The organism is Sphingomonas sp. BL-S-05, from assembly GCF_055521695.1.
This window is the reverse complement of sequence record NZ_CM145499.1, coordinates 1,763,086-1,872,328: the sequence shown is the minus strand read 5'-3', so window position 1 is coordinate 1,872,328 and position 109,243 is coordinate 1,763,086. Positions and strand designations below refer to the sequence as shown.

The window sequence follows — 109,243 nt, the reverse complement described above, 5'->3', positions numbered from 1 at the left end:
AATGGAACCAGAAACTCGCCAAGCGCCAGCCGAACGAGAAGATGGCGAAGGATCTGGTCAACGAGCGCAAGGCGCATGCCGGCGGCTGGCTGCCCTATGCCAGTTTCGGCTGGAATGGCTGGATGAAGTTCATGGTCGGCAAGGGGTTCATCGCCATCGCCGTTGTCGAGGCGTTCTGCATGATGCTGATCGGCATCGCGCTATGGAAATGGCGGGTCATTCAGGGCGGTCGAAGCGCGCGCTTCTATCTCGGGCTGACCCTTGCCGCTTATGGGTTCGGCATCACCGCCCGTGCCATTGGCGTGACGGAGGTGCTGCCCTTCCTGCCGACGGCCAAGACGATCTGGATCACCGAGGAAGCTGCCCGGATCGCGGTCAGCATCGGCCATGTCGCGCTGGTCAATCTCGCGATGAAATCCGCCACGGGCGCGCGGGTGCTGGCACCGTTCAAGACGGTCGGGCGGATGGCATTCTCGGTCTATTTCCTCGAACAGATTATCGGGCTGCATATCCTGTTCGCGCCCTATGGCTTCAATCTGTGGGGCCGTTACGGCCATGCCGCGCAGTTCGCCATTGCGACCGGCGTGATCGTCGTCAGTGCCGTTGCGGCGCTTGTCTGGGCGCGGTTTTTCGCGATGGGACCGCTCGAATGGACGTGGCGCAGCCTCGCTTACTGGCAGCGACAGCCCTTCCGCCACCCACGCGGGCCGGTGGAGGTGCTGCCGGGGCCAACGCTGGCGGCAGCGTGACTTTACAAAAGGTGCAAAACCGGTATGCCGCGCGCAAGATTTGATCGCGGAGAAGTCGAGTGGGTTATCGGGTAGTCGTCGCCGGGGCGACCGGCAATGTCGGTCGCGAAATGCTGAACATCCTGGCCGAGCGCGAATTTCCGATCGACGATCTGGCGGTGCTGGCATCGTCGCGCTCGGCGGGCGAGATGGCCGATTTCGGCGAGACCGGCAAGCAGTACAAGATTCAGAATATCGAGCATTTCGATCCCACCGGATGGGACATGGCGCTGTTCGCGATCGGCAGCGAAGCGACCAAGGTCTATGCGCCGAAATTCGCCGCCGCCGGCTGCACCGTTATCGACAATTCGTCGCTGTACCGCATGGACCCCGACGTGCCGCTGATCGTGCCCGAAGTGAACCCGGAGGCGATCGACGGGTACAAGGCGCGCAACATCATCGCCAACCCCAATTGCTCGACCGCGCAGATGGTCGTCGCGCTCAAGCCGCTGCACGATGCCGCGACGATCACGCGCGTCGTCGTCGCCACCTATCAATCGGTGTCCGGCGCGGGCAAGGCGGGCATGGACGAGCTGTTCGAACAGAGCCGCAACATCTTCGTCGGTGACTCGGCGGACCCGAAGAAGTTCACCAAGCAGATCGCGTTCAACGTGATCCCGCACATCGACAGCTTCCTCGACGACGGGTCGACCAAGGAAGAGTGGAAGATGGTGGTCGAGACCAAGAAGATCCTCGATCCCAAGATCAAGGTCGTCGCGACCTGTGTCCGCGTGCCGGTGTTCGTAGGTCACTCCGAAGCCATCAATATCGAGATGGAAAACGAACTGTCGGCCGAAGATGCGCAGAAGATCCTGCGCGAGGCGCCGGGCATCATGCTGGTCGACAAGCGCGAGGACGGCGGATACGCGACGCCGATCGAATGCGTCGGCGACTTCGCCACCTATGTCAGCCGCGTGCGCGAGGATTCGACCGTCGAGAACGGGCTGGCCCTGTGGTGCGTGTCCGACAATCTGCGCAAGGGTGCGGCGCTGAACGCGGTGCAGATTGCGGAATTGCTGGGACGCCGGCACCTGAAAAAGGACTGACGGTCCGCAGGCGGACATAGTTCGTCACAAAAGGCGGTCATGTCCTAAAGGGTCGTTAACCAGTCCACGCTACATTTTGCGCATGGATACGGGACCCGTCCGCGACGATGCCGTGCATCAAGGTGCATGGGAAGCGATCTGCCGTTCGCAGGCGGTGATCGAGTTCGCGCTAGACGGAACGATCCGGTGGGCGAACGACACGTTCCTCGACACGATGGGATATGGGCTGGCCGAGATCGTCGGCCGGCACCATCGCATCTTCTGCACGCCCGCCGACGGCATCTCGCCGGCCTATGCCGCGCTTTGGCGGAAACTGGCCGGGGGTGCGTTCGAGGGCGGGCTATACCGGCGGATCGACCGGCATGGGCGCGACGTATGGTTGCAGGCGACCTATAACCCGGTGCTAGACGAGCAGGGGCGCCCGTCGAAGATCGTCAAGATCGCGACCGACATGACCCGGCAGATTGCGCTGGAGCATGAGGTGCAGGCGCGTCTGGAAGAGGGCAACCGCTTCCGCACCGCGCTGGAGGGGCAGAAGGAAGCGCTGCAATCGGCGATGACGCAGCTGGCCGGCATCGTCGCGTCGATCGGCGACATCACCGCGCAGACGCGACTGGTCGCGCTGAACGCCGCGATTGAAGCGGCGCGGGCGGGGGAAGCGGGCACCGGCTTTGCGGTGGTCGCCCGCGAGGTAAAATCGCTCTCCGATGACATTCGCACCGCCACCGAACGTGCGGCGGCGATGTTGCGCGATCATGGCGGGGCGGTGCTGAGCGCGTAACCGTCAGTAACCGGTATAGCGTCCCGGCCGGTGCCAGGCGATCAGGATGCCGCTGATCGCCGCGGCGCTGAGCGCCGACCAGGCCACCTGCACCGGTGCCACCACCGCGAACGATGCCGCAAGAATGCCGAGGTCGATCGCGATCTGGGTCCGCCCGGCATTCCAGCCGCGAGTCCGTTGCAACCATAGCGTCACGACCCCGGTGCCGCCGACACCCGCGTCGTGACGTGCGAGCGCGAGGATGCCCATGCCGATGACGGTCCCACCGGCGATCGCGGCAAAGGCGGGGTGCACCTCGACGATGCGGAAGCCGTAGCGCGCCATGGTCGAGAACAGTGCGATGCCGGCATTGACGGCGATCGTGCGCAGCATGAACCGCGTCCCCATCGCCCGCTTCGCGAACAGGAAGAACGGGATGTTGATGAGCGTGAACAACACGCCGGTCGGCAGCGGCACGAGATAGGATACCAGCAGCGCGACCCCGGCGATGCCGCCGGTCACCAGCCCCGCCGCCCGCAGCAGCGCCAGCCCGAGCGCGATCATCACGCACCCGACGATGATGGCATAGACGTCTTCGGACCGGCTGTGCGGAACGGCGCTATGGGGCAGGGCGGGGGCGATGGCGTTGGTCTCCGGTCAGGCCGGCATCCTCCCCGTTGTTCTTTTGTTGCGTGAGTTACTATCCTGCTTCGGGGGACAGGTGAAGCGGCTAATTCGGATGGGTCCGACGCGCTATGGATCGCGGCGGGAACCGGTGCCGGGTCGCCCGGTTTGTGGATTGGCAACGAAAGGACGTCGCATGGCCGAAGTGGTGTCGGGCGGGTGTCAGTGCGGGCGGGTCCGCTATACGGTCACGATTCGCGATGACGAGGCGTATCTGTGCCATTGCCGCATGTGCCAGCGCGCGACCGGCGGCGTTTCGATCGCGTTCAAGAACGTCGCCAAGCGCGATGTGGCGTGGGACCGTCGTCCCGATCTCTATGCATCGTCGCCGATCGCCAGGCGTGGCTTCTGTCGCGACTGCGGGACGCCGCTCAGCTTCGAATTTCCCGATGGCGACAATATCGACCTGACGATCGGCAGTTTCGACGAACCGGCGCGGTTCCGGCCGCACCATCATTTCGGGGTCGAGAGTTGGCATGCGCAATGGCTCGACACGCGTGGCCTGCCCGAATATCGCGCGGACGAACACCCACCGACCATCGAACGCTGGAAGAACGCACTTGGCCCATCCTGAACCCACGACCCACCGCTTCGCCAGTTTCGACGGGGTCGAGATTGGCTGGACCGAATTGGGCGCGGGGCGACCGGTGGTGCTGATCCATGGCTATTTCAGCGATGCGCAGACCAACTGGATCAAATATGGCCATGCGGCGAAGGTCGCGGCGCTGGGGCGTCGGGTCATTCTGCCCGATCTGCGCGCGCATGGACTGAGTGCCCGGCCGCACGACGCCGCCGCCTATCCGCCCGACGCGCTGGCGAAGGACGGGATGGCGCTGATCGAGCATCTCGGCCTGACCGACTATGATCTGGGCGGCTATTCGCTCGGCGCGCGGACGTCGGTGCGGATGGTGACGATGGGGGCGACGCCGGGCCGGCTGGTGCTGAGCGGCATGGGGCTGGAAGGACTGCTCGATACCGGGCGGCGTGCGGCGCATTTCCGCCGCATCCTGACCAATCTCGGCAGTTTCGAACGCGGGTCGAGCGAGTGGATGGCCGAGGCGTTTCTGAAGACCACCGGCGGCGATCCGGTGGCGTTGCTCGGTATCCTCGACACCTTCGTCGATACCTCGCGCGCGGAACTCGCCGGCATTGCCCAGCCGGTGCTCGTGCTCGCGGGCGAAGAGGACGACGACAATGGCAGCCATCGCGCGCTCGCCGAGCTGCTGCCCGATGCCCGGCTGGTCGAAACGCCGGGCAATCATATGAGCGCGGTGGTGAAGAAGGAACTCGGCGACGCGATCGCGGCGTTCCTGGCGTAACTCCTCCCCGTGCCGGGGGGGAGTTACTTCACCGGCTGCTCATATTGTTCCAGCACCCATTCCTCTTCCTGCGCGGCGGCGATCCAGTCCTGCATCCACGGATGGTTGATGAGGGTGATGATGTACCCCATCGCGAAGCGCGGGCAGGGCAGCGAATAGGTGACGATCCGCGTCGCCACCGGCGCGAACATGATGTCGGCCGCGCCGAATTCACCGAACAGGAAATCGCCGCCATGGCCGAAGCGCGCCCGCGCCTGCGCCCATAGCTCGTAGATGCGCGACAGGTCCGCCAGCACGTCCTCGTCGGGCTGGATCGGGTCATAGACCTGCCGGACGTTCATGCTGTGCTTGCGGCGCAGCGGCGCGAAGCCCGAATGCATCTCCGCCGCCATCGACCGCGCCATGGCGCGCGCCGCCGGATCGGCGGGCCAGAATTTCTCGCCGCCCGATTTCTCGTTGAGATATTCGACGATCGCCAGGCTGTCCCACACGACGATTTCGTCGCCGTCCCACAGGATCGGGACCGAGCCCGACGACGGCGCGAACTCGTCGCCCTCGCGGCGCTTGTCCCAGTCGGCGTCGTACAGCGGCACGACGACCTCCTCGAACGACAGGCCCGACAGCTTGGCCGCCAGCCAGCCGCGCAGCGACCAGGAGGAATAGGCCTTGTTCCCGATGATGAGCTTCAGCATGGGGCCGGTCGTGCCACGTCGGTCCCGGTGTGTCGAGCCATTGGAACCGCGACCGAAACAATCCGTTGCCAATGCCATGGCGGATAACGACAAACGCGGTGATCCGCACAGCGTCGGCGAGGTGCTCGACCGGTTGCAGGAACTGGGCGAACAGGCCGGCGACGACAAGGCGAAGCTGGGCGACATGCTCGAGGCGCTCGGCCAGCGCGCCTATGGTCCATTCTTCATCATCTTTCCGATGATCGACATCTCGCCGGTCGGCGGCATTCCGGGGCTGCCGACGGCGATGGCGGCGGTGATGATCCTGCTGGCGGTGCAGTTGGTGTTCGGGCGCGAACATCTGTGGCTGCCGGGAATCCTCGCCAATCGTGGATTGAAGGGGGAGAAGCTGGTCAAGGTCGCCGACAAGACGCGGCCGATCGCGAAGCGGATGGACAAGTGGTTCCACGGCCGTCTGCCGGCGCTGACCAAGGGGCCGATGGTCAAGGTCGCCGGCGTCGCGGTGATCCTGCTGTGTCTGACCGTGCCGCCGCTCGAACTACTGCCCTTTGCCAGTACCGCGCCGATGGCGGCGATCATGGCGTTCGGCATCGCGCTGCTGGTGCGCGACGGGGTGTTGATGGTGGTCGCCTGTGCGCTGTCGGTCGGCGCGGTGGCGCTGGGGGCGGGGTTGTTCGCGTCGCGGCAGGGGTGACGTGGCGTGCGGTATCCCCGCGAAGGCGGGGATCCAGAGCCACGCACGTAGCGCTTTATTACCCTGGATCTCCGCCTGCGCGGGGATACAAAGCCTTTTTCGTCAGCCGATCGATTCGATCACCGCCGCGCGCAGCTCGGCGATGCCCATGCCCTTTTCGCTGGAGGTCGAGATGACGTCGGGGTGCGCGGCGGGGCGTTTGCGGACTTCCTCCCCGACCGCGGCATAGACGTCGTCGAGCTCGGTCGCCTTGATCTTGTCGGTCTTGGTCAGGACGATGCGATAGCTGGTCGCCGCCTTGTCGAGCATCTCGAACACCTCGCGATCGACATCCTTGATGCCGTGGCGCGAGTCGATCAGCACCAGCGTGCGCTTCAGCACCTGTCGTCCGCGCAGATAGTCGTTCACCAGATAGCGCCATTTGCGGACCATGTCCTTGGGCGCCTTGGCGAAGCCATAGCCGGGCATGTCGACCAGCCGCAATTTGAGCGGCGTGCCGATGTCGAAGAAGTTCAGCTCCTGCGTCCGCCCCGGCGTGACCGACGTCCGCGCCAGCGACGTGCGGCCGGTCAGCGCGTTGAGCAGCGACGACTTGCCGACGTTCGACCGCCCGGCAAAGGCGATCTCCGGCACGTCCGGCGCGGGGAGATGCTCGAGCGACGGCGCGGACTTCAGGAACTGGATCGGCCCCGCGAAGATCTTGCGCGCCGCTTCGATCTGTTCGGGATCGAAGCGGTCGTCGCCCGGCGGCGGGGGTGGCAGGTCGTTCACTTCGCGGCGGCCTGTTTGAGTGCCGGATGCCGCGAATAGAGCAGCTGCTGCTGGGCGATCGTCAGCAGGTTCGACGTGATCCAGTAAACCTGCAGCCCGACCGCGAACGGCGCCATGATGAACATCAGCACCCATGGCATCAGGCCGAAGACCTGCTTCTGCATGTCGTCCATCGGCGCCGGGTTCAGCTTGAACTGGAAGTACATCGAGATGCCGAGCAGCACCGGCACGATGCCGATCGCGAGGAAGTGCGGCGGGGTGAAATCGAGATAGCCGAACAGGTTGAGGATCGTCGCCGGATCGGGCGCCGACAGATCCTTAATCCAGCCGACGAACGGCTGGTGCCGCATTTCGATGGTCAGCAACAGCACCTTGTACAGCGCGTAGAAGATCGGAATCTGGATCAGCGTCGGCAGACAGCCGGCGACCGGATTGACCTTTTCCTCCTTGTACAGCTGCATCATCTTCTGCTGCAGCTGCGGCTTGTCGTCCTTGTACCGCTCCTGCAACGCCTTCAGCTTCGGCTGGATGGCGCGCATCGCCGCCATCGACGCGAACTGGCGCTGGGCGATCGGGAACATCAGCCCGCGGATCGTGACGGTCAGCAGGATGATCGCGACGCCGAAATTGCCGACCAGACGGAACAGCCAGTCGAGATAGACGAAGATCGGCTCCTCGACGATGCGGAACCAGCCCCAGTCGATCGCGCGCGAGAAATAGGGCACGCCCTGTTCCTCATAGGCGTTGAGCAGCTTGTTCTCCTTGGCGCCGGCGAAGAAGCGCACGCTCTGCGTCAGCGCCTGTCCCGGCGCGAGCGCGGTCAGCGTCGGCGAACGATAGTCCGCCTGATGCCGCTGGTCGCCGCCCTTCAGCGTCAGCGTGTGCTGTACGCCCTGATCGGGGATGAGCGCGGTCATCCAGTAATGGTCGGTGAAGCCGAGCCAGCCGCCCTTGGTGTTGAACGCCTCGGGCGCTTCGTCGATGTCCTTGTAATCGACGTCAAACTTCACGCCGTTGCCCGCTTCGTAGACCGGGCCGACCTGGATCGTCATGGTGTCCTTGTCGACCGGCGCGCCGCGGCGGCTGAGCAGGCCATAGGTCGCGACCTGGATCGGCTGCGGTCCGGCATTGGCGACGCTCTGGCGGACGGTGAACATATAGCCGTCATCGACCGAAATCTGCATCTGATACCGCTGCGTGCCGACGGTGGTCGACAGCGTGACCGGGGCCTGCGGGGTCAGCTTCGTGCCGCTCGCGGTCCATAGCGCATCCGCGGGCGGTGCCGACACGCCGGTGCCGCTCCAGCCGAATTGCGCGAAATAGGCGTCGGCGGTGCCCGACGGGGAGAGCAGCCGCACCGGCGGCGAATTGGCGTCGATCGTTTCCTTGTGCTTCACCAGCACGAGGTCGTCGATGCGGCCGCCGCGCAGGTTGATCGATCCCCGCACGCTGGGCGTTTCGATCGCGATACGTGGGGTTTCGCGCAGGACCACCGCCCGGTCGCGAATCGCGTTCGCGGTATCGGCGGCGGGGTCCGTTGCGGGATTGGCGACGGGCTTGCTCTTGCCGTCCTCCAGCTTCGTCACCGGCGGATTGGCGGCTGGAAAGAAGTGGTTGGCGATGTACGGCCAGCCGAACAGCACCAGTGCGGCCAGTACCGCGAACAGCAGGAAATTCTTCTGGTCGTTCTTCACGCGAAATCCTTAGGCTCTAAGGCACCGGGTCGTGGCCGTGCCCGCCCCAGGGATGGCAGCGCGCGATGCGTTTCGCGGCCAGCCAGCCCCCCTTTGCCGCGCCATAGCGGGCAATGGCGGTGATTGCATAGGCCGAACAGGAAGGTTGATAGCGGCAGGAGGGCGGCAGGATCAGCGACGGCCCCAATTGCCACGCGCGCGCGATCAGCATCAACGCGCGGGCGGCAATGCCCGGCCGGGGCGATTCGCCGTCGCCGGTCACCGCTGGACCTTGCGCAATGCCTTGGTCAGATCGGCCTTGAGATCGTCGAAGGGGCGTTCGATCCCGCTCGCCCGCCCGATCAGCACGTGATCGGCTCCGGCAATGCCCAGATCGGGCAGCATTTCGGCGGCAAGCGCGCGAAAACGCCGCTTCATCCGGTTGCGGACGACGGCGTTTCCGACCTTCTTCGATACGGTAATGCCGATTCGCATCGCATCGGGCGATTCGGCCAGTTCGTCCGCACGGCGCGGTCGCACCAGCAGGACGAAGCCGGGCATCGGGGCCCGGCGTCCCGCATTCGCCGCCAGATAATCCCGGCGGCGAAGCATTTTCCTTAGGCCGACAGCTTCTTGCGGCCGCGCGCACGACGGGCGCGGATCACGTTGCGGCCGCCCGGCGTCGCCATGCGCGAGCGGAAGCCGTGACGACGGGCCCGTACCAGGTTGCTCGGCTGAAAAGTCCGCTTCATCACTCATTCCCCGGGTATTCAAACTGCTAGAACGTAAAAAGCCGCCAGTGACGGCGGCCGCGTGGTCAGCCCCTTAGCGATGCACCGCTTCCAAGTCAACGGAGGAGGCGATCAGATCGGCGCGCAGCCGCCGCCGTCTGGCACTCGGCCGGCGTAGCGCCCGGTCCGACAGCGCGCGCATCCGCGGGAAGCGGCGCATGGTCCGCGCGAAGCGGCGCCGTGCCCAGCGCGAGTTGCGCAGAATGAGCGCCAGCCCGGCGGCGAAGGTGAAGATCCCGACCGGACCCGGCAGCACCGCGACCACCGGCGTCGCGAGGATCAGCAAGGCACCGAGCGCCAGGAGGAGGATCTGCATGATATGCTGCCATGCCACCCGTGTCTTGCCGGTTCAAGACGGCTGCGACGCCCGGTCGCTTGACCGCGTCGATCCGATGCGGGACACGGCGGCCCAAGGGGAACAGGGGCAGTCATGGTCGCGATCGTATCGACGGCGGCGTATCTCGGACTCGAGGCGCGGCGGGTGGAGGTGCAGGTGCAACTCGCGCCGGGCGTCCCGGCGTTCGTCGTCGTCGGCCTGCCCGACAAGGCGGTGGGCGAAAGCCGCGAACGGGTCCGCGCCGCGATCGCCGCGATCGGCCTGTCGCTGCCGCCCAAGCGGATCACCGTCAATCTATCGCCCGCCGATCTGCCCAAGGAAGGATCGCATTACGACCTGCCGATCGCGCTCGGCCTGTTGGCGGCGATGGGGGTGGTGGATGCCGAAACGCTCTCCGACTATCTGGTCGTTGGTGAACTGAGCCTCGACGGACGGATTGCGGGATCGCCCGGCGTGCTGCTGGCGGCGATGCTGGCGAGCGGGGAGGGGCGGTCGCTGATCTGTCCCGCCGAACAGGGTGCGGAAGCGGCATGGGCCGGTACGCCGGTGGTCGCCGCGCCCGACCTGCTGTCGTTGCTCAACCATTTGAAGGGCGAGCAACTGCTCGGCAATCCCGAACCCGGCGGGGCCGAGGACGGGTGGCGCGGCAACGATCTCGCCCAGGTGAAGGGGCAGGAGACCGCGAAGCGCGCGCTGGAAATAGCGGCGGCGGGTGGCCACAATTTGCTGATGGTCGGGCCGCCGGGGGCGGGCAAGTCGCTGCTCGCGTCGTGTCTGCCGGGGATATTGCCGCCGCTGGATGCGGCCGAGGCGCTGGAAGCGTCGATGGTCGCGTCGGTCGCGGGGACGCTGACCGGCGGGCGGATGACGCGGGTGCGGCCGTTCCGGTCGCCGCATCATTCGGCGTCGATGGCGGCGCTGACCGGCGGCGGGCTGCGGGTGAAGCCGGGCGAGATCAGCATGGCGCATCTGGGCGTGCTGTTCCTCGACGAATTGCCCGAGTTTCAGCGGGCGGTGCTCGATTCGCTGCGCCAGCCGCTGGAGACGGGACAGGTCAGCGTCGCGCGCGCCAATGCGCATGTGACCTTTCCGGCGCGGGTGCAACTGATCGCGGCGATGAACCCGTGCCGCTGCGGGCATCTGGGCGATCCGGCGCTCGCCTGTGCCCGCGCGCCGCGCTGTGCCGCCGATTATCAGGCGAAGGTATCGGGCCCGCTGCTCGACCGGATCGATCTGGCGATCGAGATGGCGGCGGTCAGCGCCGCCGATCTGGTCCTGCCGCCGCCCGCCGAAGGGTCGCGCGAAGTCGCGGCGCGCGTGGCGGCGGCGCGGGCGGTGCAGCGCGAACGCTATGCCGCCGACGGGGTGCGGACCAATGCCGAGGCGGATGGCGGTGTGCTCGAACGTGTGGCGGTGCTCGACGTGCCGGCACGGACACTGCTGGCGCAGGCGGCGGAATCGATGCGGCTGTCGGCGCGCGGCTTCCACCGCGTGCTGCGGGTCAGCCGGACCATCGCCGATCTTGCGGGGGCGGACGGAATCGGGCGGGCGCATGTCGCGGAGGCGCTCAGCTATCGGCGGCGAGCACCGACCAATTGAACGATTGCGTTGTGACCGCCGGGTTGCGACACATGGATAACGACAAACGGGGGGATGATGATGGAGTGGATGTTGCTGCCGCTGCGGCGGTATTTCGAGGTTCGCGGCCGGTCGCGCCGGATGGAATATTGGATGTTCACGTTGTTTTCGTTCGTCGTCGGCATCGCCACGTCGATCGTGGACGCGATCATCGGACTGGGATGGGATGGTAGCGGGCCGCTGAACCTGATCGCGTCGCTTGCGCTGCTCATTCCAGGGTTCACCGTCGCGTTTCGGCGGCTGCACGACACCGATCGATCGGCATGGTGGATGTTGCTGGTGTTGCTGCCCATCATCGGCTGGATCTGGTTGTTCGTCCTGTACGTCAGCGACGGAACGCCCGGGCCCAACCGCTTCGGCCCTGATCCCAAGGATCCCTATGGTTCGGCCGATATCGATCAGGTCTTTTCCTGAAGGTTGCAGGCGTGATCGCCTTGCGCTAACGGACCGCCTGCGTGCCCCTGTGGTGAAATTGGTAGACGCGTCCGACTCAAAATCGGATTCCGAAAGGAGTGCTGGTTCGAGCCCGGCCAGGGGCACCAATTTCGCGGACGCTGGTTAACCCGGCGTTGACCGACGATCTGCCAGGATATCGTCGTCATGAACGAAGATGATGTCGCCATGCCTGCCGAACGATCGCGCCGGGATAGTGTGATCCTGAACGCTCGCGTCGAAACCAGCGATCAGGTCGTCGAATGTCGGGTCCGCAATCTGTCGGAAACGGGCGCCTGTATCGACAATCCGGTCGAATTGGTCCCCGGCGATCGCGTGCTGATCACCATGGGGACCGTCCACCATATCGAAGCGACCGTGCGCTGGGCCAAGGGCGGGCGGGCCGGACTGCATTACGAGGGTGTGAAGATCGACATCGTCGCCGCGCGCCGTCCGCGCGGAACGGTATCGCCGGCATCGCGCACCATGGCGGGATGGCTCGACAACATCCATAATCCCTATCGACGCGGCTGACCGTCGTACGAAAGCGTCACGCGTCGCTGCGGCAATAGCTGTCGAGGAATTGCTGATGCGCCGGCAAGGCGGCTACGCGCGCGGCGATGCCCCTCTGCAACTCGCGCAGCACGGCGGCCAATTGCCCCGGCGGCATCATCTTGGCCAGCGGATGATGCGCGGCCGGCGCAAGCCGCTGACCCAGCATCACCTGCAGCCATGATCCGACGCGGAACAGGTCGTCGGCCGACTGATAGGCATGGGCGCCTTCGGCAAACAGCGCGATACGCTCCGCCAGCGTATCGGGCGGGGTGATTTCGCGGCGTTCCTGCCAAAAGGGTTCGGGCCGCTGGTTCAGATGATAATGGAGCAGCACGAAGTCGCGTACCGCTTCGATCTCGCGGCGCGACTGGTCGTTGAAACGCGCGCGGGCGGCGTCGCCGGGATGGCCGAAGGGAAGCAACTGGATCAGGCGGGTCAGCGCGATCATCACCAGATGAATGCTGGTCGATTCGAGCGGTTCGACGAAGCCGCTCGACAGGCTGAGCGCGACGCAATTGCGCTCCCATGTCGCCAGACGTCGCCCGGTGCGGAAGCGGATCAGGCGCGGTTCGATCAGCGTCTGTCCGTCGACCGACGCGAACAACCGGTCGCGCGCGGCCTCGTCGCTCAGGTGGCGCGAACTGTAGACCAGCCCGTTGCCGACCCGGTGTTGCAGCGGGATCTGCCAGCGCCATCCGGCATCGTGCGCGATGGCGCGGGTATAGGGCAAAGCGGGGCCGGTAGCCGCGGTCTGTACCGCCAGCGCGCGGTCGGTCGGCAGCCAATGGCTCCAATCCTCGAACCCCACGCCCAGCGCCTGTTCGATCAGCAGCGCGCGGAAACCGGTGCAGTCGAGGAACAGGTCGCCCGCCACCCGCCGTCCGTCGTCGAGTACCAGCGCGGATATGTCGCCACTTTCGCCATCGCGCTCGACCCGGTCGATCCTTCCTTCGATCCGGGTCAGCCCCTGCGCCTCGCTGCGGCGGCGCAGATAGGCGGCATAGCGGCCGGCATCGAAGTGATAGGCATAGTTGAGCGGCGCGTCGGGACCGATCGCGAAGCGCCCGGCCTCGGCGGCTTCGTGTTCGAGGCAATAGGCGCCGATCGTTGCCGCTGCCCCTTGTGCGCGTGCTTCCAGCCAGAAATGCTGGAAATCGCCCATCCAGGTCGATCGCCCGACCTCGCCGAACGAATGGATATAGCGGTCGCCGCCCCGCGCCCAGTTTTCGAACGCGATGCCCAGTTTGAAACTGGCACCGGTCGCGGCCATGAATTCGGCTTCGTCGAGGCCGAGCAGGGCGTGGAACGAGCGGATGGTGGGGATCGTGGCTTCACCGACGCCGACCGTGCCGATCTCTTCGGATTCGACCAGCGTCACCTCGACCAGCGACGATAGCTGGCGGGTGAGCAGCGCGGCGGCGAGCCAGCCGGCGGTGCCGCCGCCCGCGATCACGATCCGCATGGGGGTCATCGGTTCAGCCTCTGCAGCAAGCGCGCGCGTAACCGGCGGGCGGCTGCATCATCGAGCGGGGCGAGGTCGCCCTGAATGGCGGGCGGCAGATGCGCGCGGGCGTCGTCGCCGCCGCTCCACACATAATGGTCGAACATCGCCGCCCATGCCGCCCGCTCCGCCGCCGGGCGTTCACGAAGCGACAGCAGCGCATGGAGCAGTGTCGTCATCGGGCTGTCGGCAAAGGCGGGGGCGTCGTTCCACCAATAGTTGATCATGGCGTTGAACGGCGACAGCGCCTCGACATTATGCCACCACAAGGCCGGATAGAAGAGAACGTCGCCCGGCTCCAGTTCGGCGACCTGCGCGTTGGCAAGCGCATCGGCAAAGCGGGGGAAACGGTCTAGATCGGGCGCGCGCAGATCGACCATGCTCATCACCTGTCCGCCGGGCGTGGGTTCGAGCGGGCCGGGATAGAGGTTCGCGACCTGATCGGGCGGGAACAGCGTGAAGCGCCGTCGTCCGACCATGCAGGCGGCAAGATTGTTCGACATGTCGTAATGGGTCGCGGCGGTCGTGCGGTTGCCGATCCAGATGCTGACCATCGGCGCGGGCGTGCCGGAGGGCCAGGGCAGGTCGTTCTCCCCGCGCAAGCCGGGGAGGTACAGGTCGAGGTCGGTCGACCCGACATAGATGGCGGGGGCGGCGGGATCGTCCAGCCCGGCCGCGATCCGATCGAGACAGGTGGACAGGCCGGTGCGCGCCGCGTCAAAATTGAAGCCGGTGAAATCGTCGCGATAGAAGAAGCGGCCACCCATCGCCGCATCGCCGGTAAAGGCGACGACCGGTCGTCCGCCATCGAAGCGCTTGAGATAGGCGACGCTGCTGTCGACACCTTCGTGTCCCGCTGCGACCAGCGGCCAATCGGCGGCGAGGCCGCGAAGCACGACTGGCTCGTTCGCCGCGACCAATGCCGCCGGCGACCAATCGGCGCGCGCCGCGATCGACCGGACGGCGCGGGGCGCGGTCATGTGCCGTGCCGCCGCTGACGCCGTTCGATCAGCCGGGGGATGTTGTCGAGCGACGCCGACGCCATGAACGCCGCGCGCAAGGCGCCGCTACGATGCAGCGTCGCCAGCGTCTCCGCATCCAGCGCATCGAGCCGGTCGTCGGCGATGACCAGTATGTCGGCGATGGCACAGGTCTGCCCGTCACCCAGATCGACCTCGATCGTGGTCGGGCGCAGCAATTCGGCCGCTTCCCATGCCGCGAACAGCGGGGCGTTGATCGCCTGCCCCTCGCGGATGACACCCAGCACCGCCTCGACATGGGCGAGGTACGGGGCCGTGCCGCCATGGCGTAGGTAAAGCGGTTCGCCCGAACCGTCGCGGCGAACCCGTGGATCGTCGAGATCGATACGGACGCCTTCACCCGACGGGTCGGGAGCGAACGGCCCGCGCTGGCGGACGGCGGGAACATAGCTTGCCGACCAGACACCGTCGGAGCCGAGGAAGAGATTGTCGTCCGGGTCGAGGCCGAGCAGCGCGACGGCGTAGGTGCCGCCGCGATCGTCGCGCCGGAACAGGATCGGATAGTCGCGCTGCGCCGCCTCGAACTCGTTGGGGAACAGCAGTACCTGATTTACCGCATCGCCATGGGCGGCGGCATGCTCCACCGCGACGGTCAGGTCGTGATGGTCGACATTGTTGAGCGGTACGGGGTTGGGCATCGCGATCCTTTGGGCAACAGGTCGCCACGGTAGGAAGAGCCGGTCGCGATGGAAAGGGCCGTCCGCCAATACGAACGGCCCTTTCCAGTCACTTGACCGCGATCAGAAGCGGTATCGTGCGCCCAGCAGGAAGCGCGGCTTGAGCTCCTGCGCGAACACCAGCGCGTTACGATCGCGCCCATATTGTACCAGCGGTTCGCTGGTCAGGTTCACCCCTTCGATCGACAGCGCCATGCGATCGTTCAGGTCGTAGCTGATGTTGAAGTCCAGCGTGCCGAACGGCGCCACGAACAACGGGTTACGGCTGTCGCCCTGATTGGTGGCGGCAAGGAACTTGTCGCGCCAGTTGTACGACACGCGCGCCGACAGGCCGTTCTTGTCGTAGATGATCGAGCCATTGGCGCTGTCGCCGAGCCCCGTCAGCGCGAAGACGTTGACGCTGGGGTCGGCGGCGATGTCGGCATTCACGTCGCCATAAACCTTGGTGTACGAAGCCTGCACGCCGAAGCCGGTATTGCCGAAGAAATGCTGCCCGGCCAGTTCGAAGCCATAGATATGGCCGTCGCGGCTGTTGACCGGCTGCGACACCGCGAAGTCGTACAGCGGATCGTCGCCATTGGCGAAGATGTCGACCGATTGCAGGATGCTGTTGACGTAATCCTGGTTCAGCGCGCCCGCCGCATTGCGGTTCGCCTGGAAATTGGCGTCGGCCTGCGCGGTGTTGCCGCCATTCTGGCTGAGCAGCGCGGTATAGGTGAACAGGTTGACGTCGCTGAGGTCGGCGCCCAGCGCGCGCAGCCGGTCGGCCGCCGTGCCCGACCGCGTGCCCGCCGCACCCGACGACGGATCGCGCAGGTCGAACAGGCTGCGGTTGAAGACGCCGGTTCCGATAAAGTTGCGCACGCGCTTGTCGAAGAAGCCGAGCGAGACATAGCTCGACGGCTTGTAATACCACTCCACCGACACGTCGAAGTTATCAGAGACCAGCGGCAGCAGCCCGGCATTGCCCGACGTCCCCGTCGGACGGCCGCCCAGCGCGACCGGCCGCGTCGGCGGACCCGCCGTGGTCGATGCGAACAGGTTGCCGTAATCGGCACGGGCGAGCGTACGGCTGGCCGAGGCGCGGGCGATGAAGTTGTCGAACACCTCGATATTGAAATCGATCGCGGGCAGCAGGTTGGTGTAGCTGCCGCGCTGCGTGACGGTCGACGACGTGGCCGAGATCACCGACGAGAAGTCGTTGTCGGCATCCCATTTGATCGCCGAGGGCACCGCCTGCAACGCGGTCGAGCGCACCTTGGTCTCCTCGTACCGGGTGCCGAAGACGAGGTTGGCGGTGCGTCCGGCAATCTCGCCCTTCCACGTGATCTGGCCGTACACGCCCCAGATCTTTTCGCCGACGGTGTCGAAATCGTTGGCGGTCGTGTTGATCGGGTTGGCGGCGTAGAAGTTGGAGAACAGGTCGTTCAGCACCACCGCATTGCCGCGGAAGGCGGTGCGCTTCGTGTCGGCCGGGCTGAACGTGTCGAACTTGCAGTCGAGGCAGAAGGTCTTGACGACGTTCGACGCCAGCCGCTGGACGATGCCCGGATCGGTGATGCCCCAGTCGCCGAGCTGCTGCTGCGTCTGCACGCGGGCACTGGTCATCTGCGAATCGGTATAGGTACCGCCGAAGTCGAACCGGCTGCCGCCACCCAGATCCCAGCCGAGATCGGCGCGACCGCCGTTGATCCGCTGCCGCTGGGTCGCGGTGTTGGTGCGCGAAATCTGCGTACCGAGGTCGCCCAGATCGAGGACGCCGTTGCCATTGCCGTTGATCGTGTCGTTGATCGTCTGCGTGACGCGGGGGAAGCCGCTGCTGTAATCGATCGCCTGGCTGTCGATGACCGGCGCACCGAGCGACACCAGCGTGACCGAGGTGCCGTTGGCGGCATCGGGCGTCGACTTCGACACGGCATGATAGCCATCGAGGTTCAGCGTCAGATTGTCGGTCATCTCCCACTTGCCGTTCAGGCCGTAGGATTGGAGCTGCGTCTTCGTCGCGCGGAACTGCTGTTCGAAGCCCTGATCCTTCACGCCGTTGATCGATTCCGAGATGAAATCGGGCGTGGCGATCACGTCGTTGCCGTTGAAGCGGATCTCGCCGAACGGGCGGTTGAACCAGTTGGTCTGCTCGCTGCGCTGTTCCTCCAGCCGGTTCTGCGCGAACAGCGCATCGGCGGTGAAGGTCAGGCGTTCGGTCGGCGCGAGTTGCAGCACCGCCTGCCCGTTGATGCGCTCGCGCTTGTTTTCGGAGAATTGGTAGCGGCTGTCGTTGGGGATCAGCGTGAATTCGGTCGTCGGCCGGTTCCCGATCTGCGTCTGGCCGTTGACATAGGGGCCGGCGGGATTGAGCACATCGGCGGTCGGGACCACGGTGAAATAATTGGGTGCGCTCTGTGCCGAGGTGCTGTCGCGGCGCTGATAGCTGCCGAACACCGACAAGCCGATGCTGCGCCCGTCATTGCGCCAGCTGAGCAGGCCCGACACTTCGGGCAGGACGCGCGCGCCTTCGCCGGCCATGGTGCTGACGTCGTGCAGCGCCTTCACGCCGAACGATCCGGTGACACCGGTCTCGCGCGAATCCAGCGGCTTGCGGGTGACGACGTTGATCGCCGCGCCGATGCCGCCCGACGGGATGGCGGCGCGGCCGGTCTTGTAGACTTCCAGCGCCGATACGCCTTCGGAGGCGAGGTTCTGGAAGTCGAACGAACGCCCGGTGCCGCGCGCGAAATCGCCCGCGCCGCTGGTGTCGACGTTCGAGGCGGGAAGCTGGCGGCCGTTCAGGGTGACGAGGTTGAACCCGCCCGAGAAGCCGCGGACCGAAACCTGCGAGCCTTCGCCGTTGACGCGGTTGATCGACACGCCGGTAATGCGCTGGAGCGACTCGGCGAGGTTCGTGTCGGGGAACTTGCCGATATCCTCGGCCGAGATCGCATCGACGACGCCGGCCGAGTTGCGCTTGATGTCGATCGCGCGGTTCAGCGACGCGCGAATGCCGGTGACGACGATTTCGCCGCCATCTTCCTGCACCGGGTCTTGCCCGGTCGGCTGGGCAACGCTGCCCTGCGTTCCGTCGGTGGCGCCCGGCTGGGCATTGGTGGCGGTGTCGGCGGTCTGCGCGATGGCGACGCCCGGTGCTGCGAACAAGGCGGCAAGCGCAATCGTCGACGACGTGCGCGCGAGCGTGCGAAGAAGGTGACCCTTCATGCGTTATCTCCCCTAGATGGTTCTGACGGTTCGATCCGCCCATCATTCTTACCGGACGATCCGGCACTGGTACCGCTACCATCCTGTCCAGCGTTGTCAATACAGGGGCATTGTAAATCGGTTCGGCTAAGGCATTATTTTGTATCCGATTTCCTGAACTTGGGGGGACGTTGCCGGTCGAAATTGGCGGAATTCTGCCGTTAACCGTAAATTATCGCACCCACTCTAAAACCCCTGATTCGATACGACAGTGTCGTCTTGCGCAGACGTATCGGGGAGCAGGTTGACGATGAAGTGGTTCAGCAAAGACGCGCCGATCCGCGCCAAATTCATAGTTATGGGAATGGTGTACGTCGCGCTTACATGCGTTCCATTCGTCACGACCGTGCTGGCGGTCAACGGCACGCTCGGGGAACCGATGCTGCTGGGCATCACCGGTGCGACGGTCTTGGTCGCCGTGCTGCTCGCCGCGCTGTTCCGTAAGATCGTCTGTGATCCCTATGTCGGAACCGTCGAGCGGATGGAGGGGATCGCGCAAGGCGACTTCACCACGCCGATCGGTTTTGCCGACCAACGTGACTGTGTCGGCCGCATGGCACGCGCGATGGAAGTGTTCCGCGAGAACGGCCGCGTCGTGAAGGAAGCGGCCGCCGCGCAGCAGCAGGTCGTCGGTTCGCTCGGCCAAGGACTATCGCGCCTTGCGGCCAGCGACGTCACCTACCGCATCGAACAGAGTTTCCCGGCGGACTACGAACGGCTGCGCATCGACTTCAACGCGGCGATGGATGCGGTGTCCGAAGTGCTGTCGGCCGTGCGCGACGCGACCAGCGGTATCAACAACGGCGCCAACGACATTCGCCAGGCATCGGACGACCTGTCGCAGCGCACCGAGCAGCAGGCGGCAAGCCTCGAGGAAACCGCCGCCGCGATGGACCAGATCACCAGCACGGTGAAGGAGACCGCCACCGGCGCCAGCCGCGCCAACATGGTGGTCATCGAAACCCGCGACGAAGCCGAACAGTCGGGCGACGTCGTCCGCCGCGCGGTCGAAGCGATGAACGGCATCGAGCGCGCCTCGGCCGAAATCGGCGACATCATCAGCGTGATCGACGGCATCGCGTTCCAGACGAACCTGCTGGCGCTGAACGCCGGGGTCGAGGCGGCCCGTGCCGGCGACGCAGGCAAGGGTTTTGCCGTCGTCGCCTCCGAAGTGCGCGCGCTCGCCCAGCGCTCGGCCGATGCGGCCAAGGACGTGAAGGCCAAGATCACCGCCTCGTCCGAACAGGTCGCGATGGGCGTCGAGCTGGTCAGCGAGACCGGCAAGGCACTGCAACGCATCATCACCCGCATCGGCGAGATCAGCACGCTGGTCGGCACCATCGCCACCTCCGCCGATCAGCAGGCGACGGGTCTGCAACAGGTCAACACCGCCGTCAGCGAGATGGACGGCGTGACGCAGCAAAACGCGGCGATGGTCGAGCAGGCGACTGCCGCCGCCCGCAGCCTTGCCGAAGAGGCGCAGGAACTGGCGCGACAGGTGGCCCGCTTCACCATCGGGTCGGGTTTCCACGGTCATGGCAATAGCGGCCATATCTCGCAAATGCCGACCGCCGTGCATCGGTTGCAGGCCCGCGCCGCGCAGGTCGGTCGCGAGATCGCCCGTTCGTCGCGCAAGAAGATGGCGGCGGGCGGCGGCAGCGCCGCGCCGATGGCGGCGCCCGTGGTCGACGAGGACGACTGGTCCGAATTCTGATCCGCGCTTCCAGCGCGACCCCAACGTCCTTTCCGATTGGACCCGATCATGCCCATCGCCCTAGCTGCCGTTCTCGATACCGCCGCCGCCGGCCCGCTGCGCCAGACGCTGCGCGCCGCGATCGACGCGGGCAAGCCGATCCGCCTCGACGCATCGGGCGTCGAGCGTATCGGCCAGGCCTGCCTGCAAGTCCTCGCCGCCGGGGAAGCGGCCGCGGCGTTGGCCGATATCGACTTCACCATTGTCGGCGCGAGCCCGGCCTTTGCCGACATGGCGACGCTGGCGGCCCTCGACACCCTTCTCGCCGCCTGATCCGGAGCGACCCGTCATGGACCTCGACGCAATTCAGCAGATCTTCTTTCAGGAGTGCGAGGAAGGCCTTGCCGCGATGGAAGGCAATTTCGCAGCGCTGCGCGACGGCGACCGCGATTCGGAAACGATCAACGCCGTCTTCCGCTGCGTCCATTCGATCAAGGGCGGGGCAGGTGCGTTCGGCCATGAACGCCTGCAGGCCTATACCCATCAATATGAGACGCTGCTCGATCTGATCCGCAACGGCACGCTCGAACTGACGCCTGCGCTGCTCGATGTCGTGGTCGGCGCGTTCGACATGCTGGCCGATCATGTCGCCGCCGCCCGCGATAGCGGCGAGCCGCCCGCCGATGCGGCGATGCTCGACCGGCTGGTGGTCGCCGCCGGTGGCGGCGGCGCGCATGATGCCGCGGCTGCGCCAGCAGTGCCGGCCGAGGCGGAGCCGGTCGCGATCTCCGACGATTTCGACGATCTGATGTCGCTGCTGGGCGACGTCGCCCCGTCCGAAGAAGGCGCCGATGCGGCTGATGGCTGGCGGCTGCGCTATCAGCCGGGGGCCAATGCCTTCGAGCACGGCGCCGAACCGTTGCTGCTGCTGCGCGAATTGACGCTGCTCGGCGGCAAGGTGACGCAGTGCGACCGCAGCGCGCTGCCGGGTCTCGACGCGCTCGATCCCGAAACTGGCTATCTGGCATGGGACGTGGCGCTGCCCGCGAGTGTCGACGAAGACGATATTCGCGCGGTATTCGAATTTTCGGACAGCAGCGCGATCACCTTGACCAAGGGCGATGCGACGCCGGTCATGGACGACGTCGATTCATTGTTCGACCTGCTCGATTCGGTCGCCGAACCGGTGGCGGCGGAGGCGGTCGTCGACGAACCGGTCGCGCCGCCGCCGCCGCCGCCGCCTCCTCCGCCCCCGCCGCCTCCTCCGCCCCCGCCGCCGCCTCCACCTCCGCCCGCTGCGACAGCGCCGACCCCGGCCGCTCCGGTGGAGGATGCGAAGGCCGCGCCGCGTGCGCCCGCAGCGGCCACCCCGCCGGCCGCGCAGACGATCCGCGTCGACCTCGACAAGCTCGACCGGCTGGTCAACCTGGTCGGCGAACTGGTCATCACGCAGGCGATGCTGGCGCAGCGTCTTGCCGAAAACGCAATGGGCGGCATCTCCGAGCTAAGCGATCTCGAACATCTGACGCGCGAGTTGCAGGAATCGACGATGGCGATCCGCGCGCAGCCGATGAAGACGGTGTTCAGCCGGGTGCCGCGCATCGTCCGCGAACTGGAGGGCGAGACCGGCAAGCGCGTCCGCCTCGAAGTCGATGGCGAGATGACCGAGGTCGACAAGACGGTGGTCGAGCGGATCGGCGAGCCGCTGACCCATTTGATCCGCAACGCGGTCGACCATGGCCTCGAGATGCCCGACGTCCGCGTCGCGGCGGGCAAGCCGGCCGAAGGCGTCGTCCGTCTGTCGGCTGCGCACCAGTCGGGCCGCATCGTTATCACCGTCGCCGATGACGGGCAGGGGATCAACCGCGCCCGGGTGAAGGCCAAGGCGATCGAGAAGGGCATCATCCTGCCCGATGCGGCGCTGACCGACGAAGAGATCGACAATCTGATCTTCGCGCCCGGTTTCTCGACCGCGGCGGCGATCACCAACGTCTCCGGACGCGGCGTCGGCATGGACGTGGTGCGCAAGAACATCCAGGCGCTGGGCGGCCGCATCGGCATCCAGTCGCGCGAAGGCTTCGGATCGAGCTTCTCGCTCAGCCTGCCGCTGACGCTGGCGGTGCTCGACGGGATGATCGTCACGGTGGGCGAACAGACGTTCGTCATTCCGCTCGGCCATATCGTCGAAAGCCTGCGCCCGACCGACCTGTCGCTCAACCGGCTCGGCCCGGACGGGCAGTTGCTCGACGTGCGCGGTGCCTATGTGCCCGTGCTGCGCATTGCCGATCACCTCGGCATCGCCAATGCCCAGCGCAACGCGACCGATGCGGTGCTGATCGTGGTCGAGGGCGACCATGGCCAGGCGGCGCTGGTAGTCGATTCGATCCAGGATCAGCGGCAGGTCGTGGTGAAGAGCCTCGAGGCCAATTACCAGGCGATCGACGGCGTTGCCGGTGCGACCATCCTCGGCGACGGCCGCGTCGCGCTGATCGTCGACGTCGATGCGCTGACCACGCGTGGTCGCTTCAGCAATCGTGCGCCGGCGGCGATCGCCGCATGAGCGCCGCCGCCGCCCTCGACAATGGCCGGGCACGGGAGTTCGACTTCCAGCCCGCCGACCACCACGCGATCGCCGCGCTGGTGTATGACGAGGTCGGCATCCTGCTGCCCGAGGGCAAGGCGCAGCTGATCTATGGCCGGATCGCACCGCGCGTCCGCGCCTGCGGCCTGTCGAGCTTCGCCGACTATGTCGCGTTCATCGGTCGCGATGCCGGCGAACGGGGTCGCGCGGTCGATGCGCTGACTACCAACCACACCAGCTTCTTTCGCGAGAACCATCATTTCGAGGATTTCGTCGATCGCATCTGGCCCGGGCTGGTCGAACGGCTGAGCAAGGGCGGTCGCGTCCGCCTGTGGTCGGCGGCGTGTTCGAGTGGGGAAGAACCTTATTCGTGGCTGATGGCGGCGTTCGGCGCTGACCGCGGCCTCGCGCAGCGGCTGCTCAAGGCCGATCTGCGGATGCTCGCGACCGACGTGTCGCCCAGCGTGCTCGATAAGGCGCGCGCCGGGCGATATTCGAAGGAAACGATGCGGACCGTGCCGGCGTCCTTGCGCTCGGCATGGACACGGGGGGAGGGCGACGACCTGATCGTCGACCCGATTTTGCGCGACGCGATCGCGTTCCGGCCGCTCAACCTGCTCGGCGACTGGCCGATCAAGGGGCGGTTCGACACGATCTTCTGTCGCAACGTCATGATCTATTTCGACGAACCGACCAAGGAAAGGCTCCTTGGCCGGCTCGCCGATCGACTGGAGGTGGGGGGGATGCTGTACATCGGTCATTCGGAGCGGTTGCTCGGCGCGGTAACGGGGAAATTCCGCCCGATCGGTCGCACCGCATATCAGAAGGTGGCGGCATGACCGTCCGCGCGCTGGTCGTCGACGACTCCTATTCGATGCAGGCGATCATCCGCCGCAAGCTGCAGGCCGATCCGGGGATCGAGGTCGTCGGCACCGCCGCCAGCGCCGACGAGGCGCGCGCGCAGATCAAGGCGCTCGACCCCGACGTCGTCACGCTCGACATCGAGATGCCGGGGATGAGCGGCCTCGATTTCCTCGAACGGTTGATGCGGCTGCGCCCGACGCCGGTCGTGATGCTCTCCACGCTGACCGCGCAAGGGGCAGAGGCGAGCCTGACCGCGCTGGAGCGCGGCGCGTTCGACTGTTTCGACAAGAACCGGTTGATGGCGCATAACGACCATAGCGGGTTCGACCTCGCCGATCTGGTGCGTGCCGCGTCGCAGACCCGGCCCGCCGCGCGCGTCGCGCCGGCCGCGCCGGTCGTCCACGAACGGGCGAGCTATACGCCGCGTCCCGGATCGATGATCGCGATCGGCGCGTCGACCGGCGGGGTCGAGGCGCTGATCGAACTGCTATCGGCCTTTCCCGCCAATTGCCCGCCGACGATGATCGTGCAGCATATGCCGGCGACCTTCACGCCCAGCTTCGCCGCGCGGTTGAACCGCCTGTGCGCGCCGAGCGTCGAGGAAGCCCGTCCCGGCGCGGTGCTGGGCGTCGGCAAGATCTACCTCGCCCCCGGCGGCGAGCGGCACATGGAACTGGCCGGTATGGGCGATCGCCGCCATTGCCGCCTGCTGGAGGGGGACAAGGTCAACGGCCATCGTCCCTCGGTCGACCGGCTGTTCCATTCGGTCGCGAAGCTGGCGGGGCGCGATGCCACCGCCGCGATCCTGACCGGCATGGGCAATGACGGGGCGGAGGGGATGAAGGCGATGCGCGCCGCCGGCGCCATGACCTTCGGCCAGGACAAGGCGACCAGCGTCGTCTACGGCATGCCCGCCATCGCGTGGCAGATCGGCGGCGTCGCCGAACAACTGCCACTGCGCCGCATCGCGGGTCGGCTACTCGCGGAATGTGCGCTGTGAACGCATTGCAGGCCCGCGACGGTCTGCGCCGGATCACGGTCGCGCAGGGCGAAACGCAGGTCAGCCGCGAGCCGGATGTCGTGCTCACCACGGTGCTGGGCAGCTGCGTCGCGGCCTGCTTCTACGATCCGGTCGCGCAGATCGGCGGGATCAATCATTATCTGCTCGCCGACGGGACTGCATCGGACCCGGCATCGATGCAACGCTACGGCGTTTACGCGATGGAAGTACTCATCAACGCAATGTTGACCATGGGTGCCGCAAGATCGCGTTTGCGGGCACGAATCTTCGGCGGTGCAACGATGCGGGAAGGATTTCGTGATATTGGGGGTGCCAACATCGCCTTTGCCCGCACCTTCCTGCGCAACGAGCGGATCGCGCTGGTCGGCGAGGATGTCGGGGGGACGCAGGCGCGCCGGGTCGAGTTTCGCGCGGCGGTCGGGCTGGCGCGGTGCCGGTCGGTGGTCGATGCGGCCCCGCCGGTGATCGTGGTCCGCAAGCCGCCACCGCCACCCGCCGCCGTCGGCGACGTGGAATTTTTTTGATGACTGATTTCGTACCGAGGGAGCCTACCGTGGCAAAGACGATCATGACCGTCGATGATTCGCCCAGCATGCGGATGTTGCTGCGGGTCGCGCTGACCGATCTTGGATATAGCGTCGTCGAGGCGGAGGACGGTGTCCACGCGCTCGAAAAGCTCGACGGCTTTCAACCCGACCTGCTCATCACCGACATCAACATGCCGCGCATGGACGGGTTCGGCCTGATCAGCGAAGTGCGCGGGCAGGGGCGACGCAACCTGCCGATCCTGGTGCTGACGACCGAAAGCTCGGACGAGAAGAAACAGCGCGCCCGCGATGCCGGCGCGACCGGCTGGATCGTCAAGCCGTTCCACCCCGAAAAGCTCGCGGCCGCCATCCGCCGCGTGCTGCACTGACCCGTTTCGTACCCGAGGATTAGACCATGTCCCGCCAACTCATCACTTTCCAACTGGGCGACCAGATCCTTGGCGTCGACATCATGGCGATCCGCGAGATTCGCGCCTGGTCGCCGGCGACGCCGCTGCCCAACGTGCCGCCCTATGTCCGCGGCGTCGTCAATCTGCGCGGCGTGGTGCTGCCGGTATTCGACCTGCGCCATCGGCTGAACTGGGGCCAGACCGATCCGTCGGCGCGCCACGTGATCATCGTCGTGCGCATCGGCGAACAGTTGCAGGGCATCATCGTCGATGCGGTGAACGACATCGTGTCGATCCACCCGGACGCGATGCAGCCGGTCCCCGACATGGGCGACACCGAATCGTCGCGCTTCCTCGAAGGGCTGGCGACGATCGACAATCGCATGATCCTGGTGCTGGCGCTTGACCGTCTGGTCGACCAGCCGATGGCCGAAGCCGCCTGACGTACCGCGTAAACTTTTTGGGACAATCACATCATGGCTGCTAGCACGAAGGTACTCGTCGTCGACGACTCGTTGACCATGCGGGCGCTCATCTCGGGAGCGCTGGAGCGGATTCCGGGTGTGGAAGTCGTCGGCCTTGCGGATGGTGCCGAAGAGGCGCGATCGATGGTCGCATCGCTCAAGCCGCACGTCATCACGCTCGACGTCGAGATGCCGGGCATGAGCGGCATCGAATATCTGGCCGAGATCATGGAATCGAAGCCGATGCCGGTCATCATGTTCTCGACCCGCACCACCGACGGCGCGGGCGAGACGATCGAGGCGCTGCGCCTCGGCGCGATCGACTGCCTGCCCAAGCCGCGCGTCGCGGCGCCGGCCGAACTCGATGCGATCATCGCGAAGCTCGGCAAACGCATCAAGTCGGCGCGCAACGCCCCGACCAAGGCGAAGGCCCCGGCCGCCAAGGCGGCGGCGCCGATCAACTGGAACGGTCGCCTGATCGTGCTGGGCGGCGACGCGTCGAGCACCGCGTCGATGTTCGACATGTTCGGCGCATTCCCCGCCAACTGCCCGCCGACGATCGTCGTCCAGCATCTCGGCCCGGGACTGGTCGAGGGCATGGTCGAAAAGCTCGGGTCGCAGGTCGCGCCGAAGGTCGTCGTCGCCACGGACGGCATGGCGATCAAGCAGGGCACCATCTATTTCGCGCCGCAGGGCGATCACCACGTCGTCGTCGACGCATGGCCTTCGGGCAAGCTGCGGCTGCTGGCGCGCGATCCGGTCGCGGGCGAGCGGCCGTCGATCTCGCTGCTGTTCGCCGCCGCTGCCAAGGCGGCCGGCGCCAATGCGGTCGGCGTGCTGATGATCGACGGCAGCGAAGATGGCGGCGGCGGGCTGAAGGCGATGCTGGGCGCGGGCAGCTACGCCTTTTCCCCGGCGGAGAATGGCGGCCACACGCTGGCGCGCGGCATGGTGGCACAGCCGGTCGCATCCGACGCGCTGACCGCCAGCGTCCTGAAACTGTGTTCGAAATGAACGCGGTGTCGACCTTTCCACAGCCGATCCCGATGGGCGACGCACTGGCCGACGAGCTGGTGCGCGCCTCGCGGATGCTGGGCGATCTCGCCTTCGACCTCGGCAGCGACGAAGCGACGCTGCGCCGCCACCTGACCGGCCTGCAGTCGATCGATCACGTCACGCAGATCCTGTTGAACCTCGCCACCGTACTACGCGGCGGCGACGGGCAGGATCGGCTGTCGGAGGTGACGCTGGAGGATATGCTGGAACGACTGCGCCGCCACGCCGGCTGACCGACCCGGCGGGCGAATTATCCCGGATAGCGCAGCGCCAGCGGCAGGAAGCACAGCGCGGCGCCGATCCCGACCCAGATCAGGCCGGGTAGGTTGCGCGTCGCGTGGTTCCCGCCGACTTGGGCGAACGCCTCGTCCGATACCCAGATCAGTTTCAGGAAACCGATCGTCATCACGATATTCCCGATCGGGATCGCGACGAAGGCAGCGATGTCGACCATGGTCAGTGCGGGTAGTTGCTGACCGCGACCAGCGCAGCCTTCAACCGGTCGCGTTCGTCGCGATAGGTGCGCGCGGCACGTTCAACCTGATTGAACCGACGATCGGCGTCGAGCAACGCGTCATTCATACGCTGACGACGGATAAACGGCCACTGCATACATCCTCTCCTGCGCGACTTCTGTGTGGGGGCGGCGGGAGGCGCCGGACGGAATCGACATTCCGCACGGTTTGGCATCGCAACGCCCTGAACAGGCGCTAGGCCGAAGTGACGTTAAGGCGTTACTATAGCTTTCTTATGTATGGACGTCGCACGCCGCCCGGCTACCCACCGCCCAGCGGCACGCGGGCCATGCCGCGGCGCGTTCGTGGAAGTGGACCTGCCGATATGCCGTCGCATATGATCACCCCCGATCTCGCCTCGCGTGGGTTCAAGCTGTCGCTGACGCGGCAGGGGCTCGCCTCGACCGCGACCGTGATCCTCGTCCTCGCGCTGGTCGGCAATCTGGTCGCGACCCATTATGACGAAGTGACCGCCGCGCTGGTGTTCATGCTGGGCGTCACCGTCGCCGGCGCGGTCGGCGGCCTGTCGAGCGCGCTGATCGCGGCGGCGGCGGCGTTCCTGATCTTCAACTTCTTCATCACCCAGCCGGCCTTCTCGTTCCGGCTCGGGACCGAACGCGATCTGGCACCGTTGTTCATCTTCAACCTGTGCGCGATCGTGACCGGGATCCTCGCCGGGCGGCTGCGCGACCGGTCGGAACTCGCGAAGCTCGGCAATGCCCGGCTGACCAACCTGTTGCGGCTCAGCCGGGCGCTGCAATCGGCGGGACGGGTCACCGACATCATCGCGGCGCTCGCCAGCGTCGCCGAACCCATATTGAACGCCCGCCTGACGCTGTTCCGCCTGCAACCCGGCGGCGTCGAATGGCTCGGTCCCGCCGATACCACGCGCGACGTCGACGCGATGCTCGCCACGCTGCTTGCCAGTGACGACGGGATGCTGGTCGATCGTCCGCTGGTGGCGATCCGGTTGGACGGCAGCGAGGGTACGATCGGCGTCCTGCTGCTGGAGGAGACCGGCGCCGGCCCGATGGACCTGTATCTGCTCCGCACCTTTGGCGGCAGCGTGTCGGTCGCCTTCGAACGCGCGATCCTGTCCGAACAGAATGCCGAACGCCGCGCGCTGCTGAAGGCCGAGGAGTTGAAGACCGCGCTGCTCAACTCGGTCAGCCACGATTTCCGTACGCCGCTGACCGCGATCAGTGCATCGGCGTCGAGCCTCCGCATCTATCGCGACAAGCTGGACGTCGAAACCTTCGACCAGTTCCTGCGCCAGATCGTTGACGATTGCGAACGGCTCAACCGCTACACGTCGAACCTGCTGGAGATGAGCAAGCTGGAGGTGGGCGACGATCCGGCGTCGTTGCAGACGCTGGGCGTCGCCGACATGATCGGCGTCGCGATCCAGCGTGTGCGTCCCCGCGCGGGCAGTCGCCAATTCGAAACGGCCGGGATGGACCCGCGCATCGCCGTATCCGCCAACCCGGCGCTGTTCGAACTGGTGCTCATCAACGTGCTCGACAATGCGATCCTCTATGGCCCCGACGGCACGCGCATCGTGCTGACCGCCGAGGATCTGGGCGATCGCTGCCGGATCGGCATCGCCGACGAGGGTTGCGGTATTCCGGAGGACGACCTAGTCCGCGTCTTCGAACGCTTTTACCGGGTCCGCCGCAGCGAGGCTTCGCCGCGCGGCAGCGGCCTGGGACTGGCGATCGCCAGGGGCTTTGTCGAGGCGCTGGGCGGCTCGATCGAGGCACAGACGCCGGGCGTCGGCAACGGAGGCACGAAGATCGTTATCGAACTGCCGATCGCCGGGGCCGTGCCGGCGTCATGACCAACATCCTGATCGTCGACGACGAACCCTCGCTGATCGCGGTGCTCGAACCGAGTCTCCGCGCGGCGGGCTATGATGTGGCGACCGCCTGCGACGGCGAGTCCGCCATCGCCGCCGTCCAGCGCATCGATCCCGACCTGATCCTGCTCGACCTCGGCCTGCCCGACATGGACGGCAAGACGGTGATCGGTGCGGTGCGCGCGATCAGCGCCGCGTCGGTCATCGTCGTATCGGCGCGCCATCAGGAAAGCGAAAAGATCGCGGCGCTCGACGAAGGTGCCGACGATTATGTCAACAAGCCGTTCGAGATCGGTGAACTGACCGCGCGTATCCGCGCGGCGGTGCGCCGGCGGGCCAGTGTCCGGGTCAAGCCGCGCACCTATCGCAGCGGCCCGCTGCTGATCGATTTCGACGCGCGCTCGGTGCGGATCGAGGAGGAGCCGATCCGCCTGTCGCGCAAGGAATTCGATCTTCTGCAGGCGCTGGCGATCAGCGCCGGGCAGGTCGTCACCCACAAGCGGCTGCTGGAGGTCGGCTGGGGATCGGCATCGGCCGACAGCCAGTATCTGCGCGTCTATATCGGCTATCTGCGCCAGAAGCTGGAAGAGGACTCGACCGACCCGCGACTGATCCTGACCGAACCGGGCGTGGGCTATCGGCTGGCACCGCCGGGCTGATCGGGACGGCAGGAGAGCGGTGGTGCCCCTCAAAGGCCGAAGATGGGCACTCAGAACATTGGACAATTTTAATATCGCGGCGCTGATGCAACGTCCGATGCTGAAATAATCAATAGCACGCGGTTAGTCGTGAACCGCCGAGGCTCGCATGGTCCCTGTCCATGCCATATGCTGCGGAAGAATGCCGCTACCACAGCATATGGTAGCTACGAGCGTGCGCCGGTTGGGCGAACAAAAGCCTTTTGCAGGATTTAATATATCCATTATGCTGGATGCATGGAAATTTATTCGGCTATCGGTGCGCTTGGGGCGTTGGCGCAGGGGACGCGCCTGGATGTGTTCCGCCTGCTGGTGCGACATGAGCCGGACGGCATGGCTGCGGGTGATATCGCCCGCAAGCTCGACGTGCCGCAAAACACCATGTCGGCGCATCTCGGCATTCTCGCCCGCGCGGGCTTGGTCCGATCCGAGCGCCATAGCCGATCGATCATCTATCGCGCCGATCTAGACGGCCTGCGCGCGCTGATGCTGTTCCTCGTCAAGGATTGCTGCGCGGGCAACGTAGAACTGTGCGCCCCGCTCATCGCCGAACTCGCTCCCTGCTGCTGAAAGGACGCCCCGTGGCCGTCGATATCGTCATCTATCACAACCCCGAGTGCGGCACGTCGCGCAACGCCCTCGCCATGATCCGCAATGCCGGCATCGAGCCGCATGTGGTCGAGTATCTGAAGACGCCGCCCGCACGCGCGTTGCTGGTCGAGCTAATCGACCGCGCGGGCATGACGCCGCGCGATCTGCTGCGCGAGAAGGGAACGCCCTATGCGGAGCTGGGCCTGGGCGACACGGCGCTGTCCGACGATGCGCTGCTCGATGCGATGATGGGGCATCCGATCCTCATCAACCGACCGCTGGTCGTCTCGCCGCTCGGCGTGAAGCTGTGCCGCCCGTCCGAAGCCGTTCTTGATCTGCTGCCGAGCGGCCAGCTCGCCGCGTTCGCCAAGGAAGACGGCGAACAGGTCGTCGATGCGCCGGGCCAGCGCGTCGCCTGATGCTCCTTGCCGTCCTGATCTTCGTCGCGACGATCGCGCTCGTCATCTGGCAACCCAAGGGGCTCGGCATCGGGTGGAGCGCAATGGGCGGCGCGGTCGTGGCGCTGCTCGCGGGCGTCGTCACCCTGTCCGACGTGCCGGTGGTATGGGGCATCGTCTGGAACGCGACCGCGGCGTTCGTAGCGATCATCGTCATCAGCCTGCTGCTCGATGAAGCCGGGTTCTTCGAATGGGCGGCACTGCATGTCGCGCGCTGGGGCGGGGGGCATGGTCGCCGCCTGTTCGTTCTGATCGTGCTGCTCGGCGCGGCGGTGTCGGCGCTGTTCGCCAATGACGGCGCGGCGCTGATCCTTACGCCGATCGTCATCGCCATGCTGCGGGTGTTGGGGTTCAAGGACAAGGCGACGCTGGCGTTCGTCATGGCGGCGGGGTTCATCGCCGACACCGCCAGCCTACCGCTGGTCGTCTCGAACCTCGTCAACATCGTGTCGGCCGACTTCTTTAGGATCGGATTCGGCAACTATGCGGCCGTGATGGTGCCGGTCGACTTGGTGTCGATCGCCGCCACGCTGGGCGCGCTACTAATCTTCTTCCGGCGCGATATACCGCAGGATTACGATGTGGCTGCGCTCCGCGCACCCGGTGCCGCAATCCGGGACGCCGCGACCTTCCGCGCCGGATGGATCGTCCTCGCGCTCCTGCTCGCCGGTTTTTTCCTGCTCGAACCGCTCGGCGTGCCGGTCAGCGCCGTCGCTGCTGCCGGCGCGATCCTGCTGCTGGTGATTGCCGGACGGGGCCATGTGATCGAGACACGCAAGGTGCTGCGCGGCGCGCCGTGGCAGGTCGTGATCTTCTCGCTCGGCATGTACCTGGTCGTCTATGGCCTGCGAAACGCTGGCCTGACGGATCATCTGGCGGGGCTGCTCGACCGCACCGCGCAAGGCGGCGTGTGGGGTGCGGCGCTGGGAACGGGCGTGATCGCTGCCGTCCTGTCGTCGGTGATGAACAACATGCCGACCGTGCTGGTGGGCGCGCTGTCGATCGAAGCCACGCACGCGACCGGGGCCGTCAGGGAAGCAATGATCTACGCCAACGTGATCGGCTGCGATCTCGGCCCCAAGCTAACGCCGATTGGCTCGCTTGCGACGCTGCTGTGGCTGCACGTCCTGGGACAGAAGGGCGTCAGGATCGGATGGGGCTATTATTTCCGGGTCGGGATCACGCTCACCGTGCCTGTCCTGCTCATCACGCTGGCGGCGCTGGCGCTGCGAATTGGAATTGCCTGATGCCGCTCCGCGACCTTGCCGACCCCAACCATCTGCCGGCACTCGATCGGCGTTACGCGCTCGATCGGCCCGCCCTCGGGCTAGGTGCCGGCGATCCGCCGCCCCGGATCCTCCTGCTCTATGGATCGCTGCGCGCGCGATCCTATTCGCGCCTGTGCATCGAAGAGGCGGCGCGGTTGCTCCGCTTCTTCGGCTGCGAAACGCGCATTTTTGATCCATCCACCCTGCCGCTGCCCGACCAGCACGCCGGTGACGACCATCCGGCCGTCCATGAACTGCGCGAACTGTCGCTGTGGTCGGAGGGGCAGGTGTGGTGCAGCCGCGAGCGCCACGGCCAGATTACCGGCATTATGAAGCTGCAAATCGACCACCTGCCGCTCAACATGGGCGGGATGCGCCCCACCCAGGGCCGCACGCTGGCGGTGATGCAGGTATCGGCGGGATCGCAGTCGTTCAACAGCGTCAACACGCTCCGCGTGCTGGGCCGCTGGATGCGAATGGTCACGATCCCCAACCAGTCGTCGGTCGCCAAGGCGTTCGCCGAGTTCGATGATGCCGGACGCATGAAGCCGTCGAGCTATTACGACCGGATCGTCGACGTGATGGAGGAACTGGTGCGCTTCACCGTCCTGCTGCGCCCGCATACCGCCCTGCTGGTCGATCGCTATTCGGAGCGAAAGGAAGCCGGCACGGTGATCAACACCGCCACCGATCTGTCGAGTATCGCCACGAAACCTTGATGCGGGCGGCTGGGACTGGAACGGAACGAACCTTCCCTGCGCTGGACGGAGCGGCGGCTGCGTCGAAGGCGGCTTGAGAAGGTTTTCGCTTTATCGTCAGTTCGTTACAAGGCCGAAAAAGGGAAGCCCTGTTGACGATCCGATTGTTGTTTCGCTGCGCCAGTGCAGTTTCTGTCCTGGCGGTCCTGCCCGCCTGCGTTCCTGCCGGTCGACCTGCCGTCCCGCCGCCTCCTGTCCCGGTCGCCAATCGTACTCCCGCATCCGTCATTCCCGAAGCACCGTTGGTCGTCGCCCGGCCGCAGCCATCGGCGGACCTGCTGAACGCCGTGCAAGCACTGGGCGCAGGTTTTGAGGGCGAGGTGGGCATCAGCGTGCGCGATATCGACGAAAACTGGGTCGTCGACTGGCAGGGCGACACCCCGCGTCCACAGCAGAGCGTCAGCAAGCTATGGGTCGCTATCGGGGTCATGGATGCGGTCGATCGGGGGCGATTGTCGCTTGCCGATCCGGTGACCGTCACTCGCGCCGACCTGACCCTGTTCCACCAGCCGATCCGGACGCTGGTCGGAAAAACGGGCTACAAGACGACGGTCGGTGATCTGCTGCTTGGCGCCATGTCGCGCAGCGACAACACCGCCAACGATGTGCTCCTGTGGCGGATCGGCGGTCCCGTGGCCGTCAACCGGATGTTAAAGGACAAAGGTGTTGCCGGTGTCCGCTTCGGTCCCGGCGAACGGCAGTTGCAGGCGCGTACCGCCGGACTGGCATGGCGTCCCGAATGGGCGGGTGGCTGGGGGTTCCTGCAGGCGCGCGCCGCGATGTCCTATGTGGCGCGGGACAAAGCGCTGCGCCGCTATCTTGAGGCACCGATGGACGGCGCATCGGCCAATGGCGTGACACTCGGGCTATCGTTGCTGGCGCAGGGCCGGCTGCTGAGCGACCGGTCGACCGCATCGCTGCTGACGCTGATGCGAGCCAGCAAGACCGGTCCGCTACGCCTCAAGTCCGGCCTTCGTCCCGGCTGGACGCTCGCCCACAAGACCGGGACCGGGCAGGATCTCGGCAAATTGTCGACCGGCTATAACGATGTCGGTCTGCTCGTGGCGCCGGACGGGCATCGTTATGCGCTTGCCGTGATGATCGCGAGCACGCGCCAGCCCATTCCGGTGCGGATGCGGCTGATGGGCGATGTCACGCGGGCGGTGATCGCCGCGGCCAGCCGGTAACCCGCGACGCCCTATCGATCGGGCAGGCTCGCCCGGTCGGCGCTCCAAGTGGCCAGCGTCTTGCCGGTTCGCGGGTTGTCGATCGCCACATCGTCCAGCGTCACCGCGATGATGCAGATCGGGCGCTGTTCGGGGCCGGCAGGTTGTCGACAGGCCACGGGCGATCGATCCGCCGTTCCGCCGATCCGGCCGCGCAGGCGAAGCTGCAGGCCTTGATCGGCGGGCACCTCGTCCGGGGCCGCGCGCACCACGGTCTCGTAGGGCTTTCCGTCCCGTAGCCCTTGCCCGGCACCATCGGCAAATTGGGCGACGGCCAATGTCTGCCCTGGCAGGGTGACCGCATCGGCGCCGGTGGGCGCGGCGCTGTCCTGCGCCGCCGGGCAGGTTTCGCTCGCCGTCCACGGGCGGGGAATCCAGAACCCTTCCGCGATCGTGCCGGTCGCCGATCCATCCTCCGACGCGCCCAGATCCGCCCCGCTCCAGATGACCGGCGCGACATGGACCCGCAGCGCCTTTGCCTCGGCATCGTAGCGCCAGCGCATCGGGCTGTCGCTGTCCGCATCGGAAGGCCCGCGACATCCGAAGGGAAGCCGCACTTCGAACCGCTGCCCCGCCAGATCGGCCGCCGCCTTCGGCAGGGACCGGCCCGATGCGAACGCATCCGCTGCCTGCGATGCCAGTGCGATCAGGTCGGCACGGGTTTTGACGATATCGCGCGGGTCGGGCAGCGAGGGCGCGGGTTGGACAACCGCAGGTGCCGTCGCGACCGGGGCAGCGGCGGGCGGCGCGACCTCGCGCGGGGATGTGCCCCGCCCGATCAGGAACCCGGTTCCGCCGACTGCCAGGGCAATCGCCAGACCGCCTGCCAGCGCAAGCCGGCTGTTCCGCAAGGTTGGCTCGTTCATACACCACCGATAGCAAAGCTCGCCAAATTGGCATACCCAAGGCCATGACATCCGACGATATAATCCCGGACGTGCTGCCCGATTGCGGCGTGTCCTCTGCCCGGGCGATAGCCGCGTGACCTTCGATCAGGTGCTGACGCTGCTGGTGCTGGTGCTGGTCGTCGCGGCGCTGATCTGGGACAAGGTGCGCTCGGACGTCGTAGCGCTCAGCGGTGCGGCCGTCCTGCTCATTGCCGGCGTCGTGCGGCCGATCGACGTCCAGAGCGCCTTCGCCAGCCCGGCGATCATCGCGCTCGCCTCGCTGTTCGTCATCGCTTATGCCCTCGAACTGTCGGGCCTGCTCGATCGCGCGATCGAGGCTGCGGTCAGGATGTGCAAGCGGCTGGGGTCGGCCGGCATCTGGCTGATGCTGGGTGCGATCGGGGTCGCGTCCTGTTTCCTCAACAGCACGCCGATCGTCGTGCTGGGTGCGCCGGTCGTGCGCGATGTCGCGACCGCCCTGAAACTGCCGCCCAAACGCTATCTGATGCCGCTGTCCTACATTACGGTGCTGACCGGATGCTGCACCCTGATCGGAACGTCGACCAATTTGCTGGTCGACGACATGGCACGCAATGCCGGGCAACCGCGCTTCGGCATCTTCGAGATCACCCCCGTGGGCCTGCCGATCGCATTGGCGGGGGCGATCTACCTGTTCCTGTTCAGCGGAAAGCTGATGCGCGGCAGTATCGCCGATGACAGCCCGGTTCCCGACCGACGCGACGTCGACGTGCCGAACGCCCAGGTCGGCGACCCGACATTGTTCGCGGAACATCGCGTCTTTCAGCCGGCCAAGGCTGCCATCGCGTTCGCCGTCTTCGCCGGCGCGATCGCCGTGGCCGCCGCCGGCATCGCGCCGATCGCCGCATCGGCCTTTGCCGGGGCCGTGCTGCTGATCCTGCTGCGCGTCATCACCGCCGACGAAGCCTATGGCGGGCTGAGGCCCCAAATCCTGATCCTGATCGCCGGCATGGTCGTGATCGGGCTGGCGATGGAGCAAAGCGGCCTCGCCGCGACGGCGACCGGGGCGCTGGTGGGATCGATGCAGGAATTCGGACCGCTGACCGCGCTGATCGTGCTGTACGGCGTGACAATGGTGCTGACCGAGCTGCTGTCGAATGCGACTGTGGCCGTTCTGGTCACGCCGATCGCGGTCGCGCTGGCGGAGAGCCTCGGCGTCAGCCCCCGCCCGTTCCTGGTCGCGGTGATGATGGCGGGCAGCGCCGCGTTCGCGACGCCGTTCGGATACCAGACCAACGTCATCGTCTACCAGATGGGCGGCTATCGCTACCTGGACTTTGTGAAGGTCGGCTTGCCCCTGAACCTCATCACCTTCGCCGTTGCGATCGTGACGATCCCGGTCTTCTTTCCGTTCTGAACGATGCTGCGGCCCGATCGCCGATCGACCGCGCCACCCCCCCCCCCCCCCCCCCCCTGGAATCCTGCCATGCGCATTCTCGTCTATATCGTCCGCGCCCTTGCCGGATTGCTGGTCGTGGTCACCGCGCTCAGCATCATCGAATCGAACGAATGGTGGATCAGGATCTGGGATTTCCCGCGGGTCCAGATCCTGGTGGCACTGCTGTTTACGGGAGGGGCGGCTCTGTGGTTGGATCGACGGGTCGGACGCTGGATCGCGCTGTGCTGCGCGGTCGCGGCCGGGTGGCAGCTCTATCGCATCTATCCCTATACGCCGCTCGCCCGGACGGAATTGGCGTTCGCGAAGGCCGGTTCCGCCTCACCGGATCGTTGCTTCAGCATACTCTCGCTGAACGTCCTCGAATCCAACCGCGACTATCGCCGGACGGCACAACTGATCGATCGGGTCCGCCCCGACCTCCTGTTGCTGATGGAGACCGACAAGCGCTGGGCAGCGGCGCTGGCACCGCAACTGGCACGCTATCCGAACCGGCTCGAACGCCCTCTCGGCAACACCTATGGCATGATCCTGGCGACCCGGCTGCCGATGCGCGACGCCAACATCGAAACGATCGCCGAAAAGAACACACCATCGATGCATGCCGAACTGACTGCGGGGGACCCGTTCCGGTTGATCGCGTTGCATCCCCGGCCGCCCTTGCCGGGACAGGATACCGAGGCACGCGACGCCGAGATAGCGATTGCGGCACGGCGCGCTGCCCGGACGAGACTGCCGGTTCTGGCGATCGGCGATTTCAACGATGTGGCATGGTCGCACACGTCGCAGCTGTTCAAGCGCGTCGGCGGCTATCTCGATCCGCGGATCGGGCGCGGCACGTTCGCCACCTTTCCGGCACGAACGCCGCTGCTCGGTTGGCCGCTCGATCACCTGTTCGTGACGCCGGAATTCACCGTGCGCGATCTTGCGGTGCTGGAGGATGTCGGTTCCGACCATTTGCCGGTCCATGCCCGCCTGTGCCTGACCGGACGGCCTGAGGACAGCAAACGCCCCGAACCCGTATCGCGCGAGGACCGCCGCGATGTGCAGGAGGTGTTGCAGGAATATCGTGAGGAGCAACGTCGCCCCTGACATGCGCTGTACGGGGGATCGATCGGCCCGGTCGATATTTCAAGCCGGATGGCGGGGCGGGTCATAGAAGAAGCGCTGCGTTGAACAGGACCGACCATGGGAGCAGGCTTGCGCAAACCGGACAACATCCCCTCCCTTGGATTGCTGGCGCTGCTGGCGGTAGTCCTGCCATCCGCAGCGGCGGCGCAGATGACCAAGGACAGTCTGCTGCACGAAGCGGTCGGCGCGCCCGATAACTGGCACCTGTCGGGCAGCGTCCGTGCCCGGTTCGAGGCGATCGACGGCCAGTTTCGAGAGGACGCGGTCAACCGCGATCAGGTGCTGGCACTGCGCACGACACTGTTCGCCGAATATGACGCCGGGCCGGTGCGACTGGGCACGGAATTCCACGACGCGCGCGCCTATTTCCAGCGGCGCGGATCGTCGGTCGGGACCGATGTCGTCAACGTGCTCGAGTTTTCGCAATATTATGCCCAAGGCGACCTTGGCGAGGCATTGGGGAGCGACAGTGCCAGCTATCTGAAGGCCGGGCGGATGACGATGCAGTTGGGGTCCGAACGGCTCGTCGCGCGGCAGGGGTTTCGAACCTCGGTAACGTCGTTCACCGGGCTGCGGCTGACGCGCGAGGGAGACGACGATCGTGCCTTCGTCGCTTTCTGGACCATGCCTACCGTCCGGTTGCCGACCGGCATCATCGCGATCCGGCGCAACCGGCCGCAATGGGATCGTGAGAATACCAATCTGCAACTGTTCGGTGCCTTCAACCGCATGCCTCTCGGGGGAGAAACGCGTTTCGAAACCTACGTTTATGGCCTGATCGAACGCGGCGAAAGCCAGGCGGATCGCAGCGACCGGCGGCTGGTCACGCCGGGGGCGCGACTGTTCGTCCGTCCCGACCAGGGCATGACGTTCGAGGTCGAGGCGATGGCGCAATATGGACGTGGGCGCGATGGCAGCCCGGACAGCGGCAAACCGGTCGTACCGGTCGCGGCTTATGGTTTCCATGGCGATGTCGGCTATCGCTTCGCAGGCGGATGGAAATTCGAGCTGACCGCATTCTTCGACTATTATACCGGCAACAGGCGGGAGGATCGGATCGGCCGGTTCGACACACTGTACGGCGCACGGCGGTTCGAATTCGGGCCGACCGAATTATTCGGCGCGGCGGACCGGTCGAACATGCTCTCCCCCGGCGTACGGCTGAAGGCTGCCCCTACAGGCGGGCTGTCGGTGATGGGCGATTACCGCCTGCTCCGCCTCGCCAGTGCGGTCGATCGTTTCAGCAACAGCGACGTGCGCGACGCCACCGGGCGTGCCGGGCGCAATGCCGGACAGCAGGTGCAGCTGCAGGTCGAATATGATCTGGTCGCGGATATCTTAGCGCTCGATCTCGGCTATGCGCGGCTGTTCAAGGGGCGGTTTCTGCGCGAGGCGCCTAACGCACCCGACCCGCGCGATGTCAGTTACGGCTATGCCTCGATCATGTTCTCCTTCTAACCGCCGGCACATGGCTGTACGGGCAGGTAGCGTTTCTCCTTTCAGCGCCGATCGGCCGATCGGCCGATCAGACACTGGATCACGGAACCTCAGCCATCGCGCCACTTCACCGGGATGCGAAGATAAATGATGCCGTTTGCCTCGGCTTCGTCGAAATGGCCCGCGCGGATGTTGACTTGGATCGAAGGCAACAGCAGCTTGGGCACCGACAGCCCGGCATCGCGCTGTTCCCGCATAGTGACGAACGCGTCCTCGCTCACGCCGTCATGGATGTGGACGCTCGTGCGGCGCTGTTCGCCCACGGTCGTCTCCCAGCGATAGTCGTCGCGACCCGGTGCCTTGTAGTCGTGGCACAGGAACAGCCGCGTTGCGTCGGGTAGCGCCAGCAGGCGGCGGATCGAGCGATATAGCGTCCGCGCGTCGCCGCCGGGGAAGTCAGCGCGGGCGGTACCATAGTCGGGCATGAACAACGTATCTCCGACGAACGCCGCATCGCCGATCAGGTATGCGACATCGGCGGGGGTGTGGCCGGGGACATGCAGAACCTCGACCTCCAGCGCGCCGATCGCGAAGCGGTCGCCATCCTCGAACAATCGGTCGAAGTCCGAACCGTCCGTCTTCAGGTCGTCCATCGCGAACACCGGGCGGAAGATCTTTTGCACGTCGCGGATATGCGCGCCGATCCCGATCCATGCGCCGGTATGCGCCTTGATGAAGGGGGCGGCCGACAGGTGATCGGCATGGGCGTGCGTTTCCAGCACCATCGCGATCCGCCAGTCCTGCTCGCGGGCGAAGGCAACGATGCGCTCGGCCGAGCGGGTGTCGGCGACACCGCTCGCCATGTCGAAGTCAAGCACCGGATCGATTACCGCTGCGATCCGCGTTGCGGGGTCGCCGACGAGGTAGCTGATCGTGTTCGTCGGCTCGTCGAAGAATGCCTCGATGAAGGGCTGGGTCATGATTTCCTCCGTTAGCTCTTGCTAATATATTAGATGCTGCTACATAAGCAATGCCTAATGGAGTGACGATGATGCTCAAACCGCCGATGGACCTGGCAACCTTCGAGGCAAAGGCCGGACAGGTGGCCGACACGCTGAAGGCGATTGGCAATGCGCGACGGCTGATGCTGCTGTGCAAGCTGGTCGAGCATGGCGAGGTGACAGTCGGTGATTTGGCGCGCGATGTCGGCCTGTCGCAGTCGGCCTGCTCACAGCACCTAGCGAAGATGCGCGACGAAGGCCTCGTCACCTACCGGCGGGAGAGCCAGACGCTCTGGTACGCCATTGCGGACGCGCGCGTCGAAACGCTGCTCGCCACCCTCTACCAGCTCTATTGCAAGGATTGATGCGATGACGCTTGCGACCCTTTCCCCCGTCGACACCCGTGCCGCGATCGATGCCGGTGCGCGCCTGATCGACATACGCGGGGCCGATGAACATGCGCGTGAGCGCATCCCCGGTGCGATCAACGTGCCGCTGGACCGGATCGGCGATCTGCCGCGTGACGACCGCCCGGTCGTCTTCCATTGCAAATCGGGGATGCGCACCGCCGCCAACGCGGCGCAGCTCGGCGCGGCAGCGGGTGACGCGCCGGCCTATATCCTCGGGGGCGGCATCGAGGCGTGGCGACAGGCAGGACAGCCAACCGTCGCCGATCGATCGCAACCGCTGGAAATCATGCGGCAGGTGCAGATTACTGCCGGTGCGCTGGTGCTGATCGGCGTGCTGCTCGGCACGTTCGTCGCGCCCGGCTTCTTCGGGCTGTCGGCGTTCGTCGGGGCGGGGCTGATGTTCGCCGGCGTGACGGGGTGGTGCGGCATGGCTAATCTGCTGCGCGTCATGCCCTGGAACCGGCGCGCGGTCGCCTGAGGTGATATGGACACCGCCGCCACCCTTGCCGCGCTCATGTCGGGCGGCGTAATCGGTCTGATCCTTGGCCTCGTCGGCGGGGGCGGGTCGATCCTCGCCGTGCCGCTCCTGATCTATGTCGTGGGCGTCGGATCGCCGCACGCTGCGATCGGGACCGCCGCCGTCGCCGTCACTGTAAACGCGCTGGCCAGCCTGGTCGGCCATGCCCGCGCAGGCCGGGTGAAGTGGCGGTGCGCAGGTGTCTTCGCCGTCTCTGGCATGATCGGCGCGGCGCTGGGGGCGGAGTTGGGCAAGGCGTTCGACGGCAAGCGGCTGCTCGTCCTGTTTGGACTGCTGATGATCGGCGTCGGCCTGTCGATGCTGCGCAAGCGCCGCACGGCGGAAGTGCCCGACGTGCGCCTGACCCGCGACAGCGCCGCGACACTGCTGCCGCGTCTGGTGCCGATCGGGTTGGGGGTCGGGCTTGCCGCCGGGTTCTTCGGGATCGGCGGCGGCTTCCTGATTGTGCCGGGGCTGATCCTCGCGACGGCGATGCCGCTGTCCTTCGCAATCGGCACGTCGCTGGTCGTCGTCAGCGTGCTGGGGCTGACAACAGCCACGTCCTATGCCTTGTCGGGGCTGGTCGATTGGGGTGTGACCGCGCTGCTGGTCGTCGGCGGGGGCGGAGGGACGGTCGTGGGTATCGCGCTCGGCAAGCAGTTGGGCGCGCGTAAGGGGTTGCTCGAGCGCGGCTTCGCCGTCGTGGTGATCGCAATTGGTGCCTACATCGCTGCATCGTCAATCTGGGGCGCATCCTTTTCCACAAACGAACGCGAAGCGAGCTTGCCGCAGGGGCGAGGAAGCGTCGTAAGCGCCAGCGATACTGACTTTTCGAAAAGTTTTCCCAAATGCTATTTTCCGGCGTTGTCGATTAGACACGGAGAAATGGGTCAATCGTACGTCGCCAGAAACACAACCATGCCGAGTCAAGCGTTGGTCGCGAACTGGGACAAAACGGCAGGTCTCAAGGATGTCGTAAATCAAACCGCGGACAGAATGGACAGAGAAAGAAAAGGTTAGCCTACGGCGAAGCGGTGTTCTGGAATAACGTCGAGCAAATAAAACGACCGCCGGGGGTTCGCCAAGGCACCATGATAATCTCCTATCTCGCGTGCCCCGCGCTCAACAAGGAAATCAACTGACGCCTTTGTAGCTTTCCATGGCCGGCAAGCTGCATCTGGCCTACCCCCAGCGTAATCAAACAGGGTTTGTCGATAGAATACCAGTAATTCTTCCGATCGGCTTACGGAACCGTGCGCCTGTCGTTCGCCGTAATAAGCGCCCAACGGCGTCGCGAGCACATTTTCGGCAATCAGGGCGTCGATCATTGCCGGCAGCTCCTGCTCCGCCTGCACAAGGCGGCGGATAGCGACGGCTAAGGCCGCGAGCACGGGCAGCCCATACCACTCGGTTGTGAACACCTTGGCCCCAACGCCGCGCGTCTGCGGCGTTGCGGTCCGCGCCATCAGCGCATCGTCTTCGCGAAGGCGCCTTGCGGCGTGCTGCATCAGGGGGAGCAGATCGAGACGTTCGCCGCTGTGTTCCAGCATATCGGGATGCTTGCGAATTCGCTTCGCGATCATCCGTATGAGCGGATCGGAGTGCTTCGTCAGCGGCAGGTTTACGCCGCTCGGCACGCATGCGCTTTCGCCAAAGCGCCAGTCGCCCGAGCCGAAATACAGGTCGAGCGCGGTCTCGAGCGCGGTCCGGCGTGCCCGCATCTGGTTGAGCGCCCGTTCTGGAGCCATCGGCTGGCTGGACCCGGGCACCAGATGACCGAACGACGGGGCCTTCGTCAGCCGCGCGCCGACCATTTGCACGTCATGCGCGCACCAGATCAATGCCTGCGCGACAAGCAGATTGCGCAGCTTCGGGATGGAGGCGGGGCCGTTGCTTGCCAGATTCTGCAAGCGACGGATCACCAGTGCGAACCGCCCGCCGACCAGAGCCGCATATAGTTGCTGGTCGTGATCGCGCAGAGTCGCCAAGGCTTGAACATGGAGGTTGAACGCCTTTTCCGGCGCAATCTTCCCTGCCCAGCCGCTGACGATGACGTCGGTATTGTTGGTTGCACCATTGCGCATCATCAGCCCGCGCAGGAATGCGTTGAGCGCTCCGCGATCGGTCGGGATCAGATCGAGCGGGGGCAGTTCTTCCTTGGCGTCGAGAATCGCTGCGGGCAACGACCGGATGTCGCCGAGGGTGGGCGAGAAGAGACGCCGGCCGTAATCTGCCTCGGCGGCGCCTTCGGCATAGATCCGGTCATGCATGTCGCTGACCAGCGTGGTGAAGTCCCCACCACTGGCGATCGCACCTGCGAGCAGCATGTCGACGTCGGTCTTGCGCCCCGCGGTGTCGAGAAATTGATGATAGCTGCCTTCGTAGCGCTGCTTGCCGAAGGCCGCCTGCTGCTTGCGCCGCTCCTTGCGGCTGACCCGGACCTGGGTCACAGCTTGCCGACCATATCGTCGATCCGCATCTGGAGCGCCCCGGCGCTTTCCGCCAGTCGCCTGCACAGTTCCTCGGCGTGACGATAGGCGTCATGGCCGGTCCGCTTTGCGGCGCTCTCCGCATCGAACGCGGCCATCGCATCCTTGAACTGGCGTTCGAGGTGCAGGTGGGCAGCATATGCCTCGTCTATCGATGGGTGTTCGTCATTCATCGTCTTCCTCCAGATGGGGCGGGAGCGAAGGCTCGCGCCAGAAAGTGGGATTGCCGCCGCGCGCGCGGAGCCATGCGAAAGCAGCGCCACGGTTTGCGAGATCTGGGACGGGTTCGCCGAGCAGGCCCACCAGCGCATCGATGAGCGCGGCCTGCCCGATGGTGATCGGCTTGCGCCGCCACGACGCGCGCGGGTCGAGTGGCCCGGTCTCGAGAAAGCGCCGGACTTCTTGTTCGTAGAGCGCGGCGCGCCTGCGCCATTGCAGGATCACGCCCCACTGCTCGCACCAGGACAGGCGGCCGGGATCGCTGAAGATCCAGCGGACGATGTCGCCGAACATCGGCCCGGCACCGGCCGCCATCGCGAACTGCATCCAGCGCGCCATGCGTTTGGGATGCGCCATGAGTCCGAGCAAGGCAGTGTCTTCGCCGCTGTCGATCCCGACCAGTACCAAGGCCGAGCCGAGCGCATATTTGCGGGCATCGGCCGATCCCGGTCCGCCACGCCGCTTGTCCGCCGCGCGGTACTGGCGCCGCAGTTCGGCCGCACTGGTGGCCGCGATCGCGACTTTGCTCGCAACGCGATCTTCGCTCGCGGCAAGATTGGTAGCCAGATCGCGGAGGCGATCAACAGTGGTCTGGGCGGTGCTCATGCCCATCGCGGTACCCACGACCGTCGCCGCCAAGCGTCAACTTAATGGCACAAAGTTGATCGACGCCGCGCACATCTTTCCGGGGCTGAGTTGACGAGACACCAGCAGGAGTAAGGCAGAAGGTGACAGGTTATAGGGGGTGGTGCGCGATAAAGTGTTGTTCTGCCAAAGCCGAACAACGATCCGCCCACCCCCTCCTGATTGAACGATGGAAGTGTGGCAGTGGCGATCGACTATGCGGAACTGAAGGCAGGTAACAGGGAAGCCGCCCAAGCGCTTGCCGATGCCCGCAGCGCTCGGCATCTGACCAGTCGGCGCAAGCGTGAAGAAGCGAGCGCCGAGCGTGCAGACGAAGGTGCCAGGCGGCGGCGCAAGGCGATGAGCGAACGCGAGGCCGAGGCGTTTCTCAGCCGCCGCCTGCACATCAAAATGCCCGAAGGTGACCGTCCGCGCACGAGATCACGCACGCCGCGCAGACTGTTCACCCGGATGGTGGAGCAGATGCTGAAGGGTACGACCGGTGCAACCAACGCGCGCGGACCTGACGGCCGGCACTCGATCCACTTCGCCTTCACCGCGCGGGGTTTCGGCTCGAAGAACGGTCGTCGCTGGCGAGCCGGCGAGGCCGAGCGGGCTGCGCTCTATAGCGTGCGCGAAGAAGCGCTGGAGGGTGGCGAACGCGGTTGGTGGTCGAACATCGCTGACGATCGGAACGAACTCGTCGCCCATTACCGCGCGTCAGAGGCGATCGAGGCACACGACCGGGCCAATGCGAACGTCTATCTCGTCGAGGTCATCGCGCTCCCCGCCGAACTGACCGCCGAGCAACGGCGGCAGGCGGTGAAGCGCATCTGCCGCCAGCTGGAAAGGCTCGGGCTGGCCTATACCGTCGGCATTCACCTTCCCGACGCCGCCGGTGATCAGCGCAATTTTCACCTGCATCTGGTCTATTCGATGCGGCCCTGTCGGCGGGTGGCACCCTATGAATGGAATTTCGCCGTCGCCAAGCGGACCGAGATCAACACGCCGGCCGGGATCATGCAGCGCCGTTGTGCCGTAGTAGTCGCGATCAACGAGACGCTGCGCGAAGCCGGCATCGACAAGCGCTACACGCCGCTGTCCAATCGCGACCGCGGTATGGCGCAGCCTGTTCGGGGCAAGGTCGGACAGCAAGCAACCTGGGCGGCGCGACGTTTGGCGGCAGCTGACGACCGCCATGCCTCGCTTCTGATCCTGCAGGATCAGCTCCGGCAGGTCCGCACCGGCTTGGTCGACGCCGCCAAATGGCTGGGCAGCGCCAAGGCGATCGTGCGGCGCCGCTGCTTAGGCGTGGCCATCAAGCTGTCGGATGCCGAGGCGATCATGCCATCGCCCGCCGCGTTGAAGGCGAAGATGCGGGATCATCTCGAACGACAAATGTCCGTCGCCGATCAGGCGACCCGCGCTGCCCGAGCCAAACTCACGCCTGCGCGATCGGCAGTCAGCCAGAGATTGACGTCGATGCGCCATGATCTCGGCGCGACCACGGGCGCATCCGAGTTGGCAAAACACCGTGAGATCCTGAGAGCTCATCTTGCGGGTATGCGGTCGCACACCGTGCAGACGGTCGCCGACATCGCCACATGGGTTGCAGCGATCCCGCAGCACCCCATCGCTATCGAGCACGATACCGGGCGAACGGTCGGCGGCGACCGGACTTCGAGCACGGATGGCGAAACTTTCGTGACCCCGACGCCCCCGCCAAGTCCAATCGTCGGCGAGATGCAGGCGGCGCGACATCAAGCCGCTCTGCGCCGTCAGCGCGAAATCTATGATGAGGCGCTGGCGATGCTGCGGACAAAACGCGGTCGCGTGTGGCTGGACGCCGACGGTCGGTACGACATCGACGATGCTGACCTGCCGACCCGCGAACGGGGCGTGTGGCAGCGCCTCAAATCCACTGTGAAAGCGCAAAGCGATCTGGCGGATATTCATACAGTGCAACAGCAGTCGGTTTCGACGGGGGTACTCGATGTAGATGCGGTTGAACGAACAACGGGCGTATCTGCGCTGCCGTTAGCGACCGCCCTGCTCGATCCCACAATTCCGGAAGCCGAACCAGCTTCGCCACCTAATGACCTGTTGCCAGTCGCCACGGCGACCAAGCAGCGTGGGGTGTTCGCGCAGGCGGAGAGCGTCGACTCCGAGCAGGCACGCACTCGGCCGAAGGGACGCGATAAGGACCAAACACCGGCGATCCCCCAAAAGTCCGAACACGAACGGTGATCTCGGCAGACCATTTCGTGCGCGATCAGGCGAGGCGGTACGATCATCGCTTGAGATTGTTAACCTGCCTAGGGTAGAGTCGAAGCGTTCGCCAGCAGGCGGACCGAGGCGTGGAAACCTCGTCGGAAAGTCGCCGTATGCCCGGCCCGAATTTCATTCGGCCGGGGAGCGGGCGTGTATGTCCAAGGCTCTTCGGGGCCTAAAGACGCTCGCGCCTGTCTTTCCGCAGGTTTCCAATCTCCGGCCCACGGGCCGGCACCGCCTCGTTTTTACAAGGCGGTGCCGCCGGCTGGGGAAGCCGATCGGCACCACGCGGACGGGGGCGGGCGTGGGTGCACTTATCGGAAGCCGCAATAGACGGCTTGCCATCTTCAGGAATTCAACGGCCGCGTCGGTGACGCTGGTACTCGCCGCATGCGGTGGAGGCGGTGGCATCAATTCTTCCGGGTCGATCCCGACACCCAGTCCGGCGCCGTCACCGACTCCCACGCCGTCGCCGACACCAACATCATCCGCCAGCAGCGCAGAGTATCAGGCGTCGGGTTCGGTTGTGTCCGCCAAAGCCGCCTATGCCTATGATCGAGGGATCACCGGCAAGGGCGTGACGATCGCGATCCTCGACACCGGCATCGATACCTCCGGCCGCGAATTCGCCGGGCGCATTTCGCCGGACAGTACGGCCTTCGACCAGAAGATTGCCCGCTGCGGTACCTGCGCCGCTGAGACGATCCGCTTCGAAGTGAAGGATGTGATTGGTCACGGCACAAGGGTCGCCGGCGTTGCCGCCGGTGGCCGCGACGGCAATGGCATTCAGGGTGTAGCGCCTGATGCGACGATCCTGGCGCTCAAGATCAGCGGGCCGGACATGTCGAACGTGACGCCCACATCCGGCGCCGTGCCGGAAGGAAGTGGGCCGAACCCCGCGCTGCTTGCGCCCGCCATCCGCTACGCTCTCGACAAGGGGGCGTTCGTCATCAACCTGAGCGCCAACGGGAGCGTCGCCGGACAGCAGGCGATCGACCAGCGTGCAGCGATGGACGCCGTACGACAGACCGATCGGCTGTTCGTGCAGTCCATCTCGAATTTCACCGACGAAGACAGCTTCACCGGTCAGTTCGCCGAGAACCTCATTGGCGCTGATCGTGCCAACAAGGACTGGTTCCTGTTCGCGATCGGCGTCGACCGCAACGGCAATCCGCGTAGCGCCAACGGAAGCCCAGGCCCGCTCGCCGATCGCATGATCGCAGCGGGCGGTAACGCCGTGCAGACCATGGATGAAAACGGCGCGATCGTGACGGAGACCGGCAACAGCTTCGCTGCTCCCGCAGTGGCTGGTGCCGCCGCGCTCCTCAAGCAATATTGGCCGCAGCTTGGCGGCAAGGCGATCAGCCGCATCTTGCTCGACACCGCCACCGACGCCGGTGCGCCGGGCGTCGATCCGATCTTTGGCGCTGGCATTCTCAACATCGAAAAGGCGTTGCAGGCGCAGGCGCCTGCTGCAGCCTTCGCGGCCGCGCAGACCGTATTGGGCCGGTACTCGTCGCTTACCGTCTCGGGTCCGTTCGGTGGTGGCGCCGGTGCGGCGGCGTTGGGCGACAAGATTGCCGGCATGACAGTGCTCGACCGTTATGGCCGGGACTTCCACATGACGGGTGCATCCGGCATCCGTGCGCAGAGCTCTGGGCTCTCGGCCGGTGCGATGCTGACGCCGGTCGATCCGCCTTGGCTGATGCCTAACGCGACCGATGCAAGGTTCGGCTTTGTATCGCCGGCGACGACCACGGGTTATTGGCAGGGCGCGCGATCCAACCGTCCGGCTTTTGCCTCTTTTTCTCCGGCACCGGGGCAGACGGTCACGCTGGGCGCGAACGTGGCGATCGGCCAAAGTGCCTCCCTTGCCGGATCGCCGTTGCGCGGGATCGGCGCAACAACGGTCGGCATGTCATCGAGCTGGGCCAGCGGGGGCTGGTCGGCGTCGTTCGCGTCAGGCATCTCGCGTGATCGTCGTACCGGGCAGCGCACTATCGCGGTGACGACGCCGCTTGGGATCGGCTTGGAGTTGACCAACCTTGCCGAGCATGGCCGGGCGCTGGGAATGAGCGGCGGCCTGGACCTCGGGCTGGCGGGTGCCACGACGACAATCGCGACGCTGACGATGCGACGCACCATCGCCGGGGTGGCGCTTTCGGCGCGGTCGACGGCTGCCACCACCCGCGTTTCGGGCGGATCTGCCATGATGCGCTTCGCCCAGCCGGTACTCAGCACCGCCTTCGCGGTCGAAGGCTCGCGCGGCCTGCTCGGTGGTATGGCAACGCTCGGTTTGTCCTCACCCCTTCGTGTTGAACGCGCGCGGGCCACTATGCTGGTGCCGGTGACCTACGACCTGATGTCGGGGGCGCTGGCGACGCGGACGGCGGTGGTCGATCTGGCCCCATCTGCGCGCGAACTGGATGTGGAGCTCAGCTGGTCGGCGGCACTGTCGCCGATGTCGTCGCTGCGCTTCGGCATCGCCCGCGCTTTCGATGCCGGCCATGTCGCCGGTGCGACCGACACGGCGGGATACGTGACGCTGGTGCTGCGATGACCTGCCACCTCGCCGCACGCGCACCGCCTGCGGGCTGACGCCGCCAGTCGGCGACAGAGCCGAACACCACCAAAATTTCCGACGTCGGCACGGCTTCCCGGCGAACGATGTCGCGGGTCCAACGAACGAGGAAAGTGACGATGACGATTTTCAGAACGATGGCGATCCCGACCATGATGCTGCTGGCGATAGGCGGTATGGTCAGCGTACCGAGCGCAGCACAGCCGATGAAGACGGCACCCAGGCCGGCCAAGACGCTCGACATTGCCGGCATCCGCCCCGGTATGGAGGCGGCCGACGCAGTGGCGCTGCTGCAGCGGACGGGGTGGACAGTGCGTGCCAATCCCGGCGATAGCTGGGCAGAGGTCGTGGCGGATGCGGTTGCCCGACGTCGCGACCAGATGCCGCCAAACTCCGCACGGTCGGGCGTGTACAGCTATAGCGCCGCCAAGGGCGAAGAGAGCATTTCGCTCAATATCACCCCGACGCCGAACGGTGGCCGGGTTGGTCTGGTCCAGTATCGGACGCCGCAAGCTGGCCGCAGCCACGAGCAGATTCGTGCCGAGGTGATCGCTCGCTACGGCCCATCGATCTATGGCCCGCGCCAACGGGTACTGATCGCACCGCAGGGTAAGGACGGCGAGACGATGTCGCTCGAGGTGGACTCGACCGGGATGCACCTGACGCTGTCGCCAAGCAGCGCGGCGGACCGTGAAGCCCGCGCGCTGGTCGACCGGGCGGTGACTGCCCGGCTCGGCGCGGTCGGCACCTCTTTTTAAGCGGAGCGGCACATGCCCTACCTCATCGGCATGATCCTCGGCGATGTGCTCGGGCGGATCGGGTTCTTCCGCGCGGCGGGCGCAGCGCTGCTGCTGGGCGGGGTCGCGTTCCTCGCCTATCTTCTGGTGGCGGCGAACCTGGACCCGGCGATCGCCTACGGCGGCGGCGCAGCAGCACCGCTGGTGTTGTTCGGTTGGGCGATCTGGAATCCGGCGGCGTCGCGCTTCCGGCTATGGATCGTCGACGGCGTCTATCTCGCCGCACGGCTGGCGATGTGGTGGGCTGGCATCGCTTTCGCCATCGGCCTTGTTGCAGCCCAGTTCCGTATCGACCGCTGGCTAGCGGGAGAATGGCCGCAGGCGGCGACCGCCACCTTTTTCTGGCTGGTGCAGCGGGCACTGGGCGCGCAGGTCGCCCGCTCGCACCGGATCATGGGCGAGCGCAGCATCATTGAGGTGGACGCATGAGGTATCGGCTGACGCTGCGCATAGTCGCGGCATTGATACCCACCGTCACAGTGGCTGCCGCACCTCGACCGGTCGTGCTGGAGGCAACGACGATGGCCGACTGGCGGTCGGCCAACCTCGACGGGACCGGTTGCTACTGGTCGCCGCGTCGGGGCGGACCGATCCACTTCGTCGCTGCCGGTAACACGGCGATGACCAAAGTCGGCGGTCGCATCGTCATCCTAAAACCACGACGCGATGCAAAGCCCCTTTTCCCGTTCACCCATGACGCTTGGCGGGCCGATGACCTGACCATGCGAGTCGTGGATACCGCCCGGATTCGGGCGATGGGTTACGAAACGGTCACTACCGACGCGGTGCTGATCGTCACCCGTCGCAACGTGACGATCCGGCTGCGCGGATCGATGATCTGCGGCTCGTAATCCTGATGATGACGAAGGTTTGACCAACCTTTTCCTGCATTCGGTCGAATGACGATGCGCCTTCATCGCGAAGGCGAAGGTAGACCGGCCGGCCCGGCCGGGGATGATTTGGGAAGTGCCTGCGGCTGTGCCGTAGAGGCGAAATGATGGTGCGGGGCCGGCGAGCAGCCCGCCGGCTCCGCACAATATCAAGGACTTCCATGTACATCGTAAATCGAGAGCGCGAGCTCGCAAAGGCGCGCGCCCTGTCCGGAGCGCTGGCCATCGCCGAGCGCGCCGGTTGGCGGATCGATCGGTCGGTGCCGATCCTGCCCATCCCTTTCCGAAATTTTCTTCACATCGCCGCCGCCGAACTGCTGCTGGTGCCGTCGATCGAGCCGTCACGCGGGGATCTCGACACCGTCGAGCGCGGCACCCGCATTGCCCGGTGCGATGCGCTGGTGGTGAAAGCGTCGAGCGCCGGAAATCGAACCGTTTATTGTGCGGTCGGCGAGTGGCAGCGCCATGGTACCGTCTGGCATCATGCCCGCCGGCTCTGGCTTTCGCGTACCTCCGAGGCGTGGCTGGTGCCCGATCCTGCAGAACCGGACGAGAGCGACGCGATTTTCCGCCTTTCCCTTGGTCGTTTGCGCCCGATGAGGCCGGCCCGGCTGTCCGCAACGGCTGGAGGTTGTGATCTCGCGCCGGGGCTGGCGAGGGCCGATGCTTTTCTTGCCGCCGTCTGGGGGGATCGCTGATGAGCAAGCCGCTGCCTTGGATCAGCCCGTCGGACGCCGACGACATGGTGTACGACGATCCGCTCGGGCCGACGCCCGATTTCGGCTACGCCCTGCTGCGCAAGAGTGCGAAGGGAAAGCAGAACAGCGTCGCCGATCTGGCCCGCGCCAAGCTGCAACCTAGCAAGCCGGCTGATACGGATTGGCTGGCAGATGGCCTTTGGCCGATCACCTGCACGATGCACCGCATCGTCACCGCGCCCGGTGTCGCGGTCCCGGCTGGCGCGCTGGAAGAAATCTTCCACGGGTATGACGCCAGAGCGAAAGCGCATCAGAAGTTGCTGGCGGTCGTGCTGACCATGCGATTCCCGCACAGCTGGCAACCTGCCGATATTTTGTCGCTGGTCGGGATGTACACACTGGAAAAGCTCGCGCTGCAACGCCGACTGACCAGCATGATTGTCGTGCATATGCCAGGTGACGAACTGTCGGCTCGTCGTCCGCACGCCCATGTCGTCTGCATGGCGCGCGTCCATCGCTCCTCGGGCTGGGGCGAGGTGCACCCCGATCTTGTCGCCAGAACCGCGCAGACGCGATTCCAGCAGGAATGGGAGGCTTTCTACGACGTCTGGGTGCCGCGCTACCGGGACGGTTGAGCATTACGGGCGGGATCCGCAGTGGTCCCGCCCACCTGCCGGGGGCAAGAGACGAAGGAAGGAGGTTGGTTCCCGATCCGGGGATGAAAATGGAGAAGACGATAATGACGACCGACAAGACCGCGATCATCCGCCGCCACACCGAGGCAGTCGCCCAGATGCTGGTCGGCAACCGCACGATGAAGCCCGGCGCGGCGATCCTCGCCGGCGAAATGGGCGGAGCCGAAGGACGGCTGCGTATCGGTGCCATCGCGCACAGCAGCGGCAACGATCTGGTTTACCTGGATTTCGCCGATGGCGAGGCCGGGTATCAGCTGACCGGCATCACGCTTTGCGCCGTTCGCGACGGCATCTGCCACCTGCAGACCGACTGCCGCCTGTATCTGAGCCGCAATGGATCGCGGGCGATCATCCTGCCGCAGCCCGGCATCCGCAAGGCGTACCGGCTGGCGCCGGGCGAACTGATCCAACTGGCCAACCAGCCGGCTGACCGCGATGAGGGTATCGTCCGCGCTGAGGCGCGACTCACCAAGCTGGTCGCTCGCCGCGCAGCTTTCGCCGATCGTGCTGCCGTCCGGACCCGACCGCTGGCGGCCTGACCCAAATCGGCTGACATTGTCGGTCGATCATTGCGTCGGCCGATCGTGACGGCTCAACATCCCGGTGACAGAACCTCTCTACCTATAAAGCGGACTGACGTGACCCCCGTTTCTTCATCCAGATGGAACTAGAGACCGGCCCTTCGAAGGGACGGACGGAATGAAGCGGAAGCAGTTTTCTGAAGAGCAGATCATCGGCATTCTGAAGGAGGCCGAGGCGGGTGCGGTGGTGACGGAGCTGTGCCGCAAGCACGGCATGTCGAGCGCGACCTACTATGCGTGGAAGGCGAAGTTCGGCGGCCTGGAGGTGTCCGATGCAAAGCGCCTGCGGTCGCTCGAAGAGGAGAACGCCCGGCTCAAACGGCTACTGGCGGACACGATGCTCGACAACGCGGGGTTGAAAGACCTGCTGTCAAAAAAGTGGTGATGCCCGCCGCGAAGCGACAAGCGGTCGCGCATCTCCAGGCGACGTTGGGGATGAGCGAGCGGCGGGCATGCGCGGTTGTCGGAGCGGATCGCACGAGCATGCGGTATCGCTCGTGCCGGGCAGATGATGGCGATCTGCGGTCAAGGCTGCGTGAGCTGGCGCAGCAGCGTCGGCGGTTCGGCTATCGACGGCTGCACATCCTGCTGTGCCGGGACGGTATCACGATCAACCGCAAGAAGACCCAGCGGCTCTACCGCGAGGAGGGCCTGACGGTGCGTCGTCGTAAAGGACGAAGGCGTGCTACAGGCAGCCGGGCACCCGCGCCGGTGCTGGCGCTGCCGAACCAGCGCTGGAGCCTGGACTTCGTGCACGACCAGCTCGTCACCGGCCGGCGGTTCCGTGTGCTCAACATCGTCGACGACGTGACGCGCGAATGCCTCCGGGCGGTGGTGGACACGTCGATCTCGGGCCGGCGCGTCGTGCGCGAGCTGGCCGATCTGATCGCCGAACGTGGCAGGCCGAAGATGATCGTCAGCGACAACGTCCTATGTCGGGAAGCAGCGGCGGGTTTTGGCCAGCAGATATCCATGCGCCGACAACCGTCGGCGCGGCATGCAATCTGAGCCAGATGGCTCCCACCGTCAACGGGATCGCTCCCTGCCATAGCAAACACAGGATCCAGCAGCGCCGAGGCGGCCGTGGTCCTCACCATCCTTAAAACGAGATACGCACCCAGGTGGAAGGCCCGAACATTATCTACAGGGTCGCTCGACGAGCGCCCTCACGGCACTTGCAGAGAGGGGTCCTTCCACCTGGCATCCGACCGTTCGAGGAACGGCCGGTACTCTGTCCCCGTCTTGATGACGGCGTGAGCCACGCGCGCCATCTTGGCGGTGAGCGCCGTCATCGCCTTGCGGCGACGGTCGGCATCGTCCGCGTGCCCGGCGACATATCGTCCGAGCTTGTCGCGGAAGCTGTTGTCGCGCTGACGCGCGGCGACCTGGGCAGCCATCCAGAAGGTCCGGCGCAGGCGCGCATTGCCGTACTTGGACAGCTTCGTGCGGCCACGGAACGTGCCTGACTGACACGTTGCGAGATCGAGACCGCAGAACTTCAGGAACTGACGATGATGGTTGAAGCGCCGCAGATCACCGGCCTCGGCCAGGATGGTCAGCGCGTTGATCGGACCGATGCCCGGAATGTTGCGCAGCAGCTGGTAGTCGACGTCATCGGCGAGCCGCGCATGGGCCAGCCGCTCGATCTCGTCTCGCTGGTGGATGAGGCTGCGGCCCTGCGCGATGACCATGCGGAACATGGTGATGGCGGCTGAGTTCTCCGGCACCGGCAGTGCCGTCGAGGCGGACGCCGTCTCGTAGATGTCGTTGATGAGGCGTGCCTTGGAGACCTTGCGGCCGATGAGCGGCCATGCCGCGGCCGAGAACGCCTCGCGGTCCAGCGCCGTGATGGTGGCCGGCGTCGGAAACCGCTCGATGAGCGCCAGGAACCAGTCGGACCGGCTGTTGCCTGCGAAGCGGGCGATCTCGGGGAAGTACAGCGGCAGGTAGTGGGTCAGGATCCGATGCCAGGTCTGCGTCTTCATCCTTGAGATCGTCTCGTGAGTCTTCGAGAGCTCCTGCAGGTCGTTGATTCCGGCCACCAGCGGGTCGACGTAGCGCTGCGTCGCACCGATCCGCAGCATGTGCAGGATGACCTGCGCGTCCTTGGAGTCGTTCTTGTCCCAGCCGTTGTGCAGCGCCTCGCGCGTTCTGGCGAGCGCGACCGACGAGATGAGGCGCAGCTCGAACCCTGCCGTCAGCAGCCGGTGCGCCAGCGTACGATGGTAATTACCCGTCGCCTCGAACCCGACGATGATAGGGCGCCCGATAGCAGCGAGTTGCTCGGCAAAGCCGTCATAGTCCTGCCTGGTCGCCATGACGGTCATCCGCCGGCGCCGGCCGCCTTCCGGTCGCTCGATGAGAACCTCCTGTCGGCTCTTGGACATGTCGATGGCTACCAGCACGGCGCCGGCAGGCGTAGAGGTGAGCTTGGTCATGGTCGGTCGGCCTCCAAAGTGTTGTCTCGACAACCTCACTTTAGATACCTGCTGACCGGCCATGGCTTGCCCTGATGAAGTCTGCGGCCGCTACGCGGCCTTGTCTTCATCAGGGCCATAGCGGCTCCCGAACCAGCGCTTCCCAATGTGCTATGGGACCGAGCTGACGTCGAACGCGGTGCTCGCCTGGTCCGGCGACGTGGGCATCGAGTGGCATTACATCGCGCCGGGCAAGCCGACGCAGAACGGGTTTGTCGAGAGCTTCAACGGTCGCATGCGCGACGAACTGCTCAACGAGACGCTGTTCTTCACCATCGGCCAGGCCCGCTCGATCCTGGCGCGCTGGGTCGACGACTACAATACCGAGCGGCCGCACTCGTCGCTCGGCTACGCCACTCCGGCAGCCTTCGCTGCCGGGCTCGAACAGCAACGGGCGGGCTTAACCCCGCTCGTTGCTTCACCTGCGCTCGTGCGCGACAACACCGGTCGGTCTCTGGTTGCAGCTGGATGAAAGACCGGGGTCACGTCAGAAGGCGCTCTTCCAGCTTCTTGCCGTCACGCGAAACCTCTTCGAGCATCTTGAGCAGCAGAAGGTAGGTCAGCTCCGTGACATACTCGTAATAGCTGACACCGCCGCCCTGGAGGCTTTTGCTGGCGTTCTAGAGCTTCTGAACGGTCTCACGCGCCCTAGGTCCGTTCATTATGCTGCCTTACCCCAAATGCTCTCGTTGATGTCGCGCACGACCTTTTCCAGCTCGCCATTAAAGACGCGGTCGATCCGTGGCCAGCCACCAAGCGAGGCAAACGGTTCGGAATCGAACGCAGCCCGATCTACCACAATCTCGAGTTCGTGCTTGCGGCCAATGCGCCCGATCCATTTGCGCTGGACATCGTTCCATTGCCGCTTGCATAGAATGGCATAGACGGCATGGCGGACACGATCCGCGTAGGCAACGAAAGGGTCGCCAATCGCAGCCTGGCTACCAGTCCGTTTCCCGCCTAGAATCGGCCGCCGGGTCGTCTGAATGGGCGTCCGCTTTCGAGAAGCGGGCGAGAGGCCGTGAATGTCCGCAGTTGGGTCTGCTTTACTTCAATAAAGTCGTACCGTTTGGACGTCGTACACGGACGCAAGCGAAGGCAGTTTTTGGCTGGCTGAGTTGACGCTTGGAATTCTGCGATCCGCCATCGCTAGCGGATGGCAGGCGAAAGCGATCACGAACAACAAGAGGTAGCGAACGTCGAGGCGCAGCTTCGAGGCTGCCTCGACATGCCGTCCTGGCTTGGCCAACCCGCCGTCACCCGGCGGGAATGCATGCTCGTGCTCGACGCACTCGCCAGCGAGTTCGATTTGCTGTTCGAACACAAATAGGGACAGGAAAAATGGCAAAAGCCGCCCGCAGCCGGACCAGGGCTTTCGCGTATATGCGCCTGTCGGTCGACAAGGAGGGCGGTACGCCTCAGAGCATCGATGCCCAGCGCAGCGCTATTCAGGCCTATGCGGCCAAGCATGACATCATGATCGTTGAGGAATTTGCCGACGCTGGCCGTAGCGGACAGACCGACAAGCGCCCTGAATTTCAACGGATGGTGCAAAAAGCCACCGCGCCCGATCATCCTGTAGATTTGGTCCTGATGTTCATATTCAGCCGTATGGCCAGAAACATGCGGTTGTTCTTCGATGTAGTGGGAAGGCTGGAGGACGCAGGTGTCGAGGTCCGGTCGATCACACAGGATTTCGGCCGGGGCCGCGGTCAGCGGATCGCCCGGACGATAACGGCGATGATGGACGAGGAGCAGGCGCGCGATTCGGCGATCCTCACGCGGAAGAGCCGCAGGGAGAATGCACGGCAAGGCTTCTACAATGGCGGTCCGGTGCCGTTTGGCTACCAAACCTATGTCGCCCGGCAGGACGGCGAGAAGGAACGGCGAAAGCTGGCGATCGTCGAAGCCGAAGCGACGATCGTACGCCAGATCTTCGATTGGGCCGATGTCGGGCGTGGTGGGCGCTGGATCGTCAAGCAGTTGAACGACGCGGGGCGGACCTTCCGAGGTGCGAGGTTCGCCAACAGCAATGTTGCCGGCATTCTGACTCGCGAGGTCTATACCGGCGTCTATCACGATCGTACCGCCGACGACGATGGGATCACCCCGGACGTGGAAGATGCTATCGCGGTCACCTGTCCTCCGATCATCGCTCGGGATCAGTTTGATCGCGTGGCCGCCATGCGGGCAACGCGCAATCCCAGGCGGATGGCACCGCATGTCGCCGCCGGCACCACGCTACTCACCGGGGTCGCCCGCTGCGGCATGCCCGGCTGTACGAGCGGCATGACGATCCGCACCGGAAAAGGTGGTCGCTATACCTACTATGTCTGCAACGACCGGGTGAACCGTGGCGGCACCTGTGCCTGTCCGAGCATCCGGCGTGAAAAGCTCGATGGCCTGGTTCTGGATGCGATCGAGGCGAGATTGCTGGCGCGAGATCGGTTGCGCACATTGCTCGCTGGCGTTCTCGATGTCTCACAAAGTCGACAGGCGGAACGTGAGGCGGACCTTACCCGAAGCCGTTCGGAGCGGACGCGGCTCAACACTGCGATCAGCAATCTGCTGATCCTGATCGAAGAAGGGACGATGAGCGCGAGAGATCCCGCATTTGTCGAGCGCATGGCGACAAACCGGGCGGCACTGGCGGCGGTATCAAGCCGGATCGATGTGCTGGAAGCGCAACTGGCGAAGGGCAAGCGCAGGATCGACGAGCAAGCGATCGACCGTTTCGGCGACATGCTTCGTAAGAAAATGCGAAGCGACGACAGTTCGCTTCGTTCGTCCTACCTCAAGATGTTCGTCTCGAACGTGAGCGTGTCGGATCACGAGATCGTGATCTCGGGCCCCATGTCGAGCTTGGAAAATGGGGTGTCTGTCGGACTTCCCATCAAAGAGGGCGTAGTGCCCATCTTTGACCGGGAGTGGTGCCCCGTGCAGGAATCGAACCCGCGTCTCTTCGTTACAAAGGAAGCCGTTTACCATTAACGTAACGGGGCACGCCGCAGCACCCTCTACCAAGGCGGATCGGCCAACACAACGCCGGGTTGCGGGGCCGGCCGCTACCGGACGCCGAACGTCCAACCCTCGGACCGCGCTACTTCCGCCGTCAGCCCGGGCGGTGCCCACAGCGCCGCATCGCCCGCCACCGTCCGCAGCCACGCCGCGCTCAACAGCGCGTCGGTCGCATGGTCGTCGTAGCGCGTGATCGGTAGATGCGCCGCGCTGCCCAGCACCGCCAGCGCCGCATCCAGCGCCGCCGGATCGCGCAGCTTGCTCAGCCCCTTGCGCACCCCGGCCGCCCGCGCCGCGATCGTGGTATAGAGTTCGACGATCACCGGACCGGTCGCTGGCACCGGATCGAACGGCCAGACCGCTATCCTGCCCGCCAGTCGATGCAGCACGCGCATGCCAGTGAGGCTCGATTTCCCGACCTGCGCCGCGCCGACCAGGTTGAAGCAACTGGTGGGTGACAGACCGGCCAGCAACTGCCGTTCCTCGCACACGCGCAACCGTCCGCGGCCGGTGCCGAACCGGTCGCCGCACGCGCGCTGCCGCCGGAAATGGCGCGACAATTCCGCGTCCGCCACCACCGACGACGCAGCGAGATACGGATCGTCGGCACTCATCAGATCCACCATCGCCCATAGCGATCGCGCATCCCCGGGCGATCCGTCCCAGCCCGGAAAATAGCTGTCCCGATCGAGAAACGGCAGCGCCGGCGACAGGTCGAGCCCGACCAGCATATCGGCCTGCGCATCGGCCAGTTCCACCAGCCAGTCGAGCACCGCGTCCCGCGACCATCCGCCCTCGCGCTCGACCAGCACCGGTCCGTCATCGCCCACCTCGGCGACCGCCAGCCCCTTGGGCCGTGCCACCGCCTGTCCCGACCAGTCGATCGCCGCGAACCGGGTGAAACGCCGCGTCAGGGTCGCGCGCCCCATGCCTTGCGCTGCGTGATGGTCGCCCGGTCCCACCATGCCCGGCGGAGCAAGGTCGCGATCCGGTCGCCCGCGCCGGTGCCATAGCGCACCAGCACCACCGGCCAGCCGCGATAATGATCGGTTTCCCAGAAGGTCGCGGGATCGGTCTCGATCAGCATGTCCTTCTCACCCTCCGCGACATGCAGCACGAAACTGCCCGGATCGGGTGCGGTCGTACCGGCCAGCGTCTTGCCGCGAAACCGCAGCGCCGGCTGGCCATAGCTGCTGCCTTGCTCGACGCCCGGCAGCGCACCGCCGATCGCGACGACCTCCGCCCAATCCCTCACGACTGCCGCCGTTCGTCCCACCACGCCATGCGCTCGGCGATGCGCTGTTCGAACCCGCGACCGGTCGGTTCGTAGAAACGCTTGGGCGTCATCTCCTCGGGCCAGTAATTGGCGCCCGAAAACCCGTCCGCATGGTCGTGGTCATAGGCATAGCCCTTGCCATAGCCGATATCCTTCATCAGCCGGGTCGGCGCGTTCAGGATCGATGGCGGCGGCATCAGCGATCCCGTGTCGCGCGCGCTGGCAAAGGCGGCCTTCTGCGCCTTGTAGGCCGCATTCGATTTGGGGGCGGTCGCAAGGTACAGGCACGCCTGCACGATCGCCAACTCGCCCTCGGGACTGCCGAGAAAGTCGTATGCGTCCTTGGCGGCGAGGCATTGCACCAGCGCCTGCGGATCGGCGAGGCCGATATCCTCGCTGGCAAAGCGCGTCAGTCGGCGAAGGACATAGAGCGGTTCCTCGCCCGCCGTCAGCATCCGCGCCATATAATAGAGTGCCGCCTGCGGGTCCGATCCGCGCAGCGATTTGTGCAGCGCCGAGATCAGGTTGTAATGCCCCTCGCGGTCCTTGTCGTACACCGCGACCCGCCGCTGCAGCAGCGTCGACAGCCCGGCCGGATCGAGCGGTTCGGGCAGGTGGATCGAGAACAGCGTCTCCGCCTGGTTGAGCAGGAACCGCCCGTCGCCATCGGCGCTCGCCACCAATGCCGCGCGCGCTGCGTCATCGAGGGGCAGGGGGCGTTCCTCCGTCGCCTCGGCCCGCGTCAGCAATTCGTTCAGCGCCGTCGCATCGAGCCGGTGCAGGATCAGCACCTGTGCCCGGCTGAGCAGCGCCGCGTTCAGTTCGAACGACGGGTTCTCGGTCGTCGCCCCGACCAGCGTGACCGTCCCGTCCTCGACATAAGGCAGGAAGCCATCCTGTTGCGCGCGATTGAAGCGGTGGATCTCGTCCACGAACAACAGCGTGCGTTTGCCGATCCGGCCATGGTCGCGCGCTTCCGCGAACACCTTCTTCAGATCGGCGACGCCCGAGAATACCGCCGAAATCTGGGCATAGCGCAAGCCCACCGCATCGGCGAGCAGCCGCGCGATCGTCGTCTTGCCGGTGCCGGGCGGCCCCCACAATATCATCGACGAAAGCTTTCCCGCCGCGACCATCCGCCCGATCGCGCCATCCGCGCCGGTAAGGTGATCCTGCCCGACGACCTCGGCCAGGGTTGTTGGCCGCAACCGGTCGGCAAGCGGCCCGCCGGTCGGCGTCTCGGGCGGGGGCGGGGCGAAGTCGGCGAAAAGGTCGGCCATGGCGGCAATATAGGGCGCGCGAAAAAAGCCGAAAGCCGCTCTTGCATCCGACCGTCCGAGATATATCTTGGCGTTCAAGATATATCGGAGAATGATAATGCGTTTTGGAATGGGATATGATTCATGGACCGGCGGTCCGGGCATGGGCGGACGCGGGCGGCATGGTGGCCTACGCGGACCGCGCGGCCGGGTGCTGGGTGGTGACGAACTGAGGCTGGTGCTGCTGGCGCTGATCGCAGAGACGCCGCGCCATGGTTACGATCTGATCCGCGCGATCGAGGCACGGACCGGCGGCGCCTATGCTCCCAGCCCCGGCGTCGTCTATCCCACGCTGACGCTGCTGACCGACATGGGCCTGATCGAGGAGCAGGCGAGCGAAGGCACGCGTAAGCTGTTCGCGGCGACGCAAGCCGGGACCGCACAGCTGGCGACCGATGCGGCGCAGGTCGGTGAATTGTTCGAACGACTCACCGCGCTGGGCGAACACCGCGCCCGCACCGATGCCGGCCCGATCCACCGCGCCCGCGCAAATTTGCGCGCCGCCATCCACCACCGGCTGTCTGCGCCTGACGTCGACACCGAAACCCTGCACCGCGTCGCCGCTATTCTCGACGAAGCTGCACAGAAGGTAGAACGCCTGTGACCGGACATACCGCCACCGCGACCGTCCCGACCGCCCATGCCAGCCGGTATCTGCAACAGTTGTGCAAGCATTGGCAGCACAACCTGACCGTCGAATATGACGCGAACCACGGCACCGTCGTCTTCCCCCGCGACGCGCGGGGCGCGGATCATCCTGCCGATGCGCTGGTGACGTTCGATGCTGGTGACGAAGCGCTGACCGTCCGTATCGATGCGAGTTCGACCGAACAGCTCGAAGGATTGGAAGGCGCAGTCGCTCGCCATCTCGACCGGTTCGCGTTTCGCGAAGCACCGCTCGCCTTCGACTGGCGATGAGGCGCCGCGGGGCTTCGTGCGTTGAAGGCGCATGACCGATTCGATCGAAGCCCTGCGTCAGCAGATGGAGGCCGCCGCCGCCGCGATGGATTTCGAAACCGCGTCGCGGTTGCGCGACCGGATCAATCTGTTGCGCGGCGGTGCGGCGGAGGAAGCGGCGCAGGCTGCCGACACCGCCGGCCTGACCCGCCAGCAACCGGGCGCGATGGGGCTGGGCACCAGCCGCCAGCGCGTCGAACCGCCCAAGGGGTGGAAGCCGCCGAAAAAGCCCGACCTGATGGTCACCCGTAAACGTTGACCTGGGTCTGGAACGCCTGACCGCAATGTCGTCACGGACTTGATCCTGCCAAAGGAGCGATCGTCCAGAAGCGTTGTTTTTCAATTCGCTGCCGATTCCGGCGTCGAACCAAAGCCACACCGCCTCGTTCAGTCGTCGATGAAGCGTTATGTTGTATCTTCTCGCGATCCGGGGCATAAGGCGGCGATGCGCAGTTCCGCCGCCCGAACCTGGTTGCACCAAGGTCGCCTCGATCGTGTCGGCATGTTGCTGTCGGCGCTCTGCGCGGTGCATTGCGTGACGACGATCGCGGTGATGGCGTTGCTTGCCTCGGTCGGCGGCGCGTTGCTGCACCCCGCCATTCATGAAGTCGGTCTGGTCTTTGCGGTGCTGCTCGGCATCGTCGCGCTGGGGGCGGGCTATCTGCGCCATGGTCAGCGTCTGCCGACCGCGATCGGTGGCATCGGGCTGGCGATCATGGCGCTGGCGCTGACCCTGCCGCACGGCGTTCCGGAAGCGATCGCGACGCTCAGCGGCGTCGCGCTGCTGGCGTACGGACACCATCTTAACCGCCGCGCCGGCTGCTGACCCGCTTGCCGCCCTGCATGCAGGCGCTTATCTCGGATCAATGGCGCACGAGCATCACGAACATCATGGCCCGGAATGGAACAAGGCGGCCGAAGCGGCGCTGACCCGTGCGGGCGAACAATGGACGGCGATGCGCGCCAGCATTTTCGACGTGCTCGCTTCGTTCGACAAACCCGCTTCCGCCTATGACATCGCCGATGCCGTGTCGAAGGCACAGGGGCGGCGCGTCGCCCCCAACAGCGTCTATCGCATTCTCGACCTGTTCGTGAACGCGAACCTCGCCCGCCGGGTCGAAAGCGCCAATGCCTATCTGGCGAACAGCCATCCCGACTGTATCCATGACTGCATCTTCCTCGTCTGCGACCGGTGCGGACAGACCACGCATATCGACGACGACCGCATTACCGGCAGCGTCCGCACCGCCGCCAGCGGTGCCGGCTTCACCCCCGTCCGTCCCGTGATTGAGGTCAGGGGCACTTGCGCCGATTGTGCAAAATCGGTGCAGGAATAACGCTTTCCCGAAGCATCACCGTGCTTTGTCCGCTTGCGATGCCACGAACAATCGACACTGTGCTTTACCTGCGATAAGCACGGGCGATGGCCGATCCAACCAACACGCCGCTGCTCGATACCGTTCAGACGCCCGCCGATCTTCGCAAGCTCGCCGCCGGCGATTTGCGGCAACTCGCCGATGAATTGCGACAGGAAACCATCAGCGCGGTCGGTACGACCGGTGGCCATCTCGGCTCGGGTCTCGGCGTCGTCGAACTGACGGTCGCGATTCATTATGTGTTCGATACGCCCGCCGACCGCCTCGTCTGGGACGTCGGCCATCAATGCTATCCGCACAAGATCCTGACCGGCCGCCGCGACCGCATTCGCACGCTGCGGCAGGGTGGGGGCCTGTCAGGCTTCACCAAACGGTCGGAAAGCGAATACGACCCGTTCGGCGCGGCGCACAGCTCGACCTCGATCTCGGCGGCACTGGGCTTTGCCGTCGCCAACAAGATCGCGGGTACGCCGGGCAAGGGGATCGCCGTGATCGGCGACGGCGCCATGTCGGCCGGCATGGCCTATGAGGCGATGAACAACGCCGAACAGGCGGGCAACCGTCTGGTCGTCATCCTGAACGACAACGACATGTCGATTGCGCCGCCGGTCGGTGGCCTGTCGGCCTATCTGTCGCGGATCGTATCGAGCCGGGAATTTCTCGGCATCCGCGAGGCGTTCAAGAAGATCGCCCGACGCCTGCCGCGTCCGCTGCATACCGCCGCGCGCAAGACCGACGAATTCGCCCGCGGCATGGCGACCGGCGGTACCTTGTTCGAGGAACTCGGATTCTATTATGTCGGCCCGATCGACGGTCATAATCTCGATCATCTGATCCCGGTCCTCGAAAATGTCCGCGATGCCGAGGAAGGACCCATCCTCGTCCATGTCGTGACCAAGAAGGGCAAGGGCTATGCCCCGGCCGAGGCGGCGGCCGACAAATATCATGGCGTGCAGAAGTTCGACGTCATCACCGGTACGCAGGTGAAGGCACCCGCCGGCCCGCCGCAATATCAGAACGTGTTCGGCGAGACGCTGACCAAACTCGCCGGGACCGACGACCGCATCTGCGCGATCACCGCCGCCATGCCCTCGGGTACCGGCCTCGACAAGTTCGCCAAGGCGCATCCGGCCCGGTTCTTCGACGTCGGTATCGCCGAACAGCATGCGGTGACCTTTGCCGCCGGGCTGGCGGCGCAGGGCATGCGTCCGTTCTGCGCGATCTATTCGACCTTCCTGCAGCGCGCCTATGACCAGGTCGTGCACGACGTCTGTATCCAGAACCTGCCGGTCCGCTTCGCGATCGACCGCGCGGGGCTGGTCGGGGCCGACGGCGCTACCCATGCCGGCAGCTTCGATGTGACCTATCTCGCCACCCTGCCGAACATGGTGGTGATGGCCGCGGCGGATGAGGCCGAACTGGTCCACATGACCTATACCGCCGCCGAATATGACGCCGGCCCGATCGCGGTCCGCTATCCGCGCGGCAACGGGGTCGGCGTCGCGCTGCCGGAGGTTCCGCAGAAGCTGGAGATCGGCAAGGGCCGTCTGGTCTGCGAAGGCAACAAGATCGCGATCCTGTCGCTGGGCACCCGGCTGGAGGAGGCGCTCAAGGCCGCCGATGCGCTGGAGGCGAAGGGGCTGTCGACGACCGTCGCCGACCTGCGCTTCGCCAAGCCGCTCGACGAAGCGATGATCCGCCGCCTGCTGACGAGCCACGAGGTCGCGGTAACGGTCGAGGAAGGCGCGGTCGGCGGGCTCGGCGCGCACGTCCTGACCTTCGCCAGCGACTCCGGCCTGATCGACGCCGGCCTGAAACTGAGGACCATGCGTCTACCAGACACCTTCCAGGACCAGGACAACCCGCAAAAACAATATGACGAAGCCGGCCTCAACGCGCCGCAGATCGTCGACACCGTGCTCGGCGCGCTGCGCTGGAACGAGAGTGGGGCCACCGAAGTCCGCGCATGACCGGCCCGCAAAAGGCGGTCGCGATCATCGCGCTGGCGGTGGTCGCGGTCGGCTGGTTCAACTGGCGGATGTGGCGGCGGTTTCGCGCGGCCAAAGCGTATCGGGCGGGTTGGAACGCGGCGGATTTCGACGCGATGGTCGCTGAAAATGGCGTTTCGCCGCCGGTAGCGACGCTGGCCCGCGACCTGGTTGCGCCTTATTACGGACAGGGTGTCGTCCCGCATCCCGACGACGATTTCGCCCGGTTCTTGATGATCGACGACGAAGAGGTTGCCGATCTGGTCGAGTCTGGCTGGGAACGGCTGGGCTTGGCGCCGCCGACCCTCGCTGCTCCGGTCGAACTGCCACCGATCAAGGACGTCCGCGACCTTGCCATCTACCTTCAGTCGGTTGTCAACGGCTCGCGCCCGGCGTAATTTCTCTCGTGAAGGAGAAGCCGGGTGAACGTCGAAAAGATCGGCGACAAGCTCGCCATCGTCATTCCTCACGACGTCGCCGAAACGCTCGGCCTGCACGAGGGCGACAGCGTCGAGGTTCGGCGGAGTGTCGCCCCCTCACCGATCCCGTGCCGAAGCGATGGCCGCCATGCGCGCGCTTTCGCGCCCCCTGCCGCCGGGTATAAGTTCGATCGCGAGGAGGCCAACGCGCGTTGAGCGCTGACTTTCTCGACACGAATATCTTGATCTACGCGCTCGGCGACGATGGCAAGGCGGTGCGTGCCCAAGCGATTCTGGAGGAAGGCGGCACGATCGGCGTTCAGTCGCTAAACATGTTCGCGACGGTCGCACGACGGAAACTGCGCTATGACTGGCCGGCGATCCACCGCGCGATCGCAGCGTTGCGCGTGCTGTGCCCGACGATCGTCCCGCTGACCGACGCCATCCATCGCGACGGCCTGCGGATCGCCGAACGCTATCGCCTTGCCATCTACGTCAGCATGATCGTCGCCGCCGCGCTGGCGGCGGGATGCGACCGGTTGTGGAGCGAGGACCTTCAGCACGGGCTCGTGATCGACGCCCGGCTGAACGTCGCCAACCCCTTCGTCTAGCGGAGAAACTGCCCCTGCGCCGCTTCGGTCGCGTTGACGGCCAGCACCGACCGCGCATCGCTGGGATGGCGGATATGGCCATGGCCATCGCCCGACGCGGCGATGACCCGGTCGAGCAGTTCCTGCCCCTCTTCCCACCAGCCGATGCCGCTGGCGGCGTTCAGATGCCCCTGCGCGCCGGCATCGACGAAATGGCTGCCCCAATCGACCGCCATCGAATGTGCCCGCTCGATCGACACCCATGGATCGTCGGTCGATGCGACCACCAACGAGGGGAAGGGCAGCGAGAAGCGTGGCGTCGGGGCGAAACCCTGCAATTCGGGCGGTGCGCCGGGACGATCGACATCCGCCGGCGCGACCAGCAAGGCACCGGCCACCGGCCAGCCATAAGGTTGCGACGACAGTTGCGCCCACCATGCGACGGCAAGGCAGCCGAGCGAATGCGCCGCCAGCACTACCGGCGCCTGTGCTTGCCGGATCGCCTGGTCCAGCTTGGTCACCCATGCATTGCGCAACGGCCGCGACCACAATCCCAGTTCGACGCGCGCCGTGTCCGGCCGCGATTGTTCCCACAGAGTCTGCCAGTGTGACGGCCCGGAGCCGTTCAACCCGGGCACGGTCAGCACCGTCGGGGGTGTCGAAAACTGCGCCATCGTCACTCTCCTGCGGTTCGGTTCGAAACGGTGAAGGCCGACCCGTCAGCTTTAGGGAGGGGGTCGGGTCCGGGTCAGCCTCCGATGCACAAGATATTCCTACTGATTGAATAGGCAATAGGCATTCGTCCAACGGATCAAGGGTTGCGACCAGTCGAAAGTCGGGCCATGCGCGTGTCATGGCAAAGCAACGCGCGGACCAGATGCTCGTCGATCGCGGCCTCGCCGAGAGCCGCACCCGCGCACAGGCACTCATCATGGCAGGGCTGGTGTTCGTCGGCGACCGCAAGGTCGACAAGCCGGGCCAGCAACTGCCCGACGATGCGGTGCTCGACGTGCGCGGGCGCGATCATCCATGGGTATCGCGTGGCGGGGTCAAGCTGGCACACGGCCTCGCTCATTTCGGCTGGGACGTGGCGCAGGCGGTCGCGATCGATGTCGGATCGTCGACCGGCGGCTTTACCGACGTGCTGCTGACCGGCGGGGCGACACGCGTCTATGCGGTCGACAGCGGCACCAACCAGCTCTCGTGGAAGCTGCGCCAGGATCCGCGCGTCGTCGTCCTCGAGCAGTTGAGCGCGCGGCTGCTGACGCCGGCCCACATCCCTGAGCCGGTCGATCTGGTCGTCTGCGACGCCAGCTTCATCGCCCTGTCCAAAGTATTGGCCGTGCCCCTCGGCTTCGTGAAGCCCGACGGACGCCTGCTCGCGCTGATCAAGCCGCAGTTCGAGGCGGGGCGCGAAGAGGTCGGCAAGGGTGGCGTGGTCCGCGATCCCGCCATACACGCGCGGGTCTGCGACGAAGTCTCGGCATGGCTGACGGGCATGGGCTGGCAGGTGATCGGCATCGATCGTAGCCCGATTACCGGTCCCGAAGGTAATATCGAGTTCCTGATCGCCGCCACAGCGCCCGAATCCGCCGCTTAGGCTTGCAATGACGCAGCGCACGCAGCAAGCAATGCCGCCTGAACGGCCGCGCATCGGGCGGGGCCGGCACCGGGGGGCGGGATGAACGAAATCGCGTCGAAGTGGCAGTTGCGTTCGGAGTTCCTGCGGCGGGCCGTGGTGTGCGTGCCGCTGATCCTGTTGTTGGGTTTCGCATCCGGCCAATTGGTGGCGTCGGGCAGCCAGAACGGCTGGTACCGCATGCTGCAACAGCCGCCGGTCGGGCCGCCCGAATGGGCGTTTCCGGTGGTGTGGTCGATCCTCTACGTCCTGCTCGGCCTTGCGCTCGCCATCGTCCTGAGCGCGCGCGGCGCGCGGGGGCGTGGGGTCGCGATCGGACTGTTCGTCGTGCAGATGGTGCTGAACCTGATCTGGTCGCCGCTGTTCTTCGGCGCGCATCAGGTGACGGCGGCACTGTTCGTGGTCGTCGCGCTCTTCTTCGTGGCGCTGGGGACGACCTTCGCCTTTGGTCGCATCCGCCCGCTCGCGGCGTGGCTGCTGGTGCCGTATCTGGCGTGGCTGGTGGTCGCATCGGCGCTCAACTGGCAGATCGACCGGCTCAATCCCGACGCCGAAACCCTTGTGCCGGCGGCCCATTCCACCCAAATCGCACTTTGACGGCGGGCGGATTGACGCCCAGCCAAAGGAAGGATTTCCCATGCAGTCCGACAATCGCCTGTTCGACGATTTCGCCAAGTTCGTGAACGGCGCCGCCGGCACCATCGCCGGCATGGCCCGCGAAGGCGAAGCGGCTGCGCGTGAGCGGGCCAAGACGTTCCTCGGCGGCATGGATTTCGTCAGCCGCGACGAATTCGAGGTGGTGAAGGCCATGGCCGTCGCCGCCCGCGACGAAGCCGATGCCCTGCGCGCCCGGCTCGACGCACTGGAAGCCCGCCAGAGCGTCGCGCAGCCGGTCTCTCCCGATGCGCCCGGCGCGGGTGAGGGCGCGCTCTGATTCGCGCCGCGCGTCGCGCGCCTTGGCGCGTGACGGGGGCAGTGCGCGGGTCTATGGCGTGGGGATGATGTTGGACGAAGTGGAAGAGGACGGCGACGACGCCGTGCCGATCGATACGCTGGAGCGCTATTTCGCGGCGCACGGCTGGAAACATGAGCGTGACGGCGACGAGATCGTCGCGAATGTGAAGGGGAGCTGGACCGAATTCGAACTCCGCGCGATCTGGCGCGGAGAAGACGGCGTCCTGCAATTCCTCGCGCTCCCCGATATCCGCGTCGCCGACGAACGGCGCGGCGCGATCTACGAAGCCATCGGCCTGATCAACGAACAGCTCTGGATCGGCCATTTCGAACTTTGGTCGTCGAGCGGCATCCTGCTTTATCGCCATGCGGCGATGCTGGGGGACGAACCGGCGCTGACCATCGATCAGGCCGAATTGATGATCGATGCCGCGATTGACGAATGCGAACGCTTCTATCCGGTGTTCCAGTTCGTGCTGTGGGGCGGCAAGACGCCGAAGGAAGCGATCGCCGCGTCGATGATCGAGACGCAGGGCGAGGCATGATCGTCCTGCCCGGACCGCTGTGGCTGATCGGCTGCGGTAATATGGGCGGGGCGATGCTCGATCGATGGATCGCCGATGGCATCGATCCGGCGGCGGTCACGGTCATCACCCGGACGCCGCGCGACCTGCCCGCCGGCGTCGCCCATGCGACCACGCCGCCGGTCGAGCGGCCGGCGATCGTCGTACTGGCGATGAAGCCACAACAACTCGACACCGTCGCGTCCGCGCTCGCACCGCACATTGCCGGCGTGCCGCTGCTGATATCGATCCTCGCCGGCGTCGAGGAAGCTGCGCTGGCCGACCGGTTCGATGCCGGGACGATAGTCCGTGCGATGCCCAATCTGCCCGTGGCGATCGGGCAGGGGGTCGTCGCGCTGCATTCGCACGGATCGGATGCGGACGCACGCACGACGGCAGAGACGTTGATGCGTCCCCTGGGGCTCGTCGAATGGATCGATGATGCCACGCTGTTCGACGCGGTCACGGCATTGTCGGGATGCGGTCCGGGCTTCGTGTTCCGCTTCATCGACGCGCTGGCGGCAGCGGGCACGGCACTTGGCCTGCCGGAAGCGCAGGCGCAGCGGCTCGCCATCGCCACGGTGCAGGGATCGGCGACGATGGCGGCCGGTGCCGATGTCGCGCCCGCGACGCTGGCCGATCGTGTCGCCAGCCCCGGCGGTTCGACACGACAGGGATTGAACGTCCTCGACGACGGCGATGCGCTCAAACGGCTCCTCGCCGCGACGCTGGCTGCTTCCGAACGGCGCAATGCCGAGATGGCGGCGGCGGCGCGGATTGGGGCATGATCGTCGCCGCCTTGCTCGCGGTCGCCGCACCGCTTGCTCCCCCCGCCGATGTAGCCGCTCGTGCGCGGCAATGCGCCGGGAAGGACGGTTGGAGCGATCCCGCCCCGCCGGTCCGCATCTACGGTAACGTCTATGATATCGGCACCTGCGGCATCACCGTGCTGCTGATTGCCGGACCGAAAGGGCATATCGTCATCGACGCCGCGACCGCCGAGGCGGTACCGTCGATCGTCGCCAACATCCGCAGGCTCGGCTTCCGACCGCACGACGTGAAGCTGCTGCTGATGAGCCACAGCCATATCGATCATGCCGGCGGCCTCGCCGGACTTCGCCGTGCGACCGGCGCGACACTGCTCGCCAGTGCCGCCGCGCGCGAGGTGGTCGAGCGCGGCCGGTTCGCCGCCGACGATCCGCAGCGCGACATCCTGTCCCCCGTGGAACGCGTGTCCGCAGGCGGCATCCTGACCGACGGACAGCCGGTGACGCTCGGTCCGCTCCGGCTGACCGCACATCTGACCCCCGGCCATTCGCCCGACGGGATGAGCTGGTCGTGGCGGTCGTGCGAAGGCGGAACGTGCCGCACCATCGTCTTCGCCGACAGCCTGTCGGCGGTATCGTCGGACGCGTATCGCTTTCGCGACCATCCGGCCTATGTCGCGCGGCTGCGCAAGACGATCGCCAAGGTCGCGGCACTCCCCTGCGACATCCTCCTTACCCCGCATCCGGACGCGAGCGACATGGCCGAACGGCTGGCACGCACCAAGCCGCTGGTCGACCCGAACGGCTGCCGGACCTATGCCGCCGCCGCGACCCAGCGCCTCGACAAACGCCTCGCCGACGAAGCGCGCTGACCTACCGCCCGAGCGCCGCTACCGCCGCCTTGTCCCCCGCCGGGATCAGCCCCTCGAGCACTGCCCAGAAGCCGCTGACCGCATCCTGCCCAGCGCCCGAATAAGCGCGCGACAATTTGGCGTTCAACATCTCGTACAACCGCGCCTCCAGCGCCTGTCCCTCGGGCGTCAGTTTCAGCAATCGCTGCCGCGCATCGCGGTCGCCTGCGCGGCTCTCCACCAGCCCGCGCGCCGACAGGTCGTTCAACACCCGGCCCAGCGATTGTTTGGTGATCGCCAGCAACCGCAGCAACTCGCTGACCGACAAATCGGGCCGCCGCGCGATGAAATACAGCGCCCGGTGATGCGCCCGGCCCAGATTCTGCGCCGCCAGTTCTTCGTCGATCGACCGCGTCAAATGGCTGTAGCCGAAATAAAGCAATTCGATCCCGCGCCTTACCTCAGCCTCGCGCAGGAACAGCGCGGAAGCGGCCATGGGCTGGGCGGGCGATATTGGGGCAGTCATGTTGACCATTTCTGCCATCCGGCCTAGTCCACCGCAAGCATTCATCCATGAGGACGCCATGACGCAGCCGACCTTCGCCTTCGAACCCCATGCGACCCCGGTCGCGGCGAGCGAGCGGGCGGCGCGGATCGTAAATCCCGGCTTCGGGCGCGTCTTCACCGACCATATGGCGACGATGCGCTGGTCGGAGGACAAGGGCTGGCACGATGCGAAGATCACCGCGCGCGCGCCGATCGTCATGGACCCCGCCGCCGCCGTCCTCCATTATGCGCAGGAAATCTTCGAGGGGCTGAAGGCCTATACCCTGCCCGATGGCGGTGTCGCGCTGTTCCGTGCCGAACAGAATGCCGCCCGCTTCCGCCGCTCGGCGCACCGGCTCGCCATGGCCGAACTGCCCGACGATCTGTTCGTCGCCTCGTGCCGCGAACTGACGCTGGCCGAGCGCGACTGGATCCCGGCCGGGGAGGGCAGCGCCTTGTACTTGCGCCCCTTCATGATCGCGAGCGAGACATTCCTCGGCGTGAAGCCCTCGGCGGAATATCTTTACTGCGTCATCGCTTCGGCGGTCGGCAATTACTGGCCCGGCGGTGCCAAGAGCGTGTCGCTCTGGGTGTCGAAGGAATTCACCCGCGCTGCGCCCGGTGGCACCGGCGATGCCAAGTGCGGCGGCAATTACGCCGCGAGCCTGCTCGCCCAGTCGGAAGCGATCCGGCAGGGTTGCGATCAGGTCGTGTTCCTCGACGCGGCCGAGCGCCGCTGGGTCGAGGAACTGGGCGGCATGAACATCTTCTTCGTGTTCGACGACGGCACGATGCTCACTCCGCCGCTGACCGGCACGATCCTGCCCGGCATCACCCGCGATTCGATCCTGACGCTGGCGCGCGATCAGGGGATCGAGGTCCGCGAGGAACGCTATTCGATCGACCAGTGGCAGGCCGACGCCGCCAGCGGCCGTCTGGTCGAGGCGTTCGCCTGCGGCACCGCCGCCGTCGTCACCCCGATCGGCAAGGTGTCGTCGGCGGACTTCAGCTTCCAGATCGGCGACGGCCAGCCGGGCGAGCGCACCCAGGCGCTGCTCAAGCAACTGACCGACATCCAGCGCGGCCGCAGCAACGACCCGCACGGCTGGATGCAACGCATCGGCTAAAAAAAATGCCCTCTCCCCCATGGGGGAGAGGGTTGGGAGAGGGGGAGTAAGCGCGGCCGGCGGCCAGCCGCCCCCCTATGTCAAAGCACCTCGAACAAGCCGGCAGCCCCCATGCCGCCGCCGACGCACATCGTCACCACGACATATTTGACGCCGCGCCGCTTGCCCTCGATCAGCGCATGGCCGGTCATCCGCGCGCCCGACATGCCGTAGGGGTGCCCGATCGAGATCGCGCCGCCATTGACGTTCAGCCGGTCGTTCGGGATGCCCAGCACGTCCTGGCAATGCAGCACCTGCACCGCGAACGCCTCGTTCAGCTCCCACAGCCCGATATCGTCCACGCCCAAGTCGAAGCGCTCGAGCAGCTTCGGCACCGCATAGATCGGCCCGATGCCCATCTCATCGGGCTTGGTGCCCGCCACCGCCATGCCGACATAGCGGCCCAGCGGCTGCAACCCGCGCGCCGACGCGACCGACTCTTCCATCAGCACGCAGGACGACGACCCGTCCGACAACTGGCTGGCATTGCCCGCGGTGATGACCGCCTGTTCGCCCATCACGGGTTTGAGCGACTGCAACCCCTCCAGCGTCGTGTCGGCGCGGTTGCCCTCGTCCTTGGTCAGCGTGACTTCGTGCGTCGACACTTCCTTGGTCGCCTTGTCGACGACGTTCATCGTCGCGGTCACCGCGACCAGTTCGGCATCGAACCGTCCGGCGGCCTGGGCGGCGGCGGTGCGCTGCTGCGACTGGAGCGCATATTCGTCCTGCCGATCGCGCGAAATGCCGTAGCGTTTGGCGACGACCTCCGCCGTCTGGAGCATCGGCATATAGATATCGCCCTGCATCGCCAGCAATTCGGGATCGGCGGCGATCCGCATCTGCGGCGTCTGGACGAGGCTGATCGATTCGACACCGCCCGCGACGCAAATGTCCATGCGGTCGTGGACGATCTGCTTGGCGGCGGTGGCGATCGCCATCAGTCCGCTGGCACATTGCCGGTCGATCGACATGCCTGACACCGTCACCGGCAGCCCGGCCCGCAACGCCGCCTGACGCGCGATATTGCCCGCCTGATGCCCCTGCTGCAGCGCCGCGCCGAACAGCACGTCGTCGACCTCGCCCCCCTCGATCCCGGCGCGTTCGACCGCCGCACGGATCGAATGCGCCGCCAGCGTCGGTGCGGGCAGGTTGTTGAACGCCCCGCGATAGGCGCGGCCGATCGGGGTACGGGCGGTCGAAACGATGACGGCTGAGCGCATGATGGTCCTCGGGTTCAGGTGAAGATCTGGCTGATCCATTCGGCGATCAGCGCGGGTTGGTCGCTGCCGTCGACCTCGACGGCATAGGTGATGGTCTGCTGCCACTGGCCGGGCCGCTTCTGGTCGAGCGCCATCAGCGTGAAGCGCCCGCGAATGCGCGACCCCGACCGCACCGGCCGGACGAAACGCACGCGGTTGCCGCCATAATTGATTTCCATGCGCGCACCCGACACCGCCGGCATCCCGCTGCTCGCCGCCAGTTTCGGCAGCAGCGACAACAGCAGGAAGCCGTGCGCGATGGTGCCGCCGAACGGCGTCGCGGCGGCGGCGTGCGGGTCGACATGGATGAACTGGTGATCGGCGGTCGCATCGGCAAAGGCGGTGATCCGCGCCTGGTCGAGCAGCATCCAGTCCGACAGCCATTCGCTGCCGATCCGTTCCGCCATCGCCTCCGCCGTGATCGCCGTCACCGACCTCTCCCTCGTTCGGGGGAAGCATAGCGGCACGACCCGCGCAATCGCAAGCGGGAACACACCGAAACCGGGAAACTGGCATCGTCGACGTCCCGGCGACCCAAACCCTATGTTCGAAAAATTCAGCTTGCCGCAGCGGCAGGGTCGACGATCGACCCATCGGCACGCGCCGTCAGATTGACCTGCGTCGGATAGGCGATCTCGATCCCCTCGGCATTGAAGCGCCGCAAAATGGCGATGCCGACCGCGGTCCGCCCGTCGTAGAACGCCGCATAATCGACGCCCGGCGAATCGAAGATCACTTCGAAATCGAGGCTCGACGCCCCGAAGCCGACAAAGCCGCAGCGTACGAACACGCGCTGTTCGGCCTCGACGATCTCGCGCAGCATCGCCGGGATCCGCGCGCAGGTGTCGGGATCGGTCTGATAGGTGACGCCGATCAGGAACGACGCGCGGCGATGCTCGCGGCGGCTGTTGTTGGTGATCTCCTTGTCGAGCAGATTCTTGTTCGAGATGATCCGCTCTTCGCCGGTGATCGACCGGATGCGCGTCGATTTCAGCCCGATTTCAGCGATCGATCCGTTGGTCTGGTCGTAGCTGACATTGTCGCCGCGCCGGAACGGCTTGTCGAAGATGATCGACAGCGCCGCGAACAGATCGGCGAAGATTCCCTGCGCCGCCAGGCCGATAGCGATGCCGCCGACACCCAGCCCCGCGACCAGTCCGGTGACGTTCACCCCCAGATTGTCGAGCACCACGATCAGCGCGATCGAGAACAATGCGAAGGTGACCAGCAACCGGATCAGCCCCATCGCCGATGCCAGCGCCTCGCCATGATAATGGTCGCTCGCCGTCCGCCGCTCGACCACGCCGAGGATCACTTCGCGCGCCCAGATCGCCGCCTGGAACACGGCCGCGACGGTGAACAGGAACTCGATCGTCGCCGTCACCATCGGCGGCGCGCTGGCATAGCCGTCGACCAGTTTCGCGGCGAGCATCACCATGAAGAAGAGGCTGGTCCGCGCCACCGCCCGTCCGGCGACCGTTCCCCATCCGGCGCGGTCGTTGCGACACAGCCGCAAGCCCCAGCGCCGAACGACCAGCAGCACGACGACGATCGCCGCGCCGACGCCGATTGCCACCAATACCTGCAACCAGTTGTCCGCGATCCACCGGGCGCTGTCCTGGAACAGCAGCCGTGCCTGCGCCTGTGCCTGATCGGCGTTGAAACTCTTTTCGACCGTCGCGGCGGGCGAACTGCTATTGACGGTCATGCGATCCTTTCAGGCGGCTTCGGCGACCTTGGCCTGCGCTTCGAGCAGCGCGATCAGCCCGCGTTCGTGACGGCTGAGATGTTTCGCGGAGCGGGGCAGGCGCAGCGTTTCGCGGAACGCGGTCTGCCCGTCCTTGACCAGATCGATCAGCAAGGGGTGGACATAGGATTTGCGCGCGATCGCTGGCGTATTGCCCAGCGCATCGACCACCGGGCCGAGCATCGTCTTCAGGCTGATGTCCTGCTCCGCCTCGGCCAGCGAGGTGAAGGCCAGCACGCTCGCCCCCCATGTCCGGAAATGCTTGGCGGTAAAGTCCCCGCCCATCGCCTCGCGGATATAGGCGTTGACGTCGCTGGAGGTGACCGGATGTGTCTCGCCCTCGGCATCGACCCAGCGGAACAGATGCTGGCCCGGCAGATCCTGGCACTTGCGCACGAAACTGGCGAGCGACCGATCGGTGATGGTCAGCATCCGCAGCTTCCCCGACTTCGCCTTATACTGCAATTTCAAACGGGTACCGGTCAGCTTGGCGTGGCGCTTGCGCAACGTCGTCGCGCCGAAACTCTTGTTGACCCGCGCATAGCCTTCATTGCCGACGCGCACCCGGCCCAGATCGAGCAGCCGCACCACCGCCGCCACCGCCCGTTCGCGCGACAGTGCGCGCTTGGCCAGATCGCGCTCGACCTGCGCGCGCAGCTTGGGCAGCGCATGGCCGAACGCGGCGCAGCGATCATATTTCGCCGTCTCCTGCGCCTCGCGAAAATCGGCGTGGTAACGATATTGCTTGCGGCCCTTGTCGTCCCACCCGATCGCCTGGATATGGCCGGACGGATCGGGGCAATACCATGCGTCACGATAGGCGGGGGGCAGGCCGATGGCGTTCAGCCGGTCGATCTCGTCGCGATCGGTGATCCGTTCGCCGTCCGCGTCATAATAGCCCCAGCCGCGCGTCAGCTTCTTGCGGGTGATCCCCGCCGCCTCGCAATCGGAAAAGTTGCAGCCGGCGGGGCAGGGGAGGTCGTCTTCGGCTGTGTCCATCGGGCTGTCCCTGCAGATGACCCGATCAATGTTCGGCTCGTCGCTTCGTTCCGGAACCCGGCAGGAGCCGGCCGGTTAGGAGCGCACCGTAACAGGAGATTACCGATGGCCGACCTCGCCAATGCCCGCGTGCTGATCCTCGCCGCCGACGGGTTCGAGGAATCCGAACTGTTCGACCCGCGTCAGGCGCTGCTCGACGCCGGGGCGCAGGTGACGCTTGCCTCGATCAAGACCGATCCGATCCAGGGCGTCGTCAACGACAGTGAAAAGGCGCGGACGATCACGCCAGACCTGACTCTCGACGACGTGGATACCGAACAATTCGACGCGCTGCTGCTGCCCGGTGGCGTCGGCAATCCCGACAAGATGCGCATGGAGGAACGCGCGGTCGAGATCGTCAGCGAGTTCATGGACGATGACAAGATCGTCGCCGCCATCTGTCACGCCCCGTGGTTGCTGGTCGAGGCCGATGTCGTCGACGGCCGACGCGTGACCAGCTGGCCGTCCGTGCGCACCGACCTTGAAAACGCCGGTGCCGAAGTGGTCGACGAACAGGTCGTGATCGACGGCAACCTCATCACCAGCCGCAAGCCCGACGACATTCCCGCCTTTTCGAAGGCGATGATCGAGGCGATCGAAAGCGAACTGGCCGAGGCGTAAGCGGGGTGGGGCGGAGCATCCTCCGCCCCGCTACCCCTGGGTCCCCTTCTTTCCAGCACATGTGCGGAAGCAGGACCCGGCATGAGGCCAAGGCCGCCGCTATCTAGCCTTGCCCGTACCCCGGCGAAGGCCGGGGCCGAGTTGGGGGACGTTCGTACGTCATCGAAAAGCTTCACCAACTGGACCCCGGCCTCCGCCGGGGTGCGCCGAGCGCGAAACTATCGGCACGATGTCCGCAACGCTCCCGATCGGATCCGACGCGACCAGCCGACGTTACGCCACCGCCACCCGCCGCCGCTCCCACAGCCGGTTGACCCATCCCTGCGCCGGTCGCTCCACCACGCGATACAGCACCTCCGAAGACGCGATCACCGCGACGACATACAGCGCCAGCACCCATAGCGGCGCCACCGCCGCATTGGCGACGAACACCAGCTTGAACACGAACCACAGCAGGAAATGGCCGAGATAGGTGGCATAGCTGATCTCGCCCAGCCGGTGGATCGGCCACCATTCGAGTGGGTTGCTCCGCCGGTTCGACAGGATCGCGCAGGCCAGCAGCAGGCACGCCAGCGCCGGCGGCAGGGCATAGGGTTCTGGCAGCAGCCGCAACCCCCATCCGACGACCAACGCGCCGGCCAGTACCACTGCCGCGCCGGCAATCGCATCGCGTTGCCGCCACCGCACCCATAGCGCGCCGATTGCGGTCCCCGCCGCGAACTGGATCACGCACCGCGCCACCGCGAAGCGCCGCAGGTCGACGCCCAGCCCGTCCTGCCCGGCAAAAGGCAGCAATCCGAACAGCAGCACCGCGACCACCGCGATCAGCGCCCAGCTCGGCATGCGCCGCCAGTCGATCGTCACCGCCAGCACCGGGAACAGCAGATACGCCGCCGATTCCGCCGAAATCGACCATGCCGGATCGTTCCAAGCCAGCGGCTCGACGAACCCCCAGCTTTGCAACAGCACGATATGGAGCGGCAGATCGGCGAACGGGAAGCGATCGATATTGCGCCCGCTCGCCGCCAGCACGACCGCCAGCACCACCGCGCACGCAAGGACGAACAGGTGCAGCGGCCAGATGCGCGCCATCCGCTTCCACAGGAAGCGCCCGGCCTCGGCGAAGCCGCGCTCCCGGAACCGCTGTCCCCATGACAGCCAGATCACGAACCCCGACAGCAGGAAGAAGAAATCGACCGCGAGATATCCCTTGGCGATCGCCGATTCGACCGCAGGATGCAGCGCGCCCATCGATCCGCGCAGATGGAACAACACCACCCACCATGCCGCGACCCCGCGCGCACCGGTCAGCGCCTTCAACTCGTTCATGCCGCCATCGTCCCCGCCCTGCGCCGTTGCAGCGGTCGCCATGCCGCCTCGGCCCGTTTGCGCGCCAGATAGGTGTCGAGGCCGATCTGCGCGCCGATCAGCATGAAGACAAAAGGTTGAAAAGCGATGGCGACGAAGTTCGCGCCGAACAGATAGACGATATGCCCGTTCTGCAGCGCGGCGGCGAGTGGTACGACCCATGCCTCGCCGGCATCGGCCTTCGCATAGCGCCGCCGGAGCACTTCCATCCGGAACAGCCCGCCCAGATTGATCGCCAGCCACAGGAACAGTCCCGGCCAGCCCTGTTCACCCAGCATCTCGAAATAGGCCGAGTGATAGGCCCGCGCCTTGTCGACCTCGAGGCTGCGCTCGACCGTCTGGTTGCCGCCTTCGCCGACCACCGCGACCTTCTCATAACGGATGCGGTTCTGCAGGAACGCGTTGAATCCGCCACCGAACGGGTTCTGCTGCACATAGTCGAGCGTCCATGCCCATACCGCCAGCCGCGTCGATGCCGATGCGTCGGCCTGATAGGTGCCGATCGTCTCCATCCGCTGGGTGAAGCCGGAGGGGAGGAAGGGCAGCGCGAGCATCCCCGCCGCCCCGGCCAGCGCGAGATAGGTCAGCCGCCGCTTGACGTCGCGCAACATCAGCAGGCCGAGCAGGCCGATGCACAGCAACCCGGTCCGCGTCGACGTGCCGACCGGGATCAGCAGGCAGGAGAAGACCAGCGCGAAGCAGAAGGTCCGCACCCGCCAGTCGGCCGCGAACACCGTGCCGAAGCGGCTGAACCACAGGATCAGCGGAATGATCGCGATCGCGACCGTCGAGATGGTCGACCCTTCGTACAGCCCGGCATTGTTCGACACCATCAGGTTTAGCTCGCCATAGCCGCCCCCCGACCCCAGCGTCTTGATCCCGCCGACGATGATGATTGACGCTGCCGACAGCACCATGAACAGCAACAGCGATTCGATGCGCAACCTTGTCCGCAGCGTGAGGGGGAGGAAGATGGCGAAGGCCAGCGCCTTCCACACCCATTCCCATTTATATTGCGCATCGACCGGAAAATCGGCGGTTCTGGTCGTCCACAGGCAGTAGAAGAGCAGCGCCAGCATCAGCATCTGGCGTGGTGCGATCCGCGTGTCGCGCTTGTCGTCGACCACCACCCACGCTACGACCGACAACCCCGCCGCGATCAGCGAAATCGGCACCGAATTCAGCAGGATATAGGTCAGCCGCTGCGGCGAGACGATATCGATATAGACGTATGTGAGCACGAACACGAACGGCCGGCGCAACCCGGCCGCGAACAACGCGCACAGAAACGCGACGAAAACTAGGTCACGCACCCGGACGCCGACCCCGCCGCACCCGCACCCTGGCCGGCTCGCCCTCGCGATCCAGATCGTCGCGCCGGAGCAATCGCCACACCGTCAGCAGCATGAGGAAATGCGTGAGGCCCAGCGAGAAATTGTCGATCATCAGCCGCCCCTTTCGCGTTCACCACCACTATAGACCGGCGAAGTTGCTGCGACGTTAAGCGCGATGGCGAGCGGGGGCCAGCCGCTACCCCGCGTCGTCGGCGACCGTGCCGGGCGCGGCGCTGACCCGGGCGTGGGTGAAGATCATCTCGCGTCCCTGTCGCAGATCGCCGGTTTCGGACTGTTGCATCAGCCGCTTCGCATCGGTCTTGCGATACAGGTCCTCGGTCCGGTCGATCTCGCCATCGTCGACGCCGACCGAGACCATCGCCGCGCGCGCCATCGTCACCGCCGAATCGAGCACCTCGCGGAACACGCCCTCGACCGGCGCGCCCGCCAGCTTGACCACCGCCCGCCGGTCGAAGGCGCGGACGAAGATGCCCGGCGTCGGGAACGCCTGATGGATCGCCGCGACCGCATCGCCGTCCAGCGGATCGCCATCGACGCAGAACAGCAGCAGTTCGGCATCCTGCGCCCCGGCCAGCCGCAGCAGGTCGATGCGGGTGCCGTCGCCATAATAGACCTTCATCCCGAAGCTGTCGGCGATCTCGATCATCTCAACGTCGTGGTCGATCACGGTGACGCTGATCCCCTGCGCCAGCAGCATCTGCGCCACCGTCTGCCCGAACCGGCCATAGCCGACGACGACCGCGCTCGCGCCGTCGTGCCGCGGTCCTTCGGGCGTGCCGCCCTCGCGCTTCTCAGGCTCGGCGCGGAATTTGCGCGTCGCCATCATCAGGAACGGGGTAGTCGCCATCGACAGGGTGACGATCGCACCGAACACACTCGCCGCTTCCGGAGCGATCAGCAGCGCGTTCTGCGCCTGCGCGAACAGCACGAAGCCGAATTCGCCGCCCTGGCTCAGCAACAACCCCAGCGCCAGCGCCCCGCGCCACGGCATCCCGAACAGCCGCCCGAGGCCGAAGATCACCAGCCCCTTGGTCGCGATCAGTGCGATCGCCATGCCGACCACGAACACCGGCCGCTCGACGATCGCGCCGAGGTCGAGCATCATGCCGACCGCGAGGAAGAACAGCCCCAGCAGGATCGAGCGGAACGGCTCGACATCGGCCTCCAGTTCGTGGCGATACGGGCTGTCGGCCAGCATCACGCCCGCGATGAACGCGCCGAGCGCGGTCGACAGGCCCAGCGCCTGCATCACCGCGGCGCTGGCGATCACGGTGAACAGCCCGGCGAACACGAACATCTCGCGCTCGCCCATATTGCCGATCAGCCGGAACATCGGCCGCAGCAGGAAGCGTCCGGCAAGGATCAGCCCGGCGACCGCGCCGATCGTCCACAGCCCCAGTTGCCATCCCGGCGGTCCACCTGCATCGGCCGGATTGCGCGACAGCGCGGCGACGATGGTAATCAGCGGCACGATCGACAGGTCCTGGAACAACAGGATCGCGAACGCCCGCTCACCGAACGGCGTCTTCATCCGCCCCGCCGATTGCAGCATCGGCAGCACCTGCGCCGTCGACGACAGCGCCAGCGGCAGGCCGAGCGCCAGCGCCGCGGCCCAGCTGAAATGCGTCGCCAGCCACACCACGCCGGTGATCGCGACGCCGCACAACACGACCTGCATCAGCCCGAGGCCGAAGATATCGCGCTTCATCTGCCACAGCCGCGACGGGCTAAGCTCGAGACCGACGAGGAACAACAGCAGGGTGATGCCGAGTTCGGCGATCGCCAGCTTGGATTCGGCATTGCCGACCAGCCCCAGCACCTGCGGCCCGACCACCGATCCGGCGACCAGATAGCCGAGCGTCGCGCCCAGCCCCAATTTGCGGAAGATCAGAACGAAGATCAGCGCCGCGCCCAGCAGCGGCGCGAAATCATGCAACAACGACGCGGTGCCATGCTCCATCAGGCGGCAGCCCGCTGTCCGGCGATCGCCGCCGCCTCGGCCGCCGCTTCGAACGCCAGCCGGATCGAGGCATGGCGGGCGCTATGCGGGCGCGCCGGTTCGAATAGCGTCAGTCCGGGCCAGTCGGGCGCATCGCCTTCCCCCGCCAGCCACGCGGTCAGCGCGTCGCGCGCGGCGGCAAGTTCCGCCGCACTCCGCCCGACGATCCGACGCGCCAGCAGCGCCGACGATGCCTGTCCCAGCGCACAGGCGCGCACCAGCATGCCGACCGCGGCGACCCGGCCATCTTCATCCAGCGCAACATCGACCGTCACCCGGCTGCCGCAGATCGGCGATCGCTTCTCGACGCTGGCATGGGGGTCGGACAGGCGGACGGCCTGCGCGGTCTCGGCGGCGAGGCGGAGGATTTCGGTATTGTAGAGATTGGCGGTCACGCGACCGGATGTAGGGCGCGATCGTGACGCTGGCGAGTCGTTCGCGCGATTATTCGCCGAACACCGGCTCGCCGCGCCGCCTGCGGTCGATAAAGTCGACCACGCTGGCGCTGGTCGCATTGAGCAGCGGATAGGTCCGCGCGTCCTTGATCCACACCGGCCGCCGCGTCGGCCCGCCGCCGATGAAGTCGGCCGCGAGCAGCAACAGGAGAAAGGCGAGGCTGGTCAGGATCAGTCCCTTCAGCGCGCCGAAGCCGAAGCCCAGCGCCCGGTCGACCGGTCCCAGCACCGATGCCCGCGTCCGCGCGCCGATCGCATTGGCGACCAGCCGCCCGGCAAAATAGCCGACCCCGGCGATCAGCGCGAAGGCGAGGGTGGCGGCGCCCCCGGCGGTCCCGGTCGGTCCGACCAGCGCGGCGGCGACCGGCGTGTGGAACAGCTTGAGCGCCAGCACGACCAGCACCCACGCGCCAAGCGACAGCACCTCGGTCACGAATCCGTGCAGAAAGCCGAGCACCGCCGCACCGCCGACGGTGAGCAGAACGGCAATGTCGAGCGAGGTCAGACCCATGCAGCGGCTATGCCGGGAGGAGTGATGAATGTCGAGCGGCCACTAAATCCTCCCCGCCCCGCGGGGAGGGGGACCGCCGCGAAGCGGTGGTGGAGGGGGTGCGCCCCGCAACGCAACGATCCGTATGCCGCAAACCCCCTCCACCAGCTTCGCTGGTCCCCCTCCCCGTGCCGGGGAGGAGTTCACCGTCCCAACATATAATCCACGAACCGCGGCAGGTCCTTGAACCCCGACAGCTTCACCGCACCGCCTTCGGCACTTTGCGCCGACGGCACCAGCGCCCGCCCGAACCCCAGCTTGCCCGCCTCCTTCAGCCGCAACGCGCCATGCGCCACCGGCCGCACCTCGCCCGACAGCGCGATCTCGCCGAACACGATCGCATCCGACGGCACCGGCCGCTCCGACAGCGCCGATACCAAAGCCGCCGCCACGGCGAGGTCCGCTGCCGGATCGGTCACCCGGTAGCCGCCGGCGATGTTCAGATAGACTTCGGCGGTCGCGAACGCCAAACCGCACCGCGCCTCCAGCACCGCGAGGATCATCGCCAGCCGCCCGGAGTCCCACCCGACCACCGCCCGCCGGGGCGTCGCGCCCGAGGCCAGCCGCACCGTCAGCGCCTGCACCTCGACCAGCACCGGCCGCGTTCCCTCCAGCGCCGGGAACACCACCGTGCCGGTGACATTCTCGTCACGGCTCGTCAGGAACAGCGAGGAAGGATTTGAAATTTCCGACAATCCTTCGCTCTCCATCGCGAAGACGCCGATCTCGTCGGTCCCGCCGAAGCGGTTCTTCACCGCGCGCAGGATGCGATATTGATGACTGCGCTCGCCCTCGAACGCCAGCACCGTATCGACCATATGCTCCAGCACGCGCGGACCTGCGATCGATCCGTCCTTGGTCACATGCCCGACCAGCACCACCGCCGTCCCGCGTTCCTTGGCGAAGCGGATCAGTTCGCCCGACGAAGCGCGCACCTGGCTGACCGTGCCGGGCGCACCTTCGATCAGGTCGCTGTGCATCGTCTGGATCGAATCGATGATGAGCAGGTCGGGTGCCGCCGAACCGCCAAAGGTGGTCAGGATATCGCGCACCGACGTTGCCGCTGCCAGTTGCACCGGCGCGGTGCCAAGGCCCAGCCGCCGCGCGCGCAACCGCACCTGATCTGCTGCTTCTTCTCCAGATACATAGGCGACGCTCTTGCCTGCCAGAGCGAGCTTCGCTGCCGCCTGCAACAACAGGGTCGACTTGCCGATGCCGGGATCGCCGCCGATCAGCGTCGCCGACCCCTCGACGAAACCGCCGCCCAGCGCGCGGTCGAGTTCGGCGATGCCGGTCGTCAGCCGCTCGGGCAGGGCGATATCGGTATCCAGCCCCGACAACAGGATCGGCCGGCCGCCGCTTTGCAGATTATGCCGCGCGGAAAAGGGGGTGACGACCGCACCGGCATCCTCGACCAACGTGTTCCAGTCGCCGCAATCGGCACATTGCCCCGCCCATTTCGACGAGACCGATCCGCATTGCTGACAGACATAGCGCTTCTGGGGTTTTGCCATGGCGGCGCCGTAGCAGAAGCGGAACGAAAGGGGAATGAAATCCTCCCCTGTAAGAGGAGGGGGACCTTCGCGAAACGGTGGTGGAGGGGGGCGTCCCAGATCGCAACGGTTCCGTCCGTGGACACGCCCCTCCACCAGCCTGCGGCTGGTCGCCCTACCCCTGCCGGGGAGGATAATGAGGGATTTAGTCCAACTCGCTCCCGCGCTTCAGCACCTTGGTCCCGTCGTCCTGCTCGATCAGATACGCCGGATTGTCCTTGGTGCCGTTCTTGGTGATCTTGCTACCTTTGATCGTCCGCTGCACGCGGCGGTCGAAGCGTTCCTCGACCTTGCCCTCGGCCGTGCCGTTGCCCCACGACCACGAAACCTTGGCACCCTTCTTGTAGCTATCACTCATTCGCCCACTCCTGTTGCCGGCACGGTCAACCGTCCGTGTGCGCAATGCGTTCCGGTGGCGTACGGGGCGCACCCGCGCTATGGCGCGGCGATGAAGGCTTCCCAACTCCGCGTGGCGATGTTCAGCGGAAACTATAACTATGTCCGCGACGGCGCGAACCAGGCGCTGAACCGGCTCGCCCGGCACCTGCTCGACCGGGACGTGGCGCTGCGCGTCTATTCGCCGACCGTCGCCCATCCGGCATTCCCCCCGACCGGCGATCTGGTCAGCGTGCCGGCCTATGGCATGCCGGGCGGGCGCGGCGAATATAAGCTGGCGCGCGGACTGACCGCGAAGACGCGCGCCGATCTCGAAGCGTTTCGGCCCAATATCGTCCATGTCTCCGCGCCCGATATCCTCGGCCACCGCGCGCTCACCTGGGGCCGCAAACGGGGCATCGCGACGCTCGCCTCGCTCCACACCCGCTTCGAAACCTATCCGCAATATTACGGCATCGGCTTTCTCGAACCGCTGGCGCTGGCGCTGTCGAAACGTTTTTACAACCGCGCCGATCAGGTGATGGTGCCCGGCCGCGGCATGGCCGAGTTGTTGCAGGAGTGGGGCGTGACCAGCCCGATCGGCATCTGGTCGCGGGGCGTCGACCACCATCGCTTCAATCCGGCGATGCGCGACCTCGACTGGCGTCGCTCGATCGGTATCGGCGACGACGAGGTCGCGGTCAGTTTTCTCGGGCGGCTGGTGCTGGAAAAGGGGCTGGATATCTTTTCCGACGTTGCCGCCGAACTGCAGCGGCGCGGCGTCAAACACCGCATTCTCGTCATCGGCGAAGGTCCAGCGCGCGACTGGTTCGCCGAACGTGTCCCGCACGCGGTATTTGCCGGTTTTCAGGCGGGCGACGATCTCGGCCGTGCCGTCGCGTCGATGGACGTGTTCTTCAACCCCTCGATCACCGAGACGTTCGGCAACGTCACGCTGGAGGCGATGGCGGCCGGCGTGCCGGTCGTCGCCGCCCGTGCATCGGGCGCGGTCGGGCTGGTCGACGACCGCCGCACCGGCTTCCTCGTGCCGCCGCGCGACGTGCCGGCCTATGCCGATGCGATCGCCCGGCTGTGCGAGGATGCCAATCTGCGCTGGCGCATGGGCCTTGCCGGCCATGAAGACGCCAAGGATTATGCGTGGGATCGCGCCAACCAGGCGGTGCTCGACGCCTATCTGCGGATCGTCCGGGGATAGCCGCCGTCCATTGCCAATGACCATGACCGGAGCCAGCCGATGAACCTTCTCCTGCTCGCCGCCGCCTTGTCCGGCGCGATGGCCGTCGCTGCCGGCGCGTTCGGTGCCCATGGTGCTTCCGGCCCGGCGGTCGACTGGTTCAAGACCGGCGGCCAGTATCAGCTCGCCCACGCCATCGCCGCGCTGGTCGCGTTGAACCTCGGCGCGCGCGGGCCGGGTTGGCTGTTCGTGGCGGGCGGGTTGTTGTTCGGCGGGTCGCTTTACGCGATGGCGCTCGGCGGCCCGCGCGGCGTGCTCGGCCCGATCACGCCGCTTGGGGGATTGGCGATGATTGTCGGCTGGCTCTGGCTCGGCTGGATCGCGCTCAGGCGGTAGCGCGGACGCTTTCCTACAACCGGCGCCCCGCGCTAGCGTCACGCCGCTCTTTCGGCGGTAAAGTCACCTGATCGCGATCGCGTAGGTATGGAACTGCGCGTCGCGTTCCCATCCGGCGCGGACATACAGCGCGTGCGCGGCGCTATTGTCCACCGCGGTCGACAGCGACATGCGCGCCGCGCCGCTCTCGCGCGCGACGTCGCAGGCGGCATGCAGCAATGCCGCGCCGATCCCGCGACAACGCGCCTCGGGCCGGACATACAGGTCGTTCAGGATCATCGTCGGCTGCATCCGCACCGACGAGAAGCTCGGATAAAGTTGCGCGAAGCCCGCATCGTCCCCGGCGATCAGAATCACCGACTGCCCCTGTTCGGTCCGCTCGGTCAGGAACCGGCGCGCGCCCGCTAAGTCACTGTCCTGACCGTAAAATTGTCGATACGCGTCGAACAGCGGCGCGACGCGATCGATATCCTGCAACGTCGCCCGACGGATGCTGTCCATGGCCTTCCTCGCTGACGGAGCATGCGTGTCAACTTCCGCGCGTCCGCCGAATCACTGTCTGCAGGAAAGTCGAGCAAAGCCAACGCCTTGCTCGCCAACTGCAACCGCACGACTATCCCGCGCTACCTTAACGTAGCGCAAACTTCGTCAACTTCCGCGCCTATTGTCCGAAACGGGCCTTTGCCGCCTGCGCCACTGCCTCGCGCGCCGCCGCCAGCAGCGCGCCGGCCTTGGCCTCGCACTCGCGCTGTTCATAGGCCGGGTCGCTGTCGGCGACGATGCCCGCGCCCGACTGGACGTGCATTACCCCGTCCTTGACCACGGCGGTGCGCAGCACGATGCACGAATCCATCGACCCGTCGGGGCTGAAATAGCCGACCCCGCCGGCATAGGCACCGCGCCGTTCGCGCTCCAGTTCGGCGATGATCTGGCACGCCCGCACCTTGGGCGCACCCGATACGGTGCCGGCCGGGAACCCGGCGAACAGCGCGTCCAGCGCATCGGCATCGGGGCGCAGCGCGCCGACGACGTTCGATACGATGTGCATGACATGGCTGTAGAATTCGACGGTATAGCTGTCGGTCACCCGCACGCTGCCGCTCGATGCGACCCGCCCGACATCGTTGCGACCCAGATCGAGCAGCATCAGATGCTCGGCACGTTCCTTCGGATCGGCGAGCAGGCTGGTCCGGTTCGCCTCGTCCTCCGCCGCCGTCGCACCCCTGGGGCGCGTGCCGGCGATCGGGCGGATCGTCACCTCGCCATCGCGCAACCGCACGAGAATCTCGGGGCTCGACCCGGTCAGCGCAAAGCCCGGCAGGTCGAGATGATAGAGGAACGGCGACGGATTGATCCGCCGCAGCGCCCGGTACAGCTCGAACGGCTCCAGCGGGAAGGGGCTGGTAAAGCGCTGCGCCAGCACGACCTGAAAGATATCGCCCGCCGCGATATACTCCTTCGCCGCCGCGACCATCTCGCCATAGCGACCCGCCGGCAGCGTCGGCGTCAGCGCCATCTCGGGGGCGTCGGACAGTCGGGTGGACGCGGGCAGGGTAGCGGCGTCGAGCGCGGCACAGGTCGCCTCGATCCGCTCGACCGATCGCTCGACCGACGCCCCCGGCCATACCGGGGCGACGACGAACAGCGTGTCCGACAGCCGGTCGAACACCAGCAGCACCGTCGGCCGCACGAACATCATGTCGGGCAGGCCCAGCGCATCCTCGGCCGCCTGCGGCAGTTGCTCGACCAGCCCGACCGTCTCGTAGCCGAAATAGCCGACCAGACATGCCAGCGCCGGCGGCAGCGCGGCGGGCACGTCCATCCGGCATTGCCCGACCAGCGTGCGCAGTGCCGCCAGCGTCGGTTCGCCGCACGGCGTGAACGCTTCCCGGTCGGTCAGCCAATGCGGATTGATCGCCGCGTCATGCCCCTCCGCCCGGAACACCAGATCGGGGGCAAGGCCCAACAGACTGTAGCGACCGCGCACCGAACCGCCCTCGACCGATTCGAGCAGAAAGTCGCCACGCCCCGGCTGGATCAGTTTCAGTGCGGCGGCGACCGGCGTCTCGGTATCCGCCACGCGCGTCGTCCACAGCAGTGCCGGACGACCCGCCGCCAGCGCGGCCTGCGCCGCCGCTACTCCTTCGACGCCGTTCATTGCGCGGCGGGCGCGGCCGACCCGGCCAGTTCACCGCGCAAACGGCCGATCGCCGTGCCATTCTTGGTCACGCCGACCTGGCGGCGCACCGCCTCGACGAACTGTTCGGCATATTCATTGCCGCTCAGCCGTCCCAATTCGCGGCCGATCCCGGTGATCGCCGCCTTGTCGGTGCTTGCGTCGCCGCGCGCGATCGAATCGAGATAGACAACGATCCAGCCTTCGCCGTCCGGGGCGGCGGTCAGCCGGGCCTTTTTCGGCGCCATCGCGAACATCAGCGACAGTGCCGGTGGCACCTGCGCGCCGAGTTGCGACAATTGCTGGCGCGATGCGGTCACCGGCCGCGGTGCGGGCAGGCGGGCACCCGACTGGGCAATCGCGGTGTTCAGCGGCGTGCCGCCATTGACCTTGTTCAGGATCTGCTGCGCGATCATCCGCGCCGCCTTCATCGCCTGATCCTTCAGATACTGGCCGACCACCTGCTGGCGAATTTCGGCCAGCGGACGCGGCGCGGCGCGGGTCACGTCGCCGGTCGCGACCAGCGCGAAGGTACCGTCGGCCTGGGTCTGCACGATCTGCGGCGCGTCGCCCGCTTCGGCCGCGAAGCCCGCCTCGATGATCGGGGCGAGCGCCGGGTCGGGCTGGCCGGGCTTCATCGGGTCGATCCCCTGCGTCGTAACCGGCGCCGTCGCCTGCGCGGTCAGCTTGGCATCGGCAACGATCTCGTCGAAGGTCGCGCCATCGGTAATGCCGCCATCGATCTTTTCCTGCACCGCACCCAGCGCCGTCGCGCTCTTGGTCTTGGTCAGCTCGGCGACCAGTTCCGGGCGGGCCTGTTCGATCGTCTTGCCGGGCACCTGCGTGATCGCATCGACCTTCAGCACGACGAAGCCGAGCGGCGCACGCACCGGGCCGATCACCGCGCCCTGTTGCGCGGTAAAGGCCGATTTGGCGATGTCGGCCGACGTCCGTGCGGCAAATTGGCTTTGCGTCTGACCGGTCAGCGTCGTCGCCTCCAGCCCCAACGGCGCAGCGGCAGCAGCGACGCTCTGGCCACCGCGGACCGCCTGCGCGACGCGGCTCGCCGCCGCCTGATCCGCGATGACGACCTGCGACACGGTGCGGGTCTGCGACGGAGCGAAGCGCGCCGCGTTCGCACGATAGGCCGCCTGGATCTCGGCATCGGACGGGGCCGATTGTGCCGCGACGCTCGCCGGGCTGACGATCGCATAGCGGATCACCCGGCGTTCGGGGATGGTGTAGCGGCCCTGATTGGCGGTGTAATAGGCCTGCAACTGCTGGTCGGTCGGTGCCGCCGGCGCGGGCAGGGCGGCGGTCGGCACGATCGCGACCTGGCCGGTGCGCGATTCCTTCGACAGCGAGGCATAGGGCAGCGCCAGCTGCTGCGGCAGGAAGCTGTTCTCGATCGTACGGGCCAGCATCATCCGGGTCAGCACGGTGCGACGGAAATCGTCGCGCAGCTGTTGCGGCGTGATCCGCGCGCGCGCCAGCGCCTGATCGAACGTCTGCTGGCTGAACTTGCCGTCCAGCCCCTGAAATGCCGGCAGGCTGGCAATCTGTCCGTCGATATAGCGGTCGCTGACGACCAGGCCGTGATCCTTGGCGAACTGCATCAGCGCCGAATCCGAAATGGCGCGTTCCAGCGACCCCTCGAACCCGCCCGCCGCGATATATTGGGCGGTGGTCAGCCCCGGCTGGCGCTGTGCCGCGTTCTGCACGTCGTTCTGGATCCGCTCGCGCAGCGCCGTGTCGCTGATCTCCTGATCGCCGACCTTCGCCACCGCCGCACCGGCACCGCCCATCGATGCGGGACGCAAGCCCTGGATATCCGCCATTGCGAAACCGACGGCAATCACCACCAGCAGCAGCAGACCGATGAAGATGCCGACCTTCGACTTGGTCATGCGCCTGAAGAAACCGAGCATCCGTGCAACCGATCGAGAGGAATGAAAGGAGGCTGCTTTAGAGACGGGCCGCCGCCGCTTCAAGGTTGCGCGGACCGCCAGAGACGCTATCGGCTGTAGAACATGTAAAACAGGCTGGGAGCCGGAACGATGAGTCGTCGCAAGCTGGTCGCGGGGAACTGGAAGATGCACGGGCTGCGTGGGCAACTGGCCGAGATCGAGGCGATCGATGCCGCCGCCGCCGCCGCGCCCGATGTCGATGTCATGCTGTGCCTGCCGGCGACGCTGGTCCATCACGCCGCCGAAGTCGCGAAGTCGGTGCGGATCGGCGGGCAGGACGTGCATGCCAATGATCGCGGCGCCCATACCGGCTGCCTGTCGGCCGAGATGCTGCGCGAGGCGGGGGCCAGCGTGGTGATTGTCGGCCATAGCGAACGCCGCGCCGATCAGAACGAAACCAGCCACGATGCCTGGGCCAAGGCGGCGGCGGCGCGGCGGCAGGGACTGGACGTGATCCTGTGCTGCGGCGAGACCGAGGCCGAGCGCGACGCTGGCCGTGCGGAGCGTGTAGTGCAGGCGCAGATCGAGAAATCGGTGCCCGAAGGGGCGAGCGGCGACTGGTTCACGCTCGCCTATGAACCACGTTGGGCGATCGGCACCGGTCGGACGCCATCCGCCGACGAGATCGCCCAGGTCCATGCGATCGCCCGTGCCAAGCTGCGCCAGATGGTCGGCGATGCCGCCGATGGCATCCGCATCCTCTATGGCGGCTCGGTCACCGGCGCGAACGCCGGCTCGATTCTGTCGATCGACGACGTCGACGGCGCATTGGTGGGCGGTGCCAGCCTGACCGCCGAGAAATTCGTGCCGATCATCGAGGCTGCGGCCGCGCTGTAAGTCGGGATGGAGCGTACGGGCGGTCGACTGCGTTGATCGTCCGTCAGCGCCCGTTCAGTTACAACCGTTTATGAACCTGCGCATCGCTTTTTCGGGACTATTGCCATGCGCCTTCCGATCCTGATGCTTGCTTCCGCCCTGATCGCCAACCCCGCCGTCGCCCAGGATCGTGCCGCTGCCGGAGAGGCGGAATTGGCGCGGATCGTGGAGGGACGGACTGCTGGCAAGCCGGTCAATTGCATCAACCTGCGCGATATCCGATCGAGCGAGATCGTACCCGATCTTGGCATCGTCTATCGGATGAACAACGGCACCTTGATGGTCAACCGGCCCGAAGGCGCGCCGATCCTTGATCGGGACGACATTCTCGTTACCCGCACGATCGGCACGCAGCTGTGCCGGATCGATATCGTCAATCTGGTCGACCGCACCTCGCAGATGCCGAGCGGGTCATTGGCTTTGAACGATTTCCTTCCCTATTCGCGGCTCCCGCGCAAGGCGAACTGACGCCCTTGCGTCGGGGCGGCGCTTCGCCCATATGGCCCTCGGGAGTCGGGCGGACGATGCCGTCGCCAACCCGGTCAGGTCCGGAAGGAAGCAGCCGCAACGATTTCGCAGCGGGTCGTCCGGCTCCCACCTTTAACGCGGCGCGGCAAGTTCCAGCGCGCGACTCACCAAACCGGTAAAGCGCAGCGTATCGACATCCCTGGCCGGATTGTTGACGCCACCCGAAAGCGCGTACCAGTTGCCGTCCTTGCCTTGCAGCAGGAAGGTCATGGTGAGGACGCCCGGCTCCGAACCGCCTTTGTATCCGACATAGCGCCAGCTTGCCGCCGGTTCGGGTAGGCCAGGGTTCTTCGACAGGACCGCCCGCAACTCCGCCCCAGCCGGGCCGTCGAAGTGGCTTCGCAGCCAGTCCATCGTCCGCACCAGATCGTTCGGGCTGGCGAACCATTCCAGTTGCTCGATACGCAGCGGCTTTCCGTCCTGGAACAGCCCTGCCGGGATCGCGGCGATCGGTGTGTCGCGGACCGGCCCGTCGAGAAACGTTCGACGCTGCGCAGCCGGCATCGCCAGATACTTGCTGCCGAGCGCGCCGCCATCGACACCCTTCAGCTTGAACACCTCGAGCGCGCCGAGGAACGGTAGGTTACGCGCCCCGCCATCGGTCATGCCGACCACCGGCAGCATCGCCTCCACCTTCCGCCGCCCGAGATGGAACAGCAGGATGTCGGTCGCGCTATTGTCGCTGACCGAGATCATCCGCTCGGCCAGTTCGCGCAAGGGAATGCGCGTCCCCTTGGGTTGTTGCGCATAGCCGCCGCCGGGCAATGCCGACCCGTCGAGCGTGACGACGTCGCTCCACTTGCGCTCGCCCGCCTCGATCGACCGGACCAGTTCGGCGAGGATCACCAGCTTGAACGCCGAACCGATCGCCAGCGGCGTGGTCGGAGCATGCGCCGCGATCGATACCGGTGCGCCGGTCCCCAGTCGCGACAGCGCGAAGCCACTTCTTCCCGGCATCGCAGCCAATTGGTCGATCACCGCTTCGACGGTCGCCGCCTGCTGGCCGCGTGGCTCGGCACCTTTGAACAGCAAACCGACGATCTGGTTCGGGGCAGCGGGATCGAGCGCGATTTCGGCGTTCAACAACCCGCGTTCGAAACCGATCCTGAACCGCGCCATCAGTGGCCCGACCGGTTCGATCTTCTCGACACCGGTCGGCTTGCCCAGCGAGGCGATGATCTGCGCGGTCAGCGCATCCAGCTTCGCCTTTGGCAGGGCTGCGCGGAACGACGGCGCGAAGACCGCGTCGAAATCACCATTGCCGCCGAACAGCGCCACCACATCGCCGGTTCGCTGCTTCAGTTGCGGCGACGGTGCGGCCATGGTCACGACCGGCGCGGCGGGGGACGGGGTGGCGGGCGTCGCGGCCGCTTGCAGTGCCAAAGCGATCATGCCGATGGCGAACCCCATATTTTCCCCCGATTTTTCCTACGTCTGATCATGCGGGGCCGACCGATGGGGGTCAATCGATCATCAGGCGTCGATCACCTCGTCGTCGAGCCGCGCGGCATTTTCCTGGATGAAGGCGAAGCGGTGGGCCGGGTTGGTGCCCATCAGCCGGTCGACCAGATCCTTGACCGCCGCGCGTTCCTCATATTCCTGCGGCAGGGTGATGCGGATCATGCTGCGCGTCTTCGGGTCCATCGTCGTTTCGCGTAGCTGACCCGGATTCATCTCGCCCAACCCCTTGAAGCGGGCGACTTCGACCTTCTTGCCCCGGAACGCGGTCCGCTCCAGTTCGGCGCGGTGGGCATCGTCGCGCGCATAGAGCGACTTGGCGCCGACCGTCAGGCGATAAAGCGGCGGCTGTGCCAGATAGAGGTGCCCGCGACGGACGACCTCCGGCATTTCCTGAAAGAAGAAGGTCATCAGCAGCGTGGCGATATGCGCGCCGTCGACATCGGCGTCGGTCATGATGACGATGCGTTCGTAGCGCAGCGCATCGGGCTGGCAATCCTTGCGCGTGCCGCAGCCCATGGCGAGGATCAGGTCGGCGATTTCCTGATTGGCTAGGATCTTGGCGCTGGTGGCGCTGGCGACGTTCAGGATCTTGCCGCGGATCGGCAGGATCGCCTGCGTCTTGCGGTCGCGCGCCTGCTTGGCAGAACCGCCCGCCGAATCACCCTCGACGATGAAGAGTTCGGTGCCGCCGGGATCGTCGGAAGCGCAATCGGTCAGCTTGCCGGGCAGGCGCAGCTTGCGCGACGAGGTGGCGGTCTTGCGCTTGACCTCGCGCTCGGCCTTGCGGCGCAGGCGTTCGTCCATCCGATCGAGGACGAGGCCAAGCAGCGCCTTGCCCCGCTCCATATTATGGCTAAGGAAATGGTCGAAATGGTCGCGCACCGCCTTTTCGACGAGGCTGGCGGCCTCGACGCTGGTCAGACGGTCCTTGGTCTGGCTCTGGAATTGCGGGTCGCGGATGAACACCGACAGCATCAGTTCGCAGCCGACCGTCACGTCGTCGGCGGTCATGTCCTTGGCGCGCTTGTTGCCGACCAGATCGGCGAAGCCCCGCAGGCCCCGGACCAGCGCCTGTCGCAGGCCCTGTTCATGGGTTCCGCCATCGGGGGTGGGGATGGTGTTGCAATAATAGCTGTAGCTGCCGTCGCTCCACAGCGGCCAGGCGACCGCCCATTCGACGCGGCCGGCCTCGCCCGGGAAATCCTGTCGCCCGGTGAAGAAATCGGCGGTCGCACATTCGCGGCCGCCAATCTGTTCGCGCAGATGGTCGGCAAGGCCACCGGGAAATTGGAACACCGCCTCGGCCGGTACATCGGTGCCGGCGACCAGTTCGGGCGCGCATTTCCAGCGAATCTCGACGCCGGCGAACAGATAGGCTTTCGATCGCACCAGCTTGTGCAGCCGCGCCGGCTTGAATTGCAGGTCGGCGAAAATTTCGGCGTCGGGGGTGAATGCGACCAACGTACCCCGGCGATTGGGCGCGGCACCGACATGTTCGAGGGGGCCGAGCGTCTGCCCCTGCGAGAAGCGCTGGCGATAGAGTTGCCGGTCGCGGGCGACCTCGACCACCGTATCGACCGACAATGCGTTGACGACCGAAATGCCGACGCCGTGCAGGCCGCCCGATGTCGCATAAGCCTTTCCGGCGAACTTGCCGCCCGAATGCAGCGTCGACAGGATGACTTCGAGCGCGGACTTGTCGGGAAATTTCGGGTGTGGATCGACCGGGATGCCGCGGCCATTGTCGATGATGGTCAGCCGATTGCCGATATCGAGCTGCACCTCGATCCGGGTCGCGTGTCCCGCGACCGCTTCGTCCATCGCATTGTCGAGCACTTCGGCGGCGAGGTGGTGCAACGCGCGTTCGTCGGTGCCGCCGATATACATGCCCGGCCGGCGGCGGACTGGCTCCAGCCCCTCCAGCACCTCGATCGACGATGCGTCATAGGCGGGCGGGGTAGGGACGTTCGCTTCGAACAGATTATCGGCCATGGCGGGCGTATAGAACGAAACGGGGTCATCCGCAAAGCGGGGTGAGAGTTGGGGCGGGCATGGGCAAAGCCCATGCCGTCGGTCGCGGCCTTTCGCCGCGCCGGCCGCGTTGATCGCTGGTTGCGCGGCCGAGCTACGCTCGGCCTGGCGCGATCAACGAACCCGGGGCCCACCATAAGGCAGCGGCGGCGGCGGGCGACGGTCGCGGCGGGGCAGCTGTGCCTGATAGGCGTGACCGCAATGGTCGACGCAATACGGGAAGCCCGGATTGACCTTGTCGCCACAGAAATGGAAGTCCGGCTCGCCCGGGTGACCGATCGGCCATTTGCAGATGCGGTCGTTCAGGTCGAGCAACGTCGTCTTGCCCGCGATCGCGTCGCTCGGCCGTGCCGGGACCAGTCGGCGCGGCGGGGCGGGGGTCAGCGGCGCGGTCTGCTCGCCTGGGTTCTGGCGAAGGAAGCCGCCGGGGCCGACCGAACGCATCACCGGCGCGTCGTTGCGCGGGGCGGGCGTCGCAACGGCGTCGTCCTCGTCTTCCTCTTCCTCGTCGGCCGCATCGGCGCTGGCGGGTAGCGGGGTGAAAGGGTCATCGTCGACCGGCTTGGGCGGCGCGGGCATGGGCGCTGGCGCGGCAACGACCGGCTCGGGCTTGGGTTCGGGCTTTGGCGGCGGCGGCGGCGCCGCTACGACGGGCGCCGGTTCGACCGGGGCAGGCTTGGGTGCAGGCGCCGCTGCCGGAGCCGCAGTCTTTGCAGCATCGTTCGAGCGCACCGGCGACGGGCGCGACTGCAGCCCCAGACGATGCGCCTTGCCGATCACCGCATTGCGGCTGATCCCGCCGAGCTCCTCGGCGATCTGGCTGGCGGTCATCCCCGATTCCCACATCTTGGCCAGTGTCGCGATGCGTTCTTCGGTCCAGCTCATGCCCGTCCTTGTCCTTCACATTCCTGTTGCGCCCGGCCGACCTTGATCCTTGCCGCCGCCTTCGCCAGCGATTAGGCGACACAGCCATGCAGGAACAATCCCCGTTGCGCGCAAAAATCGTCCTTGCCGAACCCGGCGTGCCCGTCATCCGGAACGTCAACTGGGGCGGCTTGCGCACGCTCTATATCAAGGAGGTGCGCCGCTTCTTCAAGGTGCAGCTTCAGACGATCTGGGCGCCGGCGGTCACGACGCTGCTGTTTCTCGTCATCTTTTCGGTGGCGATGGGCGGCGCGGGGCGGACCGTATTGGGCGTGCCGTTCCCCGATTTCGTGGCGCCGGGGCTGATCGCCATGGCGATGCTCAACAACGCCTTCGCCAATTCCAGTTTCGCGTTGCTGGTCGGCAAGATTCAGGGAACGGTCGTCGATTACCTGATGCCGCCACTGTCCACCGGGGAGTTGCTGGCGGCGCTGGTCGGCGGGGCGGTGACGCGCGCCTTCCTCGTCGGGATCGTGTTGTGGGGAGCGATGCTCCTCTATCCGGGCGTCCATGTACTGCCGCGGCATCCGGGCGCAGTGCTGTGGTTCGGGCTGTTCGGATCGGTCTTTCTGGCGCTTGCCGGCGTCATGACCTCGATCTGGGCGGAAAAGTTCGACCACGCTGCGGCAATCACCAATTTCGTGATCGGGCCGCTGACGCTGCTGTCGGGCACCTTCTATTCGGTCGAGGCGCTGGCACCGACCTTCCGCTCGATCAGCCATCTCAATCCGTTCTTCTACATCATCTCGGGCTTCCGTTACGGCTTTCTCGAACGGGCCGATTCGCCGGTGCTGCTGGGCGGCGCGGTGATCCTCGCGGTCGATGTCGCCATGGCCATCGGCTGCTACGCGCTGCTGCGCTCAGGGTGGAAGCTCAAGAATTGACGTGAGCCCTAAAGGAGCGGTACAGCGCCGCTCCGGGCGGCCCGGTTGGCCGCCCTTTTGCGTTTTCAACGCCGTTATTTCTCAAAGGAGCAGTTCGATGACGACCCCCGCGCTCATGCCCGTCTATCCACGGTGCGGCGTGCGTCCGGTCCGAGGCGAAGGCTGCTATCTCTATGGCGAGGACGGCACCGAATATCTTGATTTCGCCGCCGGCATCGCCGTCAACGCGCTTGGCCATGGCCATCCGCATCTGACCAAGGCGATCCAGGAACAGGCCGCGACGCTGATCCATGTCAGCAACCTGTACGGTTCGCCGCAGGGCGAGGCGCTGGCGCAGCGGATCGTCGACAACAGCTTTGCCGATACGGTGTTCTTCACCAATTCGGGTGCCGAAGCGGTCGAGTGCGCGATCAAGACCGCGCGCCGTTTCCATTTCGCCAACGGCAATCCCGAACGGCACACGCTGATCACCTTCAATCAGGCGTTCCATGGCCGGACGCTCGGCACCATCTCGGCTACTAATCAGGCCAAGATGCGCGACGGGTTCGAACCGCTGCTGCCCGGTTTCAAATATGCCGAGTTCAACGATCTGGAAGGCGCACTGGCGCTGATCGACGACAATACGGCGGGCTTCCTGGTCGAACCGGTGCAGGGCGAGGGCGGCCTGCGCACCGCGACGCCCGAATTCCTGACCGGCCTGCGCAAGGCCTGCGACGAGCGCGGGCTGTTGCTGGTGCTCGACGAGGTCCAGTGCGGCTATGGCCGGACCGGCACGCTGTTCGCGCACGAGCAGTACGGCGTGACGCCCGACATCGTCTCGGCGGCGAAGGGCATTGGCGGCGGCTTCCCGTTCGGCGCGTGCCTCGCGACCGAAGAAGCGGCCAAGGGCATGGTGTTCGGCACCCACGGTTCGACCTATGGCGGTAACCCGCTGGCGATGGCGGCGGGGCAGGCGGTGCTCGACGTGATGCTCGAACCGGGCTTCTTCGACCATGTGAAGACCATGGGCGACCGGCTGCGTTCGAGCCTGGAACAGATGATCCCGAACCACGACCATCTGTTTCAGGAGGTCCGGGGCATGGGGCTGATGCTGGGTCTCAAGCTGAAGTCGGACAGCCGCCGCTTCGTCGCCCATCTGCGCGATCATCACCAACTGCTGACGGTGGCGGCGGGCGACAATGTCGTCCGCGTCCTTCCGCCGCTCGTGATCGACGAAAGCCATATCGCCGAAGCGGTCGAAAAGCTGTCGGCCGCTGCCCGCGTCTATGTGCCCGTCGCCGACGATTGATTGAAACTGATCCTCCCCATCGCAGATGGGGAGGGGGACCAGCCGCAGGCTGGTGGAGGGGGAAACGCCCCATGCGACACGCTGGTGGAGGCCCCTCCACCATGCTGCGCATGGTCCCCCTCCCCATCTGCGATGGGGAGGACTGAAGAAAATGCGCCATTTCCTCGATCTCGCCTCGGCCGGTGCCGACGGCATCGCCGCCATCCTCAACGACGCCCTCGACGCGAAGGCCGCGCGCAAGGGCTGGCCGAAGGGGCGCGCCGATGCCGACGCCTCCTTGGCCGGACACACCCTTGCCTGCGTATTCGAAAAATCGTCGACCCGCACCCGAGTCTCCTTCGACATGGCGATGCGCCAACTCGGCGGTTCCGCGCTGGTGCTCGATGCCGGCACCACCCAGCTCGGCCGCGGGGAGACGGTGGCCGATACCGCGCGCGTGCTCTCGGGCTATTGCGACGCGATCATGGTCCGCACCGACGATCCGGCCAAGCTGGACGAAATGGTTCGCTATGCGTCGGTCCCGGTCATCAACGGCCTGACCGATCATTCGCATCCTTGCCAGATCGTCGCCGACCTGCTGACCGTCATCGAAGCGGGCAAGGCGTTGCCGGGTACCAAATGGGCGTGGCTGGGCGATGGCAACAATGTGCTGCACTCGATCGTCGAGGCCGGTACGCTGATGGGGTTCGATGTCGTCGCCGCCTGTCCGGAAGGCTATGATCCGTCGCCTGAAATCCTTTCGGCGGCAGGAACGCGGGCCGTGGTTACGCGCGACCCGGTGGATGCCGTGCGCGATGCGGACGTCGTCGTGACCGATACGTGGATATCGATGGGACAGGCCCATGCCGAACAGAAGCTGGCGGCAATGGCGCCGTATCAGGTCGACGCGGCGCTGATGGCCCATGCCAAGTCCGATGCGGTGTTCCTCCATTGTCTCCCCGCGCATCGTGGGGAAGAAGTGACGCCGGACGTGATCGATGGACCGCAGTCGCTGATCTGGCCGGAAGCGGAGAACCGTCTGCATGCGCAGAAGGCGATCCTTCGCTGGTGTTTCGGCCTGGTCGGCTGAACGATCGGACTTCGAACGGAACCGAGCAAGCAACGTTAGCGGGCGGCAGAACCGTCGTTCCGGTTTCGTACCGGGACGGCGGTGGTTTCGCAGTTGCAACATATCGCAAAGCGCTTGCGGAATGACGCGGGCACTCCCATGTGAGCGATCGATCACAGTTTGCCCGGATGTCGGGCCACAGGGAGCCCGATCTTGTCCGAACCCGTCCGCCTGCCTGATCTCGATCGTGCGATCGGTTTCACGCTGCCCGATCATCATGCCCGCGGTCGCGTCGTACGTCTGGGGCCGGTGGCGCAATCGATCCTTGCCGCCCATGCCTATCCCGCACCGATCGAAAAGCTGCTGGCCGAGACGCTGGCGCTGACCGCGCTGCTCGGGTCGACCCTTAAGGAAGCCGAAGGGCAGTTGACGCTGCAGGCGCAAACGCAGGGCGGGATCATCCGCCTGATGGTCGCTGATTACAAGAATGGCGAACTGCGCGGCTATGTCGATTTCGATGCCGAGCGGCTGGCCGAACTGGGCGAGGACCCGTCGCTGTTCGCGATGTTCGGGCATGGCTATCTGGCGATCACCTTCGATCAGGTGACGTCGGGCGAGCGCTATCAGGGCATCGTCCCGCTGGACGGCGATTCGATCGCGGCGGCGGCGGAAAGCTATTTTCTGCAATCCGAACAGATACCGTCGCTGGTCCGTCTCGGCATCGGCGTCGACGATAATGGCCAGCGGATCGCCGGCGGCATCTTCCTGCAGCATCTGCCCGAGGGTGAGGAAGGGCGCGAGCGGTTGCACGTCCGGCTGGATCACCCCGAATGGCACCATGTCGAGGCGCTGGGGTCGACGATGGGGGCGGACGAACTGACTGATCCGATGCTTCCGCTCGAAACACTGGTCTGGCGCCTGTTCAACGAAGAGCGCGAGGTCCGCATCCTCGCCAGCACCGATCTGTCGCGCGGATGCCGCTGCGACCGCGATTACATCGCCGGCGTGATCTCGCGCTTCCCGGTCGAGGAACGCGCGGCGATGGCCGACGAAAATGGCATCATCACCGTCGACTGCGCCTTTTGCGCGACGAAATTTCCGCTCGCGGTAGCCGACATCGCGTCCTGACACGCGCGGGGAGGGGGACGTCATGGGGATTAGGTCGTTACGCTTAGTCGCGGCGGCGCTGGTGCTGGCGTCGGGGGCGGCGGTGGCACAACCCGCCGCTGCGCCGACATTGACCGCGATGCGCGCGGTGGCGCCGGGCAACTGGTCGCTTCGCGCAAGCGGATCGCCCGAAGCGGCGCGAGCCAGTTGCTTCACCGATACCGCGGCGTTTCTGCGCCTGCGGTTGCGCGCCGCCCAGTGCAGTCGGTTTGTGATCGATGATACGCCGCGTCTGTCGACCGTCCATTATACCTGCCCCGGCATCGGCCATGTCCGCACGACCATCCATGTCGATACCCCGCGATCGCTGCGTATCGAGAGCGAGGGCATTGCCGACGGCATGCCCTTCGCCGACGCCTATGAAGCGCGGCGAGTCGGCAATTGCGCCCCCGGACAGCGTTAAGCCTATGTTTAGGCCGGACGGATTATACGATGTGCGTGTCCGGTTGGGCACGCATGTTTCCCCTAAAGCATGGCACCCTCCGGGCCGCGTCACTGCGGCCCGCTCTTTTTCGGGCGGTTGCTCCGGCGCGCCGAAAGTCTTAGCGAGCGCAGCATGACGAATTCTCCCCTCAGCGTGGTGCTGGTGTCGGGCGGGCTCGAACTCGATGGTGTCGGCGGCGCTGGCACGCGAGGCGGGCCACCGGCTGCTGGCGCTGTCGATCGATTACAACCAGCGGCATCAGGTCGAACTGGCAGCGGCGAAGCGGATCGCGGCGCTGCTCGGTGCGGAACGGCATGTCATACTGCCGCTCGACCTGTCGGCATTCGGCGGATCGGCGCTGACCGACATGTCGATCGACGTGCCGAAGGACGGTGTCGGCAACGATATCCCGGTCACCTACGTCCCGGCGCGCAATACCATCTTCCTCAGCCTTGCGCTCGGTTGGGCGGAGGCGGCGGGCGCTCGCGATCTATGGATCGGGGTCAATGCGCTCGACTATTCGGGGTATCCCGACTGCCGCCCGGACTTCATCGCGGGGTTCGAGGCGCTGGCCGAACTGGCCACCCGTGCCGGCAGCGATGGTGCGCGCTTCCGCATCCATGCCCCGCTGCAGCATATGACCAAGGCCGATATCGCGCGGGAAGCGGACCGGCTGGGACTGGACGCAGGGATGAGTTGGACCTGCTACGATCCGGTCGGCGACCTGCATTGCGGACGCTGCGACAGTTGCCGGCTGCGCGCGCGCGGCTTTGTCGAGGCGGGGCTGCCCGATCCGACCCGCTACGCGGAAACGCCCGACACCGGCCGATGACCTATTCGGTCAAGGAAATGTTCCTGACCCTGCAGGGGGAAGGGGTTCATGCCGGGCGACGGGCGGTCTTCGTCCGTTTCGCCGGGTGCAATCTGTGGACCGGGCGCGAAGTCGACCGTGCGACGGCGATCTGCCGCTTCTGCGATACCGATTTTGTCGGGACCGACGGCGTGGGCGGCGGCAAGTTCGCTGACGCTGCACAGTTGGCGGCGGCGGTCGCCGGCCATTGGGGGCCGGAACCGACGCGGCGCTTCGTGGTGCTGACCGGCGGCGAACCGATGTTGCAGATCGACGACGCGCTGATCGACGCGCTGCACCGTGAGGCTTTCGAGATTGCGATCGAAAGCAACGGCACGATCGCGGCGCATCCCGGCATCGACTGGATCTGCATCAGCCCAAAGGCCGGCAGCGAGGTCGTGCAGCGGCATGGCGACGAACTGAAACTCGTCTGGCCCCAGGCGGGCATCGACGTTGACGCGATCGAGCAATGGGACTTTGCCCATCACCTCGTCCAGCCGATGGACGCAGTCGGACAGGAAGCGTTCAATCGCGACGAAGCGGTCGCGTTCGCGATGGCGCGTCCCCGCTGGCGGCTGTCGCTGCAGACGCACAAGCTGCTCGGCCTTCGTTAGGCCGGTTTCGCGGCGATCGTGATTTCATAGGCGCCGATCAGCGGATCGTGGTGCAGCGGTGCGCGCAGCTGACGGGACAGGCCGAGGATGATCCGGCCATAGCGGCTGGCGACCAACGCATCGAGCTCTTCGCTTTCGACCAGCGCAGGCGAGCTGGTACGCAGCACTGCCGTTTCGGTATCGGGTACGGGCCGCAACGAAACGCCGATCTGCGCCTGCGGATTGACCGACGCCGCCAGCTCGATCAGCTCGGTCAGCAGGAACGATACGGCAACCGCGACGTCCTGCGTCACCAATACCGGTTCGACGTTCAACGTGATGCCGAGTTTTGCGGTTTCGCTGGCCGACGTCGCGCGAATGTTCGACGCCAGCTCACCGATCACCGATTTCAGTTCGAGGCCACGATTTTCTTCCATCTCGGCATAATGATGCCGGTGAACGACCGCGAGCGCATCGACCCGCCGCTGGATCGTCGCATAGGCATCGGCGGCTGCCGCGCCGTGCGCGCTGCGAGCATGGAAATTGATTAGGCTTGCAATGACTTGCAGGTTGTTCTTGACGCGGTGATGTACCTCGCGCGTCAGCTTCGTCTGGCGCACCAGGCCGTCGGCCATCGATTGTTCGTGACGCTCGACGGTATGGGTCAGTTCCTGGAACGTCTCGCCCAGATCGGCAATCTCCTGTGCGGGGATCGCGCCGAGATTGACGTCGGCCATCGGATGGCCCGGCCGATAGCGTTCGATATCGTCGCGCAGTCGCCGAAGCGGACGGATCAGCAACCGGTCGACCACGAACCAGCCGATGCCGGTCGCCGCGAACCACATCACCAGCGGGAGCAGCATCGCGACGATCGTCGAGGAGGTGATGGGCGCGCGGCGCACCGCCATGGTGAAGGCGAGGTCGTCGATGCTCAGCGGAATGCTCACCCGCTCCAGCCGCTCGATCCCCGATTCGGGTGGCAGCATGGACAGGCTCAGTTCACCATCGTCAGCATGGAGGATGCCGCTTTCGAACGACGTCGGGAAGGCACTCGACTGCGACCGGTCGCGCAGCAACGCCGCAGGAAAAAACGCCACCGCACGGGCGGCGTTGGGGCCGTGGATATCGAGCACGACCCCGGCATCGGGAACCAGTTGTGCCCGCACGCCACCCGCATCGGGTGCTCCGACCATGCGCACCGGTATGGCGGTTCCGCAAACCAGCCGCCCGTCGGCCGAGTAGATCGCGAAGCGCGCACCCGCCGTCGATTGTTGCGCGAACACCCCCTCGACCCGCGCGCAACTCGGCGAATTCGCCGGATCGGACGACAAGGCGGTCATCGCAACGCGCAGCGCCGTCATGTCGCCACCCAGTTCGATCGCGATGCCGCGCGATGCCTCGATCGCAGCGACGCGCAGCCGCGCCCGCAGATCGATATCGGCGATACGCGAAGTCTGCAGGGTCGCGAACAGCGCGATCAACGCCAGCGGCAGCAGCGCGGCGCTCAGAATCAGCATCAGTTTCGCGCCGGTCGGCACGCGGCGCAGCGCGGTGGCCGGGCTGGGCGACCGCCGCTTGGCTGTTACAGTATCGGTCACACCGTCGAGGCTATTTGAGCTTGTTCAGCAGGTCGAGCATCTCGTCGGGAACCGATTCACTGGCTGCATCCTGATATACGGCGCGCAACGCGTTACCCAGGCTGGACGTGTCTTTCTTGTCCGGCTGCGTCGTCCCCGCGGGTTTCGCGTTCGACTGCTGAACCGACTTCTCACCATCCTTCACGAAGCTATGCCTTCCCCCGACGCCCGGACAAACGCCGGCACGAATACCTAACCGCCGACCGGCATCAAGACTGGCTTGCATCAGCATGTCGGGCGCACAGGAAACAAAAGACGTGCTCGTTGGTTCCATGCATCGACGCGAACTCGGGGGAGGCGTCTTTCCCGTGCCGTATCGTTGTAGAACGCAGTGTGCGAACCGGCATTCCTCGCCGGGTCGTGACGAAGGAGATTTACCTGACCATGTCGCTCGGACAGCAGCTTGCGCCGCACCTCCCCTTCCTCCGGCGCTATGGCCGAGCACTCACCGGCAGCCAGAGCGAGGGCGATCAATATGTCCGCGCGACGCTGGAAGCGATCGTGGCCGCCCCGGAAGAATTTCCGCGCGACGTCGATCCGCGCCTCGGCCTCTACCGCACCTTCCAGGCGATCTGGGCGTCGTCGCAGCCAGAAGCGTTCGGCGCCGCCAGCGCATCGGGTACCGAGAATGAAGCGATCGCACAGGCGCGCCTTGCCCGTATCGCGCCGCTGTCGCGGCAGGCGCTGCTGCTGACCGCGATGGAAGGCTTCACGGCCGAGGATGCGGCCTATCTGATCGACGCCACGCCCGAGGAAGTCGAGGAACTGGTCGCCGAGGCGCTGCGCGAGATCGAGCAGCAGACCCGGTCGCGCGTCATGATCATCGAGGACGAGCCGCTGATCGCGATGGACCTCGAACAGATCGTCCGCGATCTGGGGCATGAGGTGACCGGCGTCGCGGTTACCCGCGACGAAGCGGTCGCGCTCGCCATGCAGGACCGGCCGGGCTTGGTGCTGGCCGACATCCAGCTTGCCGACGACAGTTCGGGCATCGATGCGGTCAAGGACATCCTGTCCGAATTCAACGTGCCGGTGATCTTCATCACCGCCTTCCCAGAGCGTCTGCTGACCGGCGAGCGGCCTGAGCCGACCTTCCTCATCACCAAGCCGTTCCAGCGGTCGACGGTGAAGGCGGCGATCAGCCAGGCGCTGTTCTTCGACGAAGCGACCGTACCGGAAGTCGCGGCGTAACGGTACGGACCCAAAACGATCTTCGGGGGTTGATAGGCGATGGCAGACGATCAAGACCGCATCCATGTCAGCGCCACCGAAGCACGGGCCGGCGCTACCCCCGGGGTCACCCGCTACGTCCTGGCAGTGTCCCTGATCGCGGTCATCGCGGTCATGGCCTATATATTGCTGTCCTGATACGCGTTCCGGCGCCGTCGCTCGGTTCATCCCGGCGGCGCTGGAAATCGACGATCGGCACCCCTATGTTCGGGTCAGCCCCACACCGGGCCGACTGCGTATCGAACGGATAAGAATGACTGAATCCGACATCAACGAGGACGCGGCAGGCGAAGTGCAGGAGCACGTCGCGCTTTCCGATCCCGAGTTCAAGAAGCAACTGGCGCAGGTCATTCCCCATTTGCGCGCGTTCGGCCGTTCGCTGTCGGGCAGTCGCGACCTTGCGGACGATCTTGTGCAGGAAACGCTGCTCAAGGCATGGGCGGCGCGACAGCGTTTTCAGGCGGGCACCAATATGCGCGCCTGGACATTCATCATCCTGCGCAACCTGTATCTGTCGCAGATGCGCCGTGCGCGGTTCAAGGGCGAGTGGGACGATCTGGTCGCCGACCGGATTCTTGCCGCACCGGCCAGCCAGGATCGGCATGTCGAACTGGCCGATATGCAGCGTGCCCTGCTACATCTTCCGCAACCGCAGCGTGAAGCCTTGATCCTCGTGGGTGCGGGCGGGTTCGCCTATGAGGAAGCGGCGGAAATCTGCAACGTCGCCGTTGGTACGATCAAAAGTCGCGTGGCCCGTGGTCGCGTGGCGCTCGAAGCGTTGATGTCCGAGGGCAAGCTGCCGTCGCGCGCCGAACAGCCCGATAACCACGGACAGACGGTGCTCGATACGATCATGGGTGAAGTCGACGATCTGAGCCGCGATCGCTGACGAAAGTTTTATCGCCGGCTATCCGTCCGCCCTGCAGGCGGCGGATGGTCTAATGTGACACAGTATCCTTAGTGTCACATCGAGCAGATCAATAGTCCGTTTCGTTCAGCCGCCGAAGATGCTCGACCCATAAGGGCGGCATTATGCCATCGCCGTTGAACACCTTGCGCAGCGCCTTCCCGATGCCGTCCGTCGGCGACGGACCGCGCACGACTTGTCCGCGGTCGGACGAGGGAGTGCCAAGGGTCGGTTGCGTTGCCATGTATTTTCCAACGTGCGCATCCGCATTTCGTTTCCATCGGTCGAGCGGTAGGACAGGGTAAGTTTTCTGCCCCGGAGTGCGATCCAGCGATGCATCTGCCATTCGAACTGCTTGATCGCATCCGTTCCGGGTCGCCCTTCCTGTCGGTTTTGCTGGATCGCGAAGCAACGTTCGTCGAGGCGTTGCCCGGCTTTGCGGTCGATGCGCTGGCTGCGGTCGCTGCCGATCCTACGCTGCCGCTGGCGCAACGCCTGCGGGTCGAGCGGCGACGGATCGCCTTGCTGGTGGCGCTGGGCGATCTGTCAGGCGCCTATGACCTGCGGCAGGTGACGCGCACGCTCAGCGATTTCGCCGACAGCGCGCTGCACCGCGCGATCGTCGCGGCGATCGAGGAACGGACGCCGGGTGCCGAGCCGGTCGGCTTCGCGGCGATCGCGCTGGGCAAACAGGGCAGCCACGAGCTGAACTATTCGTCCGATATCGATCCGATCCTGATCTACGACCCGGCGACGCTGCCCCGGCGCGACCGCGACGATCCCGTCGAGGCGGCGGTGCGGATCGGCAAGCGGGTGGTCGAACTGCTGCAGGCCCGCGATGGCGACGGCTATGTGCTGCGCGTCGACCTGCGGCTGCGTCCCTCGCCGGAGGCGACGCCGATCGCGCTGCCGATCGATGCCGCGGTCTCCTATTATGAATCCGCTGCACTACCATGGGAGCGGGCGGCCTTCATTCGTGCGCGGGCGGTGGCGGGCGACGTCGCGCTCGGCAACCGCTTCCTCGACGCGATCCGGCCGTTCGTCTGGCGGCGCGCGCTGGATTATGGCGCGATCGGCGAGATCCGCGAGATCACCCGCCGCATCCGCGACCATTATGCGCAGGGCCAGGCATTCGGCCCCGGATACGACCTGAAGCGCGGACGCGGCGGCATTCGCGAGGCGGAATTCTTCGCGCAGGTCCATCAGCTGGTCCATGGCGGGCGCGACCCGACGCTCCGCGCGCCTGCCACGCTCGATGCGCTGACGGCGCTGGCGGCGGGCGGCCGGATCACGGCCGACGAAGCGCGGGTGATGGCCGATGGCTACACCCTGTTCCGCACGATCGAGCACCGGTTGCAGATGGTCGACGATCGCCAGACCCACAGCCTGCCCGACCAGCGCGAGGCGCTCGACCGGGTCGCGCGGCTGCACGGCGCGGAAGATGGTGCGGCGCTGCTGACCCTGCTCGCACCGCATGTCGCGGCGGTGGGCGCAGTCTATGACCAGCTCGACGGCGCGTCCGTGCAGGGTCTTCCGGTCGATCCGCAGACGCTGGCCGGCCGCCTCGAAACGCTCGGCTTCGCATCGGGCGAACAGGCCGCGCGGCGGATAGCCGACTGGCGCGGGGGCGCCTATCCGGCGCTGCGCAGTCCGGCGGCGCGGGCGGCACTGGAGGACAGCCTGCCCGGACTGATCGCCGGGCTGGCAACCGCGTCGGACCCGCAGGCGGCGCTGCTGCGGCTCGATGCGATGCTGGCGCGCCTGCCCAGCGCGATCAACCTGTTCCGTCTGCTGGAGGCCCAACCGGCACTGGCCCGGCTGCTCAGCACGATCCTGTGCCATGCGCCGACACTGGCCGAGGCACTGGCGCGGCGGGCGACGCTGCTCGACGGGCTGATCGATGCGCGTGCGCTCGAACCGGTCGGAACGGTCGCGGAACTGGCGACCGAAATGGCGGCGCGGCAGGCGGAAGGCTATGAACGGCTGCTCGACCATGTCCGCGACGTCGTGAACGAGAAGCGGTTCATGCTGGGCGTGCAGGTGGTCGCCGGGACCGGCGATCCGCTCGCCGTGGCGGACGGTTATGCGCGGGTGGCGGAAGCCGCGGTCGAAGTGCTCGCCGCCGCCACCGTCGCGGAAT

Annotated in this window: 116 protein-coding genes, 2 tRNA genes, 1 other RNA gene and 6 pseudogenes (2 of these 125 running past the window's edge); 77 read left to right on the top strand and 48 right to left on the bottom strand. The window is 66.1% G+C overall.

All coding sequences use genetic code 11. The features are described from left to right. The 3 genes from ACZ1JS_RS08755 to ACZ1JS_RS08745 all read left to right on the top strand — a co-directional run. Positions 1-749: the 3' portion of a DUF418 domain-containing protein gene (locus ACZ1JS_RS08755; RefSeq protein WP_465168576.1), read on the top strand. It extends 610 nt beyond the left edge of the window; the window shows 749 of its 1,359 coding nt (coding positions 611-1,359); its start codon lies off the left edge, out of view; it ends in the stop codon at positions 747-749. A 59-nt stretch (positions 750-808) separates the two neighbouring features. Beyond that, the gene (locus tag ACZ1JS_RS08750; RefSeq protein WP_465168575.1) at positions 809-1,834 is read left to right on the top strand and encodes an aspartate-semialdehyde dehydrogenase; all 1,026 of its coding nucleotides are present in this window, start codon (positions 809-811) and stop codon (positions 1,832-1,834) included. A gap of 82 nt (positions 1,835-1,916) precedes the next feature. Next, on the top strand, positions 1,917-2,615 hold the full coding sequence (locus tag ACZ1JS_RS08745; protein ID WP_465168574.1) for a PAS domain-containing protein: 699 nt from the start codon (positions 1,917-1,919) through the stop codon (positions 2,613-2,615). A gap of 3 nt (positions 2,616-2,618) precedes the next feature. On the opposite strand, the gene ACZ1JS_RS08740 is transcribed toward ACZ1JS_RS08745, so the two are convergent. Continuing rightward, positions 2,619-3,158 carry a YitT family protein gene (locus ACZ1JS_RS08740; RefSeq protein ID WP_242116802.1) on the bottom strand — a complete coding sequence of 180 codons (540 nt, stop codon included), beginning with the start codon at positions 3,156-3,158 and terminating at the stop codon, positions 2,619-2,621. Positions 3,159-3,414: 256 nt separating this feature from the next. Between ACZ1JS_RS08740 and ACZ1JS_RS08735 the strand changes: the two genes are divergently transcribed. Both ACZ1JS_RS08735 and ACZ1JS_RS08730 read left to right on the top strand, forming a co-directional pair. Next, complete coding sequence (locus ACZ1JS_RS08735; RefSeq protein ID WP_465168573.1) at positions 3,415-3,852, top strand: GFA family protein; 438 nt, start codon at positions 3,415-3,417, stop codon at positions 3,850-3,852. Beyond that, positions 3,839-4,597: an alpha/beta fold hydrolase gene (locus ACZ1JS_RS08730; RefSeq protein ID WP_465168572.1), complete on the top strand. Its 759-nt coding sequence runs from the start codon at positions 3,839-3,841 to the stop codon at positions 4,595-4,597. Before ACZ1JS_RS08735 ends, ACZ1JS_RS08730 begins: the two co-directional genes overlap by 14 nt. Before the next feature lie 23 nt (positions 4,598-4,620). On the opposite strand, the gene ACZ1JS_RS08725 is transcribed toward ACZ1JS_RS08730, so the two are convergent. Further along, the gene (locus ACZ1JS_RS08725; RefSeq protein WP_465168571.1) at positions 4,621-5,289 is read right to left on the bottom strand and encodes a glutathione S-transferase family protein; all 669 of its coding nucleotides are present in this window, start codon (positions 5,287-5,289) and stop codon (positions 4,621-4,623) included. 76 nt (positions 5,290-5,365) lie between these two features. Here ACZ1JS_RS08725 and ACZ1JS_RS08720 point away from each other — a divergent pair, with 76 nt between their 5' ends. Beyond that, positions 5,366-5,983: an exopolysaccharide biosynthesis protein gene (locus ACZ1JS_RS08720; protein WP_465168570.1), complete on the top strand. Its 618-nt coding sequence runs from the start codon at positions 5,366-5,368 to the stop codon at positions 5,981-5,983. Positions 5,984-6,085: 102 nt separating this feature from the next. On the opposite strand, the gene yihA is transcribed toward ACZ1JS_RS08720, so the two are convergent. The 6 genes from yihA to ACZ1JS_RS08690 form a co-directional block, all read right to left on the bottom strand. After that, positions 6,086-6,754: a ribosome biogenesis GTP-binding protein YihA/YsxC gene (yihA, locus tag ACZ1JS_RS08715; RefSeq protein WP_465168569.1), complete on the bottom strand. Its 669-nt coding sequence runs from the start codon at positions 6,752-6,754 to the stop codon at positions 6,086-6,088. Continuing rightward, positions 6,751-8,448 (bottom strand): membrane protein insertase YidC, encoded by a 1,698-nt coding sequence (gene yidC, locus ACZ1JS_RS08710; RefSeq protein ID WP_465168568.1) that lies wholly within the window; start codon positions 8,446-8,448, stop codon positions 6,751-6,753. Before yidC ends, yihA begins: the two co-directional genes overlap by 4 nt. Positions 8,449-8,464: 16 nt before the next feature. Then, positions 8,465-8,677, bottom strand: a complete 213-nt coding sequence (yidD, locus tag ACZ1JS_RS08705) for a membrane protein insertion efficiency factor YidD (protein WP_056452573.1) — start codon at positions 8,675-8,677, stop codon at positions 8,465-8,467. Between the two features lie 29 nt (positions 8,678-8,706). Then, complete coding sequence (rnpA, locus tag ACZ1JS_RS08700) at positions 8,707-9,039, bottom strand: ribonuclease P protein component (RefSeq protein ID WP_465168567.1); 333 nt, start codon at positions 9,037-9,039, stop codon at positions 8,707-8,709. A gap of 5 nt (positions 9,040-9,044) precedes the next feature. Further along, the gene (gene rpmH, locus ACZ1JS_RS08695) at positions 9,045-9,179 is read right to left on the bottom strand and encodes a 50S ribosomal protein L34 (protein WP_055760664.1); all 135 of its coding nucleotides are present in this window, start codon (positions 9,177-9,179) and stop codon (positions 9,045-9,047) included. Between the two features lie 73 nt (positions 9,180-9,252). Continuing rightward, positions 9,253-9,534, bottom strand: coding sequence for a hypothetical protein (locus tag ACZ1JS_RS08690; RefSeq protein ID WP_465168566.1), 282 nt, complete (start codon positions 9,532-9,534; stop codon positions 9,253-9,255). Positions 9,535-9,648: 114 nt separating this feature from the next. On the opposite strand from ACZ1JS_RS08690, the gene ACZ1JS_RS08685 reads away from it, so the two are divergent. From ACZ1JS_RS08685 to ACZ1JS_RS08670, 4 genes are all read left to right on the top strand, one after another. Beyond that, entirely contained in the window at positions 9,649-11,154 is a 1,506-nt protein-coding gene (locus tag ACZ1JS_RS08685; protein ID WP_465168565.1) for a YifB family Mg chelatase-like AAA ATPase, read from the top strand. A gap of 54 nt (positions 11,155-11,208) precedes the next feature. Beyond that, the gene (locus ACZ1JS_RS08680) at positions 11,209-11,607 is read left to right on the top strand and encodes a DUF805 domain-containing protein (protein WP_465168564.1); all 399 of its coding nucleotides are present in this window, start codon (positions 11,209-11,211) and stop codon (positions 11,605-11,607) included. A 43-nt stretch (positions 11,608-11,650) separates the two neighbouring features. Beyond that, positions 11,651-11,735 (top strand) — tRNA-Leu (locus ACZ1JS_RS08675). A gap of 58 nt (positions 11,736-11,793) precedes the next feature. Next, on the top strand, positions 11,794-12,159 hold the full coding sequence (locus ACZ1JS_RS08670; RefSeq protein ID WP_465168563.1) for a PilZ domain-containing protein: 366 nt from the start codon (positions 11,794-11,796) through the stop codon (positions 12,157-12,159). A 16-nt stretch (positions 12,160-12,175) separates the two neighbouring features. Here the strand turns inward: ACZ1JS_RS08670 and ACZ1JS_RS08665 are convergent, their stop codons facing one another. From ACZ1JS_RS08665 to ACZ1JS_RS08650, 4 genes are all read right to left on the bottom strand, one after another. Beyond that, positions 12,176-13,651 carry a tryptophan halogenase family protein gene (locus ACZ1JS_RS08665; RefSeq protein WP_465168562.1) on the bottom strand — a complete coding sequence of 492 codons (1,476 nt, stop codon included), beginning with the start codon at positions 13,649-13,651 and terminating at the stop codon, positions 12,176-12,178. Beyond that, positions 13,648-14,661, bottom strand: coding sequence for a cupin-like domain-containing protein (locus ACZ1JS_RS08660; RefSeq protein WP_465168561.1), 1,014 nt, complete (start codon positions 14,659-14,661; stop codon positions 13,648-13,650). The genes ACZ1JS_RS08665 and ACZ1JS_RS08660 overlap by 4 nt, the downstream gene beginning before the upstream one ends. Continuing rightward, complete coding sequence (locus ACZ1JS_RS08655; RefSeq protein WP_465168560.1) at positions 14,658-15,359, bottom strand: SapC family protein; 702 nt, start codon at positions 15,357-15,359, stop codon at positions 14,658-14,660. The genes ACZ1JS_RS08660 and ACZ1JS_RS08655 overlap by 4 nt, the downstream gene beginning before the upstream one ends. 102 nt (positions 15,360-15,461) lie before the next feature. Further along, positions 15,462-18,608 carry a TonB-dependent receptor gene (locus tag ACZ1JS_RS08650; protein ID WP_465168559.1) on the bottom strand — a complete coding sequence of 1,049 codons (3,147 nt, stop codon included), beginning with the start codon at positions 18,606-18,608 and terminating at the stop codon, positions 15,462-15,464. A 289-nt stretch (positions 18,609-18,897) separates the two neighbouring features. Here ACZ1JS_RS08650 and ACZ1JS_RS08645 point away from each other — a divergent pair, with 289 nt between their 5' ends. The 10 genes from ACZ1JS_RS08645 to ACZ1JS_RS08600 are packed head-to-tail and all read left to right on the top strand — an operon-like array spanning position 18,898 to position 27,496. Beyond that, positions 18,898-20,361, top strand: a complete 1,464-nt coding sequence (locus ACZ1JS_RS08645) for a methyl-accepting chemotaxis protein (RefSeq protein ID WP_465168558.1) — start codon at positions 18,898-18,900, stop codon at positions 20,359-20,361. Between the two features lie 48 nt (positions 20,362-20,409). Then, complete coding sequence (locus ACZ1JS_RS08640) at positions 20,410-20,673, top strand: STAS domain-containing protein (RefSeq protein ID WP_465168557.1); 264 nt, start codon at positions 20,410-20,412, stop codon at positions 20,671-20,673. Between the two features lie 16 nt (positions 20,674-20,689). Then, complete coding sequence (locus ACZ1JS_RS08635) at positions 20,690-22,900, top strand: chemotaxis protein CheA (RefSeq protein ID WP_465168556.1); 2,211 nt, start codon at positions 20,690-20,692, stop codon at positions 22,898-22,900. After that, positions 22,897-23,760: a CheR family methyltransferase gene (locus tag ACZ1JS_RS08630; RefSeq protein ID WP_465168555.1), complete on the top strand. Its 864-nt coding sequence runs from the start codon at positions 22,897-22,899 to the stop codon at positions 23,758-23,760. The genes ACZ1JS_RS08635 and ACZ1JS_RS08630 overlap by 4 nt, the downstream gene beginning before the upstream one ends. Then, a complete protein-coding gene (locus ACZ1JS_RS08625; protein ID WP_345878374.1) occupies positions 23,757-24,785 on the top strand; it encodes a protein-glutamate methylesterase/protein-glutamine glutaminase in 1,029 nt (342 codons plus the stop codon). Before ACZ1JS_RS08630 ends, ACZ1JS_RS08625 begins: the two co-directional genes overlap by 4 nt. Next, positions 24,782-25,330: a chemotaxis protein CheD gene (locus ACZ1JS_RS08620; protein ID WP_431311898.1), complete on the top strand. Its 549-nt coding sequence runs from the start codon at positions 24,782-24,784 to the stop codon at positions 25,328-25,330. The genes ACZ1JS_RS08625 and ACZ1JS_RS08620 overlap by 4 nt, the downstream gene beginning before the upstream one ends. A gap of 29 nt (positions 25,331-25,359) precedes the next feature. Next, entirely contained in the window at positions 25,360-25,722 is a 363-nt protein-coding gene (locus tag ACZ1JS_RS08615; RefSeq protein ID WP_242116544.1) for a response regulator, read from the top strand. Positions 25,723-25,748: 26 nt separating this feature from the next. Then, a complete protein-coding gene (locus ACZ1JS_RS08610) occupies positions 25,749-26,186 on the top strand; it encodes a chemotaxis protein CheW (RefSeq protein WP_242116543.1) in 438 nt (145 codons plus the stop codon). A 33-nt stretch (positions 26,187-26,219) separates the two neighbouring features. Continuing rightward, positions 26,220-27,221, top strand: coding sequence for a chemotaxis protein CheB (locus ACZ1JS_RS08605; RefSeq protein WP_242116542.1), 1,002 nt, complete (start codon positions 26,220-26,222; stop codon positions 27,219-27,221). A 5-nt stretch (positions 27,222-27,226) separates the two neighbouring features. After that, on the top strand, positions 27,227-27,496 hold the full coding sequence (locus tag ACZ1JS_RS08600) for a hypothetical protein (RefSeq protein WP_345878377.1): 270 nt from the start codon (positions 27,227-27,229) through the stop codon (positions 27,494-27,496). Between the two features lie 17 nt (positions 27,497-27,513). On the opposite strand, the gene ACZ1JS_RS08595 is transcribed toward ACZ1JS_RS08600, so the two are convergent. Together ACZ1JS_RS08595 and ACZ1JS_RS08590 are read right to left on the bottom strand one after the other, a co-directional pair. Then, positions 27,514-27,717, bottom strand: coding sequence for a hypothetical protein (locus tag ACZ1JS_RS08595; protein WP_465168554.1), 204 nt, complete (start codon positions 27,715-27,717; stop codon positions 27,514-27,516). A 2-nt stretch (positions 27,718-27,719) separates the two neighbouring features. After that, on the bottom strand, positions 27,720-27,875 hold the full coding sequence (locus ACZ1JS_RS08590; protein ID WP_345878380.1) for a hypothetical protein: 156 nt from the start codon (positions 27,873-27,875) through the stop codon (positions 27,720-27,722). A gap of 240 nt (positions 27,876-28,115) precedes the next feature. Here ACZ1JS_RS08590 and ACZ1JS_RS08585 point away from each other — a divergent pair, with 240 nt between their 5' ends. From ACZ1JS_RS08585 to ACZ1JS_RS08555, 7 genes are all read left to right on the top strand, one after another. Then, positions 28,116-29,615: a sensor histidine kinase gene (locus ACZ1JS_RS08585; RefSeq protein ID WP_465168553.1), complete on the top strand. Its 1,500-nt coding sequence runs from the start codon at positions 28,116-28,118 to the stop codon at positions 29,613-29,615. Next, positions 29,612-30,292 carry a response regulator transcription factor gene (locus tag ACZ1JS_RS08580; RefSeq protein WP_465168552.1) on the top strand — a complete coding sequence of 227 codons (681 nt, stop codon included), beginning with the start codon at positions 29,612-29,614 and terminating at the stop codon, positions 30,290-30,292. The genes ACZ1JS_RS08585 and ACZ1JS_RS08580 overlap by 4 nt, the downstream gene beginning before the upstream one ends. A gap of 276 nt (positions 30,293-30,568) precedes the next feature. Then, positions 30,569-30,901, top strand: coding sequence for an ArsR/SmtB family transcription factor (locus ACZ1JS_RS08575; protein WP_465168551.1), 333 nt, complete (start codon positions 30,569-30,571; stop codon positions 30,899-30,901). Between the two features lie 11 nt (positions 30,902-30,912). After that, a complete protein-coding gene (gene arsC / locus ACZ1JS_RS08570; RefSeq protein WP_465168550.1) occupies positions 30,913-31,341 on the top strand; it encodes an arsenate reductase (glutaredoxin) in 429 nt (142 codons plus the stop codon). Next, complete coding sequence (locus ACZ1JS_RS08565) at positions 31,341-32,627, top strand: arsenic transporter (RefSeq protein WP_465168549.1); 1,287 nt, start codon at positions 31,341-31,343, stop codon at positions 32,625-32,627. The genes arsC and ACZ1JS_RS08565 overlap by 1 nt, the downstream gene beginning before the upstream one ends. Continuing rightward, a complete protein-coding gene (gene arsH / locus ACZ1JS_RS08560; RefSeq protein WP_465168548.1) occupies positions 32,627-33,367 on the top strand; it encodes an arsenical resistance protein ArsH in 741 nt (246 codons plus the stop codon). The genes ACZ1JS_RS08565 and arsH overlap by 1 nt, the downstream gene beginning before the upstream one ends. Positions 33,368-33,633: 266 nt before the next feature. Then, positions 33,634-34,593, top strand: a complete 960-nt coding sequence (locus tag ACZ1JS_RS08555; RefSeq protein ID WP_465168664.1) for a serine hydrolase — start codon at positions 33,634-33,636, stop codon at positions 34,591-34,593. 11 nt (positions 34,594-34,604) lie between these two features. Here the strand turns inward: ACZ1JS_RS08555 and ACZ1JS_RS08550 are convergent, their stop codons facing one another. Then, positions 34,605-35,498: a hypothetical protein gene (locus ACZ1JS_RS08550; protein ID WP_465168547.1), complete on the bottom strand. Its 894-nt coding sequence runs from the start codon at positions 35,496-35,498 to the stop codon at positions 34,605-34,607. Between the two features lie 115 nt (positions 35,499-35,613). On the opposite strand from ACZ1JS_RS08550, the gene ACZ1JS_RS08545 reads away from it, so the two are divergent. The 3 genes from ACZ1JS_RS08545 (at position 35,614) to ACZ1JS_RS08535 (ending at position 39,543) form a co-directional block, all read left to right on the top strand. Next, a complete protein-coding gene (locus ACZ1JS_RS08545; protein ID WP_465168546.1) occupies positions 35,614-36,915 on the top strand; it encodes an SLC13 family permease in 1,302 nt (433 codons plus the stop codon). A 69-nt stretch (positions 36,916-36,984) separates the two neighbouring features. Beyond that, positions 36,985-38,046 (top strand): endonuclease/exonuclease/phosphatase family protein, encoded by a 1,062-nt coding sequence (locus ACZ1JS_RS08540; RefSeq protein WP_465168545.1) that lies wholly within the window; start codon positions 36,985-36,987, stop codon positions 38,044-38,046. Between the two features lie 108 nt (positions 38,047-38,154). Next, positions 38,155-39,543, top strand: coding sequence for an alginate export family protein (locus tag ACZ1JS_RS08535; RefSeq protein WP_465168544.1), 1,389 nt, complete (start codon positions 38,155-38,157; stop codon positions 39,541-39,543). A gap of 89 nt (positions 39,544-39,632) precedes the next feature. Here the strand turns inward: ACZ1JS_RS08535 and ACZ1JS_RS08530 are convergent, their stop codons facing one another. Next, positions 39,633-40,502, bottom strand: coding sequence for an MBL fold metallo-hydrolase (locus ACZ1JS_RS08530; RefSeq protein WP_465168543.1), 870 nt, complete (start codon positions 40,500-40,502; stop codon positions 39,633-39,635). A 68-nt stretch (positions 40,503-40,570) separates the two neighbouring features. On the opposite strand from ACZ1JS_RS08530, the gene ACZ1JS_RS08525 reads away from it, so the two are divergent. From ACZ1JS_RS08525 to ACZ1JS_RS08515, 3 genes and pseudogenes are all read left to right on the top strand, one after another. Next, a complete protein-coding gene (locus tag ACZ1JS_RS08525; RefSeq protein WP_404720949.1) occupies positions 40,571-40,888 on the top strand; it encodes an ArsR/SmtB family transcription factor in 318 nt (105 codons plus the stop codon). 4 nt (positions 40,889-40,892) lie between these two features. Further along, complete coding sequence (locus tag ACZ1JS_RS08520) at positions 40,893-41,411, top strand: rhodanese family protein (RefSeq protein ID WP_465168542.1); 519 nt, start codon at positions 40,893-40,895, stop codon at positions 41,409-41,411. A 6-nt stretch (positions 41,412-41,417) separates the two neighbouring features. Further along, positions 41,418-42,194: pseudogene (locus tag ACZ1JS_RS08515) on the top strand (sulfite exporter TauE/SafE family protein); the annotation flags it as partial. Positions 42,195-42,466: 272 nt separating this feature from the next. Here ACZ1JS_RS08515 and ACZ1JS_RS08510 read toward each other — a convergent pair. From ACZ1JS_RS08510 to ACZ1JS_RS08500, 3 genes are read right to left on the bottom strand one after another with little or no spacing between them, the layout of a single operon-like run. Further along, on the bottom strand, positions 42,467-43,900 hold the full coding sequence (locus ACZ1JS_RS08510) for a hypothetical protein (RefSeq protein ID WP_465168541.1): 1,434 nt from the start codon (positions 43,898-43,900) through the stop codon (positions 42,467-42,469). After that, on the bottom strand, positions 43,897-44,112 hold the full coding sequence (locus ACZ1JS_RS08505; protein WP_465168540.1) for a hypothetical protein: 216 nt from the start codon (positions 44,110-44,112) through the stop codon (positions 43,897-43,899). The genes ACZ1JS_RS08510 and ACZ1JS_RS08505 overlap by 4 nt, the downstream gene beginning before the upstream one ends. Further along, a complete protein-coding gene (locus ACZ1JS_RS08500) occupies positions 44,105-44,764 on the bottom strand; it encodes a hypothetical protein (protein ID WP_465168539.1) in 660 nt (219 codons plus the stop codon). The genes ACZ1JS_RS08505 and ACZ1JS_RS08500 overlap by 8 nt, the downstream gene beginning before the upstream one ends. Positions 44,765-44,986: 222 nt before the next feature. On the opposite strand from ACZ1JS_RS08500, the gene ACZ1JS_RS08495 reads away from it, so the two are divergent. The 9 genes and pseudogenes from ACZ1JS_RS08495 to ACZ1JS_RS08455 all read left to right on the top strand — a co-directional run. Then, on the top strand, positions 44,987-47,029 hold the full coding sequence (locus ACZ1JS_RS08495; RefSeq protein WP_465168538.1) for a MobA/MobL family protein: 2,043 nt from the start codon (positions 44,987-44,989) through the stop codon (positions 47,027-47,029). A 178-nt stretch (positions 47,030-47,207) separates the two neighbouring features. Next, a complete protein-coding gene (locus ACZ1JS_RS08490; protein ID WP_465168537.1) occupies positions 47,208-49,613 on the top strand; it encodes a S8 family serine peptidase in 2,406 nt (801 codons plus the stop codon). Between the two features lie 140 nt (positions 49,614-49,753). Continuing rightward, positions 49,754-50,392 carry a hypothetical protein gene (locus ACZ1JS_RS08485; RefSeq protein ID WP_465168536.1) on the top strand — a complete coding sequence of 213 codons (639 nt, stop codon included), beginning with the start codon at positions 49,754-49,756 and terminating at the stop codon, positions 50,390-50,392. Between the two features lie 12 nt (positions 50,393-50,404). Continuing rightward, complete coding sequence (locus tag ACZ1JS_RS08480) at positions 50,405-50,860, top strand: hypothetical protein (protein ID WP_465168535.1); 456 nt, start codon at positions 50,405-50,407, stop codon at positions 50,858-50,860. Next, complete coding sequence (locus tag ACZ1JS_RS08475) at positions 50,857-51,282, top strand: hypothetical protein (protein ID WP_465168534.1); 426 nt, start codon at positions 50,857-50,859, stop codon at positions 51,280-51,282. Before ACZ1JS_RS08480 ends, ACZ1JS_RS08475 begins: the two co-directional genes overlap by 4 nt. Positions 51,283-51,482: 200 nt before the next feature. Next, positions 51,483-52,019, top strand: a complete 537-nt coding sequence (locus ACZ1JS_RS08470; RefSeq protein ID WP_465168533.1) for a hypothetical protein — start codon at positions 51,483-51,485, stop codon at positions 52,017-52,019. Beyond that, the gene (locus ACZ1JS_RS08465) at positions 52,019-52,654 is read left to right on the top strand and encodes a hypothetical protein (protein WP_465168532.1); all 636 of its coding nucleotides are present in this window, start codon (positions 52,019-52,021) and stop codon (positions 52,652-52,654) included. The genes ACZ1JS_RS08470 and ACZ1JS_RS08465 overlap by 1 nt, the downstream gene beginning before the upstream one ends. A 104-nt stretch (positions 52,655-52,758) precedes the next feature. Then, positions 52,759-53,253 carry a hypothetical protein gene (locus ACZ1JS_RS08460; protein WP_465168531.1) on the top strand — a complete coding sequence of 165 codons (495 nt, stop codon included), beginning with the start codon at positions 52,759-52,761 and terminating at the stop codon, positions 53,251-53,253. A 160-nt stretch (positions 53,254-53,413) separates the two neighbouring features. Continuing rightward, positions 53,414-54,222 (top strand): annotated as a pseudogene (locus ACZ1JS_RS08455) (IS3 family transposase); the annotation flags it as partial. Between the two features lie 214 nt (positions 54,223-54,436). Here the strand turns inward: ACZ1JS_RS08455 and ACZ1JS_RS08450 are convergent. Next, positions 54,437-55,733 (bottom strand): annotated as a pseudogene (locus ACZ1JS_RS08450) (IS110 family RNA-guided transposase). Between the two features lie 154 nt (positions 55,734-55,887). Between ACZ1JS_RS08450 and ACZ1JS_RS08445 the strand changes: the two are divergent. Further along, positions 55,888-56,244: pseudogene (locus tag ACZ1JS_RS08445) on the top strand (integrase core domain-containing protein); the annotation flags it as partial. Positions 56,245-56,433: 189 nt separating this feature from the next. Here the strand turns inward: ACZ1JS_RS08445 and ACZ1JS_RS08440 are convergent. After that, complete coding sequence (locus tag ACZ1JS_RS08440; protein ID WP_465168663.1) at positions 56,434-56,703, bottom strand: type I restriction-modification enzyme R subunit C-terminal domain-containing protein; 270 nt, start codon at positions 56,701-56,703, stop codon at positions 56,434-56,436. 338 nt (positions 56,704-57,041) lie between these two features. On the opposite strand from ACZ1JS_RS08440, the pseudogene ACZ1JS_RS08435 reads away from it, so the two are divergent. Beyond that, positions 57,042-58,181 (top strand): annotated as a pseudogene (locus ACZ1JS_RS08435) (recombinase family protein); the annotation flags it as partial. Positions 58,182-58,700: 519 nt separating this feature from the next. On the opposite strand, the gene ACZ1JS_RS08430 reads toward ACZ1JS_RS08435, so the two are convergent. The 4 genes from ACZ1JS_RS08430 to ACZ1JS_RS08415 form a co-directional block, all read right to left on the bottom strand. Beyond that, positions 58,701-58,774 (bottom strand) — tRNA-Thr (locus tag ACZ1JS_RS08430). 63 nt (positions 58,775-58,837) lie between these two features. Further along, entirely contained in the window at positions 58,838-59,719 is an 882-nt protein-coding gene (locus ACZ1JS_RS08425; RefSeq protein WP_465168530.1) for a hypothetical protein, read from the bottom strand. Next, positions 59,701-60,045, bottom strand: coding sequence for an MmcQ/YjbR family DNA-binding protein (locus ACZ1JS_RS08420; RefSeq protein WP_465168529.1), 345 nt, complete (start codon positions 60,043-60,045; stop codon positions 59,701-59,703). The genes ACZ1JS_RS08425 and ACZ1JS_RS08420 overlap by 19 nt, the downstream gene beginning before the upstream one ends. After that, the gene (locus ACZ1JS_RS08415) at positions 60,042-61,346 is read right to left on the bottom strand and encodes a replication-associated recombination protein A (protein WP_465168528.1); all 1,305 of its coding nucleotides are present in this window, start codon (positions 61,344-61,346) and stop codon (positions 60,042-60,044) included. The genes ACZ1JS_RS08420 and ACZ1JS_RS08415 overlap by 4 nt, the downstream gene beginning before the upstream one ends. 97 nt (positions 61,347-61,443) lie before the next feature. On the opposite strand from ACZ1JS_RS08415, the gene ACZ1JS_RS08410 reads away from it, so the two are divergent. From ACZ1JS_RS08410 to ACZ1JS_RS08370, 9 genes are all read left to right on the top strand, one after another. Then, complete coding sequence (locus tag ACZ1JS_RS08410) at positions 61,444-61,989, top strand: PadR family transcriptional regulator (RefSeq protein WP_465168527.1); 546 nt, start codon at positions 61,444-61,446, stop codon at positions 61,987-61,989. Continuing rightward, positions 61,986-62,303 carry a DUF2218 domain-containing protein gene (locus ACZ1JS_RS08405; RefSeq protein WP_465168526.1) on the top strand — a complete coding sequence of 106 codons (318 nt, stop codon included), beginning with the start codon at positions 61,986-61,988 and terminating at the stop codon, positions 62,301-62,303. The genes ACZ1JS_RS08410 and ACZ1JS_RS08405 overlap by 4 nt, the downstream gene beginning before the upstream one ends. A 31-nt stretch (positions 62,304-62,334) precedes the next feature. Next, positions 62,335-62,601, top strand: a complete 267-nt coding sequence (locus ACZ1JS_RS08400) for a UvrB/UvrC motif-containing protein (RefSeq protein ID WP_465168525.1) — start codon at positions 62,335-62,337, stop codon at positions 62,599-62,601. 138 nt (positions 62,602-62,739) lie between these two features. After that, on the top strand, positions 62,740-63,168 hold the full coding sequence (locus ACZ1JS_RS08395) for a MerC domain-containing protein (RefSeq protein WP_465168524.1): 429 nt from the start codon (positions 62,740-62,742) through the stop codon (positions 63,166-63,168). 40 nt (positions 63,169-63,208) lie between these two features. Continuing rightward, positions 63,209-63,679 (top strand): Fur family transcriptional regulator, encoded by a 471-nt coding sequence (locus tag ACZ1JS_RS08390; protein ID WP_465168523.1) that lies wholly within the window; start codon positions 63,209-63,211, stop codon positions 63,677-63,679. 86 nt (positions 63,680-63,765) lie between these two features. Then, positions 63,766-65,688 carry a 1-deoxy-D-xylulose-5-phosphate synthase gene (gene dxs, locus ACZ1JS_RS08385; protein WP_465168522.1) on the top strand — a complete coding sequence of 641 codons (1,923 nt, stop codon included), beginning with the start codon at positions 63,766-63,768 and terminating at the stop codon, positions 65,686-65,688. After that, positions 65,685-66,104 (top strand): hypothetical protein, encoded by a 420-nt coding sequence (locus tag ACZ1JS_RS08380; protein ID WP_465168521.1) that lies wholly within the window; start codon positions 65,685-65,687, stop codon positions 66,102-66,104. Before dxs ends, ACZ1JS_RS08380 begins: the two co-directional genes overlap by 4 nt. A gap of 24 nt (positions 66,105-66,128) precedes the next feature. Further along, a complete protein-coding gene (locus tag ACZ1JS_RS08375) occupies positions 66,129-66,341 on the top strand; it encodes an AbrB/MazE/SpoVT family DNA-binding domain-containing protein (RefSeq protein WP_465168520.1) in 213 nt (70 codons plus the stop codon). Continuing rightward, complete coding sequence (locus tag ACZ1JS_RS08370) at positions 66,338-66,736, top strand: PIN domain-containing protein (RefSeq protein ID WP_465168519.1); 399 nt, start codon at positions 66,338-66,340, stop codon at positions 66,734-66,736. The genes ACZ1JS_RS08375 and ACZ1JS_RS08370 overlap by 4 nt, the downstream gene beginning before the upstream one ends. Here ACZ1JS_RS08370 and ACZ1JS_RS08365 read toward each other — a convergent pair. Then, the gene (locus ACZ1JS_RS08365) at positions 66,733-67,389 is read right to left on the bottom strand and encodes an RBBP9/YdeN family alpha/beta hydrolase (protein WP_465168518.1); all 657 of its coding nucleotides are present in this window, start codon (positions 67,387-67,389) and stop codon (positions 66,733-66,735) included. The two genes, ACZ1JS_RS08370 and ACZ1JS_RS08365, sit on opposite strands and share 4 nt — an antisense overlap. A gap of 179 nt (positions 67,390-67,568) precedes the next feature. Between ACZ1JS_RS08365 and ACZ1JS_RS08360 the strand changes: the two genes are divergently transcribed. From ACZ1JS_RS08360 to bla, 6 genes are all read left to right on the top strand, one after another. Beyond that, positions 67,569-68,315: a TlyA family RNA methyltransferase gene (locus ACZ1JS_RS08360; RefSeq protein WP_465168517.1), complete on the top strand. Its 747-nt coding sequence runs from the start codon at positions 67,569-67,571 to the stop codon at positions 68,313-68,315. A gap of 81 nt (positions 68,316-68,396) precedes the next feature. Further along, the gene (locus ACZ1JS_RS08355; protein ID WP_465168516.1) at positions 68,397-68,951 is read left to right on the top strand and encodes a TspO/MBR family protein; all 555 of its coding nucleotides are present in this window, start codon (positions 68,397-68,399) and stop codon (positions 68,949-68,951) included. A 40-nt stretch (positions 68,952-68,991) separates the two neighbouring features. Next, complete coding sequence (locus ACZ1JS_RS08350) at positions 68,992-69,288, top strand: accessory factor UbiK family protein (protein ID WP_345878408.1); 297 nt, start codon at positions 68,992-68,994, stop codon at positions 69,286-69,288. Positions 69,289-69,352: 64 nt separating this feature from the next. Further along, a complete protein-coding gene (locus ACZ1JS_RS08345; RefSeq protein ID WP_465168515.1) occupies positions 69,353-69,853 on the top strand; it encodes a type III secretion system chaperone family protein in 501 nt (166 codons plus the stop codon). Then, positions 69,850-70,659: a pyrroline-5-carboxylate reductase gene (proC, locus tag ACZ1JS_RS08340; RefSeq protein ID WP_465168514.1), complete on the top strand. Its 810-nt coding sequence runs from the start codon at positions 69,850-69,852 to the stop codon at positions 70,657-70,659. Before ACZ1JS_RS08345 ends, proC begins: the two co-directional genes overlap by 4 nt. Next, on the top strand, positions 70,656-71,510 hold the full coding sequence (gene bla, locus ACZ1JS_RS08335) for a subclass B3 metallo-beta-lactamase (protein ID WP_465168513.1): 855 nt from the start codon (positions 70,656-70,658) through the stop codon (positions 71,508-71,510). The genes proC and bla overlap by 4 nt, the downstream gene beginning before the upstream one ends. Position 71,511: 1 nt before the next feature. Here the strand turns inward: bla and ACZ1JS_RS08330 are convergent, their stop codons facing one another. After that, a complete protein-coding gene (locus tag ACZ1JS_RS08330; RefSeq protein ID WP_465168512.1) occupies positions 71,512-72,015 on the bottom strand; it encodes a MarR family winged helix-turn-helix transcriptional regulator in 504 nt (167 codons plus the stop codon). A 58-nt stretch (positions 72,016-72,073) separates the two neighbouring features. On the opposite strand from ACZ1JS_RS08330, the gene ACZ1JS_RS08325 reads away from it, so the two are divergent. Then, positions 72,074-73,162, top strand: coding sequence for a branched-chain amino acid aminotransferase (locus ACZ1JS_RS08325; RefSeq protein ID WP_465168511.1), 1,089 nt, complete (start codon positions 72,074-72,076; stop codon positions 73,160-73,162). Positions 73,163-73,242: 80 nt separating this feature from the next. Here the strand turns inward: ACZ1JS_RS08325 and ACZ1JS_RS08320 are convergent, their stop codons facing one another. From ACZ1JS_RS08320 to ACZ1JS_RS08305, 4 genes are all read right to left on the bottom strand, one after another. Continuing rightward, on the bottom strand, positions 73,243-74,421 hold the full coding sequence (locus ACZ1JS_RS08320; protein WP_465168510.1) for an acetyl-CoA C-acyltransferase: 1,179 nt from the start codon (positions 74,419-74,421) through the stop codon (positions 73,243-73,245). Between the two features lie 14 nt (positions 74,422-74,435). Further along, the gene (locus tag ACZ1JS_RS08315; RefSeq protein WP_465168509.1) at positions 74,436-74,891 is read right to left on the bottom strand and encodes a MaoC family dehydratase; all 456 of its coding nucleotides are present in this window, start codon (positions 74,889-74,891) and stop codon (positions 74,436-74,438) included. A 125-nt stretch (positions 74,892-75,016) separates the two neighbouring features. Beyond that, on the bottom strand, positions 75,017-76,168 hold the full coding sequence (locus ACZ1JS_RS08310; protein WP_465168508.1) for a mechanosensitive ion channel family protein: 1,152 nt from the start codon (positions 76,166-76,168) through the stop codon (positions 75,017-75,019). A gap of 9 nt (positions 76,169-76,177) precedes the next feature. After that, positions 76,178-77,206: a DNA topoisomerase IB gene (locus ACZ1JS_RS08305; protein ID WP_465168507.1), complete on the bottom strand. Its 1,029-nt coding sequence runs from the start codon at positions 77,204-77,206 to the stop codon at positions 76,178-76,180. 105 nt (positions 77,207-77,311) lie between these two features. On the opposite strand from ACZ1JS_RS08305, the gene ACZ1JS_RS08300 reads away from it, so the two are divergent. Further along, on the top strand, positions 77,312-77,866 hold the full coding sequence (locus ACZ1JS_RS08300) for a type 1 glutamine amidotransferase domain-containing protein (RefSeq protein WP_242116511.1): 555 nt from the start codon (positions 77,312-77,314) through the stop codon (positions 77,864-77,866). 273 nt (positions 77,867-78,139) lie between these two features. On the opposite strand, the gene ACZ1JS_RS08295 is transcribed toward ACZ1JS_RS08300, so the two are convergent. The 8 genes from ACZ1JS_RS08295 to ACZ1JS_RS08260 all read right to left on the bottom strand — a co-directional run bounded on the left by ACZ1JS_RS08295 (position 78,140) and on the right by ACZ1JS_RS08260 (position 85,504). After that, positions 78,140-79,237, bottom strand: coding sequence for an acyltransferase family protein (locus ACZ1JS_RS08295; protein WP_465168506.1), 1,098 nt, complete (start codon positions 79,235-79,237; stop codon positions 78,140-78,142). Beyond that, entirely contained in the window at positions 79,192-80,547 is a 1,356-nt protein-coding gene (locus tag ACZ1JS_RS08290; RefSeq protein WP_465168505.1) for a DUF5935 domain-containing protein, read from the bottom strand. The genes ACZ1JS_RS08295 and ACZ1JS_RS08290 overlap by 46 nt, the downstream gene beginning before the upstream one ends. Continuing rightward, positions 80,540-80,680: a hypothetical protein gene (locus tag ACZ1JS_RS08285; RefSeq protein ID WP_465168504.1), complete on the bottom strand. Its 141-nt coding sequence runs from the start codon at positions 80,678-80,680 to the stop codon at positions 80,540-80,542. The genes ACZ1JS_RS08290 and ACZ1JS_RS08285 overlap by 8 nt, the downstream gene beginning before the upstream one ends. 84 nt (positions 80,681-80,764) lie before the next feature. Continuing rightward, on the bottom strand, positions 80,765-82,549 hold the full coding sequence (locus ACZ1JS_RS08280; protein ID WP_465168503.1) for a cation:proton antiporter domain-containing protein: 1,785 nt from the start codon (positions 82,547-82,549) through the stop codon (positions 80,765-80,767). After that, positions 82,549-82,983, bottom strand: coding sequence for an iron-sulfur cluster assembly scaffold protein (locus tag ACZ1JS_RS08275; RefSeq protein ID WP_465168502.1), 435 nt, complete (start codon positions 82,981-82,983; stop codon positions 82,549-82,551). Before ACZ1JS_RS08275 ends, ACZ1JS_RS08280 begins: the two co-directional genes overlap by 1 nt. Positions 82,984-83,032: 49 nt before the next feature. Then, positions 83,033-83,554, bottom strand: coding sequence for a CvpA family protein (locus ACZ1JS_RS08270; RefSeq protein WP_465168501.1), 522 nt, complete (start codon positions 83,552-83,554; stop codon positions 83,033-83,035). Positions 83,555-83,736: 182 nt separating this feature from the next. Further along, the gene (gene radA, locus ACZ1JS_RS08265; protein ID WP_440490346.1) at positions 83,737-85,107 is read right to left on the bottom strand and encodes a DNA repair protein RadA; all 1,371 of its coding nucleotides are present in this window, start codon (positions 85,105-85,107) and stop codon (positions 83,737-83,739) included. Positions 85,108-85,291: 184 nt separating this feature from the next. Continuing rightward, the gene (locus tag ACZ1JS_RS08260) at positions 85,292-85,504 is read right to left on the bottom strand and encodes a hypervirulence associated TUDOR domain-containing protein (protein ID WP_465168500.1); all 213 of its coding nucleotides are present in this window, start codon (positions 85,502-85,504) and stop codon (positions 85,292-85,294) included. 90 nt (positions 85,505-85,594) lie between these two features. Here ACZ1JS_RS08260 and ACZ1JS_RS08255 point away from each other — a divergent pair, with 90 nt between their 5' ends. Together ACZ1JS_RS08255 and ACZ1JS_RS08250 are read left to right on the top strand one after the other, a co-directional pair. Continuing rightward, positions 85,595-86,737: a glycosyltransferase family 4 protein gene (locus tag ACZ1JS_RS08255; RefSeq protein WP_465168499.1), complete on the top strand. Its 1,143-nt coding sequence runs from the start codon at positions 85,595-85,597 to the stop codon at positions 86,735-86,737. A gap of 39 nt (positions 86,738-86,776) precedes the next feature. Further along, on the top strand, positions 86,777-87,112 hold the full coding sequence (locus tag ACZ1JS_RS08250) for a DUF423 domain-containing protein (RefSeq protein WP_056506212.1): 336 nt from the start codon (positions 86,777-86,779) through the stop codon (positions 87,110-87,112). 63 nt (positions 87,113-87,175) lie between these two features. On the opposite strand, the gene ACZ1JS_RS08245 is transcribed toward ACZ1JS_RS08250, so the two are convergent. From ACZ1JS_RS08245 to ACZ1JS_RS08235, 3 genes are all read right to left on the bottom strand, one after another. After that, the gene (locus ACZ1JS_RS08245) at positions 87,176-87,613 is read right to left on the bottom strand and encodes an N-acetyltransferase family protein (protein ID WP_465168498.1); all 438 of its coding nucleotides are present in this window, start codon (positions 87,611-87,613) and stop codon (positions 87,176-87,178) included. A 160-nt stretch (positions 87,614-87,773) separates the two neighbouring features. Next, the gene (trpE, locus tag ACZ1JS_RS08240; protein WP_465168497.1) at positions 87,774-89,270 is read right to left on the bottom strand and encodes an anthranilate synthase component I; all 1,497 of its coding nucleotides are present in this window, start codon (positions 89,268-89,270) and stop codon (positions 87,774-87,776) included. Continuing rightward, positions 89,267-91,216 (bottom strand): peptidylprolyl isomerase, encoded by a 1,950-nt coding sequence (locus ACZ1JS_RS08235; RefSeq protein ID WP_465168496.1) that lies wholly within the window; start codon positions 91,214-91,216, stop codon positions 89,267-89,269. The genes trpE and ACZ1JS_RS08235 overlap by 4 nt, the downstream gene beginning before the upstream one ends. A gap of 129 nt (positions 91,217-91,345) precedes the next feature. Here ACZ1JS_RS08235 and tpiA point away from each other — a divergent pair, with 129 nt between their 5' ends. The 3 genes from tpiA (at position 91,346) to ffs (ending at position 92,732) form a co-directional block, all read left to right on the top strand. After that, complete coding sequence (gene tpiA / locus ACZ1JS_RS08230; RefSeq protein ID WP_465168495.1) at positions 91,346-92,092, top strand: triose-phosphate isomerase; 747 nt, start codon at positions 91,346-91,348, stop codon at positions 92,090-92,092. A gap of 105 nt (positions 92,093-92,197) precedes the next feature. Continuing rightward, on the top strand, positions 92,198-92,599 hold the full coding sequence (locus ACZ1JS_RS08225) for a hypothetical protein (protein WP_465168494.1): 402 nt from the start codon (positions 92,198-92,200) through the stop codon (positions 92,597-92,599). Positions 92,600-92,637: 38 nt separating this feature from the next. Continuing rightward, positions 92,638-92,732: signal recognition particle sRNA small type (gene ffs, locus ACZ1JS_RS08220), an RNA gene on the top strand. On the opposite strand, the gene ACZ1JS_RS08215 is transcribed toward ffs, so the two are convergent. The 3 genes from ACZ1JS_RS08215 to ACZ1JS_RS08205 form a co-directional block, all read right to left on the bottom strand. Beyond that, positions 92,732-94,069 (bottom strand): serine hydrolase, encoded by a 1,338-nt coding sequence (locus ACZ1JS_RS08215; RefSeq protein ID WP_465168493.1) that lies wholly within the window; start codon positions 94,067-94,069, stop codon positions 92,732-92,734. The genes ffs and ACZ1JS_RS08215 overlap by 1 nt on opposite strands. 63 nt (positions 94,070-94,132) lie before the next feature. Further along, the gene (gene parE, locus ACZ1JS_RS08210; RefSeq protein ID WP_465168492.1) at positions 94,133-96,112 is read right to left on the bottom strand and encodes a DNA topoisomerase IV subunit B; all 1,980 of its coding nucleotides are present in this window, start codon (positions 96,110-96,112) and stop codon (positions 94,133-94,135) included. 153 nt (positions 96,113-96,265) lie between these two features. Beyond that, positions 96,266-97,036, bottom strand: a complete 771-nt coding sequence (locus ACZ1JS_RS08205) for a GcrA family cell cycle regulator (RefSeq protein ID WP_465168491.1) — start codon at positions 97,034-97,036, stop codon at positions 96,266-96,268. An 86-nt stretch (positions 97,037-97,122) separates the two neighbouring features. Here ACZ1JS_RS08205 and ACZ1JS_RS08200 point away from each other — a divergent pair, with 86 nt between their 5' ends. The 7 genes and pseudogenes from ACZ1JS_RS08200 to queE all read left to right on the top strand — a co-directional run bounded on the left by ACZ1JS_RS08200 (position 97,123) and on the right by queE (position 103,350). After that, positions 97,123-97,959: an ABC transporter permease gene (locus ACZ1JS_RS08200; protein WP_465168490.1), complete on the top strand. Its 837-nt coding sequence runs from the start codon at positions 97,123-97,125 to the stop codon at positions 97,957-97,959. 97 nt (positions 97,960-98,056) lie between these two features. Next, positions 98,057-99,247, top strand: a complete 1,191-nt coding sequence (locus ACZ1JS_RS08195) for an acetylornithine transaminase (RefSeq protein WP_465168489.1) — start codon at positions 98,057-98,059, stop codon at positions 99,245-99,247. A gap of 151 nt (positions 99,248-99,398) precedes the next feature. Next, entirely contained in the window at positions 99,399-100,316 is a 918-nt protein-coding gene (argF, locus tag ACZ1JS_RS08190; RefSeq protein ID WP_465168488.1) for an ornithine carbamoyltransferase, read from the top strand. Positions 100,317-100,508: 192 nt separating this feature from the next. Beyond that, on the top strand, positions 100,509-101,423 hold the full coding sequence (gene hslO, locus ACZ1JS_RS08185) for an Hsp33 family molecular chaperone HslO (protein ID WP_465168487.1): 915 nt from the start codon (positions 100,509-100,511) through the stop codon (positions 101,421-101,423). 22 nt (positions 101,424-101,445) lie between these two features. After that, the gene (locus tag ACZ1JS_RS08180; RefSeq protein WP_465168486.1) at positions 101,446-101,865 is read left to right on the top strand and encodes a DUF3617 domain-containing protein; all 420 of its coding nucleotides are present in this window, start codon (positions 101,446-101,448) and stop codon (positions 101,863-101,865) included. 153 nt (positions 101,866-102,018) lie between these two features. Beyond that, positions 102,019-102,718: pseudogene (queC, locus tag ACZ1JS_RS08175) on the top strand (7-cyano-7-deazaguanine synthase QueC). Then, entirely contained in the window at positions 102,715-103,350 is a 636-nt protein-coding gene (gene queE / locus ACZ1JS_RS08170; RefSeq protein WP_465168485.1) for a 7-carboxy-7-deazaguanine synthase, read from the top strand. Before queC ends, queE begins: the two are co-directional and overlap by 4 nt. Here queE and ACZ1JS_RS08165 read toward each other — a convergent pair. Together ACZ1JS_RS08165 and ACZ1JS_RS08160 are read right to left on the bottom strand one after the other, a co-directional pair. After that, on the bottom strand, positions 103,347-104,927 hold the full coding sequence (locus ACZ1JS_RS08165) for a sensor histidine kinase (protein ID WP_465168484.1): 1,581 nt from the start codon (positions 104,925-104,927) through the stop codon (positions 103,347-103,349). The two genes, queE and ACZ1JS_RS08165, sit on opposite strands and share 4 nt — an antisense overlap. Before the next feature lie 10 nt (positions 104,928-104,937). Continuing rightward, a complete protein-coding gene (locus ACZ1JS_RS08160) occupies positions 104,938-105,198 on the bottom strand; it encodes a NepR family anti-sigma factor (protein ID WP_242116485.1) in 261 nt (86 codons plus the stop codon). Positions 105,199-105,350: 152 nt separating this feature from the next. Here ACZ1JS_RS08160 and ACZ1JS_RS08155 point away from each other — a divergent pair, with 152 nt between their 5' ends. The 3 genes from ACZ1JS_RS08155 (at position 105,351) to ACZ1JS_RS08145 (ending at position 107,085) form a co-directional block, all read left to right on the top strand. After that, the gene (locus ACZ1JS_RS08155) at positions 105,351-106,157 is read left to right on the top strand and encodes a response regulator (protein WP_465168662.1); all 807 of its coding nucleotides are present in this window, start codon (positions 105,351-105,353) and stop codon (positions 106,155-106,157) included. Positions 106,158-106,196: 39 nt separating this feature from the next. Beyond that, entirely contained in the window at positions 106,197-106,334 is a 138-nt protein-coding gene (locus ACZ1JS_RS08150) for a hypothetical protein (protein ID WP_465168483.1), read from the top strand. A gap of 115 nt (positions 106,335-106,449) precedes the next feature. Beyond that, positions 106,450-107,085, top strand: a complete 636-nt coding sequence (locus tag ACZ1JS_RS08145; RefSeq protein WP_465168482.1) for a sigma-70 family RNA polymerase sigma factor — start codon at positions 106,450-106,452, stop codon at positions 107,083-107,085. Positions 107,086-107,173: 88 nt separating this feature from the next. On the opposite strand, the gene ACZ1JS_RS08140 is transcribed toward ACZ1JS_RS08145, so the two are convergent. After that, positions 107,174-107,347, bottom strand: coding sequence for a hypothetical protein (locus ACZ1JS_RS08140; RefSeq protein ID WP_465168481.1), 174 nt, complete (start codon positions 107,345-107,347; stop codon positions 107,174-107,176). An 89-nt stretch (positions 107,348-107,436) separates the two neighbouring features. On the opposite strand from ACZ1JS_RS08140, the gene ACZ1JS_RS08135 reads away from it, so the two are divergent. Continuing rightward, positions 107,437-109,243, top strand: partial view of a bifunctional [glutamine synthetase] adenylyltransferase/[glutamine synthetase]-adenylyl-L-tyrosine phosphorylase gene (locus ACZ1JS_RS08135; protein WP_465168480.1) — the 5' portion only. It continues 866 nt past the right edge of the window; the window shows 1,807 of its 2,673 coding nt (coding positions 1-1,807); it begins with the start codon at positions 107,437-107,439; the stop codon falls past the right edge of the window.

Excerpts from the sequence above, each read along its gene's own strand:
- ACZ1JS_RS08745 (WP_465168574.1), top strand. The coding sequence starts at position 1,917 with ATGGATACGGGACCCGTCCGCGACGATGCCGTGCATCAAGGTGCATGG.
- ACZ1JS_RS08740 (WP_242116802.1), bottom strand. The coding sequence starts at position 3,158 with ATGATCGCGCTCGGGCTGGCGCTGCTGCGGGCGGCGGGGCTGGTGACC.
- ACZ1JS_RS08735 (WP_465168573.1), top strand. The coding sequence starts at position 3,415 with ATGGCCGAAGTGGTGTCGGGCGGGTGTCAGTGCGGGCGGGTCCGCTAT.
- ACZ1JS_RS08725 (WP_465168571.1), bottom strand. The coding sequence starts at position 5,289 with ATGCTGAAGCTCATCATCGGGAACAAGGCCTATTCCTCCTGGTCGCTG.
- ACZ1JS_RS08720 (WP_465168570.1), top strand. The coding sequence starts at position 5,366 with ATGGCGGATAACGACAAACGCGGTGATCCGCACAGCGTCGGCGAGGTG.
- rnpA (WP_465168567.1), bottom strand. The coding sequence starts at position 9,039 with ATGCTTCGCCGCCGGGATTATCTGGCGGCGAATGCGGGACGCCGGGCC.
- rpmH (WP_055760664.1), bottom strand. The coding sequence starts at position 9,179 with ATGAAGCGGACTTTTCAGCCGAGCAACCTGGTACGGGCCCGTCGTCAC.
- ACZ1JS_RS08690 (WP_465168566.1), bottom strand. The coding sequence starts at position 9,534 with ATGCAGATCCTCCTCCTGGCGCTCGGTGCCTTGCTGATCCTCGCGACG.
- ACZ1JS_RS08685 (WP_465168565.1), top strand. The coding sequence starts at position 9,649 with ATGGTCGCGATCGTATCGACGGCGGCGTATCTCGGACTCGAGGCGCGG.
- ACZ1JS_RS08680 (WP_465168564.1), top strand. The coding sequence starts at position 11,209 with ATGATGATGGAGTGGATGTTGCTGCCGCTGCGGCGGTATTTCGAGGTT.
- ACZ1JS_RS08670 (WP_465168563.1), top strand. The coding sequence starts at position 11,794 with ATGAACGAAGATGATGTCGCCATGCCTGCCGAACGATCGCGCCGGGAT.
- ACZ1JS_RS08665 (WP_465168562.1), bottom strand. The coding sequence starts at position 13,651 with ATGACCCCCATGCGGATCGTGATCGCGGGCGGCGGCACCGCCGGCTGG.
- ACZ1JS_RS08660 (WP_465168561.1), bottom strand. The coding sequence starts at position 14,661 with ATGACCGCGCCCCGCGCCGTCCGGTCGATCGCGGCGCGCGCCGATTGG.
- ACZ1JS_RS08655 (WP_465168560.1), bottom strand. The coding sequence starts at position 15,359 with ATGCCCAACCCCGTACCGCTCAACAATGTCGACCATCACGACCTGACC.
- ACZ1JS_RS08650 (WP_465168559.1), bottom strand. The coding sequence starts at position 18,608 with ATGAAGGGTCACCTTCTTCGCACGCTCGCGCGCACGTCGTCGACGATT.
- ACZ1JS_RS08645 (WP_465168558.1), top strand. The coding sequence starts at position 18,898 with ATGAAGTGGTTCAGCAAAGACGCGCCGATCCGCGCCAAATTCATAGTT.
- ACZ1JS_RS08640 (WP_465168557.1), top strand. The coding sequence starts at position 20,410 with ATGCCCATCGCCCTAGCTGCCGTTCTCGATACCGCCGCCGCCGGCCCG.
- ACZ1JS_RS08635 (WP_465168556.1), top strand. The coding sequence starts at position 20,690 with ATGGACCTCGACGCAATTCAGCAGATCTTCTTTCAGGAGTGCGAGGAA.
- ACZ1JS_RS08630 (WP_465168555.1), top strand. The coding sequence starts at position 22,897 with ATGAGCGCCGCCGCCGCCCTCGACAATGGCCGGGCACGGGAGTTCGAC.
- ACZ1JS_RS08625 (WP_345878374.1), top strand. The coding sequence starts at position 23,757 with ATGACCGTCCGCGCGCTGGTCGTCGACGACTCCTATTCGATGCAGGCG.
- ACZ1JS_RS08610 (WP_242116543.1), top strand. The coding sequence starts at position 25,749 with ATGTCCCGCCAACTCATCACTTTCCAACTGGGCGACCAGATCCTTGGC.
- ACZ1JS_RS08605 (WP_242116542.1), top strand. The coding sequence starts at position 26,220 with ATGGCTGCTAGCACGAAGGTACTCGTCGTCGACGACTCGTTGACCATG.
- ACZ1JS_RS08595 (WP_465168554.1), bottom strand. The coding sequence starts at position 27,717 with ATGGTCGACATCGCTGCCTTCGTCGCGATCCCGATCGGGAATATCGTG.
- ACZ1JS_RS08590 (WP_345878380.1), bottom strand. The coding sequence starts at position 27,875 with ATGCAGTGGCCGTTTATCCGTCGTCAGCGTATGAATGACGCGTTGCTC.
- ACZ1JS_RS08585 (WP_465168553.1), top strand. The coding sequence starts at position 28,116 with ATGATCACCCCCGATCTCGCCTCGCGTGGGTTCAAGCTGTCGCTGACG.
- ACZ1JS_RS08580 (WP_465168552.1), top strand. The coding sequence starts at position 29,612 with ATGACCAACATCCTGATCGTCGACGACGAACCCTCGCTGATCGCGGTG.
- ACZ1JS_RS08575 (WP_465168551.1), top strand. The coding sequence starts at position 30,569 with ATGGAAATTTATTCGGCTATCGGTGCGCTTGGGGCGTTGGCGCAGGGG.
- ACZ1JS_RS08565 (WP_465168549.1), top strand. The coding sequence starts at position 31,341 with ATGCTCCTTGCCGTCCTGATCTTCGTCGCGACGATCGCGCTCGTCATC.
- arsH (WP_465168548.1), top strand. The coding sequence starts at position 32,627 with ATGCCGCTCCGCGACCTTGCCGACCCCAACCATCTGCCGGCACTCGAT.
- ACZ1JS_RS08550 (WP_465168547.1), bottom strand. The coding sequence starts at position 35,498 with ATGAACGAGCCAACCTTGCGGAACAGCCGGCTTGCGCTGGCAGGCGGT.
- ACZ1JS_RS08540 (WP_465168545.1), top strand. The coding sequence starts at position 36,985 with ATGCGCATTCTCGTCTATATCGTCCGCGCCCTTGCCGGATTGCTGGTC.
- ACZ1JS_RS08530 (WP_465168543.1), bottom strand. The coding sequence starts at position 40,502 with ATGACCCAGCCCTTCATCGAGGCATTCTTCGACGAGCCGACGAACACG.
- ACZ1JS_RS08525 (WP_404720949.1), top strand. The coding sequence starts at position 40,571 with ATGATGCTCAAACCGCCGATGGACCTGGCAACCTTCGAGGCAAAGGCC.
- ACZ1JS_RS08520 (WP_465168542.1), top strand. The coding sequence starts at position 40,893 with ATGACGCTTGCGACCCTTTCCCCCGTCGACACCCGTGCCGCGATCGAT.
- ACZ1JS_RS08505 (WP_465168540.1), bottom strand. The coding sequence starts at position 44,112 with ATGAATGACGAACACCCATCGATAGACGAGGCATATGCTGCCCACCTG.
- ACZ1JS_RS08500 (WP_465168539.1), bottom strand. The coding sequence starts at position 44,764 with ATGAGCACCGCCCAGACCACTGTTGATCGCCTCCGCGATCTGGCTACC.
- ACZ1JS_RS08490 (WP_465168537.1), top strand. The coding sequence starts at position 47,208 with ATGTCCAAGGCTCTTCGGGGCCTAAAGACGCTCGCGCCTGTCTTTCCG.
- ACZ1JS_RS08485 (WP_465168536.1), top strand. The coding sequence starts at position 49,754 with ATGACGATTTTCAGAACGATGGCGATCCCGACCATGATGCTGCTGGCG.
- ACZ1JS_RS08480 (WP_465168535.1), top strand. The coding sequence starts at position 50,405 with ATGCCCTACCTCATCGGCATGATCCTCGGCGATGTGCTCGGGCGGATC.
- ACZ1JS_RS08475 (WP_465168534.1), top strand. The coding sequence starts at position 50,857 with ATGAGGTATCGGCTGACGCTGCGCATAGTCGCGGCATTGATACCCACC.
- ACZ1JS_RS08470 (WP_465168533.1), top strand. The coding sequence starts at position 51,483 with ATGTACATCGTAAATCGAGAGCGCGAGCTCGCAAAGGCGCGCGCCCTG.
- ACZ1JS_RS08465 (WP_465168532.1), top strand. The coding sequence starts at position 52,019 with ATGAGCAAGCCGCTGCCTTGGATCAGCCCGTCGGACGCCGACGACATG.
- ACZ1JS_RS08460 (WP_465168531.1), top strand. The coding sequence starts at position 52,759 with ATGACGACCGACAAGACCGCGATCATCCGCCGCCACACCGAGGCAGTC.
- ACZ1JS_RS08425 (WP_465168530.1), bottom strand. The coding sequence starts at position 59,719 with ATGGGGCGCGCGACCCTGACGCGGCGTTTCACCCGGTTCGCGGCGATC.
- ACZ1JS_RS08415 (WP_465168528.1), bottom strand. The coding sequence starts at position 61,346 with ATGGCCGACCTTTTCGCCGACTTCGCCCCGCCCCCGCCCGAGACGCCG.
- ACZ1JS_RS08410 (WP_465168527.1), top strand. The coding sequence starts at position 61,444 with ATGCGTTTTGGAATGGGATATGATTCATGGACCGGCGGTCCGGGCATG.
- ACZ1JS_RS08400 (WP_465168525.1), top strand. The coding sequence starts at position 62,335 with ATGACCGATTCGATCGAAGCCCTGCGTCAGCAGATGGAGGCCGCCGCC.
- ACZ1JS_RS08395 (WP_465168524.1), top strand. The coding sequence starts at position 62,740 with ATGAAGCGTTATGTTGTATCTTCTCGCGATCCGGGGCATAAGGCGGCG.
- ACZ1JS_RS08390 (WP_465168523.1), top strand. The coding sequence starts at position 63,209 with ATGGCGCACGAGCATCACGAACATCATGGCCCGGAATGGAACAAGGCG.
- dxs (WP_465168522.1), top strand. The coding sequence starts at position 63,766 with ATGGCCGATCCAACCAACACGCCGCTGCTCGATACCGTTCAGACGCCC.
- ACZ1JS_RS08380 (WP_465168521.1), top strand. The coding sequence starts at position 65,685 with ATGACCGGCCCGCAAAAGGCGGTCGCGATCATCGCGCTGGCGGTGGTC.
- ACZ1JS_RS08365 (WP_465168518.1), bottom strand. The coding sequence starts at position 67,389 with ATGGCGCAGTTTTCGACACCCCCGACGGTGCTGACCGTGCCCGGGTTG.
- ACZ1JS_RS08360 (WP_465168517.1), top strand. The coding sequence starts at position 67,569 with ATGGCAAAGCAACGCGCGGACCAGATGCTCGTCGATCGCGGCCTCGCC.
- ACZ1JS_RS08355 (WP_465168516.1), top strand. The coding sequence starts at position 68,397 with ATGAACGAAATCGCGTCGAAGTGGCAGTTGCGTTCGGAGTTCCTGCGG.
- ACZ1JS_RS08350 (WP_345878408.1), top strand. The coding sequence starts at position 68,992 with ATGCAGTCCGACAATCGCCTGTTCGACGATTTCGCCAAGTTCGTGAAC.
- ACZ1JS_RS08345 (WP_465168515.1), top strand. The coding sequence starts at position 69,353 with ATGATGTTGGACGAAGTGGAAGAGGACGGCGACGACGCCGTGCCGATC.
- proC (WP_465168514.1), top strand. The coding sequence starts at position 69,850 with ATGATCGTCCTGCCCGGACCGCTGTGGCTGATCGGCTGCGGTAATATG.
- bla (WP_465168513.1), top strand. The coding sequence starts at position 70,656 with ATGATCGTCGCCGCCTTGCTCGCGGTCGCCGCACCGCTTGCTCCCCCC.
- ACZ1JS_RS08330 (WP_465168512.1), bottom strand. The coding sequence starts at position 72,015 with ATGACTGCCCCAATATCGCCCGCCCAGCCCATGGCCGCTTCCGCGCTG.
- ACZ1JS_RS08325 (WP_465168511.1), top strand. The coding sequence starts at position 72,074 with ATGACGCAGCCGACCTTCGCCTTCGAACCCCATGCGACCCCGGTCGCG.
- ACZ1JS_RS08320 (WP_465168510.1), bottom strand. The coding sequence starts at position 74,421 with ATGCGCTCAGCCGTCATCGTTTCGACCGCCCGTACCCCGATCGGCCGC.
- ACZ1JS_RS08310 (WP_465168508.1), bottom strand. The coding sequence starts at position 76,168 with ATGACCGTCAATAGCAGTTCGCCCGCCGCGACGGTCGAAAAGAGTTTC.
- ACZ1JS_RS08305 (WP_465168507.1), bottom strand. The coding sequence starts at position 77,206 with ATGGACACAGCCGAAGACGACCTCCCCTGCCCCGCCGGCTGCAACTTT.
- ACZ1JS_RS08300 (WP_242116511.1), top strand. The coding sequence starts at position 77,312 with ATGGCCGACCTCGCCAATGCCCGCGTGCTGATCCTCGCCGCCGACGGG.
- ACZ1JS_RS08295 (WP_465168506.1), bottom strand. The coding sequence starts at position 79,237 with ATGGCGACCGCTGCAACGGCGCAGGGCGGGGACGATGGCGGCATGAAC.
- ACZ1JS_RS08285 (WP_465168504.1), bottom strand. The coding sequence starts at position 80,680 with ATGATCGACAATTTCTCGCTGGGCCTCACGCATTTCCTCATGCTGCTG.
- ACZ1JS_RS08280 (WP_465168503.1), bottom strand. The coding sequence starts at position 82,549 with ATGGAGCATGGCACCGCGTCGTTGTTGCATGATTTCGCGCCGCTGCTG.
- ACZ1JS_RS08270 (WP_465168501.1), bottom strand. The coding sequence starts at position 83,554 with ATGGGTCTGACCTCGCTCGACATTGCCGTTCTGCTCACCGTCGGCGGT.
- radA (WP_440490346.1), bottom strand. The coding sequence starts at position 85,107 with ATGGCAAAACCCCAGAAGCGCTATGTCTGTCAGCAATGCGGATCGGTC.
- ACZ1JS_RS08260 (WP_465168500.1), bottom strand. The coding sequence starts at position 85,504 with ATGAGTGATAGCTACAAGAAGGGTGCCAAGGTTTCGTGGTCGTGGGGC.
- ACZ1JS_RS08255 (WP_465168499.1), top strand. The coding sequence starts at position 85,595 with ATGAAGGCTTCCCAACTCCGCGTGGCGATGTTCAGCGGAAACTATAAC.
- ACZ1JS_RS08250 (WP_056506212.1), top strand. The coding sequence starts at position 86,777 with ATGAACCTTCTCCTGCTCGCCGCCGCCTTGTCCGGCGCGATGGCCGTC.
- ACZ1JS_RS08245 (WP_465168498.1), bottom strand. The coding sequence starts at position 87,613 with ATGGACAGCATCCGTCGGGCGACGTTGCAGGATATCGATCGCGTCGCG.
- trpE (WP_465168497.1), bottom strand. The coding sequence starts at position 89,270 with ATGAACGGCGTCGAAGGAGTAGCGGCGGCGCAGGCCGCGCTGGCGGCG.
- ACZ1JS_RS08235 (WP_465168496.1), bottom strand. The coding sequence starts at position 91,216 with ATGCTCGGTTTCTTCAGGCGCATGACCAAGTCGAAGGTCGGCATCTTC.
- tpiA (WP_465168495.1), top strand. The coding sequence starts at position 91,346 with ATGAGTCGTCGCAAGCTGGTCGCGGGGAACTGGAAGATGCACGGGCTG.
- ACZ1JS_RS08225 (WP_465168494.1), top strand. The coding sequence starts at position 92,198 with ATGCGCCTTCCGATCCTGATGCTTGCTTCCGCCCTGATCGCCAACCCC.
- ACZ1JS_RS08215 (WP_465168493.1), bottom strand. The coding sequence starts at position 94,069 with ATGGGGTTCGCCATCGGCATGATCGCTTTGGCACTGCAAGCGGCCGCG.
- parE (WP_465168492.1), bottom strand. The coding sequence starts at position 96,112 with ATGGCCGATAATCTGTTCGAAGCGAACGTCCCTACCCCGCCCGCCTAT.
- ACZ1JS_RS08205 (WP_465168491.1), bottom strand. The coding sequence starts at position 97,036 with ATGAGCTGGACCGAAGAACGCATCGCGACACTGGCCAAGATGTGGGAA.
- ACZ1JS_RS08200 (WP_465168490.1), top strand. The coding sequence starts at position 97,123 with ATGCAGGAACAATCCCCGTTGCGCGCAAAAATCGTCCTTGCCGAACCC.
- ACZ1JS_RS08195 (WP_465168489.1), top strand. The coding sequence starts at position 98,057 with ATGACGACCCCCGCGCTCATGCCCGTCTATCCACGGTGCGGCGTGCGT.
- argF (WP_465168488.1), top strand. The coding sequence starts at position 99,399 with ATGCGCCATTTCCTCGATCTCGCCTCGGCCGGTGCCGACGGCATCGCC.
- ACZ1JS_RS08180 (WP_465168486.1), top strand. The coding sequence starts at position 101,446 with ATGGGGATTAGGTCGTTACGCTTAGTCGCGGCGGCGCTGGTGCTGGCG.
- queE (WP_465168485.1), top strand. The coding sequence starts at position 102,715 with ATGACCTATTCGGTCAAGGAAATGTTCCTGACCCTGCAGGGGGAAGGG.
- ACZ1JS_RS08160 (WP_242116485.1), bottom strand. The coding sequence starts at position 105,198 with ATGCTGATGCAAGCCAGTCTTGATGCCGGTCGGCGGTTAGGTATTCGT.
- ACZ1JS_RS08155 (WP_465168662.1), top strand. The coding sequence starts at position 105,351 with ATGTCGCTCGGACAGCAGCTTGCGCCGCACCTCCCCTTCCTCCGGCGC.
- ACZ1JS_RS08150 (WP_465168483.1), top strand. The coding sequence starts at position 106,197 with ATGGCAGACGATCAAGACCGCATCCATGTCAGCGCCACCGAAGCACGG.
- ACZ1JS_RS08145 (WP_465168482.1), top strand. The coding sequence starts at position 106,450 with ATGACTGAATCCGACATCAACGAGGACGCGGCAGGCGAAGTGCAGGAG.
- ACZ1JS_RS08140 (WP_465168481.1), bottom strand. The coding sequence starts at position 107,347 with ATGGCAACGCAACCGACCCTTGGCACTCCCTCGTCCGACCGCGGACAA.